Source organism: Sinorhizobium sp. 8-89, from assembly GCF_030124325.1.
GTDB lineage: Bacteria > Pseudomonadota > Alphaproteobacteria > Rhizobiales > Rhizobiaceae > Sinorhizobium.
This window is the reverse complement of sequence record NZ_JASKLR010000013.1, coordinates 1-111,181: the sequence shown is the minus strand read 5'-3', so window position 1 is coordinate 111,181 and position 111,181 is coordinate 1. Positions and strand designations below refer to the sequence as shown.

Genomic DNA, 111,181 nt, shown 5'->3' with positions numbered 1-111,181 from the left:
ACTCAGGGCGCCTCAATCGTTATCTCGCCGAGATATCGGGAGCGGAGATTTCCGCGAAAACATTCCGGACCTGGGCGGGAAGCGTCGCGGCATTTACCGTCGCGCGTGCCGCTGTGGAAAGGGGGGAACGGCCAACCGTCAAGCAGATGAGCGAGGCAGCCGCGTCGGTCCTGCACAACACGCCGGCCATCGCGCGCGCGAGCTACATCCATCCGGAAATTATTGCGCTTGCCGGTGACCGTTCCGTTTCAGCCAGAAACCTCGACGCGCGCGGCCGCGCGAACAAAGAATTGCGCGCCGAAGAGGCGCGCATGTTGAATTTTCTGACCCGCGCCGGGCGATCGAAGCGCCGGAAACCGAACTGAACGACCTCAGTCGATCTTCGCAGTCAGAGATCGCGATCGGTGTCGCCGATTGGCCGAGGTGCCGCGCCTGTCGGGGGCTGGACCCGAATATTGTTCTGCACATGCGTAACGCCTGAAACGTCGTCGGCACAATCTTCGGCCCGGCGCTTGGCCCACTTGGAATCGACGAAACCGCTGAGTTGCACCTCGCCATTCAACACGGAGACCTCGATGTTGGAGGCGTCGAGCGCGCCGTCGTCGCTGAGCCGGTCGCTCACGTCTTCTTGGATACGATTGTCGGAACGGGTGTAACCCTTGGGCCCTTTGCCGCGATACTGATCCATCTCGCGGCGCCACTCGGCCTCCTCGTCGCCGAACCAGGAGGCGACTTCGTCTCTCGCTCGATCAACGAACCCGCGTTGCCGCCTCTCTTGCGAAGGCGCTCCGTGGTCGCGGTAAGGGCGTTGCCCGCTATACCCGTAGCCGGAGCCATAATAGTCGCTAAACGCCCCTTCGCGGTTCCACCGGTCATAGCCCTCGTCCATGCCGCGATAACGCTCCGAGCGGCGGGGTTCGGGATCCGGAAAATACATGGAGTTTTCGTACTCCGCTCCGCGTGGAGCTTCGCCGAAGCGCTCGCGCGCGCGTCGCCGCTCGCGCTCATAATCGTCGGGTGCGCCATACCGATCCCGCTCCCTTTCGTGGGACCGGCCAAAGTCCTTCTTTCTCGCCATCGGTTCCTCCTTGCGCTCGTTCCTCGTGCCAATGCGATCCCAACGGCTGAGGGGCGGATCGGTTCCAGGTTTCCACGGTGGGTCGATCCGCAGTCGTTCTCAAGAGGCCCGACCTCATCCAGGCCTTGGACCGCGATCGGCAGGCGAGGGAGACGCGCTGCGGCCCGGCGGTGCGGATGACGTGTGGAACATTCACGGTCGACCGGGATTTTTCATCGAACCCGAGGCCGGGGCTCAGACCTCATTCAGGAAGGGGCCCGCATTCAGGAATGGAGCGAAAAAATGCCGAATCCGCGCCAACCGGACCCAAAACCACCGTCACCGCAGCCACCACCGCCCTGGAACCCCGAACCGCCGATCGAGGAACCGGATCCCGAGCGCCTTCCCGACGAAGTGCCGATCCCCAATCCGGACGAAAATCCGGAGCCTCCCAAACATTTCCAAGCGCGCGGAAACGGGTGGAACAATTGAGCGGTCGCACCGTTTGAGTTCTGCCATCGACAGAGTTCAGCGGCGAGGAAGAAGGGACATGGACAACAACGATAGGGAAGAACTTATCCGGCGGAGAGCCTATGCGATCTGGGAAAAGGAAGGTCGCCCCGAGGGTCAGGATCAGAGGCACTGGGAACAGGCGTCGCGGGAGATGCAGCGCGATGAAAACCGGTCGAGTACCGGCGAAAAGCAGGATCTCGAAACGGAGGGAACAACGCACGCGACCTCAACGCCGGCGTCGCCCCCATCCGAGGGCAAGACCCGAAAAGCCGAATCGACGGGGCAATAGCCGCGCACGAAAACCGCGGGCGGAACGCCTGGTCGGTAGCAATTAAGAATTCACAAGGAGCAAGACCATGCACGTATCGGAAATCATGACCAGAGACGTTCATCTTGTCAGCCCGAACGAGACCATCGCCGAGGTCGCAAGGCAAATGGCCGAGAACGATATCGGCTTTCTGCCCGTGGGCGACCACGATCGCCTGGTCGGCATGATAACGGACAGGGACATCGTTGTTAGGGGCGTCGCAGACGGCCTCGATCTCCAGTCGAAAATAGGAGACATCATGACCACCGATGTCAAATACTGCTTCGAAGATGAGGAAGTGGACGACGTTGCGCGCAACATGGGCGATGTCCAGGTTCGACGTCTGCCTGTAGTCAACCGCGACAAGCGATTGGTCGGCGTTGTATCGCTCGCCGATGCTGCCCGCGAGCAGCCCGCGGTTGCCGGCACCGGCCTTAAAGGCGTGACGGTTCCCGGCGGCGCTCACAACCAGTCCGAACCAAGCGGCTAAAACACACGCGATCGCGTCCGGCCCATCCTTCGGTAGGATCAGTCCGCTTCGGCCGCAGTCAAAGCGCAAGGCGGAACAAAAGGCATGCCTTGCGCTTTCTTGCAACGAAGGAGTCCGGAGATGCCAGCGAAGCACTACAGCAACGGCGACGGCGCAGACCCGCGTCGAGCGCAACCAGGCTCGCATGCGGGCAGATCGCCGAGAACAGGAAAGCCCAAAGAGTCCCGGAAGGAAGAGGCCTGGAAGGCGGCGGAACTTGGTCTGCCTGAGGCGGAAGACCAAGCCCCGCCCAGCGGACACGTCGCCGATGCCGGCGACGCCGTTGGCTGGACGCCAAGCACGTCTGATCAGGAGGCCGCCCGGGCAGATCCGCCGCAGCCGCGACCGCGCGACTATGGCGAAACCATACGCACGGCGGTGAGATACGTGCCGGGACACCAACCTCGCGGCGGCCACGTGACGGCCGAGAGTGATGCGCAACAGGATGACGATGGCACCGGCGGAGAAGCGTGGAACCGCGCTCTTGGCGGCAACACCAATGCCGGCATGATCCGCTTTCTCGGAGCGATTGCGCTCTTTATCCTGATATTCGCGTCCCTGTTCTGGCTCTTCGCCGCTTGATCGGCACCCCAGGATTTCTCAAGCCGACCCGGTTCGGGTTCGGCATGCTTCAGTGTTCACCCCTCGAAACGGATGAAGTGCGGAGACCACGTCAACACAGCCGGTGCCAAGGCCGTGGCGGCTTCTATATGGCAACCAGGAAGTAGGAGCCGGCACATCTCCAATGACGCCTCGTGCCACTCGTTCTCATCGAACGGAACATAATTGACGCTTGCCGGTTCCGGGGGTGTTGAAATCCGTGCGGCGCTGTAAGGCCGCCCGAAGGAGAAGAAAGATGCCTGCAAAATCAAAAGCACAGCAAATGGCTGCAGGTGCCGCGCTTGCCGCCAAGCGGGGCGAAAAGAAGAAGAGCGAGCTCAAGGAGGCTTCGAAGAGCATGGAAAAATCCATGACCGAGAAGGAACTCGAGGAAATGGCATCGACCAAGCGAAAGGGCAAGAAGGAACACGTTTCGAAGTCTTGAGATGCGACAGGATACCGGTCGGCGCGAGCCGAGAGTTGCAGCACTGACGCGTTGAGCGCTTTGGCGATCCGCCAAACTCCACTGCACCGAGGCCCCCCAAGGGAATGCGCCTCGAGGGGTATATATTTGCGCCAAACGGTGATCGATTCTAATGGGTTACGGCGTCTGCGGACAAAAACCGCATCAAACTTTCCCATCCGGCTCTGGCGGTTTACATGGCGAACCGGGCACAATACGTTATCCTCGCCACGACGAAGGACAGGCGGATGAGCGAAACCAGAGCACCTGAGGGTGCGGACGTAGACAAGGCCATTGACGAGCGGATCGCGTCGCTCATGGCGAAGATACAGAAGGAGGCTGTGCCGGAGCGGCTGCTGGAGCTTGCTCGCCAACTGCAGGAAGCGTTGAATGCGCGCATGCGCTGAGCGGGTTCATTCCAGCTGCGGTTAGTTCAACGGATTTCCATGCATTTGAACCATCAATTCTTCGCGGGCGCGGCTGAGCCTGCTTTTGATGGTGCCGATCGCGCAATCACATATGTCGGCCGCTTCCTTGTAGCTCATGCCGAAACCGGCGACGAGGACAAGGACCTCGCGGTGCTCGGGGGTCAGGGACGCCAAAGCGTTGCGGAGCTCGCCATTCAGGACCGACCATTCCTGCGGCGGCGCCATCGGGATCGGCAACTCCGCGCAATTGGTGTTCCCAGGGCTCTCGCGCGTTCGGATCTTGTACTGCGTCCGGAAAGCGTTGCGCATGATCGTGAACAGCCAGGACTTCAGGCTGGTGCCCGGTTCAAATTGGTCGATACTTCTCAGTGCCCGAAACAGGGTTTCCTGGATGAGATCATCCGCCTCGAAGGGTACCGATGTGAACGTCCGGGCGAACGCCCGCAGAGCAGGAATCAGATCGACGACCTGCTCCTCTACGTGATGCGATTGGTGAAGCACATGAATGCCGGTGGCAGGCATATCGAATACCGCCCTTTTGCACGAACAGAACATAGGTAACGTCGAACAATGCCTGGCTGGCCTTTTGGTTCCCTCGCGCCGTGGATGATATTTAGGGGCCGGTTTGGACGCCCCGTTGCCGGGCTGCGTGATTCTTAAAAGTACAGCCGGCCGTCTCTCCGTGGCTCTCGTGCCGCCGCAGATCCGGCAGTGGTATTGCAGATCTCTAAAATGCCTCTGTTTGGTGCGATCCTTCGACTGGCTGGGGCAGATGCCTGCTTTCCTTCGTGAAGGTTGGCCCCAGGCGGGCGTGTGCCCGCCAAAGGAGGATACGCAATGGACAAGCTTCCAAGAGTCATCGCCGCGTCGCTGCTTGGGCTCGCATCCGCGACTGTCTCGCCGCTCATCTCGGCGAGTGTGGATAGCGATTCAAGCAATGCCTACGCTGACAACGGCGTCATTCTCATACCGGGAGGAACGCGAGACAGCAGCAACGACGGCAGTGGTCGTGAGGACAGTACCGGTGGAGGCGGCGGCGGCCCTGAGGACGGTACGGGCGGCGGTGGTGGCCCAGAGGATACTGGCAGTGGAGTTGGAGGGGACGACAGCGGCGGCACATCGGGCAGCGGGGGAGGTTGAGGACAGCCAGTTCTAACCTGATGTGACTGCCCTAAGGGGGTCTAAAGAGGTCCTTCTCGTCGATGGACCTCTTTTTGCGCCGTTCGTCGATCGAACGCGGGGTGACGAGGTATCGTTTACAACCGGCTCCAGAGACGCTCTGGCTTTGCACAGGCGCAGGGCTGTCTCGGCGGCCGCGCGCCGCGAAGCAAGACACAACCGGAGAGGTCACGACCTGGACCGAGCACGATCGGACCGGGAACCATTTGCGTTGCCGCTGGTTTGGGAGGTCCTTACGGAAGGAGTATATCATGAATAAATTTGCCATGATGATTACGGCTCTCCTGCTCTCGGTCGGTTCGTCGGCGATTGCCCAGACAACGGTCGTGTTGCCCGGCGAGGTCAGGACCTATGTGATGGAACAGAATACGCCGTCTATTCAATATGAGGGCGAGATCGTCGTTGGACAGCCGGTGCCCGAAGTGGTGGAGGTATACCCGATTCCTGACCAGCCTGATTACGGCTACGCAGTCGTCAACGAAAAGCGGGTCATTGTGAACCCGAAGACGAAGACCGTCGTGCAGGTTCTTGAATAACGGGATCGCCGAACGGGCGGCCGCCAGCGCGAAAGATCGGAAAGCGGAGCATGGAAAACATCGAGTTTCGGCTGGCCGCCTACCGCGAAATCCTGGTGGCTGTCCTTTCGGCATTGGCGAAAAATGACGATGCCTGGCTGGTGATCAATCGCATCCTGGAAGAAGAACTGATCGTGCAGGATCATGAGGAAGATCCGGGAATTGTGCCGTCCGAAGCCTTTGCGCGACAGAACGCGGTGACGGCAGAAATTTCATCCATTCTCCAGGACGCCAGCGCACGCGCGGCGGCGGAGCCTGCCGCCGCCGTGCCAAAAAACGATCGTTGAGAAGACGAAATAGCCTGCCACGCGCGGGAACCGCTCTCTTCGTGGTGCGTTAAGGATGCAACGCGGCTTAGCCCGCGCGCGTTCCATACCAGCAGAAGGAGAGCATCGTGCGGCAACGATCGAAGAAGAAGCGTCAGAGATTCCAGCGGCCGCCTGAGAACCCGAACCCGAAGAAGACGCGAAGAAATACGTGGCAACCTCAGGTCATCGTTCCCTATCGCGTAGATCTCACACTCAAGAAGTCGGCAGATGAGGAAGTCAGGGTGCCCGCATCCATCAATGGCAGGAGTCTCATCAATGGCCGCCCATGAGGACAAAGCGATACGCGTGCGGGACGTGATGTCCAGACTGGTCTTCACAGTTTCACCGAGCGACACGGCGCAGTCGGTTGCGCGGTTGATGGAAGAGGCAGGCGTTGGTGCCCTGCCAGTCGAGGCCCCAGGCGTCGGAACGATCCTGGGGATCGTGACGGACCGAGACATCCTTACCTCGGTCGTTGCCCAGGGACTGTCGACATCGACGGCCGTGTTCGAGTTCATGACGGTTTCGGCCGAATCCTGCGAGGAGGATGACAGCATCCTGCTGGCCGCGCAAAAGATGCATGATTACAAAATACGTCGCCTTGTCGTCGTTGATGAAAAAAAGCGCGCAGCCGGCATCGTTTCGCTGGCAGATATCACGCGGGCGAGCCCGGAACTCGGCGGCCTCGTACTGGGTGGAATAAGCCGCCAGGCATCCCAATCCCCTCCGCTTGAAGGAGTTTCCTAATGCCAACTCTGACGCAGGATCGCCTGTGGCGCGAAGCAGTCATCCTGGAGGCGCCGAGCCGCGTCCTGCGGGTGCAAAGCACGCGCGACGCCTTCCTATGCCTCAAGAACCACTGGCCGCTCGCGGAGGGTGAGGCAAAAAGCGAGGCATTGGCTGTATGCGACCGCGTGATCGAGGGAGCTGACGAACCCGATGCGGCGCGGGCCGCATTCATCAAGGCGGCTGAGGAAGCACAATTCCGCGTCAATAGCTGGAGCGGTTCCTGATATTTTGGCTTGTGCCGGCGCAGTGCCGGCAAATTAGCATATGCGACCGGATCGCGTTGGGTCGATCCAGAATCATGCGACCCGCATTCGGAAGTGTGGCGATTTCGAATGCGCGCAACTGTTTCGAACGTTTCCCTACGCCGTTATCAGAGGAATGGCTTGCCTCCGGTCACCGCGATCGTCGCGCCGGATACGTAGCTCGACATCGGATCCGCCAGCATCACGAAGGTCGATGCCAGTTCCACCGGCTGGCCGGGGCGCTTCATCGGTACCTGCTTGCCGAAATTCACGACCGAATCCTCCGGAAGGGTGGAAGGGATCAGCGGCGTCCAGATTGGCCCCGGAGCCACGACATTCGCGCGTATGCCCCGCTCTGCCAGCAGCTGTGCAAGCCCGGCCGTGAAGTTGTGGAGCGCACCCTTGGTGGTGGCATAGGCAAGCAGGGTCGGATTGGGGCTGTCGGCATTGATTGAGGCAGTATTTATGATCGCACTGCCTTCACGCATATGCGGTACCGCCGCCTTGGTCAGGTAGAAAATCGCATGGATGTTGACCTTGAAGGTCAGTTCCCATTCCTCGTCGGTTATGTCCTCGATCGCCTTGAATGCCGCCTGGTGAGCAGCGTTGTTGACGAGAATATCTATACCGCCGAGCTGCTCGACTGCCGTATCGACGATGCGCCGGCAGTGATCGGAGGACTGGATGTCGCCCGCTACCAGCACGGCCTTGCGCCCGGCTTCTTCGACAAGCGCCTTCGTCGCTTGCGCGTCCTCATGCTCGCTCAGATAGGAGATCAGAACGTCCGCGCCCTCTCTCGCATAGGCGATCGCCACGGCCCTGCCGATGCCGCTATCGCCGCCAGTTATGATCGCCTTTTTTCCCTTCAGCCGGCCGGAACCCTTGTAGGAATTCTCCCCATGATCAGGCAATGGCTCCATTCGATCCGTCGTTCCGGGCATGGCCTGAGGTTGCCGCGCAAAGGGAGGGTGAGGAAAGGTGTCCATTTCCGAAGACTCCGTATTGAATAAGGGGGCATTCGCAGTTCCGCCTGCGTGTTGTGTGGGCGTCTAACCGAGGGCCGGACGCTTTTGTTCCGGACGTATTCCGCTCGCGGGTGTCCCGTGTATCGTCGGAACCGATTACAGCCGGAGGCGTTTCCTCACTCTCGGGACGATTGGCAATGAAACCGCGCACGATTCTCACAGGGATTGTCTTTCTGACGGCAGCGGCTCTCGCTTTGCTGATCTATGATGCCGCCGATCGCAACCCTGCCGAGCAAGACGGCACGCGCCTTCCCGCCACGACCGATTGATCGCTTGAGGATCGCCGAGAGGTTTCGGTCGGGGAACTTCCCGTCGGGCCTGGCGTTGACCCATCAGGAACGCTCAGGAGGAAATGATGAAAGACACCGAAAAGCGGAGCAAGAGCGTCGCCGGCGATACCGCCGGACAGAGACCCATCGAGAAGGACAGTGATTTGCATCCGCGCGCGAAGAAGCAGCCCGTCGAGCCGGACGATCTCGCAAACCATCGCGCCATGCGGGAAGCCGCGCGCTTGAAGAGAGACGATTATCTCGTGGAGTCCGATCTCGAGGAAGCGGACCAACGCTATCCGACCCCGGGCATGAAAGACCAGGAATAAGGAGTAGAACGATGGCAGCGCCGAAATCGCTGAAAGCCGGCTTCACCGGCAGGCCGGCGGAACCCGATCTGAAAACGAGGGCTCAGGATGCCGCGCGCTACGTCCGCGACGAAGCGGCGGTCGTTGCCGGGACCGCGCGCGAGCACCCGGCGGCGCTCAGCAGCACCTTGCTCGTGGTCGCGACCCTTGCATTTGTCGCGGGCTTTGTCATGGGCGGTACGTCTGCCGCTCCTGCGCGAAGCCAGCGGTTCTGGTCGTGGTGATATAGGCTCCCCAAGCTTTTGTTGACCGACCGGGAACAAATTGCCGCGCTTCCGGTTTATTTGTCGGACCGCGTGGAAAAAGTCCCCTCTCCGCAAGCCCCTACGGATCCGCGCGATCCCAAACGACAGTGCAGATCGGGCTCCATCGATTCGATGGGGCCCTTTTTCTTGGACAAGCTACTGCGGGCAACGCGGGAGCGATGATGTTGAAAACCGGGAACGATTTGCAGCCGCTGTGGTTTCGTCACCGAACATAAACGTGGAGAGCAATGATGAAAACGCCGAAACCGGGTGCGCCCGGCACAACGGAACAATCGCCGCGCTGGGAAGGGCCGAAGGAGACGAAGCCGAGGGGCTATCTTCCCGCCAAGGATAATCCCGAGCGGGACAGGGATGCGGTCGGGGAAAACCTGAAGGATCCTCATCGCGGCAAGCTGTCGGACGCCGGCAAGACCAAGGGCGATTAGAGCAGTTTCAGGAAAAGCATTGGCGGATATCTCGCGTCGAGCACGGCAGCGTGCCACGCGCTAGTGGCCTCATTCCTTTGCTCGCTCAGCGGCGTGAAAACACCACGTCATTATACCAAGCAATTAGTATTGACTAATCAATTAGCGTACGCTATTGCTTTCCCCATGACCGAAGCCACTCCCATCAACGCCGTCATGCGCGCCCTTGCCGATCCCACCCGGCGGGCCGTGTTTGAGCAGGTCGTCAACTCCGGCGAGATCACCGTCGTGGACCTGACGCGAGGGAGCGGCGTGACGCAGGGGGCTGTTTCTCAACACCTCAAAGCCCTGAAGCAGGCCGGCCTGGTCGCCGAGCGCCCCGAAGGCCGAAAAGTCTATTACCGCGCCCAGCCGGACGGCCTCGCGCCGCTGGTCGACTGGATGAGCCATTACGGCGTCTTCTGGCGCGAACGTTTTGCAGATCTCAGAACATTGCTGAAGGAAATTGATCCATGAACGACGCCGTATTGAAACTCGACGTGCAAGACATAGTGGTCGACGAGGTTTTCCCGCATGCGCCGGAGACGATCTGGAAGACGCTGACCACGGCCAATTTGATGGGCCGATGGCTGATGATGCCGGCCGGCTTCGAGCCCGTGGAAGGCAAGCGCTTCACCTATCAGACCACGCCCGCCGGCGCGTGGGACGGCACCATTCACTGCCAGGTGCTGGAGGTGAAGCCGAACGAACGTTTGGCCTATGCCTGGAGAGGCGGGGATGAGGGAAACGTCGGATACGGCTCACCGCTCGACACCGTGGTCACGTTCATCCTTTCCAAGGGCGAAAACGGCACGCGCCTCCGCCTCGTCCATTCCGGCTTCGTCCTGCCGAAGAACGACACCGCGTTCAGGAAGATGGGCGAAGGCTGGAAGAAGGTAGTCCAGAACATTGGCGCTATCGCCGGCGGGAAGGACTGACGCGACGGAAATCGCCGTGGCCAATGCAACGCTTTATTGGGAGAGACACGTGAGCAAGCCTTATACCGGCGGCTGCGCCTGCGGCGCGATCCGCTATGAAATCTCGGCCGAGCCGATCGCGATGAACGACTGCCAGTGCCGCCATTGCCAGACCACGAGCGGCACCGGGCACGGATCCTATCTGACCTTCCCGAGCAGGGAGGCGGTGAAGCTCGAGGGCGAAGCGACGCATTGGGACATGGTCAGCGATAGCGGGAACGTGAAGACGCGCGGCTTCTGCCCCGCCTGCGGGTCGCCTGTCTATCTGACCTTCTCGGACACGCCGGACTTCTTCACCATTCACGCCGCAAGCCTCGACGATCCAGGCCGATACGAGCCGCAGATGGTGACGTACACGGTGCGCGGTCATGCCTGGGACCGGCTCGATCCGGCCGTGCAGAAATTCGAGAAGATGCCGCCGGCGTAATCCTCTGCCTCCGAACAGCGAGTCCTGCGCCTAGATCATTCTAACTGTTTCGTTGAACGATGAGAATGATCTGGCGCTACCACCTATCTCAGCAGGCCTTGGCCCCCATCGATCCAGATTGGGCTGCCTGTCACGTGCCGAGCGTTATCCGAAACCAGAAACCGGATGACTTCCGCAACGTCCTCACTGCGGCCGGGCTTGCCGCCGGTAATCGGAACTTGGCCGTCCGGCCACTCGACCGCTATCGCCGTCTCCTCTTCATGGCGCAGACTGGTGTTTTCTTCGATTTCGGTTTCGATCTCTCCCGGGCAGACGGCATTGACGCGAATGTGGTGCTTGGCCAATTCGAGGGCGAGTTGCTGGACAATCGCCACCTGCGCCGCCTTGGTGGCGGTATATGCGGTTGCACCAGGTGTGGTGAACGTCCGCGTACCGTTGATCGATGACACGACGACGATCGAGCCGCCGCCGTTTTCCTTGAGATAGGGAACCGTCATATGCAGGGTCAGATAGGTGCCGCGCAGATTGACGGCAATGGTCTTGTCCCATTCGAACGGCTTCAAGTCGTCGATCGGCGCCCAAACGCCGTTGATACCGGCATTGGCGACGACGACATCGAGATGCTCGAATTCGCGGACAAGCGTCTTGACGGCGTTGCGCATCTCGAGTTCATCCGCGATATCTGCTTCAAGCACCAGCGCTCTGCCACCAGCGGCAGCGATCTCCGAAGCGCACTGCTCCAGCTTTGAACGGGTACGGCCGAGCACGCCGACCTTCATCCCGGCCGAGGCAAGCGCAAGCGCGGTGGCGCGGCCGATGCCGGATCCCGCGCCCGTGACCAAGGCGACAGACGATCGACCCGACATGGCCTAGTGCTTCTTCCGGTGGTCGCTGGCGATTGTGGAGCTTGTGATGGAAACCGGATCGCTGGCAGGAAAAGTGTCTTCCAGCCCTTCATCGAGCTGACGCTCCATCTCGCCCGTGTCTTTGGCCGCCCGTGCGCTCCGTGCGGTCTTGATTTTATGCTCCGCGTCGGGGTCGCTCTCCAACGCATCCGTATCTGCGCGTGCGAGTTCCATCATGACGGTCTTGGCGCGTTCGACCGCATTCAACCGGTTAAGGCTCCGCGCCGCGTCGTTGCGCATCGAAACCGAAACGATCTCTCCGCCTTCGCCGACGAATTCGACTGTGAAGCCCGAGCGGCCGCCCTGTTCCGGGATGACCTGTGTTCCAACGAGATGCATACGTGACCCTCCTGCCAACTGCATTCGCTACGCAAACGGCCTTGCCGACGTTTGGTTCCAGCGACGCCTTCTGCGTGCTCGCGGCCAGTGCCGTTTTCGTTATTCGCTTTCCTCTGGCTGCCGCTCGACTGCTCGCGACATCTTCTCATGTAGGACGCGATCATCCTCACTTTTGGCATGTTCCTTCAGGATCTCGGTGATCCGCTTGAGCTCACGCTCATCAAGCTCCTCGATGCCGATAAACTTGTTCTCCGCCGAGCTCGTCAGGATGAGCTCGTCGAGCTTCGCCTGAATCGCTATGCCATCGCGGATCTGAGAGTTTTGGAGAACGAAAACCATGAGGAACGTCACGATCGTGGTCCCGGTGTTCACGACCAGCTGCCATGCTTCGGAAAAGCCGAACAGTGGCCCGGTCACGCCCCAGACGACAATCGCGGCCACCGCAAGTGTGAAGGTGACAGGCCGCCCGGAATATTCCGCCACTGCAGTCGAGAATTTGCTGAAGGCATTGATCTTTTGAGACATTTGCGACACCCGACCGTCATTCGATTCCGATAACCCTCCAGTGTGGCAAAGAGTTCCGAGCTGCTACTATGGAACGGAACGTGCCAGGACCTGGACATGCAGGATGGCTGCCTGCTGGATGCCCGCATCGCGGCCACCGCGGCGTCGCTCGCCGGAGGCCATTCCAATCGAAGCAGCTTCGGCGCCCCTGATCCCGCCCGCCTTCACCTTTCGAGAATTTGCCTGAGCGTCGCGGCATCTTCGAAGAATGCCGCGGCGTCGTCATTTGCCACGAACTCCAGCATGGCAAATCGCCGTCCGGTCCAGCGCGACGTGGGCATTTCGGCGAGAACCGTTCGCCAATAATCGGACGCCGACCTCAAGGGGAAGCGATTGCGGTCAGCGTCCCAGGCAAAGACATGGACATGTGAAACATGCTCGCCGATCTGGGCGACCTCAGCCAGAGCTTCGCCAAGCGTCAGGCCGGGTCGCGGCTGCCAATAAAGATAGACATTGTCGTGGGCGATCGCGTCGATCAGGCGCCGCGCCGAGTCGCTTTTATCCGTCAGGGACTGCGGGTGATATTCCAGTGAAACGGTGACGCCATGGCGCGCGGCCTCCGCACCCATGTCACGGATCGCGGCCGCCGCCGTGCGTCTTTCACCCTCGCTGTAGTCCTTGGAATCGCGTTGGCGCGTGCCGGGCCAGATGCGGATATTCGAGGCGCCAAGCGCGATCGCACTGTCGAGCGCGCGTCGGAACACGGGAAGGTCATCCGTTGGCGGCGCAACGTAGGAACCATAGGACGTCGCCAACCCCGCCCTTTCGCAAAGGCGCGCGATGTTCCGGGCGACCGGCTCGTCTCCGGGAGTGACATGGGCATCGCCTGCCCATTCGATCGCCGCAAGCCCAGCTTGGACGGCCAGCTTCAGGATCCTTTCCGCGGGCATCTTGCGGAACGTGACGGTGCAGAGCGCAGGTTCGAAACCGCTCATGCCATGCGCTCCAGGTCGCCCTTGCGAACCTCGAAAAGCAGCGGCCGACCCTCGATGAACCGGGTGATCTCATCGAGCGCCATTTCGCCGAGGCGCGTACGTTCGAAGCCGACAGCGCCGGCAATGTGCGGGGTCAGGAACACGTTCGGAAGATCATAGAGCGGCGAGTCTTTTTCCGGCACCTCGGGATGCGTGACATCGATGACCGCATCGATCGTACCCGTCTTCAGCTTGTCGATCAGCGCGGCCTCGTCCACGAGCGCGCCGCGTGCCGTGTTGATCAGGGTTGCGCCATCCTTCATGAGAGACAGCCGCCGCGCGTCGATCATGTGCAGGGTCTCGGGCAGCGACGGCGCGTGCAGCGACACGATGTCCGAACGCGCCATCAAGGTATCGAGGTCGACCTTCTCGACATTGAGGGCGGAAGCGGCATCCCGACCGACCAACGGATCATAGAGCAGCACCTGATAATCGAACGGACGAAGAAGCTCGATCACCCGTCTGCCGATCTTCGATGCGCCGACAATCCCGATAGTGCGGCGACAGTTTCCAATCGGCTGCCCCTGCAGGAGATAGGTGCGGGTGCGGTCACGGTCGGCGGCATAGAGATCACGGAACCGAAACACCTGCTTGCCCGCAAAGATGATTGCCGCGAGCGTAAACTCGGCGACCGGCACTGCATTGGCTTCGGCGGCATGGCTGACCGCCACGCCGGCGTCGAAGACGCAATCGTCGATCACACCCTTGATCGTTCCGGCCGCATGCACGACGAAGCGAAGGCGCGGTGCCGCCGCAAGCGCCGCTCTATCGAACAGCGGGGCGCCCCAGCCAGTCACGAGGATTTCCGCTTCAGCCAACAGCCGCTTTGCCCGGTCGTCGCCGAACTCCGTCATCGGTTGTTGATCCAGAACACGAGCAAGGTCATCGAACCGCAGCAGAAGCTCTGGTGTCAGGACGTATCGCGTTCTTTCGGGCTGCATCGCAAAGGCAATTGCGGGGCGCGTCATGGCATTCGTCCCGGTGCGTCCATTGCGCTCACGCTGTCGCCCTGCCTTGCGAGGATGTGCAGTTCGTCGATGCCAGGGGCCCCAGGCGGCCTCAACCACTCGCCCGATACGGCGGAGGTGTCGCGAACTGCGATTACCGCGCAGCGCAGGATGGTTTCCCCGGCCGGTATGGTGGCACGCAGTTGCGGCACCAGCGTCTTTGCGGCGATCAGGTTGGTATTTGGCGGAGCCTTCTGAGCCAGGCCTTCGCGCGTAACAGTCGAGCCGAGATCGCGGATTCCGCTGAAATCCTCTTCGCCGACGGCATAAGCCGAGCCCATTGCCGAGAAAAGCGCGTCCGCCTCAAAATCTCGTCGGGCGATGGCAAAGCCGCCTTCGGCTGTCTCGAGCACCCTCGGCGTCGTGATCCGATGCACGCGCACATGCCAGGGCGGCGACGGCAGCAGCCAGGTTTCGACGACGACATCAGGCCAAGGCGACCATCTGGAAAAAAGGACGTCACCGGCAAGACGAACCTCGTCATTGCTCTCGCGCATCCGGTAGTGAATGCCGTCGTCGCTGAAGGCCAGCATGGAATCGAAAGCGCCGCCGGCAAAACCCCGTTCGTCGCTCTCAACGCTGAAGCCGTAGCGCGTCGAATAGGCGAACTTCGCGTATTTCTCCGAACCGAACCGCATCTGCCGGTTTTCCTGGCCCGAGGAGAGCGCCACCACGTCGCCCTTGCAAGGCATCATCACCATTCCCGGGTGACGAAGGGCGACCGCCTCGTCGAGCGGCGCCAGGGGCGTTTCCGGGGTCGCCCAGAATGGATGGTCTTCGCCGACCGCAAGCGGCAGGAAGGCCTTGAACGCCCAATAGGGCGAGCCGGCGGAATTGTAGTTTTCCGACATCAGGAGGTTGGGGTAGCCGTAGCCGATCGACAGCACGCCGTCACGATGCGTCATCGGCTTATCCGCCCACCATCTGAGGTGGCGGAGGCAAAGCCCCTTGATCTCGCCCCAGGGTAGCGCCTCGAGATCGGCAAACGCGAGCGCCGACCAGAAGCCGGCGCAGGCGAAACGATAAGTCAGGCTGCGGCCAAAGGGGAGGGTCGCTCCGTCCTCGGCGAACCAGTGACGAAAATCCTGTGCGAAGGCGAGAGCGCGCTCGCGGTAGCGCTTCGCGTAGTCGTCATCGACGAAGCGCGAGTAGATCAGCCCGTAGAAGTGCATGGCAAACGGAATGTAGTGGTCGACGCGCCGCACGTTGCCGTCGCGATACCAGCCGTCGGCGATGTAGAACCCCTCGAGTTCGGTGAGATACTGGTTCGTCAGGCGGCGGTCGTATTCGATGCCCAGCCGATCCAGGGCGATGTCGACGAATAGGCGGAAGAACTTCCAGTTGTTGTCGGCATAATCGAATTGCCGGGCATGGACGAGATAGGCGGCAAGATTGTCTCGTGCTCTGCCGCCTAAGCGGTCCCACAGTTTTTCCGGCACAAGCGCGAGCGCGAAGCCGAGCGCGGCAAGCTCGACCATGCGCTGGTCGCGGCCGTTCACTTTGCCCCAGAATTCCGGATGGTTTGGATCGGTGCCGTTGGCCATACCCTCCGCATAGCGGTCCCAATGGGCGAAGTTGCCGCCGCCGGCGCCGAAAGGTGCAAGTCCCCAGAGAGGCCGTGCGAAACCTTCGAGGTCAGCAGCGGCGCGATCGAAGTGCGCGGCGGCGGCGTCGAGGCGGACGCGGGCATTTCCCTCGGAAAAATACGGCAGCAGCGGATCGAAGAGATCGAGCAGGGCGCGCTGCATGTCGCGACGCGTCGCCAGCGGATTGCGGCCAAGCGGATTGGCACTGGCGGGATCATAGGTCATGAGCGCTGTCCTTCGCCTAATGTGCCGCCGCTCACCGGGACGACGGCGTGAGAGACGTGCCGGGCGGGCGCTTCCGAGTGACAGAAGCGGAAGCGCATCATGCCGATCGCCTCGCTGCCGAGGGCCACGCGGTCGACACGCATCGTCGCAATACGGGGGCTGGCCATCTCGGCGCAGGGCAGGTCGTCGAAGCCGACGATCGCGAAATCCTCGGGCACACGGAGGCCGATCTCGGTGACTGCTTCCAGAACACCGACGGCGACAAAGTCGTTCATGCAGAAGGCGGCCGAGAAACCGGGGTCCTGCTTGAGCGCCGCGAGTGTCGCCGCATGCGCCTCGACGCTCGAATTGTTTTCGAACGGCAAGCGGATGACACGCACCTCGCCTCCGTCCACTGAGGCGACTGCTGCTTCGAAACCGCGTATGCGTTCACGGATCGTCTGCCGATGCGACCCGGTCAGATGGAGGATGCGGCGATGGCCGGCATCGAGCAGCCGCCGTGTCGCGGCATGGGCGCCAAAGAAGTTCGATGGCGAGACGCCGTCGAAGCGTAATCGAGGATCGGTGCCGTTGACCAGTATCACGGGCGTGCGGCTTTTCTCCAGCCACTCGCACAAGGCATCTCCGGGGTCGATACCCACCAGGAACAGCCCTTGTGCGCCGACGGATGCCATCAGTTCCCGGACGGTCTCAGGTGTCGCCTTCGCCTCGTTGACAAGGCGAATTTCAAAGGACATGCCCTGCCGGGCTGCCTCGGAACGCAGGCCCTCTACGATGCCCTCGTAGAAAATGCTCAAGCCCCCGGTGACGCCGTTGCTCGCAATCAGCGCCAATGTCCCGGGGCTCGCCTTCGGGCCCGCCTTCAACGGATAACCGAGGTCGCCGGCCACCTTGAGGATCTGTCGGCGCACGTCTTCGCTTATGCCCGGTTCGTTCGCGAGAACACGCGAGACGGTGGAAACCGAAACCCCGGCGCGGCTTGCGATGTCGGATTGGCGGAATCGTTTCGTCGGTGCGTCGCTCATACCGCAAAGACTACGCAACTCATGCAAATTTGCAAGAGAGAAACAATTTCTTGCACGATTAAGATTTTTGCATAATCTTGTCGCTGAACTTTGGTCTGCCGGACGCTGGAGGAGAGCGCGAGGCAGGTAACGAGAGGGAGAACTCGCATGCTAATCAATCGACGCACATTCATGCTCGGCGCAGCCGGCGCGACTGCTGGCGTTGCGCTCGGCCAGGGTAGCCTCCGGCCGACATTTGCGGCGGAAAACGTTAACCTGCGCGCCATGTGGTGGGGCTCCAACGATCGCTCCAAGCGAACATTGAGCGTTGCCAAGCTCTTCCAGGAGAAGAACCCGGGCATCGCCGTTGTCGGTGAGAGCCTGAGCGGCGACGGCTACTGGACAAAGCTCGCCACGCAGATGGCCGGTCGCTCCATCGCCGACATCTTCCAGCTCGAGCCCAATACGATTTCGGACTACTCTAAGCGCGGCGCCTGCCTCGCCCTCGATCCATTCATCGCTTCGGTGCTGAATGTGAAAGACTTCGGCGATGATGTGCTGAAGCTGACGACCGTGGACGGCAAGCTCTGGGGTATCGGCCTCGGTCTCAATTCCTTTGCACTGTTCTACGACGCGGATGCCATCGCAAAAGCAGGCATCACCCCTCCCGGGCTTGACACCACCTGGTCGGAATATGCTGACATCGCGGTCGAAATGGCGAAGGCCACCGGCAAGGGTGGCGGCCCCTATGCAGCGCGCTACACCTACGTCTTCGATGCCTGGCTCAGGCAACGCGGCAGCAGTCTTTTCAACGAAAGCGGATTGGGCTTTGGCGTCGAAGAGGCCAAGGACTGGTACGCCTACTGGGAGGATCTGCGCAAGCGGGGCGGCACCGTGGGGGCCGACATCCAGACGCTCGACCAGAATACGATCGACACCAACTGCCTGGCGCTCGGCTATTCGGCGATCGGTATGGCCTATTCGAACCAGATGATCGGCTACCAGCTCATCATGAAGAGCAAGCTCGGCATCGGCATGCTGCCACGAGCCGAGAGAGGCGGCCCATCCGGCCACTATTATCGCCCTGCGCTGATCTGGAGTGTCGGCGCCACCACGGAGCATGGCGAGGAAGCCGCCAAGTTCATCAGTTTCTTCGTCAACGACGTCGATGCCGGCAAGATCCTTGGGGTCGAACGCGGCGTGCCGATGTCGCCGAAAGTTCGCGAGGCAATACTGCCACAGCTCAACCCGACGGAAGCGGAGACGGTGAAATACATCAACGCCCTGAAGGATCAGGTCGGCAGCTATCCGCCCCCGGCACCGCTCGGTGCGACGGAGTTCGACCATCGCGTATTTCGCCCGATTGCCGACGAACTCGCCTTCGAGCGCATATCGATCGCGGATGCTGCCGAGCGTTTGGTCAGCGAGGGAAAGGCGACCGTCCGCGCCGGCTGAACGCCTGATTGCAGGCTCGAGGCTCGGACAGCTCATTCCCGTCCGGCCTACACGCAGCAGGTCGGGCCTCGAAACCACGACCGGCTCTCGGCAGGATCTAATCCCTGCTGCATGATTCCCTGATCGGAATGGATTTAGGGACAAAATCACGCAGAGCTTCAACGTTCTACCGCGACCTTTGCGCGTCTAACTAGACGCGCGGCGCTGTAGGGCGGGCCTTGACTGTCGCGAGGCGGCCGCCCTGGTACGTGCTGTCTTCCGCAGATCCGTACTCGCGCTGCTCGATTGTTTGCCGGTAAGGCTCGCTGCTGTCCATCGGTTGCCAGCCGAGGAAATCGGCGTGCGCATTCGACCACCATGCATGCCGGTTCGCCGAGGCGCCGTACAGCATCAGGTAGCCGATGGCCGGAGCTTCGAGAAGCTTGCGCACCAGCGACAGGAAATCGCGCGGGCTCAGCCAAGTCGAAAGCATGCGTCGGTTCGTTGGCTCGGCGAAGCAACTGCCGATGCGGAGGCAAGCCGACTCCAGCCCGTACTTGTCGAAATAGAGCCGGCCGAGATCCTCGCCGAAGCACTTGCTGACGCCATAAAGACTGTCCGGCCGACGCGGCGACATGTGGTCGAGCGTCTGCCCGATGCGATGAAAGCCGGTGACATGGTTGGTGCTCGCGAAGATGATGCGCCTGACGGCCGCCTTTCGCGCCGCCTCGTAAAGTGTAAGTGCCGAGAATATTGGCTTGGAGCAGCGCGTCGAAGTGGGTTTCGACGGAGATCGCGCCAAGATGCAGGATCGTGTCGCAGTCGCGCGTGAGATCATCGACGGCCTGCCGGTCGGCGAGGTCGCACCGGACCACCTCCTCACCGTCCTCGGCAGGGGGAAGATCGACGATATCCGATAGGCGGCGGACCTGCGCGCAGCCTTTCAAACCCTGCCGGACATGGCAGCCCAGGGCACCTCCTGCTCCCGTCACCAGCAGTCGCGTCGTCATCCGTCCCACCCGTGTCAATGAATTTCCGGTTCGGGCAGCTTATGGGGCGATTGCAGGAAGGTGAAGTCGCAGCCTTCGGGCGCCTGTTGAATATGCTCCGCATGCATTTTCAGAAAGCCTCTCGAATAGTCGCGCTCCGGCGGACGCCATTCGGAAAGCCTGCGCGCGATCTCCGCCGCATCGACCTCCAGCGTGAGCGTCCGATTGGCGACGTCGAGAGCGATGATGTCGCCATTGCGGACCGCCGCCAGCGGCCCGCCGACGTAAGACTCCGGCGCCACATGCAGGATGCAGGCGCCGTAGCTGGTGCCGCTCATGCGGGCGTCGGAAATGCGCACCATGTCGCGCACGCCCTGTTTCAGGAGCTTTTTCGGAATCGGAAGCATTCCCCACTCCGGCATGCCCGGTCCGCCGACGGGGCCGGCATTGCGCAGGATAAGAACCGTGTCGGCGGTGACGTCGAGATCCTCGTCGTTCACCGCCTCCATCATCGTGTCGTAGTCATCGAAGACGAGTGCCGGCCCGCGGTGCTTGAGAAGCGCGGGATCGGCCGCGGCGGGCTTCATGACGCATCCCTGCGGCGCGAGATTTCCCTTGAGAATCGCCGTGCCGCCGCATGCGGCGACGGGATTCTCGAGCGGCCGGATTACGTTCGGCAGATGAACTTCGATCTCGCGGATCGCCTCGCCGATGCTGCCGATCACGTTGCGTTCTTCGAGATGCAGCAGCGGCTCCAGCTGCTTCCACAACGCCGGCAGTCCGCCGGCGTAGTAAAAGTCCTCCATCAGGAATTCGCCGGTCGGGCGAATGTTGCAGAGAACCGGGACCTTCTCCGACATGCGATCGAAATCGTCCAAGGTCAGATGAACGCCGCATCGCCGCGCCATCGCAATCAGATGAATCATTGCATTGGTCGAGCCCGCCATCGCCATATGCACGGTCAATGCGTTTTCAAACGCCTTGGCCGTCAGCAGATCCGACGGTTTCAGGTCCTCGAAGACCATTTCGACGATGCGCGCCCCCGACAGCGCGGCCATGCGCGAATGGCCGGCATCGGCAGCCGGAATGGCCGACGCGCCCGGCAGTGAAAGGCCCAGCGTGTCGGCGAGCGCCGTCATCGTCGAGGCGGTACCCATGGTCATGCAGGTTCCGAAAGAACGGGCGATGCCGCGCTCCATGACGCTCCATTCGTGCTCGGTGATGCGCCCGGCCTCTTTCTCCGCCCAGTATTTCCAGACATCGGAGCCAGAACCCAGGGGCTGACCGCGATAGGTACCGCGCAGCATCGGTCCTGCCGGCACGAAGATCGTCGGAAGGTCGACCTGGATCGCCCCCATGATCGTCGCTGGCGTGGTCTTGTCGCAGCCCGCAAGCAGTACGACGCCATCGACGGGATGCGAGCGAATGAGCTCCTCAACTTCCATCGCCAGGAAGTTGCGGTAAAGCATCGTCGTCGGCTTTACGTAGGTTTCGGCCAGCGACATTGCCGGCAGCTCGATCGGAAACCCGCCCGCTTGCCAGACGCCGCGCTTCACCTCCTCGGCCCGCGCGCGCAAATGCGTGTGGCACGGATTGATGTCGCTCCAGGTATTGATGATCGCGATGACCGGCTTGTTCGCGAGCTCCGCATGATCATAGCCCATCTGATAAAGCCGGGACCTGTGGCCGAAGGAGCGCAGGTCCTTGACGCCGAACCAGCGAAAACTTCGAAAATCCTCCGGCTTCTTGCGCTTGGTCATCGGTCACCTCCTTTGCATTCCCGGGCGGGTCGGCTAGATTGCACCTGTTCGGAAAAATGACAGGCGAAAGCAAACCCTTGAACGACGTGATGTTGAAACTCAAACCGGCGCGGCGGGAGCGGCTTGCGGATGTCCTTTACGGCCAAATCCTCGAGCAGATCGCAAGCGGCCAGATGGCCGAGGGAGCGAAGCTGCCGTCCGAAGCGCGGATCTGCCACGACTTCCAGGTTTCCCGGCCGGTCGTGCGTGAGGCGCTGATGCGGCTGCAGGCGGACGGCCTCGTCGTTTCGCGCCAGGGCATCGGCACCTTCGTCAAGTCGCGCCCGTCCAACAAGCTGACCGATTTCGCAGCCTCGGCGGAAATCGCGAGCTATCTCAGGGCCTTCGAGCCGCGGTTGGCACTCGAAACGGAGTGCGCGGGACTGGCCGCGATGCGCCGCACCAAGGGCCAGCTCAACCAGATCGGCGAAGCGCTTGCCGCGCTGGAGGGCGCCTTTGCCCGCGGCGAGACGGGTTGGGAGGAGGACTTCGCTTTCCATCTTGCGGTCGCCGCGGCGGCGGGCAACGAGCTTTTCCCGCGCCTCCTGGAAGAGCTCGGCGATATTCTGCGGGGCTCGATGCGCATGGCGCTCAGCCTGACGCGGCAAGGCTCGGAGGACCGGCGGCGACGCGTTCTCGAAGAGCACCGCAAGATATTCACGGCGATTTCCGGCCAGAACAGCGAGCTCGCACGTCTCTACATGCGCTATCACCTGACGGAATCGCGGGCCCGCATCACGGGATCCCACGGGGACCTCTAGAGCGATACCCCGTGTAATCGGATCGTTACAGCAACTGTCGGCGTTCGCGTGTCGCAGCCTCTCAGAGCCGCGGCGAACTGCACCCCCCTCTGCCCTGCCGGGCATCTCCCCCACAAGGGGGGAGAAGGTGCGGGCTTCCCATTCCCTCTCGTCGGCAGAGCCAACTTCGCGGCGTGAAATGGCCGTGGAATACGGTGCCTCCTCAATCTCCCCCATTAACACCCGCGTCCCCGATCGTCGCCACTGCAATCTGATCGGATCCCGCTCCAAGGCCAGTCGCCGAAGAGCGCGGCGCCTTACCCGCACCATCTCCGCTACCATGTCATGCGCTCGTCGATAGCGGCCGGGCGTCGCGCGCGGCGGCTTCGCTCTTCGCCTTCAACGCGCGTGCGGCCGAGGCAATGGCATCGAGCTTTTCGGCGCTGTCGAGATTCGACAGAAATTCGCCGATCGGGCCGGTGTCGCAGATGTCAGCGAGTCTCACCGCTTCGTGCAGGACGCGGATCGGCGAGTGCGCGTCGCGCAGGTCCTCAAGCGGCAGGAAGCTTTCGCGAATGGCCCGCGCCGCGGCGAATTGGCCGGATTGGCAGGCCTTCAGGATCGCCGTCGACAAATGCGGTGCGATGCACACCGAGCCGGAGGTGAAGGCGGAGAGGCCCATCTCGACGTGGTCGATCGCCGGGCGCTCGCCGATGCCGCTGACGATACGCTCGCCCGAGCCGACGGCGTCGAGGAGGCCGGAAAGATAGGCATCGCTTTTCGGGTCGGGCCGCACGACGGCATATTTCAAGGCGGAGATTGCTCCGTCGCGGAAGAGACGCGCGACATCGCCGGTATCGAGGAAGCCGTCATTCTTGATATAGGCGATCAGCGGTCTGCCGGCGGCATCCGCCAGCTTGGCGAATCCCGACGCCAAGCCCGCCGAGGTCGCGGGGAAGGCGAGCGGGAGGACCATGGCTGTCGGAAAGTTCCGTCCGCGCAGGATCGTCGCCTGATCCATCGCCTTGCCGAAGTCGGCGCCGATCGAGGGGATCACCCAGCCGTCACGCGGTGCGATGTCCTCGAGCATGTCCAGGAGACTGCCGAACTCCATGACGCCGAAGTTGTAGAGGTTGGCGTTGCCGCCGTAGAGATAGGTGGTCACCCCGCCCGAGAGCAGCCAATCAACTTGTCTCTGATTTTCCGCCTTGCTCGGCTCGCCATTCGCCTGACGCGCCAGCGGCGGCACGGAAAGGACAGAGGATCTCAGGTCGGCCACATCTACGGGAGTCGTTTTCATGGAAATCTCCTTGCCAAGTCTCTTGTATTTTTAATTTACAAGTTGAGCAAGGGCAATAGCAGTGTTAGAGAAAACGTCAGCCGATAACGCTTGAGAAACCCGTGATTTGCGAGAGATGCTCGTTCTCTCTCCAACCGACAGCTGTCAGACGATGGTCCCAAAGATGTCTTTCGACTTAACATTTGAGTGCGTGCTGGATTTGCGTTGCACCGTGGCTGAAAGCCCGGTTTACGACGACCGCCGAAACTGCCTGTTTTTCGTCGATATCGGCAAGGGCGTCCTCCATCGTGCAGATCTTATCGGGGCGGGCCACATCGCCTGGACCTTCGACCACGGGGCCTGCTGTGTCGGGCTTGCGCATTCCGGACGGCTCGTGCTCGCGCAACGGGACCGCGTGGTGTTGTTCGATCCGGAGCGCGGCACGATCGCGAAGGAGATCGCCTCGATCGAGACCGCAAGGCCGGACACGCGCCTGAACGACGGCAAGGTCGGACCGGACGGTGCTTTCTGGGTTGGAACGATGCACGAGGCCGCCGACCGGCAGCTGGTTGCTTCCCTCTATCGCGTTTCGTCGAAGGGTGCGGTGGAGCGAAAGGTCGGTGACGTCATCTGTTCCAATGGTCTCGCCTGGAACGCGGATGGTTCCATCCTTTTTCATTCGGACTCGCGCGGGCTCTGGATCGACCGTTGGCAGTTCGATTCCAAAACCGGGACGATCTCCGGGCGTCGGCGGCTGGCCGTTCTCGACGAAGCGAGCGGCCGTCCAGACGGGGCTGCAACCGATGTGGCGGGAAATTACTGGAGCGCCGGCGTCTCGGCTGGCGTCCTCAATCGCTTCTCGCCCGAAGGCCGGCTGATCCAGGCCCATCCTTACCCGGTGTCGGCGCCAACGATGCCCTGCTTTGCTGGGCCGGACTTGAAGACACTCTTCGTCGCGTCGCTGCGTCCGGTGGGGACCAACGTGCAAAGTCGGGACGGCGGGATTTTCGCTGCCCGGAGTCCGGTAGCCGGCGCGGCGGTGCACCGTTTCGACGATCGCGCTTTCTGAGGTCCATCTCCGTTGGCACCTTGTCTGGCCTGATGTGACCTAGGTATCCGTCTGATCGCGGCATCCTTGGCCAGGTTGATTCATGTCCGCTTCGAGCGTGTCAAAGGTCTGGTTGAAGATTTGCGGCCAGTTTCCGGAACCATCGTGCTCGCAACTCCTTCCTTCATCGTAGTCTTGAACGCACGAGCGCAGTCCGCGAGGCCCTGGAGAATGGAGCGTTACCATATAGCTCTTGGACTATTCGGGCTGGTAGTGTTGCTGACGGCCTGGATCCCCATGGCCTTTCGTCGGCTGCCGCTCTCGCTGCCCATCTTTTGCATCGCAATCGGCATGCTGGTCGGACAGACGATCTTCAACCCGATCACCCACTTGGCCTCTTTCGACAGCCGGCTTGTCATAGAGCGGGTGACCGAGTTCACCCTCATCGTCGCGCTGATGGGGGCGGGCCTGAAGATTGACCGCCGGGTCGGCCTGCGCAGCTGGGCGCTCACATGGCGACTTCTCGGGATCGCAATGCCGTTGGGGATTGCCATGATGGCTGTCGGTGCCTCTTGGATACTCGGGCTCGGGGCTGCTTCGGCCATTCTGCTTGCGGCTACCCTTGCCCCGACTGATCCGGTGCTCGCCAGCGACGTCCAAGTCGGGCCGCCTCAGACCGGCAAGGAGGACGAGGTCCGCTTCGCACTCACATCCGAAGCTGGTTTGAACGATGGGCTCAGCTTCCCTTTCGTCTATCTGGCGATCGCAATTGCACTCTCGGCCGAGGAACCGGACTGGTTCTCCCGCTGGCTCCTCTTCGATGTGCTGTGGCGACCCTTCGCCGGTATCGCCGTGGGCTGGCTCGTCGGCAAGGTGCTCGGCTATGCCACGTTCCGCTTCCCGAAACAGGCCGCGCTCGTGCGCACCGGCGACGGCTTTGTCGCCTTGGGAATCACTTGTCTCGCCTACAGCCTTACGGAGCTCATGCATGGCTATGGATTCGTGGCCGTCTTCGTCGCGGCGCTTTCCTTCCGCACCGTCGAGCGGCACCACGAATTTCATAAGGAGCTTCACGATTTCTCGGAGCAGATCGAAAGGCTGCTGATGATGGTGCTTCTCGTGTGCTTCGGAGCGGCTGTCAGTGTCGGGCAGCTCATTGGCAACGTTGATTGGCGCCTGGTCGCATTCGCGCTGTTCGTGATATTGATTGTTCGGCCGGCTTCCGGGTGGCTAAGCCTTCCCTCGGTTCTGCCGAAGGGAGAGAGAGCCGCGATCGCCGTGTTTGGAATCCGTGGTGTCGGTTCAATCTATTATCTTGCATTTGCAACGGGGATGGCGAACTTCGAAGAAGTGGGCCTGCTCTGGTCTGCCGTCGCCCTGATCGTACTTGCTTCCATTGTTATGCATGGGCTGACCGTCACGCCAGCGATGCGCTGGCTCGACAGGCGGCGCAAAATTATTGGAGACGCCCAGGCGGATTAAACCGACCCCGTGTCCCGCATGGGGCAACGGCGCTGCAATGACGGTCGCGATCGCCAATGATGGTTCTTTACATTGCCTTGCCGTCGGCGCCGAAGACGTGGCAGCGCGAAGGATCGAAGTGGACGGCCAGATTGGTGCCGCGCTCCACTTTCTGCTGGCCATCCAGGGCGACGGTGAGCTGCTGCTGGTCCGGGGTGATACCGTAAAGCATGGTTTCGCCGCCGAGGTTTTCCACGAGTTCGACATTGATTGGGGCGAGCGCGATGCCGTCCTCGCGCGCGGAAAGATGTTCCGGCCGAATCCCGAACGTGACGTCCTGTCCCGCTGTTGCGCCGTCCAGACGTCGGGGCAGCCGGATCGTGCCGCCGCATACCTGGATTGCCGTTTCCGCTTCGCCGACCGCAGCGATGCGCGCCTTGAGGAAGTTCATTTTCGGGCTGCCGATGAAGCCGGCGACGAAGCGGTTGACGGGATTGTTGTAGAGGTCGAGCGGCGCCCCCACCTGCTCGATGCGGCCCGCGTTCAGGACAACGATCTTGTCGGCCATGGTCATGGCTTCCACCTGGTCGTGGGTCACATAGATCATCGTGTTGCCGAGGTCACGGTGAAGTCGGGAGATTTCGACGCGCATCTGTACGCGGAGTTCCGCATCGAGGTTCGAAAGCGGTTCGTCGAACAGGAAGATGCGAGGCTCCCGCACGATCGCCCGGCCGATCGCCACGCGCTGGCGCTGACCGCCGGAAAGCGCCTTCGGCTTGCGATCGAGCAGCTTTTCGATCTGCAGGATTTCGGCAGCGCGGCGCACCTTCGGCTCGATTTCCGCCTTCTTGTAGCCTGCCGTTTCAAGGCCGAAGGCGAGATTCTTGTAGACCGACATGTGCGGGTAGAGCGCGTACGACTGGAACACCATGGCGATGCCGCGCCTGGCTGGTGCTACTTCGTTCATCCGGTCGCTATCGAGCATCAGAGTGCCGCCGGTGATCTCCTCCAGACCGGCGATCATGCGCAGCAGGGTCGACTTGCCGCAGCCGGACGGGCCGACGAAGACGGCGAATTCACCGGGGTCGATGGTGAGGTCGATGCCGTGGATCACATCGAGCGCGCCGTAGCGCTTCTCGACCTTCTGAAGAACGACGCTGGTTGCCATTTCGAATTCCTCCCTGCGGCCTTTGCCGTTACCTCGTGTTCGCGCGCCAGTTGGCATATTTCGGACTCTCCGGTCCGACCGGAAGTGCTATCTCGCGGCCCGTATCGGCGGACTGATAGATCGCCGTCACCAGTTCCAACGCCTGCCGTGCATCCTTGGTGGTGACGGGAAGCGGCCCGTTGCCGCTGAGAAAGGCGTGGAAATGGGCCATCTGCGTGGTGAAGCGGGGCGAAACCGGCTGCCAGTCGCCGATCACCTCGTCGATCTCAGCCTGAACAGTCTCGTTGGCGGCGATGATTTTCCAGGGATCCTTGCCCGGCGCATAGGGTTCATGGCTGCTTTCGAAGGTGACGTTCTCGAAGTGCAGGCGGAGCCGGCTGATCTGCTCCTGCGAACCGAGCGTACAGGAGAGCGACACGAAGGCGCCGTTCCGCATGAGCAGGCTCGCCGAGGCGCAGTCCTCGACCTCGATATCGTTGACCCGTGTCGCGACGCGGCCGAAGACGCTTGCGACGGGGCCGAGGAGATGCAGCATCATGTCGTGTAGATGGAGCGCGTGGGTCACGAGCACGCCGCCAAGCTCGGTTTCCCATTTGCCGCGCCAGGGGACGGAATAATATTCCGGCGTACGCAGCCAGAAGGTCTCCACCGAACCCACATAGGGCTTGCCGGCGATGCCGGTGTCGATGATGCGCTTCGCCTTCTCGATGCCATCGCCATAGCGATACTGGAAGATCGGCATCAGCACGCCCTTGGCCTGCTTCTCCGCTTCCATGATCCGGTCGACTCCCTTGAGCGAACCCGTCAGAGGCTTCTCGCAGACGACATGCTTGCCCGAGGCGAGTGCGTCGAGCACCTGTTCGAGGTGGATGCCCGGTGGGGTGCAGATATCGATGATGTCGATGCTATCGTCGGCAAGTAGTTCCTTGAACGAGGTCGTTCGTTTTTCGATGCCGAACTCGTTGCCGACCTCGTTCAACCGTTCCACGTTGAGGTCGCAGAGCGCCGTAACCCGAAACTTGTCCGGATGCGGCAGGTAACCTTCGACGATGTGCGATCGCCCGATCCCGCAGCCAATGATGGCGACTGTCTTGATGCTCATCTCAATTCTTTTCCCAATTACGTTCGGCGATCGCTTGCGCCGAAAGGGCAAGCTCCATGGCCTTGAAACAGCGTTCCTGCGGCATCGCGGTTTCGGTTCTGTCGCGAATATCGGCGAGAAATTGGCGACCGAACGGCAGTTCGACAGCCGAGCAATCGATGTGTTCGACGCCGTTGCGGTCAGCCAGGAACAGGTGATGGCCCCCCTCGCGACCGGCGAGATCGACCGTCTTGCGCACCTCGATCGTGCCGGTCGTGCCGACGATGAAGAGCCGGCCGTCGCCCCAGGTCGGCATGCCGTCTGGTGTCAGCCAGTTTACATGGATCATGCCGGTGGCTCGCTCCGTCGAAAGATGGATGTTGCCCGTATCCTGCAACTCCGGCTCGTCGGGGACGCTCCTGTTGTCGACGCTTGCCGACAAAATGGTCGCATCGCTGGCGCCGGTGAAGAACAGGAACTGCTCGCACTGGTGCGAGGCGATGTCGGTCAAGATGCCGCCGTAGTCCGCGCGGCGGAAAAACCAGTCAGGGCGGCTTTCCCTGCGCAGCCGATGCGGGCCGAGGCCCACCACGTGCACGACCTCGCCGATGGCGCCGGCGGCGACCAGTTCTCCTGCCTTCACCGTTGCCGGGCTCTCGAAATGCTCGGAATAGAGGATCGAGAAGATCCGCCCCGTTTCGGCCTGGACCCGGCGCACCTTGGCGAGTTGGTCCCGGCTCGTCATGCCCGGCTTGTCGACGAGCACGTCCTTGCCGTGGCGCATGGCTCGGATCGCCAGCTCCGCCCGCTCGGCCGAGATCGCGGCGGACGTGATGAGGCCTATGCTCTCGTCTTCGAGGATCTGCTCGAGCGTCGCGATGCGCGGCACGTCCTTGTAGATGCCTGAGAATTCCGCGGTCAGCGCATCGTCCTTTTCATGGAAACCGACGAGGCGGGCGCCGGCTCTGACGAGGCAATTGACCTGGCCGTAGATGTGGTTGTGGTTGAGCCCGACGGCGGCGAAACGCAATTCGTCCATGGTAAACTCCAACTCCGTCGATCAGCGTTTCATGCCGGTGGTTGCGATGCCTTCGATCAGGAGGCGCTGGAAGAACAGGAAGAAGAAGAACACGGGCACGAGCGATAGCGTCGACATGGCGAAGAGCCCGCCCCAGTCCGAAGTGCTGCTCGAGTCGACGAAGGTTCGGAGGCCCAGCTGGATCGTGTAGGTGTTCATGTCGTTCAGATAGATGAGCGGTCCGAAGAAATCGTCCCAGGTCCAGATGAAGGAGAAGATCGCAGCCGTCGCCAGCACGGGAAGCGAGAGCGGCAGCATGATCTTCCAGTAGATGCGCCAGGGGCCGCAGCCGTCCATCATAGCCGCCTCGTCGAGTTCGCGCGGGATTCCGCGGAAGAACTGGACCATCAGGAAGATGAAGAAGGCGTCGCTCGCCAGGAATTTCGGCACCACGAGCGGCAGGAACGTGTTCACCCAGCCGAGATTGAGGAAGAGCACGTATTGAGGAATGAGCGTCACGTGATAGGGGATCATCAGCGTCCCCAGCATGATCGCGAACCAGAAATTGCGGCCGGCGAAGCGAAGCCGGGCGAAAGCGTAGGCAGCGAGCGAGCAGGCGACGACGTTGCCGATCACCGTCAGCACGGACACGACGAGTGAATTCCAGAAGAAGCGCCCGAAGCTGATGTCGAGTCCGAACCAGCCGCGCAAATAGGATGCGAAATCGATCGATGACGGCCAGAGCGAGGTCGAGGCGAAGATCTCGTCCTCCGGCCTCACCGACGCGGAAATCATCCACAGGAGCGGGTAGAGCATCGCGATCGACGCGGCGATCAGGCCGGCGTGGACTAGGATCGACCCCAATGGGCCGCGGCGGCCGAGCGGTGCCGATGGCGGGGCGGTTACGGAGCTCATGATCGCGTCAGTCATCGTAGTGCACCCAGTAGCGAGAGGTCAGGAAGGAAAAGGCGGTGAACAGCGCGATGATCAGCACCAGGATCCAGGCCAGGGCCGAGGCATAGCCCATGCGGAAATTGCCGAATGCTTCCTGGTAGAGATAGAGCGTATAGAAGAGCGTCGAGTTGATCGGTCCGCCGGTGCCGCCGGAAATGATGAAGGCCGGGGTGAAGGCCTTGAACGCATCGATCGTTTGAACCACCGCATTGAAGAAGATGACCGGGGTGAGCAGCGGCAGTGTGATCTTGTAGAACTGCCGGAACTTCGACGCGCCGTCGAGGCTTGCGGCCTCATACATATCGGTCGGGATCTGGCGAAGACCGGCAAGGAAGATGATCATCGGCGAGCCGAATTGCCAAACGCTCAAGACGACCAGCGTCCAGATCGAATAATTCGGATGCGAGATCCAACTCGGGCCTTCGATCCCCAACTGGGCAAGCAGGCTGTTGATGAGGCCGTCGCCCGCAAAGAGTTGCCGCCAGAGCACGGCGATCGCGACGCTGCCGCCGAGCAGCGAAGGCAAGTAAAAGATGGCGCGATAGACGGTGAGCCCCCGGACGCCGCGATCGAGAAGGATGGCGACGAGCAGCGCGAAGGTAAGCTTGAACGGCACCGAAAGCACGACATAGAGGAAGGTCACCTGCATCGCGGCAGCGAATTTCGGATCGGCTGTCGCGATACGGACGTAATTGGCGGCTCCGACCCATTCCGGCGCGCGGATCAGATCGAAGCTCGTGAAGGAGAGATAGAGCGACGCAACGGCAGGCCCGAGCGTCAGGCCGAAGAAGCCGATGAGCCACGGCATCAGGAACATGTAGCCGGCCCCGTGCTTCGCCCAGAGACTGGCCCAACGGCCCTGTGCGGCGGGGCGCGCCTGGGCGCCCCCGCCGATCGCGACAACGGAATCCTGCACGGCCGCCATCTCCTTAACCTCGCGACAGGATCTGTGTGACCTCGTTCACCAGCGTCTCGCCGCCCTGCTTTGCGTCGAGCTGGCCGAAGGCCACCTGCTCGGCGACGCTGCGCAGAGCTAGCTCCGCCTCGCCGGCACCCGACGGCGGCGGCGGCGGCAGATCGCCGGCGAGCGCTCCGAGCCCCGAGACATAGTCGAGTGCTGCCCGCCCGAGGTCATCGAGCGACGGCGCGAGCGCCTCGCGTACGGAGGCCGATTCCGGCACGCCGCGTTCGACGCCGAGGATTTTGGCGGCTTCCGGATCCTTGACGAAGAAGTTGACATATTTGGCGCCGAGTTCCGGATCGCTGCTCTTGGCCGACACCGAGAAGAACATCGATGGCTTGCGGTAATGGCCGCCCTTGGCATCCTTGCTGATCAGCGCATGGCTTCTGAGCACAATTTTGTCTTTGTTGATTGCCTGATAACCGACGAGTTGGTTGGAATGGGCGTAGGACGTCGCCGCCTTTCCGAGCGACAAGGGACTCGTCTCGATATTGAACTGGTCGAGTGCCTGAATATCTGCCGGCACGCACGCCTTGTCCTCGCGCATCTTCTGCCACATGGCGAACCATTCGGCCCCGTCGTTCGCGTCATAGGCGATCTTGCCATCCGCGGTGAACAGCGCCTTGCCGCGCTGGCGAAGCCAGTTTTCGAGGAGCGGTTCAACCCCGCTGCCGTCCGAGAGGCCGTAATAGCCCTTGCGCTTTCCGGCCTTGGTGATCTCAACGCCCATGCGGGCGAGGTCATCCCAGGTGGTCGACGGCGTCGGCAAGTCGACGCCGGCTTCCTCGAAGGCGACCGTGTTGACCATCATCGCCGTCGAGTTGGCGCCGAGGCTGATGCCGTAGAGCTTGCCGTCGACACTGCCGCCCTTGATCTGCACCTGGTCGAAGTCCTCGACCTTCAGCACCGAGCCGAGATAGCTGTCGAGCGGCGCAAGCGCGCCGCGCTGGGCATATTCCACGATGTAGCGGTAATCCATCTGGATGACGTCGGGCGCGTTGCCCCCCGCCACTTGCGTCGCCAGGCGTGGCCAGTAGTCGCTCCAGCCGAGGAATTCGCCGTTGATCGCAACCCCCGGATTGGCTGCCTTGAAAAGCTCGCTGACCTTGTTGGTGCGGTCGGCGCGGGTCTGCGATCCCCACCAGAGCAGGCGCAGCCGCGCCTCCTGCGAGAACGCGCGGGGTGCCAGCGCGGAATATGAAAGAAGTGCCGCTCCTCCTGCAAGCACACTGCGTCTGCTGATGCGATGCGTCATTTGTTCCTCCTCCCTCGGGAGCGCCTCCACAACGCTCCGTCTCATAGTCGACTTGTTGAGACCTCTTGCAATAAATAACTAATTGGTTACAAACTAGGGGCAAGCAAAGATCGTGTCAAGCAGTTGTGTGAAATGCTGTCATTATCTTGTAAATTATCTTTACGATGTCGCATCGACTGCCGCCGAAGGCAAGCGGTGCTGGAGGTGATGGAATGGAGAAGGCGCAAGCGGGCGCGAGAGGAACGAATGGAAACGGCGCGCGCGCTGAGCGTTCCGCGCAGCGCGATCCCGAGCGGACGCGCGCATCTATCCTTGCGGCCGCCACCAAGGAATTCGCGGAAAACGGCATGGGCGGGGCGCGAGTCGATGCCATAGCCGAGCGAGCCGGCATCAACAAGCGCATGCTCTATCATTACTTCGGCGACAAGGAGCAGCTCTACCTCGCGGTCCTGGAAGAGGCCTATATCGGCATAAGGACGGCTGAGAAATCCATCAATCTCAGTGACTTGGAGCCAGAGGAGGGCATCGCCGAGCTGGCGATGTTCACATGGAGGTACTTCCTTGAGCATCCGGAGTTCCTGAGTCTGCTCGGTACGGAGAACCTTCATCGCGCCCGCTGGCTGCGTCAATCGACGCGGCTCAAGGAGCTGCATTCGCAACTCATGGGAAAGCTCTCCGAGTTGCTCGACCGGGGCAGGGCAAAGGGCATTTTCCGGGAGGATGTGGACCCGTTGCACCTCTACCTGACGATGGCCGCGCTCGGTTATTTCTACCTCTCGAACCAGTACACGCTGTCGACGATTTTCGGTCGTGATCTCGCGGAACGGCCCAGTCTCGAGGGCTGGGAGCGTCACATCGTTCATGTGACTTTGGCTTCAATCCGACGCTGAATCTCTGACATGTCGTTTTTTTTGTTGACAGGTGTGCTTTATCTCTGCCACAAAGTAACTGATTAGTTACTGGCTTGGGAGGGCTGGTCCGCTCCCACGAGGCCTGGCAGGGAGGAGACCGCATGCCACGTTTGGGGATTATATTGCACGGCGTCACCGGCCGGATGGGCTACAATCAGCATCTGGTGCGCTCGATACTGGCCATCCGCGATCAGGGCGGGATCACGCTCAAATCCGGCGAACGACTGGAGATCGATCCGATCATCGTCGGCCGCAACCGAGACAAGATCGAGCAATTGGCCAAGCGCCATAATATCGCTCGCTGGTCGACCGATCTCGATGGGGCGCTTGCCGATCCCAACGACCAGATCTTTTTCGACGCCGGCACGACGCTGATGCGCGCCGACCTCATCGGCAGGGCGCTCGATGCCGGCAAGCATGTCTATTGTGAGAAGCCGATTTCCGATGATCTCGGCATAGCCGTCAAGCTTGCCCGCAAGGCGCGCGCCTCCGGCCTCAAGCACGGTGTCGTGCAGGACAAGCTGTTCCTGCCCGGGCTGCGCAAGCTGGCGCTGCTCAGGGACTCGGGCTTCTTCGGAAAGATCCTCTCGGTGCGCGGCGAATTCGGTTACTGGGTCTTTGAAGGCGATTGGGGCGTGCCTGCCCAGCGCCCCTCGTGGAATTACCGAAAGGGCGACGGCGGCGGCATCATTCTCGATATGCTTTGCCACTGGCGCTACGTGCTGGACAACCTCTTCGGCGAGGTCCGCGCCGTCTCCTGCCTCGGCGCCACCCATATTCCAAGCCGTGTCGACGAGCAGGGCCGGACCTATGACTGCGATACAGACGATGCGGCCTATGCGACCTTCGAGCTCGAAGGCGGTGTGATCGCGCAGATCAACTCCTCCTGGACTGTGCGGGTACGCCGCGACGATCTCGTCACCTTCCAGGTCGACGGAACGCACGGCTCGGCCGTCGCGGGGCTGACGAAATGCTGGACGCAACACAGAGTCAACACGCCGAAGCCGGTCTGGAACCCGGATCAGCCGCAGACCATCGATTTCTACAACACCTGGGACGAGGTGCCGGACACGCAGGTGTTCGACAACGGGTTCAAGGCGCAATGGGAGATGTTCCTTCGCCACGTCGCCGAGGATGCTCCCTGGTCCTATGGACTGGAGGCCGGCGCCAAGGGCGTGCAGCTTGCAGAGCTGGGGCTGAAATCTTGGGCCGAGCGTCGTTGGCTCGATGTACCGGCACTGGAGTTCTGAGCGATGACCGCCATCGATCTTCCCCTTGAAGGCAGGCTTGCGCGTTATGAGTTGGCCGGTCGGCCGGTTCCCTTGCAAAAACGTGCGCCGGCCGATTTCCCGAGGGTTGCCTTCGCCGCCGCGCACGTCGTCGCCGATCCGATTGCCGATAACGACCCATGGCTGACGCCGGCGATCGATTGGGAGCGGACGCTCGCCTTTCGCCATCGCCTCTGGGATCTTGGGCTCGGTGTCGCCGAGGCGATGGATACGGCCCAGCGCGGCATGGGCCTCGGTTGGCCGGAAGCGCGCGAACTCATCCGCTGCGCGCTAGCCGAAGCGCGCGGGCGCTCCGGCGCGCTGATCGCCTGCGGCGCCGGCACCGACCATCTGGCGCCCGGCCCGGATGTCTCGATCGACGATATTCTCAGAGCCTATGAGAGCCAGATCGAGACGATCGAAGCAGAAAACGGTCGGATCATCCTGATGGCCAGCCGGGCGCTGGCGGCAGCGGCGAAAGAGCCGGACGATTATATCCGCGTGTACGACCGCATCCTTTCGCAGGTGAAAGAGCCGGTGATCATCCATTGGCTGGGCGAGATGTTCGACCCGGCACTCGAAGGCTACTGGGGCAATGCCGACCACATGGAGGCGATGAAGACCTGCCTTGCCGTCATCGAGTCGCATGCCGAAAAGGTCGATGGCATCAAGATATCGCTTCTGTCCAAGGAGAAGGAAATCGCCATGCGGCGCCGGCTGCCGAAGGGCGTGCGCATGTATACCGGCGACGACTTCAATTACGCCGAGTTGATCGCCGGCGACGAGGAGGGACACTCGGACGCGCTGCTCGGTATCTTCGATGCGATCGCGCCGGTGGCGTCAGCGGCACTTGAGTCGCTCGGCAAAGGGCGCAACGGCGAATTCTTCGAATTGCTGGAGCCGACCGTGCCGCTGTCGCGTCACATCTTCAAGGCGCCGACGCGCTTCTACAAGACCGGCGTCGTCTTCCTCGCCTATCTGAATGGCCTGCAGGATCACTTCGTGATGATCGGCGGGCAACAGAGCGCCCGCTCGCTTGCTCATCTTGCCGAACTCTTCCGTCTGGCGGACAGGGCGGGCGCTCTTGCCGATCCGGAACTGGCGGTCTCGCGCATGCGGCGCGTTCTCGCCGTCCATGGCATCGACTGAGGCCGCTATGACCGAGGCTCCCGTCGTAAGGCTCGTTGAGGCGGACATCTTCGAGCGGCAGGTTGGTTTCCGCTTCCCCTTCCGATTCGGGGCGGCGCGCGTCGAGAGCGCGCCGCAGGCCTTCGTTCGGGTGAGGATCGCAGACGACAGCGGCCATGAGTCCACCGGCTGGTCGGCCGAGATGATGATGCCGAAATGGTTCGACAAGAATCCGGCCCTTTCGCCGGATGACAACATTGCGCAGCTTCGCGCGTCGCTGCATCTGGCGATGGAAAGCTTGCGGGCGGTTGGTGCAATGACGCCCTTCGGGCTGCATGCCGCCGCCGAGGCCGATCATCATGGGGCGGCTGCGGGCCGCGGCCTCCCGCCGCTCGTGGCGTCCTACGGTCTGGCACTCATCGATCGTGCCATCATCGACGCCGTGTGCCGGATGAAAGGCGCAAGTGCGGTCGACGCCGTCCGGCACGATCTGCTCGGCATCACCAACGCCACCGCGCCGGATCTTGCGGGCTTCGATCTCACAGGCTTTTTCTCACGGCTCGAGCCTTCGCCGCAGCTCGCGGTGCGACATACGATCGGGCTCGCCGATGCGTTAACCGCCGCCGATCTCGCGCCGGAGCAGCGGCTCAAGGACGGTCTGCCGCAGACGCTGGAAGAGGTGATTGCGGCCTATGGCCACCGCTGTTTCAAGATCAAGGTTTCCGGGCGCCCCGCGGAAGACGCCGAGCGGCTGATTGCGATCGCCTCGGTGCTCGATCGGACTGTCGATGGCTATCGACTGACGCTCGATGGGAACGAGCAGTTCGAAAGCGCCGACGCGGCGGCCGGCCTTCTCGATTGCGTGCAGAGGGAGCCGCGTCTCGGAAAGCTGCGACGATCCATTCTCTTCTTCGAGCAGCCGATCGCGCGGGCCGAGGCGTTGTCGAGGTTGGTCGAGGCCGTCGCTGCGCGGATCCCGCTGGAAATCGACGAATCCGACGGCGAAGCCGATGCCTTTCTGCGCGCTCGCGATCTCGGGTACACGGGCATCTCGTCGAAATCCTGCAAGGGTTTCTATCGGGCGCTGATCAACCGTGCGCGTGTCGAGAAATGGAACCGCGAGGCGGGTTCGTCACGGTATTTCATGTCCGCCGAGGACCTGACGACGCAATCGGGCCTGGCGCTTCAGCAGGACCTCGTTCTGGCGGCGCTTATCGGTGCCGGCCATGTCGAACGCAACGGTCACCATTACGTCGACGGTATGGCGCAAGCCCCAGCGAGCGAGCAAGCGTCCTATTTGGCCGACCATGGCGACCTTTACAACGGGGTGTCCGGCCGGGCGCGGCTCGCCATCAAGGGGGGCGGGCTCACTTTTGGGACTGCCTTGAGAGCAATCGGCCTGGGCTCGTCTGTCGAGCCGGACTGGGCGTCGATGACGGCGAGCTAGTGCATGTCGCCCAATATGCGAAACGAGATTTGGGAGGAGAACAGCATGCAGGTCGAGGGTCTTTCCATCAATCTGGCGACGATCCGCGAGCAGTGCGGTTTTGCCGAAGCCGTCGACATTTGTTTGAAACATGGGATCACGGCGATCGCTCCCTGGCGGGATCAGGTGGCGGCGGTTGGGCTCGATGAGGCGGTTCGCATCGTCAAATCCAACGGGCTGAAGCTCACCGGCCTCTGCCGTGGCGGCTTCTTCCCGGCAGCAGACGCGCTGGGCCGCGAGAAGGCCATCGACGACAACAGACGCGCGATCGACGAGGCGGCGGCGCTCGGCGCCGATTGCCTGGTTCTGGTCGTCGGCAGTCTGCCCGGTGGATCGAAGAACATCGACGCGGCCCGCCGAATGGTCGAGGACGGCATCGCCACGGTGTTGCGGCATGCGCGCGCGGCCGGCGTGCCGCTTGCGATCGAGCCCCTGCATCCGATGTATGCCGCCGACCGGGCCTGCGTGAACACGCTCGGCCAGGCGCTCGATATGTGCGAAGCGCTCGGCCCCGGTGTCGGTGTTGCGATCGACGTCTACCACGTCTGGTGGGACCCCGATCTCGCCAATCAGATCGCGCGGGCAGGCGAAATGAAGGCGATCCTTGCGCATCACATCTGCGACTGGCTGGTCCCGACCAGGGACATGCTGACGGATCGCGGCATGATGGGCGACGGCGTCATCGATTTGAAGGGGATCCGTCGCCGGATCGAGGCAGCCGGCTTTCATGGGGCGCAGGAGGTCGAGATCTTCTCAGCCGAGAACTGGTGGAAGCGGCCGGCCGAGGAGGTGATCGCCACCTGCGTGGAACGTTATCGTAGCTGCTGCTGAGGATGGGCTGCTCGATCATGCGTCTTACAAGTTGGTGACAAACGCGGCGGAAAATACCTTGACGCTCGCGGATTTCAACCACTAGCATGTATGTTGAATTTACATGTTGTACTAATACAGCCGCCGGTCGCGCGGCGTCACTCCAGACAGGGTTGCGTGAGGAAGATGGATAACAAACGTCGTTTTGCGCTGGTCGGCACCGGCAACCGCGGCACCACGATGTGGGGCAAGGACCTGCTCGCCGGTTGGCGCGGCCAGGTGGATCTCGTCGCCATTGCCGAAACGAATGCGCTCAGAGCCGAACGCGCCCGCACGATGATTGCCACCAATGCGCCCATCTACGGCAATGTCGATGCGATGCTTGCCGAAGCGCGCCCCGATCTGGTGATTGTCTGTACCCCCGACGACACGCATGACGACATCGTCGTTCGCGCTCTTGAAGCTGGCGCCGATGTCATCACCGAAAAGCCGATGTCGACGACCGTCGAGAAGATCCGCCGCATTCTGGACGCTGAGAAGCGTACGGGCAGGCGGGTGGACGTCTCTTTCAACTACCGCTTCGCGCCGACCGCGGCCCGCATCAAGGAACTGCTGAATTCCGGCGAGATCGGCCGTGTCACCTCCGTCGACTTTCATTGGTATCTCGATACCGAACACGGCGCCGACTATTTCCGTCGCTGGCATGCCTACACGGAACGGTCGGGCAGCCTCTTCGTGCACAAGGCGACCCACCATTTCGATCTGTTGAACTGGTATCTCGAAAGCGATCCGGATGCCGTCACGGCATTCGCCGACCTGCAGACGTACGGGCGCAAAGGACCCTTCCGGGGACCACGCTGCAAGCTCTGTCCCCATAAGAATGACTGCGATTTCTACCTGGATCTCGAAGCCGACCCGTTCCTCGACGCGCTCTACGAGGACCCCTCCGAGATCGACGGCTACTTCCGCGACGGCTGCGTCTTCCGCGAGGACATCGACATTCCCGATACGATGGTCGCGAACCTACGCTACCGCAACAATGTCCACGTCTCCTATTCGTTGAACACCTTCCAGCCGATCGAGGGCCACCACATCGCCTTCAACGGAACGAAAGGCCGGATCGAGCTTCGCCAGTACGAGGACCAGCCGTGGGAGATGCCAGAGGAAGACGTCATCCTGTTGGTCCGCAATTTTCCGAAAGGCCGCCCGGGCGTGGAGCGCATCGCCGTGCCGCATTCCCCCGGCGGACATTACGGAGGCGATGATCGGCTGCGGAACATGCTTTTCAAGGCAGATGCGACGGACCCGTTGAGGCAGCGGGCAGGCGCACGCGCCGGGGCGATGTCGGTCCTCTGCGGGATCGCGGCGCTCCAGAGCTCGCGCACAGGCAAGCTGGTCCGGCTTGCCGATCTGATGCCGGAGCTCTTCGCGGACGAAGTCGGCTCTGTCCCCCTGTCCGCGACGCAAATCTCCGCCTCCGCCGGTCGGCAATGAGTTTCGGTCGGCCGCTCGCGCTGCAGCCCAGCTGAACGCTTCCTCGCGCCGTCACAATTGGTCACGCCCGCATCCATGCATTTGACGCATGGGTGCGCTGACATATGAGCGCTGCAATCCCCCGAGGTCAGGCACTATATGTGGCCCATCGAAGCAAACGAGGCGCCACGGACTGGCAGACAGGCTTCGAAAGCCCATGAAAGGGGGATCAAAAAATGAACGTAGCACGCTCTTTTAACAACTGGCGCAAGTACCGTCAGACGGTCGCCGAACTGGGCCGCATGTCGACCCGCGAACTCAGCGACCTCGGCATTGATCGCGCCGATATCCATCGCGTCGCCCGCGCCGCTGTCGGCCGCTAAGGCCCTTAGACGGGTACGCCCACTTCAGAACTGATGTAGATCTGTTCAAGCGCCTGCACCTCCCAGCGGGCGCTTTTGTTTTGCTCCGCTCTCAGCCTATGGGCGCCAGATGAAACGTGACGGTGCCGGCGAGGCTTTGTCCCCGCTTCAACGCGACGAGGCCGCCGGCTTCTTTCGGCATGTTGTGAGCGTTCGGCAGATGCGTCATCGGCTCGAAACAGAAGAAGTCCGCATCCGCACCCGGCGAATAGATCATGAAACATCCGAACGGTCCCTGCGTTTTAAGCCGCAATGCTAACTGAAGTTCGGGCCATTCGATCACGGCTTCTCCGTCCCAGCCGTCATAGGCATTGTTCATCCAGTGAGCGGGGAACGTATTGCCCTCGGTGAAATCGAGCGTGCGGGAAATTGGGCCGGGAGCGTCGGGCAGATGTCCGGTCCTTTCGCCCCAGATGCGTTTTGCCCTCGCCCGGAGCCGGGTCCCGGCCGTGCGTGGAAAGAAGGGGTGATGCCCCAATCCAAAGGGTAGCCGGCGCGCCGACATGTTCGTGACCCTCAGGGAGACAACCACCGTGCTGCCGTCCAGCCGCACATCCTGTACGGCCTCATAGGCATAGGGGTTCCCGGCCCGCTCGGCGTGGACGTAGGAAAGTGTCGCCTGTTCTCCACTGCGCGATGTCAGCTCCCATTCGCCGAGCCATCCATCCCCATGCAGGCAGAATGGATCGCGGGAGGTATTCGGCTCGAGGAAGAAGCGCTCTCCATCGAACGTGAAGCTGTTGCCTTCGATCCTATTGCCGAAGGGCACGAGCGGGAAGCTCCCATCGGCGCCGAAGCGCTGAGTCGCGACCCCGGCGGTTGCAGTCGGTTTGAGGAACGGGATGCCGCGCCAGGTGGCGGCGATGAGCGAGCCGCCGAAACGGCTCAGCTCGACCGAGATTTCGTCGTTCCTGAGATGCAAGACGTCGTCTGGCATCGGCGGTCAGACGCGCTGTCGGCCCGCGACCGAGCGCAAATTGTCAAGGAGCACCGCCAGCAGCAGGATCAGGCCGCGCACCACGTACTGATAAAAGGCCTGGATGTTGAGCAGGTTCATGACGTTTTCGGCGATGCCCATGATCAAAACGCCGACGATGACGCCGGTCATCGCCGCGCGGCCGCCCGCCAGCGAAACGCCGCCGAGCACGCAGGCCGAGATGACTGAAAGCTCGAGGCCCGTCGCGGCATTGGGCTGGCCGGAGGTGATGCGAGAGGCGAGCAGCACGCCTGCAACGGCGCAGACGATGCCTTGCAGCGCGAAGATCCAGATGCGTATGCGGGCGACATCTACGCCGGCGAGGCGCGAGGCCTCCGGGTTGCCGCCGATCGCCAGCGTGTTCTTGCCGAAGACGGTCCTGTTCAGCACGAAACCGAAGACGACGAAGAACAGGCCCATCACCCAGATCGGTGTCGGGATGCCGAGGAAGCGCGACAGTGCCAGCTGGTAAAAGGACGGATCGTTGATGCCGACGGCGCGGCCGTCCGAAGCGATCAGCGCGAAGCCGCGGACGATCTGCATGGTGGCAAGCGTGGTGATCAGCGCATTGATGCGGAAGCGGGCGATGACGACGCCGTTGATGGCACCGACGACGGCGCCACACAGGACGGCGGCCAGCAGCCCGAGCAGGATTGAGCCCATGGCGTTCGATGCCATCACCGCCACCATGCCGGAAAACGCTACCGTCGAGCCGACGGAAAGGTCGAAATCGCGTGAGGCGAGGCAGAACATCATGGTGCAGGCAATGATGCCGATCGTGACGACCGACTGCAGCAGGCCGAGCATGTTGCGTTCGCTCAGAAAATTCGGAACCGCCAACGATACGATGACGAAGGCGACCGCGAAGATGACGACGAGGCCCTGTTCGCCGAGAAGGATTTTTTTCAAATGGGTCATCGTCACTGCACCTGTGTAAGGGGAAGGTCTTTGCTGTTCTTGATGTCGGGAAGGGCTGCCGCGAGGATCCGCCGCTCATCGAATTCTGCGCGCGGCATGTCTGCCGCGAGACGTCCCTCGCACATCACGATAATGCGATCCGCGATGCCCATCACTTCCGGCAATTCGCTGGAGATGACGACGATCGCCATGCCCTGTTCGGCAAGCCCGTAGAGGATTTCGTAGATCTCGGATTTCGCACCGACGTCGATGCCGCGCGTCGGCTCGTCGACGATGAGAACCTTGATGCCCTCCTCGGACAGCCAGCGACCGAGAATGACTTTCTGCTGGTTGCCGCCCGAGAGGTTGACGATGTCCTGACGGCGGGACGGTGTTCGCACGCGAAGCTTGGCGATGAACTTGTCGGCGAGCTCGCTTTCCTTCTTCGGGTTGATGATGCCGAAGCGCGAAAAGTGGCGGCGCGAGGAGATCGTCATGTTTTCCTCGATCGACCGGCCCTGAACGATGCCATCGAATTTGCGGTCCTCCGGGCAGAGGACGATGCCGGCCCGGATCGACTTTGGCGGGCTGTCTGCCGGCACGACTGCGCCGTCGACCGACACGCTGCCCTGGCTGCGCGCATCGGCTCCATAGACGAGCCGCGCCATCTCGCTGCGGCCTGCGCCAATCAGGCCGAAAAAGCCGACGATCTCGCTGCGCCGGACCGCGAAGCTCAACGGGACCTTCAGTTTCGGTCCCGCGACGTTTTCGACCCGCAGCCGCTCGGCGCCGAAGCTGCGCCCTCGCCAGCCCCAGATGTTCGCGATTTCGCGCCCGACCATTTCGGAAATGATCTGGTCGCGCGTCACCTTGGAAATGTCAGGATGATGTGCGGCGAGCTTGCCGTCGCGCAGCACCGTGAGGCTATCGCAAAGCCGGAAGATCTCGTCGAGGCGATGCGATACATAGAGGATGACGGTGCCGTTCGCGCGCAGGCGATCGATGAGGGCGAAGAGGATTTCGCTTTCGCGGGACGAGAGCGACGACGTCGGCTCGTCGAGAGCGATGACGCGCGCATCGAGCATCACTGCCTTGGCGATCTCGACCATCTGGCGCTCGCCGATTGAAAGCGACGCGACCTTGGCGGTTGGGTCGACTTCGATGCCGATCTCGGCAAGTTTTTGGGAGACGACGCCGATGAGTTTCCGCCGGTCGATCACGCCGCCTTTGCCCGGGAAATGGCCGAGCCAAAGGTTTTCGGCGACCGTCAGCTCCGGCACGAGCTGCAGTTCCTGGTGGATGACGATGACGCCCGCATGGAAGGCGTCGCGCACGGAGCGGTAGTGCTGCACTTCGCCGTCGATGCGGATCTCGCCCTCATCGGCCGATTGATCGCCGGACAGAACCCGGATCAGCGTCGACTTGCCGGCGCCGTTCTCGCCCATGAGCCCGTGGACGGCGCCCTTGCGAACGGCAAAGGAGACATCCGACAGCGCCTGGACGCCGGGGTAACCTTTGGAAATGGATCGGAATTCGAGGAAGTCCTGCATGCGCTGCTCCGAAGCGAGGTGCCCGGCGGTACGAGTCGTACCGCCGGGCTCATTGATTCGTCAGGGACGGTTACTCGATGCCGAGTTCCTTGCGGACGGCTTCGTAGTTGTCGCGCAGCGCCAGTTGGCCGGCGGTCAGGATCAGCTTTTCCGGCTCCTTCTCGTTGGCAATCCAGTCGTACATGTTGAGCGCGGTTTCGTAGCCGTGACGCTTCGGCGAGATGATCACGGTGCCGAAGAAGCCGGTGGCGGCGGGCTTTTTGAACTCGTTGATCGCCGACTCCGCGCCGCCGATGCCGACGCCGATCATGCTGTCTGCGGGAATACCGACGGATTCGGTCGCGCGGACGGCGCCGAGCACTGCTTCGTCATTGAGGCCGACAGCGACCCATTTCTTGATGCCGGCGTTCTTGTTGAGCACGATCGTCGAGGCGTTGAGGGCGGCCTCCGTATCGGTCTTGGCCTGCGGCGCGTCGAAGATGTTGGCTTCCGGGAAACCGTTGGCCTTGAGAACGGAAAGGGCGCCTTCGACACGGTCGACAGCAGTCGGCAACTGGTCGTAAGAGACACGGATCGCGCCGACCTCCTTCATGTCCCAGCCGCGCTTCTTGATTTCGTCGACGATCGCCTGGCCGACGGCCTCGCCGATCTTTGTGGCCGAGATTCCCATGTGCGGAACGTCCTCGATCGGGCTGCCGTCGGCGTTGACCAGGCGGTCGTCGACGGTCATCAGCTTGAGGTCGTTGGCGGCAGCCTTTGCGACGATGCCCGGGCCGAGCTTGACGTCGGGCGTGCAGACAATGAAACCCTGTGCGCCCTGCGCCCCGAGATTGTCGATGGCCGACTGGACCTTCTCGCCGTCTTCGGCACCGATCTTGACCAGCGTGAAGCCTTTTTCCTTGGCGGCGACGTCCGCGAACTTCCATTCGTCCTGGAACCACGGCTCCTCGGGCTGTTTGACGATGAAGCCGATCTTGACGTCGGCGGCGAATGCCGAAGTGGCGGCGAGTACGGCGACGGTACCAGCCAGAATGGCTGCCTTGATGAAGCGCATGGTGTCTCTCCCTGATGAACTGCCTCCTGCAGTTGGCATTGGTGTATGATGAATCATCATATTCGTCAATTGCCTTTGTATGATGAATAAGATAGTGATGTATGATAATGAACGCGTGCGCTTCGGCGCGCTGTCGCCAGCCTCGGCGATCTGCGCTAAGGAGCATCGACTTGATCAGCGTGGGGAAGGCGATGACAGCGGAAGGGCAGGAGCACCAGGGTATTGCGGCGGAACGGCTGCAGCGCCGCCCGCGCGTCCAGAAGAACATTACGCGGGCCATTGCCTCCGACATCTGCGCCGAGGTCTTTCCGGTCGGCACGTTCCTGCCTCGCGAAAACGATCTCTGCGATCGGTATGGCGTCAGCCGCACCGTGATCCGCGAATCGCTGAAGATTCTCGAATCCAAGGGCATGGTGCGCGGCCGTTCCCGCGTCGGCACGGTCGTCTGCAACAAGGAAGAGTGGAACATTCTCGATTCGCAGGTACTCGAATGGATCGGCGAGCGCATCTTCGAATTCGACCTGCTGAACTGCATTCTGGAAGCGCGGCGGGCGATCGAGCCGGCGGCGGCGGAATTCGCCGCGGAGCGCGCGACTGTGCAGGAAATCGCCGATCTCGAACGCGCCTGGCAGGGCATGCGCGACGGCGAGCGCGACGTCGCGGGCTTCACCGAGGCTGACGTCGCCTTCCACACCTGCCTTCTGAAGGCGAGCCATAATCAGGTCTTCCTGCAACTCGTCGGCATCATCCAGGCTGCGCTCAAATTCTCTCTGCACGCTTCGAACGAGGCCGCCGAACGCCGGGATGAGGCCATCGACATCCATGGCGAGCTGGTGGAGGCATTGCGCATGCGCGACAAGGCGGGGGCGCGCGAATGCTCGATGCGCATGTTGGATCTTGCGGCCCGCGACCTCGCGGCGGCCGTCAAACGGCACCGGCCCGCAGGCGCCACTCTTCTGAACAACCCGTGAAACGGGCAGCCCGCCCGTTTGCTCTTCCCTCAATGGACATCACGTCATGAAGATTACCAAGCTGACCACCTATATCGTTCCGCCGCGCTGGCTGTTTCTCAAGATCGAAACCGACGAGGGCGTTGTCGGCTGGGGCGAGCCAGTGGTCGAAGGCCGGGCACTGACAGTCGGGGCGGCCGTGCACGAGCTCGCTGATTACCTCGTCGGCAAGGATCCGTTTCTAATCGAGGACCATTGGAACGTGATGTATCGCGGCGGCTTCTATCGCGGCGGCGCCTTGCACATGAGTGCTCTTGCCGGCATCGACCAGGCGCTCTGGGATATCAAGGGCAAGGCTCTCGGCCAGCCGGTCCACCAGTTGCTCGGCGGCCAGTGCCGCGACAGGATCAAGGTCTATTCCTGGATCGGCGGCGACCGTCCGAGCGATGTCGCCCGCAATGCCAAGGATGTCGTCGCCCGCGGCTTCAAGGCGATCAAGCTCAACGGCTGCGAAGAGCTGCAGATCGTCGACAGCAACGAGAAGATCGACAAGGCCGTCTCGACCATCGGCACCATCCGGGACGCGATCGGCCCGCACGTCGGCATCGGCGTCGACTTCCATGGCCGTGTGCATCGGCCGATGGCCAAGGTGCTTGCCAAGGAACTCGAGCAGTTCAAGTTGATGTTCATCGAGGAGCCGGTGCTGTCGGAAAACCGGGAGGCGCTGAAGGAGATCGCCAACCATTGCTCGACGCCGATTGCGCTAGGCGAGCGCCTCTATTCCCGCTGGGATTTCAAGTCGGTCCTTGCCGACGGCTACGTCGACATCATCCAGCCCGATCTCTCCCATGCGGGCGGCATTACCGAGTGCCGCAAGATCGCGGCGATGGCGGAGGCCTATGACGTGGCGCTCGCGCCGCATTGCCCGCTCGGTCCGATCGCGCTCGCGGCCTGCCTTCAGGTCGATGCCGTCAGCTACAACGCCTTCATCCAGGAGCAGAGCCTCGGCATCCACTACAATGCGGCCAACGACATTCTCGATTACATCTCCAACAAGGAGGTGTTCCGCTACGAGGATGGCTTCGTGTCGATCCCGCAAGGGCCTGGGTTGGGCGTCGAGGTCGACGAGGCCTACGTCATCGAGCGTGCTCGGGAGGGCCATCGCTGGCGCAACCCGATCTGGCGCCACGAAGATGGCAGCGTCGCCGAATGGTGACGCGATAACGCGGATCGAGAAAGAGGAGGAAAGCTCATGGGCAACCGGCTCGATGGCAAACGCATCGTCATAACGGGCGCCGCCCAGGGCATTGGCCTTGCCATGGCCGAAGTCTTCCAGGGCGAGGGCGCCAGTCTCTTCCTGATCGATCGCGATGGGCCGCTGCTTGAGAATGAGGCGACGCGGCTCCGGGCCGAGGGTGGCAAAGTCTCCTCGGCGGTCGCCGATATCACCGATGTCGGGGCAGTCGCTGCGGCCTTTGCCAGGGCGGCGGAGACCATCGGGCGCCCCAACGCGCTGGTCAACAATGCCGGCATCAATGTTTTCGCGGAGCCGCTGGCGACGGGCGATGCGGAATGGCAGCGCTGCTTCGACGTGAACCTCAAGGGCGCCTGGAACTGCTGCAAGGCCGCACTTCCGGGCATGATAGAGGCGGGCGGCGGGGTGATCCTCAACATCGCCTCGACGCATGCCTTCACCATCATTCCTCATACCTTCCCCTATCCCGTTGCCAAGCATGCGCTCATCGGCATGACGAAGTCGCTCGGGATCGAATATGCATCGAAGGGAATCCGCGTGAACGCGCTCGCTCCGGGCTACGTGCTGACCCAGAAGGTGATCGACTACTGGAACAGCTTCCCCGAACCGAAAGCAGCCGAAGCGGAAACGATGAAGCTGCATCCGGGCGGGCGCATCGCGACGGCTGATGAGATCGCCCGCGCGGCGCTGTTCATGATTTCCGACGAATGCACTTTCATGAATGCTGCCTGCCTGACCGTCGATGGTGGCCTCAGCGTGCTGCATCACCCCGCCTGATTGGGCTTTCTCTGCGTCGCGGCACGCAAAGCCGTTCGGACCGATTTCAATCCAGCAGATTTACGCCCGCCTCCTTTGCCGCCGCGACAAAGGCAGCGCGGGCGACGTAGGACGGCCAATCGCGTTCGAGCACTCCCTGGCAGATGTCGAGTGCGTGCCTATAGGCCTGGCCGCGGTTGACCGGCCAGTGCTTCGACAGCAGTTCCGCGGCTTGGCGCGTGTTGGAGACCATGTGAACGGTCGTCTCGTTTGGCATGCGGATAGGTACGCATTCACTCCAGGGGCCGCCGGTATCCATCATTGCCTTCCTCCCGCCCTTGACCGGCCAGGATTGTCAGAAAAGCCTCTCGCGACGCACAGATGAAGGCCGCGCGTGCTTCGCTCGGGCTTTTCCGGCGCTTGAGCGCCGCTTCGCAGGTGCGCATCGCATAGCTGTAGTAGGCGCCGCCTCGCACGGGCCATTCGCTCTGCAGACATTTCATCGCATCGAGCGGACCGATGACCTTGCGGCACCTGCCGTCCAGCATGGTGAGGCTGACCGGCGCACTCCACGGAATTTCGTACATCGCTTTCCTTTCCTGTCCCCGAGCGGGGTCATCGGCGCGGGATAAGGGAACGAGCGAAAGGGATATCCGCACATCCTGCGTCCTGTATCAAGTTGAATGCCTTCGGACCGGCTGGGTGCCGAGGCATGCCTAACGACTTTGCCTTTGCGGCATCATGCTTTCCAGAGATCGAACCCGATTTTCGCGGGCCGATGCTCTTGTGCCTCGGAGCGACAGGCTTCCGGACATGCGAATGCTGTTACTGGCTCCGGATGGAAATGTGCGCCTCTTCGGCAGCCTTGATAAACGCCCTGCGAGCCTTCTCGGTCTTGACCTTGCCCTCAAGCGCCTGCAGGCAGACGCGTTTTGCAGCGGCAAGGGCGCGCCCGTCCTGATGGGGCCAACGCAGCATCAGGCATTCAACCGCCTCGCGCGTGCTCTTCACGTCGCGATATTTGCCTGCGTCGTCGAGTTCCACCTGGACACTCTTGTCCCACCAGAAACTGTGCATGGCGCGTTGCCTCACAGGTCGTTTTTGCTGGAAATCAAACCCGTCAGAGCCAACTTTGGTTCCATCCGCAACGCCGGAGCCGCGCGAATTTTATCGCGTCTGTCTATGTCCGTTTCAGGCGGCAAGGCGGCGCGCCGGCTGCCGCTCCACCCCTTGACGAGACGCCTTGTCCTGCTAAGTAAAAAGGCGATCCCGCCTTTTAGACATCGAACCGCGGGATGAACATTGGTGCCGGGCCCCTCTGGCGAGAGTTTTTACGGCGCTCTCGTGATGTCGGTACCGCCAGCAAATCACGCCGGCGGATTAGCTACCATGAAAACTGATCTCATGCCCAACGCATGTGCCTATTCGGCTGTGCGCTTTTTCGTTACAGGAAATCGCTCGTCCACAATCGCCGAGGCACGTTGTGCCGGGGAGGGTCGTCCATGATCCAGCCCCGTTCGCAAACGAGTGCCCTCGGTTATTTCAAGTGGTCCTTCATCGTTACGGCCCTCGGTCTGCTGCTTGGCGTCTGGCTCGGCTGGCAGTCGACCGGTACGTTCAGCGGCACGATGACCGTCTTTTTCATTTGTGCGGTGCTCGCTGTCCTCGAAATCTCGCTCTCCTTCGACAACGCCATCGTCAACGCCAACAAGCTCAAGGAAATGACACCGGCCTGGCAGCACCGGTTTCTGACCTGGGGCATCATCATCGCCGTTTTCGGCATGCGCATCGTCTTTCCGCTGCTGATCGTCGTCATCGCGGCCAATATCGGACCGATCGACGCGGTGATCCTCGCGGCGGTTCGCCCTGAAGAATACGCCCGCATCATGAATGACGCGCATCTGCCGATCGCCGCCTTCGGCGGAACGTTCCTGATGATGGTTGGTCTCAATTACTTCTTCGATCAGGAGAAGGATGTGCACTGGATCGCCTGGCTGGAGCGCAAGATGGCGCGCTTCGCGACGATCAAGGGCATCGAGATCGCCCTGGTGCTGAGCGTGATCCTCGCTTTCTCGACCATGCTCGAAGCCCAGTACGTGCACACTTTCGTCTATGCCAGCATCTATGGGTTGCTCACCTTCCTCGTCGTCGAGGTCGTGGGCGGCTTGCTCGATGCTTCGCAACAGACGATGAGCGCGGCGGCGAAGGGCGGTTTCGGTGCGTTCCTATACCTGGAAGTGCTCGATGCCAGCTTTTCGTTCGACGGCGTCATCGGAGCATTCGCGTTGACGCAGAACCTGTTCATCATCGCGATCGGCCTGGGCATTGGCGCCATGTATGTCCGCTCGATGACGGTCATGCTGGTCGAGAGGGGCACGCTCAACGAATATCGCTACCTCGAGCATGGCGCCTTCTACGCCATCTTGATCCTTTCGGTGGTGATGTACTTCCAGACGCTGATCCACATTCCCGAAGTCGTCACCGGCCTTGGGGGTGCGGGCCTCATCGGTGTCTCGTTCTGGTCGTCGATCCGTCACAATCGGCGGGAGGCGCATGAAGAAGAGCCGAACGCACGGTTTCGGGTCGAAGCCTAGGAGAGAGGCCTGAGAGACGATATCGTTGTCGAGAGACGGCCCGGCGGGATCCCGCCGGGCCATTTTTGCCTTGGCGTGATATAATGGAAATAAGCGATATCGAAACGTTGATCTGGGTCAATGTGACTTGCAGCGATGCGGCTAGGTTGAACTCCGAAGTCAAAGGGAGATTCTCATGTTCCGCAACATTCTCATCCCCACCGACGGTTCGCCGCTCGCCACACTGGCTTTGGACGCCGGCATTGCCTTTGCAAAGGAAGCTGGAGCAAGGATCACGGTGTTGACCGTGATGGAGCCATTCCACCTCTTTTCGACCGACGCCGAACAACTCGCCAGCACGAAAGAGGAATATGAGGCATTCTCCCGTCAGCATGCCGGGGAAATACTTGCCGACGCCGCAGCCAGATCCGAGCGTGCCGGCGTGCCGTGCGAGACTGATCAGGCCCGTAGCCACGAGGTCTATCGCGCGATCATCAAGAAGTCGGAGGATATCGGCGCCGACCTCATCGTCATGGCGTCGCACGGGCGTGGTGGTGTCGGCGCCCTGATCATCGGTAGCGTCGCCGCAAAGGTGCTGACGCATTCGACGATCCCCGTGCTGATCTACAGGAAGAAATAGCGAGCGGAGCATCCAGGCGATACGATTTCTCCACAGCTCCGGCGGTTTTTCGGCCCGGCGTCTCCCGACGCCGGGCTTTTCTTTGGCCGTTGCCGGAAAAGCGTCAAAGTTTCGCGTGATGGCGTGGGTGCCAGGTGGGGCGGCTGCGCAGCATGCATCCGTTCGACCTACTGCATGTTTCCTTATCGTAGCGGATTCAAGGGTGAAAACATGCAGCAATTCAAAGTGCTACAGCGTCCTTTGCCTGACAGGACACGCGGCGCTGTAGGCCGGCAGTCATGAAACGACGGGGGATGTCCTTGAACGTCAGTCCGAACGATCTTGCGCTTGTTGCAGTGATGCGGCGCTATTTCCTGGTGAAAGATGAAGTCAACGACCTGAAGGGCCGCCTGGAGGCCGCGCGGAAGGAGGTCGCCGAGGAAATCAGCCGGTTTTACGACCCCCGCGTGAATGTCGCCCATGCCGAAGACATTCTGGCGTGGCATCATCTCAGAAGGGAGATGGATGAATTGATGAGCGTTGCCGCGACCTGGGGCAGGGGTGGCAATATCGAGGCCCATCAGCTTGCGTTGGAAGCGGCCGCGGTCGAGACTGCCCGTTTTCCGGACACCCAGCCGTCATTGGACTGAGGTCGGGGCAATTATTCTATCGGTTCAAGGCAGACTGGACGTCCTCGATCACGGGGAGCGCCGCAATCAGCATCAAGGGCGCGGCGAGGAAGAGCGCCGCAGAAACGCCCAGATTGTTGAAGAGAAGCGCGCCGCAGACCCCGCCAACCAGGAAAAGCCCGATCAAGGATGTGAGAAGGCGCAACTTCTGGCGATCGGCGCGGACATGCAGCCGGGAGTTCCTGGCGCTGTCGCGGTTCCAGTAGACCAGCTTTCCAAGCTCGATGCCCGCGTCGGTCACCAGGCCGGTCACATGCGTGGTGCGGATTCTGGCGCCGGAGAGCTTCGTGATGATGGCGTTCTGCAGCCCCATGATAAAGCAGAGAAGCATGACCGTGGTCGATACGGCGAGACTTTCGCGCAGGTGGAAAAATGCCCCGCTCGCAGCGAAGCAGATGAGCAGAAGCGCCTCGAACAGCAGCGGAAGCGCATATTCCGCCTGCAGTTCCAGGCGTCGGCCCCAGTTGATGAGGATGGCGGACGTGGCGGCGCCGGCAACGAACGAGAAGAGCGCGGCAAGGCCGGCCAGAACCAGTGCGATATTCCAGAGGACGATGTTGTCGGCGATCGCGGAAACGATGCCCGACATATGCGACGTATATTGATTGACGGCCATGAAGCCACCCGCATTGGCGGCGCCGGCGACGAATGTCAGATAGAAGGCCAGATGGCGATCGGTCGCCTCATTGCGTTCTTTCGCAGTCAGATTCCGGAGATAGTGCTTCATGACGGGCCGAAAAGTATCGGATTGGCGGACGAAAAGTGCGATTCATCCGATAGCACAGGATCGCAGCCGCTGTCCGTTCGATCTTGGATTTGCTATGTTGTAGTCGCAGGCGCTCGTGCGCGGCAAGGATGTGCCGCGGTGGCTCGGTGGTTAGCCGTCGACATATTGAAGAGGCCGGAAGAGTCTCTATGGAAGGCGTGGGGTGAAATGCACGGGGCGCGCCGCTGGCGACGCCAGCTTGTACCCGCCAAAAAGAAAGAACGGCCGCCAGGCGGCTGGAATGACATGCTTATGGTTGCGACGCAGTGGCGCGGTCAAGCGCTCCGGTCCGACAAAAGTCAATATTTAAGCTTTCGAAGGGATCATTGTTTCCCGGGGAACAACTCTACATTGCTGCCTCTGAAAACATCGGTTAGCAGAGTTCAAGCGGCCCGACGAGCCGATGCGGAGATTTCAGTCAGTGCCTAAATCAAAAGCAATATCAAATCGCAAGAACGGCGATCCTGCACAGGCGTTGCGTGACTGTCGCGCAGCCTTCATCGGCGTCGGCGTCGCCAGCGCGCTCGTCAATATTCTCTATCTCACCGGCTCGTTCTTCATGCTCGAAGTGTATGACCGGGTGCTGCCGAGCCGAAGCATTCCTTCGCTGATCGCACTCTCTTTCCTGGCGCTGCTGCTCTACAGCTTCCAGGGTGCATTCGAGCTGATCCGCGGGCGCATGCTCGTGCGCATCGCCGGCGCCCTCGACGAGACGATGAGCGGGCGCATCTATCGGGCGCTCGTCAAGGCGCCCTTGAAGCTGAGGATTCACGGAGATGGCCTGCAGGCGCTGCGTGATTTCGACCAGGTGCGGTCGTTCCTATCGGGTGCCGGTCCGGCCGCTCTTTTCGATCTGCCCTGGCTGCCTTTCTACATTGCCATCTGCTTTCTCTTCCATCCCGTCATCGGGCTGATCGCGATCGGCGGCGGGCTGATCCTGACGCTACTGACCTATCTCACCAATCGTGGGACGCAGGCGCCGGCGAAGAAGGCGTCGGAGGCGGGCGGCATGCGCAATGCCTTTGCCCAGGCGTCGCAGCGCAATGCCGAGGTCGTTCAGGCGATGGGCATGTCGGGGCGGTTGACCGACCTCTGGGAACGGCGCAACGAGGAATTCCGGCTGGAGAACCGCCGCACGTCCGATATCGGCAACGGATATGGCGCGCTCTCGAAGGTTTTCCGCATGGCGCTCCAGTCGGGTGTGCTGGCAGCGGGTGCGGTCCTGGTGATCAAGGGTCAGGCCTCGCCGGGCATTATCATCGCGGGCTCCATCCTCACCGCCCGCGCGCTTGCGCCCGTGGAACTCGCTATCGGCAACTGGCGCGGCCTTGTCGGCGCGCGGCAGAGCTGGCAGCGACTGAAGGAACTGCTCGGGGCGCTGCCGGAGGCCGAGGCGCCGCTGGCATTGCCGACCCCGCGCGACCGGCTCAGCGTCGAGGGACTGGCGAGCGGGCCGCCGGCGGCGCAGCGCCTGGTCGTCACCGACATCAGCTTCACCGTCCGCGCCGGCAGCGCACTCGGCATCATCGGCCCGAGCGCGTCGGGCAAGTCGTCGCTCGCCCGTGCCATCCTTGGCGTCTGGCCCGCCTATCGCGGTTCCGTGCGTCTTGACGGAGCAGCTCTCGACCAATGGGACAGCGATGCGCTCGGCAGACACATCGGCTACCTGCCGCAGGACGTGGAGCTTTTCGAGGGAACGGTTGCGCAGAATATCTGCCGTTTCGCCGAAGACGCCACGCCCGAGGCGATCGTCGCGGCCGCCACGGCGGCGCGCGTCAACGACCTGATCCTTCGCCTTCCGAACGGCTACGAAACCGAGATCGGGGAGGGCGGCACGGCGCTTTCGGCCGGACAGCGCCAACGCATAGCGCTCGCCAGGGCGCTTTACGGCGATCCCTTCCTCGTTGTGCTCGACGAGCCCAATTCCAACCTCGACGCCGAAGGCGAGCAGGCGCTGAGCGAAGCGATCATGAATGTTCGCGCCCGCGGCGGCATCGTCGTCGTCGTCGCGCATCGGCCGAGCGCGCTTGCCAGCGCCGACCTCGTCCTGATGATGCAGGAGGGACGCATGCAGGCCTTCGGCCCGAGGGACGAGGTGCTGGGCAAGGTGCTGCGCAAGCAGCAGGCAGAGCGGCCGGCGCCGCTGAAGATTGTCGGTGACGGCCAGGAGGCGGCGCAATGAGCGATAGCAACAAACAGATGCCGAGTGCCCGCCGCTCGCTCGGACGCCATATGGTCGCCGTCTCCACGCTGGCTGTCGCCCTTGTCGTCGGTGTTGGCGGTTGGGCGGCGACCACGGAATTGTCGAGTGCAGTCGTTGCCGGCGGCGTCGTCGTGGTCGACGACAACGTCAAGAAGGTCCAGCACCTCAGCGGCGGTATCGTCGGCGAACTGCTGGTCCGCGAGGGTGACCGGGTCGAGGCGGGGCAGGTGCTGATCCGTCTCGACGGCACCACGGTTCGCGCCAATCTGGCGATTGTCGAAAGCACGCTGGCGCAACTCTATGCCCGTAGCGCCCGACTTCAGGCGGAGCGCATCGGGTCGACTTCCTTCGAGATCGATGAGGATCTCGTCGAATTGGTCTCCAGTGCGGCGGCAACGAAGCTCGTGGATAGTGAGCAAAAGCTCTTTGCCAGCCGCCGGTCGGCCCTCACCGGTATGAAAGGTCAGCTCGCCTCCCGAAAGGCGCAGTTGGCGGACGAGATCGAAGGGCTGACGGTGCAGTTGAAGGCGATCGAGGACGCGCTCAAGCTGATCGCCGAGGAACTGACCGGTGTCGATTCGCTCTACGGCCAGGGGCTCGTGCCGATGCAGCGTGTGACGACGCTGAAGCGCCAGCGGGCCGAGCTCGAGGGCGACCGCGGACAGCGCATCGCCGCCCGTGCCCAGGCGCGCGGCAAGTCGAGCGAGATCGACCTGCAGATCCTCCAGCTCGATGAGGACCGGCGGACGGAAATTTCCAAGGAACTGACGGATGTGGAGGCGAAAATCGCCGAGTACGAAGAGCGCCGCACCGCCGCCTCCGACCAGTTGCGGCGGCTCGATATCACCGCGCCGCTTTCCGGGCGCGTCTACCAGCTCGCCATCCACACGGTAAACGGTGTGATCAATGCCGGGGAGACACTGATGCTCGTCGTACCCGAAGCCGACGACCTGACGGTGGAGGCCCGGGTTGCCACCCACGATATCGACCAGATCCATGTCGGCCAGCCGGTTGAAATCCGCTTCAGCGCCTTCAATCAGCGCACGACCCCCGAGGTCGAAGCGGAGGTGGCAACCATCGCGCCGGACCTCGTCACCGACGAACGCACCGGCGCCACCTACTACCCGTTGCGCATCCGGCCGAAGCAGGAAAGCCTCGCAAAGCTCAAGGGGCTGTCGCTCTATCCCGGTATGCCGGCAGAGGTGTTCATCAAGATCGCTGACCGCACGGTGATCTCCTACCTGACGAAGCCGCTCACCGACCAGATGCGGCACGCCTTCCGCGAGGACTAGTCTCGTCGGCCGTGTCTGTGCCGTCCAGGTGAAGAGCAAAGCCGTTTGCACCTGGATCGGCCAGACCAGGGCGGAGCTGGAGGGTCGGGATCGCATAGTCTCCGCCGTTCTGCCGCCGATAGGGAATGGGCGGAGTCGAGCCAAGCGTCCGCATCCTCTCGCGCAGGCGCTCGGCCACGAGATGGAAGCCGGTCTCGTCGAGGCGATCGACCCTGTAAGCGACGAACGGCGGGAGCACATCGTAGCCCGGATAAAAGAGAACCCCGTGATTGATCGGGAATAAGAGGTCGTCGATCGGCCCGTTAATTCCGTGCGCGGAGTAATGCTCCTCCCAGCCACCGGTTGTCACGAGCAACATCGCGCGTTTACCCGCAAGGGTTCCCTCTCCGAAGCGCTTACCCCAATACTTGTCGCTGTGCTCGCCGACGCCATACGCGAAGCCATATGCGTATACCCGATCCACCCAGCCTTTGAGGATCGCCGGCATGGCGTACCACCACAGTGGAAACTGCAGGATCAGGACGTCTGCCCATAGGAGCTTCTCGTGCTCGGCCTTGACGTCTTCGGTCAGAGTGTTGGTGGCGAAAGCTTCGCCCGAAGCCTTTGCCACTTTCAACCGGGCGTCCGGAGCCAGCAATCGAAAGTCGGCATAATCGATCTCGGATTTCCAGCGAGCGGCATAAAGATCCGACATTCGCACCTCGTGGCCTTGGACTTCCAACTCCTTGATGGCGACGTCGCGGAGCGCACCGTTGAGCGAACGCGGTTCGGGATGGGCGAAGACAAGTAGAACTTTCATGAGGGCGGCCTCCGATAGGGGAAATCGATCCTTAGGTAGCCAACGCGACGATGATCCGGTAGATGTGCATAATGGATAGGATCTTGCTGAATAATGGATAAATCGGGCGTCACATTGGAACGTATGCGCACCTTCGTTCGGGTGGCCGAGCGCGGGAGCCTGTCGGCCGTTGCGCGAGAACTCGGACTGGGGCAGTCAACGATTACACGGCATATCAAAGAACTCGAAGATGCCGTCGGCGTGCCTCTGCTCAGCAGGACCACCCGGCGCGTCACCATGACCGACGAGGGCAGCCGTTATTACGCCAACAGCGTTCAAGTCCTTCGCCTCGTCGAGCAGGCCGTAGACGAGGCGCGCGGCACGCGTGGCGCGCCAGCCGGCACGATCCGTATATCCTGCACGGCGGCCCTTGGGGTCATGCACGTCAGCCGACTGATTTTCGCCTTCCAGGACCTCTATCCCGATATCGGGGTCGATCTCAGTCTCACTGACGATCGGATCGACCTTGTGCACGAAGGGGTCGATATCGCGCTTCGGCTGGGTCCGCTTGCTGACAGCTCCATGAAGCTCAGAGCGATTGCGGAGTGCCGGCGTCTGCTGGTGGCGGCGCCGGGTTATCTGGCGGCGCGGGGTGCGCCGGTTGTTCCGCGGGACCTGACCGGGCATGAGGGCATCCGGATGTCGAATGTGGCGGGAAGCGAAGTCCTCATCTTGCAGGGGCCCGGCGGCGAACACCATGCAGTTCCTTTTGGGGGACGTTTTCGGGTCGATCACGGACTTGCCGCACGCGAGGCCCTTGCCGCTGGGCGAGGCATTGCGCCCGCGCATCGATGGCTGGTCGACGATCTCCTTGCGACCGGACGGCTCACGGCGATCTTGCCCGATTATTCGCTTCCGTCCGTTCCACTGAGCATGCTGATCGTTCCGGAACGCGCGAGCGTTGCGCGGGTGCGCTTGCTGATCGACTTTCTCGCAGAGCAAATACGCCTTATCCCGGGCGTTGAAAAACCCGGCCAAAGGGCCGCCCCCGGAGAACCAGCCGAGGCAGGTAGCGCTCGGCGGAATTAGAGCATTTCACCGTTTCGACAAGACGATGAAATGCTCTAACCCCGGCGGCAGAGAGACGCCCGCCCCGCATTCGCGGGACGGGCGCATCGTTGTGCCTTCTTGCTGGCCGAAGGGACGCCTTAGAGGAACGAGAAGTCGCTCGTCGAGAGTGACTTGACGTTCTGCAGGATCGCGACCAGCTCCAGGTCCGCGGTTGCGGCGTTGCCGTCGGCATCATACCAGAGGCGGCCGTTGTCGGTCTCGAACAGGAACGTGCCCTTGCCGCTGGTGGCGACCGGGTCCGTGCCGGTGGCGAGCGTCACGGTCGTGTCGCCGGCGGCGATGCCGAAGGCGGCGCGATCGATGACAAGCTTGTCCTGGCCGCGGACGAAGTCGGTGATGACATCGCCTTCACCGTCGCGTCCTTCGCGGTCGAAGACGAACCTGTCGTTGCCGGTGCCGCCGGTCAACCAGTCGTCGCCTGCGCCGCCGATGAGCGTATCGTTGCCGTCACGGCCATCGAGGATGTCGTCGGCACCCTTGCCATAGAGCGTGTTGCTCGTCGCATCGCCGCGAATTTCGTCATCCGCCGCGCTGCCGATGATCGTCTCGAAATTCTTGACGGTGAGGCCGAGGGCCAGTCCCTTGTTCTTGGCCTGGGTCTGCAGGTCGAGAACGACGGATGTCGCGCCTTCCGCGAAGCTCAGCGTATCGATACCGGTACCGCCGTCGAAGAGATCCTTACCGGAATGAACGGTGCGGGTCAGGACGTCATTTCCGGCGTCGCCGAAGAGCTGGTCGTCACCGGCGCCGTCGCGCAGACGATCATTGCCATTGCCGCCCTTGAGAACATCGTTGCCGGCCATGCCGTCGAGGACGTCATTGAGCAAGCCGCCCGCAACCGTGTCCTTACCCTTGCTGCCGACATATTCGAGTGCTTCGAAGGCGTTGAAGGATGTCGCGGTATCGACGCTAACCGTGCCCGTCGAGAAATGGAAGGTGATGTCCTTCGTCTGCTCGGAGAGGTTCAGGTTGAGCACGTCCGTTCCCGTACCGCCATCGGAGCGGTCTCCGATACCGGCATAGACCTTGTCGTTGCCATCCTCGGCATAGATCAGATCCCTGCCGCCGCTGGTGGTGGAAGTGTCACCGTAGATGGTGTCGTTGCCCGTTCCACCGCGCAGCGTATCGTTGCCGGCATCGCCGGAAAGGAAATCGTTACCTGCCCCGGCGTTGAGACTGTCGTGGCCGGCGCCGCCGCGCAGATCGTCGTTGAGACTGCCGCCGACGAAGATGTCGTTACCCGTTCCGCCGACGAGCGCGACCCGTTCGACGTTCTTCACCGTGACCGGGGCATTTGTCGCCGTTACCGATGGCGCAAGCTTGAAGGTGATACCCTGCGTGTACTTGCTGAAATTGATGGAGACGGAATCGGTGCCCGTCCCGCCATCGACCACCAGGGTGCCGGTCGAGGCCGTCCGCGTGAAGCTGTCGTCGCCGGTTCCGAGGTTGACCGTGTTGTAGCTGGCAGCACCCGTCGCGCTGTCGCCGACACTGACCACGTCATTGCCGTCGCCGGCATTGATCGAGTTTTTGCCGCCAAAATCGCGGATGACGTCGTTGCCGGCGCCCGAGTTGAGCGTGTCGCTTCCCTCTCCGCCATCGAGCGTGTCGCCGCCATTGGTGCCGATCAATGTGTCGTTGCCGCCGTAACCGTAGAAGGCAACGCTCAGTGCGGAACCGACGGACTTCACCACGTCATTGCCGGAGCCGAATTCGACGCGATAACGCTCGAAGTTGTTGAGGCTTGTTCCGTCGGAAAGCGTTGCGCTGGCACCGGTCGCGGAAAAGGTCTGTGCGGTTGTCAGCGAGCGGCGGTCGACCGCGACGGTGTCGGTGCCGGTGCCGCCGTCGCCCTTGTCTGCGCCGCCGTCGCCCAGGGTGACGGCGTCGTTGCCGATGCCGCCATTGACGGTGTCCCGGCCAATTCCAGCGAGGAGCGTGTCGTTACCGGCACCACCATCGACGATGTCGTCGCCGCCGGCGACGTCGACATAATCATTGCCGCTGCCGGTCACGACCTTGTTGACTGTCGAACCGGTCGCGTAGATCGAGTAGTGCTCGATGCCCTTGAACGTCGTGCCGCCGGCAAGCGTATTGACTTCGGTCGATGCCTTGGCGGTGAAGTTTCCGGTGAAGTTGCGAACGACCAGCCGGTCGCTGCCGCTGACGTCGGTGATTGTGTCCTTGCCCTGGCCGTAAGTGTAGCTGAGCGTGTCGTCGCCGGTGCCGCCTTCGAGCTTGTCGTCGCCGATGCCGCCATCGAGCGAGTCATTGCCGGCGTCGCCTGCCAGGCTATCGGCACCCGCACCGCCGGTCATGGCGTCACCGTCGTTGCCCCCGGAAAGCAGGTCGTTACCGGCATCTCCCGAGAGCGAGTCCGCGCCGTCGCCGCCGTAGACCTTGTCGTCGCCGTCGCCGCCACTCAGGTAGTCGGTGCCGGCGTCGCCGTATAGGTTATCATTGCCGACTTCGCCGCTCAGGAAGTCGAAGCCGTAGCCGCCGATGAGCGTATCGTTGCCGTCTCCTCCCTGGAGCATGTCGTGACCGCGCCCGCCCGAGAGCCGGTCGTGTCCGAGTCCCCCCATCAGCATGTCGGAATAGTTGCCGCCGGTAATGACGTCATCGAAATTCGTTCCGGTGATGCTGAACGACTCGACATTTGTCGTCTGGATGCCTCCGGTTAGCGTTTGCGGTGCGATCCAGTCCTTGATCGCGATATTGAGCTTTGCTCCATGCTCCGAATAATCGATCATCACCATGTCGGTGCCGGAGCCGCCATCGACCACATCGCCGGAAATTTCGCTGAGTTCGAAAGCGGTTATTATGTCCCGACCGCTGCCGCCGTTGAGCTTGTCCTGTCCGGCGCCGCCGCTCAGCATGTCGCTTCCGCTATTGCCGTTCAGCGTGTCGTTGCCGTCGCCGCCCATCAGGCTGTCGTTCTGGAACGAGCCGCTGACAGTGTCGTTGCCCTCGTCGGCGTTCACCGTATCGCTGCCCATGCCGCCGTTGACGATGTCGTCGCCGGCAAGTGCCATGATGAAATCACTCTCGAGATCGCTGCCGGTCAAAATGTCATTGCCGGCAGTTCCGAAGATATTCGCCATTTCTGTTTCCTTGTTCCTATGCATCGGGACATGCGTCTCTGTTGGCCGAGGCGGCTGCCTCGGCATGATGTTTGCTGGTTTTTTGGAAGAGGCGCCCATGGTGGGCGGTTGCTCATTGTCGCGAGCGACAAGGCATCGATAGGCTAGATGCGGTGCCGTTTCACGGAGTGTCTCCCCAGTCGAACCCCTCGCAAATCACGCGGTATTGCGTGACTTGAAGAACGTTCCCTGCCGTTCTCGCCGCCATATATCGACGAGTCCGAAAGCATTTCGTGTTTCCGCGGGAACAGACGATTGGGTAGATCGCCGGATCGGCACACAAATCTATGGTTGCGTGAAAATTGGCGGGCGAAAATCACCCGTGCCGCGGCAGAGGCGGGGTCACAGCCTTCGATGCGACTGGGTCAACGACAGCGGATAGCGGGTCGGATGGTAGGCGGCGGCGCTCACATTGACCGTGCGGTTACGGTTGTCGTAGGCGATCTGATCGAGTGTCAGAACCGCGGCCGGAATCTCGAGCTGCAGAAATGACGCCTCGATGTCGGAGGCGAGCCGGGCGCTCACGGTCGACTGCCCGCGCGACGGAATGATTCCGTAGCGATTCTCGAACTCCGCGTAGAGCGACCTGTTTTCGACCGTCCAGTCGATGTCGAGAATGCCTGGCGCGAGCGAGGCAGAAAACCAGTCCCGCTGGATTACCACCGGCACGTCGTCGAGGAGGCGCAATCTCTCGAGGAAAACGACATCGGCTCCTGTCGGCAGCGATAGCGGCCGCGCGACTTCCGCGTCGGCCTGGATGATCTTGCCCGAGAGCAGGCGCATGCCGGGCTTGCGGTTGTTCGCGTAGGCCGTCTGGGTGAAGCTGCGCACGACCTCGAGCTCATAGATCGGGGTCGGTGCGGTCACATAGATGCCCTTGCCGGGCCGCGTCTGCAGATAGCCGAGATTCTCGAGCTCCTTCACCGCCTGGCGCACGGTAATGCGGCTGACGCCATAGACGGCGACCAGTTCCCGCTCGGATGGAAGCTTGTCGTTGACTGCAAGTTCCCGCCTTTCGATCATGCCCTTGAGCAGATTTCGCAATTGCACGTAGAGCGCATCCGGATGGTTGCGATCGATGGAACTCTCGTCCGGAAGATTTGCGTGTCGCGCCATGCGTCTTTTCGTTTCAGCCGCCAGTTGCCGGATGCTCTTCTGCATTGCACCTGGCAAGGTTCAAGACAAGAGCCCGGCGGCGTTTTCCGTTTCGCCTTGCTTCGACCGTCGTGCATCTTTCAGCCATCCTGTGGATCGTGCGAAAGGCTTCCGGGGCCGCGTTGACATGACTGGTTATATCCAGTAGCGATATCACGATCGGAACGGCGGAGTAAAGAATGAAACTGACCTTGATTGGCGGCGGCGGAGTCCGGGCACCCCTGTTTGTCGGATCTGCGCTGCGGCGCGCGGAGAGAAGCGGTCTGACCGAGATCTGCTTGCAGGACATCAACGAGCGGAAGCTCGATCTTTTCGGCCGGATCAGCCAGGAACTGGCGCGGCGGATGCAGTCCCCGGTCAAGGTCACCATGTCGGTCGATGCCGAGCGGGCGCTGGAAGGAGCAAGCTACGTCGTGACCACCGTTCGGCCCGGCAACGAAGAGGGACGGATCAAGGACGAGCGCATCGCGCTTGCCCATGGCGTGCTGGGCCAGGAGACCACCGGTCCGGGCGGCTTTGCGATGGCGGTCCGCAGCATCCCCGTCATCCTCAAATATGCGGAAATCCTGAAAAAGGTCAGTCCGGACGCCTGGCTGTTCAACTTCACCAACCCTGCCGGCCTGGTGGCCCAGGCCCTTCAGAACGAAGGCTATCATCGCACCGTCGGCATTTGCGACGGTGCCAACGGTGCGCAGGAAGCCTTGGCGCGCTGGTACAAGGTGCCGCAGAACGACGTGCGAGCCGAGGTCTACGGCCTCAACCATCTCTCCTTTACGAGGGGTGCCAGGATCGATGGCAAGGAAGTGCTGCAACCGCTGCTCGACGACGACGCCTTCATCCGCGCGACATCGCAGCGCATGTTCGATAGCAAGCTGATCCGCCACCAGCGCAACTGGATCAACGAATATCTCTATTACTACTACTATGCGGAAAGGGCGGTCGAAGCGCTCAAGTCCGACGAGCGGACGCGTGGCGAAGAGGTCAAAGACCTGAACGCGGCGCTGATTGCCAAGCTCGGCACAATCAATCTGGATACCGATGCCGAGGAAGCATTGGCCGCCTACTACGCTTATGAGCGGCGCCGCAACGCGACCTATATGCACTATGCGCTGGCGGATGCGCCAAGCATGGAAGAGGCCGACAAGTTCGTCGACAGCATCGCCGCCGGCGAGACGGGTGAAGAGGGCGAGGGCTATGCCGGCGTCGCGCTCAACCTCGTCGATGCGCTGCAGACCGGAAAGCCCTGCTACACGGGTCTCAACGTTCGCAACGAGGGCGCGATCGACGGACTGCATGCCGATGACGTCGTCGAAGTGAGCTGCGTGGTCGACAAGAGCGGCATCCGGCCGCTGAAGATGGGCGCCATGCCCGAAACGCAGGCGCAGCTCGTCCAGAACGTCAAACGCTACGAGCGACTGGCGGTCCGGGCAATCAAGGAACGCAGCCGCGAGCTCGCGGTCGAGGCGCTGATGGCGCATCCGCTGGTGCTTTCCTATTCGCGCGCTGTGCCGCTGGTCGACGAATATCTCGCGGCGCATGCGCAATATGCAGGTGACTGGTCGTGAGTGACGCGCTTGGTTCCCGCTACAATGTGATGGTGGTCGGAGAATACTATTTCGACCTCATCTTCCGCGGACTTCCGGAGGTGCCGAAGATCAGTGCCGATCTTTGGGCCGAGGAGTTCGAGTGGGTGCCGGGTGCGGCTTACTCGACCGCCCTTGCGCTCGCCCGGCTCGGAACCAGGGCGGGCTGGTGGTGCACCTTCGGAAACGACATCTTCAGCCGCATGATTATCGATGAAGCGCGGCGTGAAAATATCGATGACGGGCTCTTCATCCATCTGGAGAAGCCGTTGCGCCGGGTGAGCGCCGCATTTTCATTCGCGCATGACCGGGGCTTCATCAGCTATGCCGAGCAGCCGGACCCGCTGCCGAAGCCGGAGGATCTCGAGCGCATCAGGCCGCGCATCCTGCTCTTGCAGGGGTTCTCGCTCGACGAGGAGCGCCGCGCCTTGATTCAGGCGGCACGTGACCTCGGCATCGTCGTCTGCTCCGACCTGCAGCACGTCGACTACAAACTCTCGACGCCCGGCATCGAAGAGATGCTGAGGCTGATCGACGTCTTCCTGCCGAATTCCTCCGAGGCGAAGGCGTTGACCGGCGAGGATGACGTTGAGCGCGCGCTCGCCTCTATCGCCCGTTTCTGCCCGACAGTCGTCGTCAAGTGCGGCGCCGAGGGCGCAATGGCCTCTTCGAAGGGAGAGATCTGCCGCATGCCGGCGCTTGCCGTCGATGTATTCGACACGACCGGTGCCGGCGATTGCTTCAACGCCGGCTTCGTCCACGGACTGCTCAACGAACCGGACCTTCGCGGCGCGATCGAAATTGCCGTCATCTGTGGATCACTCGCGGTCACGGGCTATGGCGGCCGCAATCTGCCATTCCAAAAAGATCTTACGAAATATCGGCGGCGGGAGGCCGCGATATAGCGACGTTCACAAGAGAACGAATGAGGGAACGACATGAAACACAAACTGAAAATGCTCGCAGGCATGGCCGTGGTGGTCATCGCATCAGCGCTCCCGGCGAAAGCCGAAACGGTCTCGATGTTCTGTTCCGCGACCGATTACGAATTGTGTGAAAAGGCCGTGGCGAAGTGGTCGGAAAAGACCGGTAACGAGGTGAAGCTCAACCGGATGCCGCAGAACCTCGACGATGCGATCCCGATCTACCAGCAGCTGTTCGCGGCCCAATCGTCGGACATCGACGTGCTCTATATCGACGTCATCTGGCTCGGCATGTTCAAGGATCATCTCCTCGATATCACGTCGATGATCCCCGAAGACGAGGTGAAGGCGCATTTCGCATCCGCAACGGATGCCGCGCGCCTCGACGGCAAGCTTCTGGCGATGCCCTTCTACATCGACACCGGGCTGATGTTCTATCGCAAGGACCTGCTGGAGAAATACGGCAAAGAGCCGCCGAAGACCTGGGACGAAATGACGGCGACCGCCAAGGAGATCCAGGATGCGGAGCGCAAGGCTGGAAATCCCGACATCTGGGGCTACGCCTGGCAGGGCCGCAGCTATGAGGGCCTGACCTGCGATGCGCTCGAATGGATCGCTTCCGCCGGCGGTGGAACCATCGTTTCCGACGACGGCGAGGTCACCATCAACAGCCCCGTGACAGAAGCGGCGCTGACCCGCGCGCGCGGCTGGATCGGCACGATTTCGCCCGAGGGCGTCCTCAACTACGACGAGGAGAATTCACGTGCGCTCTTCGAAAGCGGCAATGCCGTGTTCCATCGCAACTGGCCCTATGTCTGGGGCACGTCGCAGGCGGAAGGCGGCAAGCTCGTAGGCAAGGTCGGCGTCTCCGCGCTGCCGCTCGGCGCCGAGGGACAGAAGTCCAGCGGAACGCTGGGCACCGCCTATCTCGGCGTCTCTAAATATTCTGAGAAGCAGGAGCTCGCGGCCGACCTGCTGCGCTACATGGTCGGCTTCGAGGACCAGAAGATGCGGGCGATCGAGGGCGGCTACAACCCGACCGTCGAAGCGCTCTACGAAGATGCCGACGTGCTGGCGAAAATTCCCTTCCTCGGCATGGCAAAGACCGCCTTCGAGGAATCGGTTGCCCGTCCGTCCGCCGCCACGGGTAAGAACTACAACCGGATTTCCCGCACGTTCTACCGGGCCGTTCACGACATCATCTCCGGCAAGGATGATGTGGCCAAGGAACTCGCCGATCTGGAACGGCGCCTGCAACGCGATGTGAAAGCCGGCGAATGAATGATGGGGCACCTCCGGCAACCCCGGAGGTGCCCTTTTGCAAACATGCATTTCGACACGACGAGTCCCTGATGGTGAAGCCGATTGTCTTCGACGGCCCTGATGAGTTGGGCTTTCATGTTGCCAAGCAGATCCTGGCTGGAATTTTCGGTGCTTCCCGCCATGGACGGCGCTATCTTCTCGGCTGCCCGACCGGCCGCACGCCGCGACCCGTCTATCGAGCGATGGCGCAGCAGTTGCGGGAAAACCCAATCGACCTGTCGCAGCTTGTGCTCGTGATGATGGACGAATATCTGACCGCTACCGACGATGGGATGTGGAGACTTGCGCCACCGGAACGGCATTTTTCCTGCAAGCGCTTTGCCGAGCACGAGATTGTGGCGCCGATCAACGAAGCGGTGCCATCGGACTTCAGGATAAAGGCCGATCACATCTGGTTTCCGGCGATCGGCGAGCCGGAGGAATACGACAGACGGATCGCGCAGGCGGGCGGCATCGACTTTTTCGTTCTCGCCACCGGCGCCGGCGACGGGCATGTGGCGTTCAATCCACCGGGCAGTTCGGTGCAAAGCCGGACCCGCGTCATCGAACTGGCGGAGCAGACCCGGCGCGACAACCTTCAGACCTTCCCTGCATGCGGTTCCATCGACGAGGTGCCGACCCATGGGATAAGTGTCGGGCTCAGGACCATCAGTGAGGCGCGCAAATGCAGTCTGCTTTTGAGCGGCAGCGGCAAGAAGGAAGCGCTGAAGCGGATAGCGGCGGCCGGCCGCTTTACCGCCGACTGGCCGGCGACCATCGTCTTCGAATGCAGCGACAGAGAAATCCTGGCCGACCGCGCCGCGGCGGGCCTTTGAAGGACAGTGGAATGGCTTCAGTCACCTTGAAAAACGTCAGCAAGGCCTTTGGCGCCTATGATGTCATACGGTCGATCAATCTCGAAATCGAGGACGGCGAGTTCATGGTGTTCGTCGGCCCGTCGGGTTGCGGGAAGTCGACGCTTTTGCGTCTGATCGCCGGGCTTGTTCCCGTTTCCGAAGGCGACGTGTTCATCGGTGGCGAGCAGGTGACCGACGTGCCGGCATCGAAGCGCGGGCTTGCCTTCGTCTTCCAGTCCTATGCGCTCTATCCGCACATGAACGTTTCGCGCAACATCAGCTTCGCGCTCGAAACCGCGCGCCTCGGCAAGGACGAAATCCGCCGCCGGGTGACCAAGGTCGCAGAGATGCTGAAGATCAGCCATCTGCTCGACCGGCGCCCGCGCCAGCTCTCCGGCGGACAGCGGCAACGCGTGGCGATCGGCCGCGCGCTGGTCGGTGAGCCCGAGGTTTTCCTTTTCGACGAACCGCTCTCCAATCTCGACGCCGATCTGCGAATGGAAATGCGCTTCGAGATCGTCAAACTGCATGGCGACGTGAAGACGACGATGATCTATGTGACGCATGACCAGACGGAGGCGATGACGCTCGCCGATCGGATCGTCATCCTCAACCAGGGGCGCATAGAACAGGTCGGCCGGCCGAGGGAGCTTTATGACCGTCCGGCGAACCGGTTCGTCGCCGGCTTTCTCGGCAGCCCGCGAATGAACTTCGCGCCGCTCGACCGGGCTGCTTCGTCTGCGGGTGTGCTCCGGGGCGTCGGCGGCTTTTATCATGCCGCCGAGCTTGCCGGCGCCGAAAACCCGACCGAGATCGGCCTCAGGCCGGAGGCCCTCAAGCTGGTGAGCGCCGAGACCAAGGGTGCTATCTGCGGAACCTTCGAGCGCATGGAAGACCTCGGCTACGAATATGTCTGCTATGTGCGGCTAAGCGAAACACTGGTCTGGACGGTGCGCTCGACCGGTAGACCGCCGGCATTCACAGAGGGCCAGCCGGTCGGTCTCGGCTGGCAGCCTGAAAGCCTCTATCTCTTCGGCGAAGACGGACGACGGATCGATCATGACAGCGCCGTGCAACTGGCATCGGGGGCTTCGCTGTGAGCGCGGCCGAAAGGATGCAGCGGCAACAGAACCGCACGGCCTGGCTGTTTCTGCTGCCGCTGATCATCGCGCTTGTCGGCGTCGCGATCTGGCCCCTCACGCGCAGCATTTTCTTTTCCTTCACCGACGCTTTTCTCGATGCGCCGGCGAACTACGGCTTTGTCGGGATCGATAATTTCATAACCGTCGCCGAAGATCCGGTGTTCTGGCGCGCGGTCAAGAACACGCTGTTTTTTACCGTCATATCTGTCGGCCTGGAGACATTGCTGGGGCTCGCGATCGCGCTGTTGCTCCACCGGGCTTTCGTCGGCCGCGGCATCGTCAGGGCGGCCATTCTCGTTCCCTGGGCCATGCCCATGGTCGTCTCGACCCGGATATGGGAATGGATGCTCAACGACCAGTTCGGTCTTATCAACAAGCTTTTCGTGACGCTGGGCCTGGTTGAGAAGGGCATCGCGTGGACCGCGGAACCAACGCTCATCCTCTATACCGTGATCTTCATCGACGTTTGGGTCACGACCCCGTTCATGGTGCTCCTCATTCTGGCCGGGCTGCAGTTGATCCCGGAAGAGATCTACGAGGCCGCCGAGGTTTCCGGCGTGCCGCACTGGAAGCGCTTCTGGTCTATCACGCTGCCGCTCGCCACACCCGCGATCGGCGTTGCGATGCTGTTTCGCACGCTCGATGCGCTGAGAATGTTCGATTTGAGCTATGTGCTCGCGGCGAACAACGAAAACACCATGACGATGTCGATCTATGCCCGCGACCAGCTCATCAGCTTCCAGGATCTTGGCCTCGGCTCCGCGGCTTCCACCTGGGTGTTCATGATCATCGGGCTGATCGCGATCGCTATCGTTGGCGTCCTGCGCCTCGATCGTGCAACGGGGTGATGAAAATGGCGATGACGACGACTGTTCCCGCAAAACGCTATTCCAACAGCACCTATCGTACGATCAAGCGCATGAAGGCCCTGGGTCTTTATGCTGGCGTGGCGGCCGTGCTCGTCTACATGCTTTTCCCGTATTATTGGGCGATCGTTTCGTCGACAAAATCGGGCCAGGCGCTCTACCAGTTCAGTCTCGTGCCGTCGCTGGACTTCAGCAATTACTGGCAGCTGTTTCACAATCCGGTCTTTATGGGGGCGCTCGTGAATTCCGGTCTGGTCGCTTTCGCCAGCACGATGATTTCCCTTGTGATCGGCATTCTCGCGGCTTACGCGCTCGGGCGGCTGCAATTGTCGCCAGGCCGGATCATCTTGATCGCCGTCTTGATGATCTCGATTTTCCCGCAGGTGGTCGTGCTGTCGGGAATGTTCGAAGTGATCGGTTGGCTTGGGCTCTATAACCGCCCGTCGGCGCTCATCGTCTCCTATCTCATCCTCACGCTGCCGTTTACCACCTGGATCCTGACCAGCTTCATTCGCGATCTGCCGACCGAGCTGGAGGAGGCGGCGCTCATCGACGGCTGTTCGCGGCTGAGAGTCCTGACCCATGTGCTGCTGCCGCTGATGGGGCCGGCGATCGCCAGCGCCGGGCTGCTGTCGTTCATTCTGGCGTGGAACGAATTCCTCTTCGCACTCACCTTCATTCTGACCGACGAGAACCGGACCGTGCCGGTTGCGATCGGCCTGCTCACCGGCAGCAGCCGTTACGAATATCCCTTCGGCCAGATCATGGCCGCGTCGGTGACGGTCACATTGCCGCTGTTGGTGCTGGTGCTGATTTTCCAGCGCAAGATCGTCGCCGGCCTGACATCCGGTGCGGTGAAGGGGTAGCGCGAACGGAACGCCACGCGGGCGGGATGGGCAGGTGGCGACGCCTCTGCGCTCTCGCCGTCGGGTGCTCGTATTTTCCGCAAGGGGCGTCGCCTGCGATTCAGGCAGATGATCAAAAAATAGGCCGGCGGCCGAATTAGTTCAGCTTGCCCGGAATGCCGGGACTGCCTTTTGTCTCCGCGCGAATGGCCTCTTCGTGGTACCAGCAGCCGTCTATGGCCGCAGCGCAAACATCTTGCGTGTCCAGATCGGCCTTCCCCTCCTGGCGATTTTCCACCCTTCTGAGCGGTTTCGCGGGGAACGGATAAATCGTCGCCGACCTGCGGGGTAAACTCTCGGCCATCGGCTGGTCTCCCTTGAGTTCTGCGAGGGAGAATAGCGCATCATATCCGAATTGCACATGGTTTATGCCAAATGCTGAAAATTCGATCAATTGCGCGCTGTATTTGTGGGCACGTGGTTTTGCGCGCTGAAAATTTAATCGCGAACGCCAGAGTTTGGCCTTCGCATCGCGTTCGTGGAACGGCTTGCCTTCGCACGCATACGGTTCTATGGCGCCTTTTGATATCAGGTGGAGAGTGGCTTTGCGCGGGAGCAGCGCTCGGACCGCCTTCAACTAACCGATTGAGTCCATTACAGCGTTCCAACGGCACTTGCGGCGAGTGAATGGATGCGCGGACGGCCACGAATGTGACGGCCAACCATTTCTTTCGCCACCGGCAAGCCTCAGCGGGTCAAACTGGCACGCAAAATGCTTGAGGTGTTCCGGATCCCTTGGCGGTCGGCGCTCGGTATGCGTGCCACTCCGTTCAGGATTTGCTCAAACCTCGCAACACCACGTTATGAGAGATTCGCAATGACAAAGTTTAAGCTCGAGTATATCTGGCTCGACGGCTACACCCCGGTACCGAACCTGCGCGGAAAAACGCAGATCAAGGAATTCGATGCGTTCCCGACGCTTGAGCAACTCCCGCTCTGGGGTTTCGATGGTAGCTCGACGATGCAGGCCGAAGGCCGCAGCTCCGATTGCGTGCTGAAACCGGTCGCGGTCTATCCCGACCCGGTTCGCACAAACGGCGTACTGGTCATGTGCGAAGTCATGATGCCGGACGGCAAGACCCCGCATCCGTCGAACAGCCGCGCCACGATTCTCGACGACGAGGGCGCCTGGTTCGGTTTCGAGCAGGAATATTTCTTCTACAAAAACGGCCGCCCGCTCGGCTTCCCGGAGCAGGGCTATCCGGCGCCGCAGGGCCCGTACTACACCGGCGTCGGCTACAAGAACGTCGGCGACATCGCACGCCAGATCGTTGAAGAGCATCTCGACATCTGCCTCGCTGCCGGCATCAACCATGAAGGCATCAATGCCGAAGTCGCCAAGGGCCAATGGGAATTCCAGGTCTTTGGCAAGGGTTCCAAGAAGGCTGCCGACGAAGTCTGGCTGGCTCGTTACCTGCTGCAGCGCCTGACGGAAAAATACGGCATCGATATCGAGTGGCACTGCAAGCCGCTCGGCGACACCGACTGGAACGGCTCGGGCATGCACTGCAACTTCTCGACCGCCTATATGCGCGAAGTCGGCGGCAAGGACTATTTCGAAGCGCTGATGGCTGCCTTCGAGAAGAACCTGCACGAGCACATCGCCGTCTACGGCCCCGACAACCACATGCGCCTGACCGGCAAGCACGAGACGGCACCGTGGAACAAGTTCAGCTATGGCATTGCCGACCGCGGTGCATCGATCCGCGTGCCGCACAGCTTCGTCAACAACGGCTACCGTGGCTATCTCGAAGACCGCCGCCCGAACTCCCAGGGCTGCCCCTACCAGATCGCTTCGCAGGTGCTGAAGACGATCTCGACCGTTCCGACCGAAGGCAGCGTCGCGAAAGTAGCGTAAGTAATACTCCCCGCGGCGCCGACGCGAATGTCGGCGCCGTGACCTTCATCCGCGGTCGATCGACTTCCCTGCACCGAATGGGTTCAGGAGTCTTGTGCGCGTTTCTCCTCAGGGTTGATCGCAGAACTCGGCCGCGCGAGACGGCGGCGCGGCGCGTTTATCCGGCTCTTGCGGAAATGATCCAGTCGACTGCGGCTGAAATATCGTGGACCGTCGCGGTGGGCGCCGGCTCGAAGCGATTCTCGTCGCCTTCGCGGTACTTGCCGGTGCGCACCAGCAGGGCGTGCGCCAAGCCCGCCTGCAGCGCCCCAGCGACATCTGTTTCGGCGTCATCGCCCACCATGACGGCTCGTGCATCCGGACAACCGATCGTCGCGAGCGCAGCGCGGAAGAACGACAGCGAAGGCTTCCCGAGGACAATCGCGCTTTTCTGGCTGGCGAATTCCAGCGCGTTTACGAACGCGCCCGCGTCGAGGCTGAGTTTTCCATCCGAATCCTTGAACGTCCGGTTCGGCGCTAGCGCCAGCAGTTCCGCGCCGGCGATCAACTGTCGAAACGCCGCGTTCAATGTTCGATAATCGAAAGCTTCGCCCGCGTCGCCGACGACGACGGCTTTGGGCAGATTGTCTGCCGGATCGTCGAATTCCGGCACGAGATTGGGATGGACCAGTAGATGCGGCGATCGGCCGTGGCGGGCCAGCCATCGACGAGCTGCCTCAGCCGGCGTGAAGACTTCGTCCTCCGTCACAACAAGTCCTAACCTCGCAAGGCGTTTAATGACGGCTGGTTTGGTCGAGCGGGTGGTGTTGCTGACGAAGCGGATGGGAAGGCCGACCTCACGCAGACGGAGAACGGCCTCCGTGGCGCCAGGCACAACCTCTTCGCCGTCATAGATAACGCCGGCAAGATCCAAGAGCACACCGCTGATCATCGCAGCAGGATGACACGGAGGCGTCGTTGGTCAAGTTCTGCAAGTCGTGCTGTCGCCAGGCAGGCACGTCGAGGCCGCGCTGTCGTGCAGCGGCGGAAATTCAAAGATCACTTCCGCTATCGCCCCCTTTTTCTCCATCGATATTTTCCTGTGGCATTGCAGCGACCAGAAATTGACTTCGGTTCCTGTTTGCACGCATATTGCGCGCGGGGATCAGCACACAAAGTCATCATGCGCAAGCTAAAGTTCGCCGTTGCCGCATTCGCGGTGCTGGGAAGCGTGCTGCCGTCGGCAGCCGAGGTCTTTCCGCGCGCATCGTCACCGCAAGGCTCGGTCATTGCGCGCAAATCCGGCGAGGAAATCCGCTTCATCGAAATAGATGCCTGGCGCACGATCGAGGTCAACCAGGACCTGCTGGCCGGCGATGTGCTGCGCACCAATGCAACCGGCAGTCTGGCGCTTCTGTTTGCCGACGACACGCAGATGCGCATGGGCCGCAACACGGCGCTGCTCGTCAAGAAGATAGGCCAGGACTCCGGCAGCCAGCTCAGCCTTCAATCCGGCGTCATCTGGGCCCGGGCCAAGCGTGGCGGCAGCGGTCTGACCATCGAGACGCCTGCAGCGGCGGCAGCCATTCGCGGCACGGACTGGACGCTTCAGGTAACCGGCAACGGCGACACGACGCTCTCCGTGCTCGAAGGTAGCGTAGAGCTCAAGAACGCCCAAGGGGTGGTGACTGTCAATCAGGGTGAGGGCGCGTTTGCGGCAATTGGGCAGGCGCCGCGCAAATACATTCTCGTCAATCTGGAGGAGCGCGAGCAGATCCTCCTCTATACCGAGTTGCGCGGAGCCTTTGCCGGTCTGCCCGTAACCGGAATGGGTGGTCGCGAGACGCGTGCCAGGCGTGATGCCATTCTGGCTATCGTGCCCGACGCGCGAAGCAACGAAGATTGGCTTGCGCTCGCTGAAGCATTGCTTTCGAGCGACGGGCGCGCGGCCGCAAGAGATGCGCTTGCGCATCTCCGCCGTCCCCTGCCGACCGGTCTGGTGGCGCGGGCGAAGCTCGTCGAAGCGATGATCGCGGGACAGGAGTTGCGTTACGCCGAGGCAAGCCGCTTGTTTGCTGCCGCTCTGCCGCATCTGCCACGCGATCGCCGAGCGGCCGCCGTCTTCGGCCGATGGTTCGCAAACGCCTTGGCCCATCCGGATCGCGAGACGCTGCCGCCACCGGCAGAAAATGCCTACGCCGACGATCCGGTGGCGGCGATGGCACGGGCCACCGCCACCGCCCACGTGCTTGGGCAGGCGGAAGCGATCAAGATCCTGAAGGCGGCCGAAAAGCGCTTCCCGAACGATGCTCGATTGCCGGCGATGCGGGCCGATCTTGCTTTTCAGCTCGACCGTCGAGACGAGGCGAGGGAGGCTCTTGCCCGCGCCAAGGCGATCGATCCGGAAGAGCCAGCCTATCTCCTTGTGAACGCGCGCTTCCGTGCGACCGTTTCCAGCGATCTCGATGGCGCTCTCGCGGACCTCAAGCGCGCGACAAAGCTTGCACCCGGCGACGATGCCGCCTGGAACGAGCTTGGCATCGTGCAAAGCGACCGCAACGCGATCATAGAGGCGGATGCCGCCCATCGCCGCGCGATCGAGCTGAACCCGGAAAACGCGGCGCTCCACGCAAACTACGCGCGCTTCCTTATGGATAACGACCAGGTCGCGGCGGCAAAGGTCGAGATCGACAAGGCGGAAGCGCTGGATCCTCGTTCTTACGCGGTTCTGGCCGCCAAGGGTCGTTATTTCTTGCGGATCGGCAAGACCGAGGAGGGCGAGAAGGCGCTTCTGGAAGCCTCCGCTGTCAACCCGACCTACGGCGACAGCCTCATAGGGTTGGCGATCGGGAGCTATCAGCTAGGGGCGGAAGAGGAGGCGGCTCAGGCGCTCGACAATGCGGACAGGTTCGATCCGGACAATCCGTCGATCTCTCTGATCCGTTCTGGCATAGCCCTTGATCAATACCGCGCCGATCAAGCGATCGTGGAGGCCCGCGAGGCGCTTCGCCGCCGTCAGGCGCGCGGCGGCTACTATGGCGGCTACGATGCCAACCGCCAGGTTTCTTCGTTCCTGGGGATCGCGCTCGACAATGTCGGCCTGAACGAATGGAGCCAGTACTATGCAGACCGTTCCTACGATCCGTTCAGATCAACCACCTATCTCGATGAGGCCGCGGCCGGCCGGATCAGTCCCTTCGAGGGATTCGCACCGTTGCTTTCGCCGAGCGAGCGCACGCAGACGGGAAGTTCCACCGTTTCCTCCAATCTGCAGGCCCTTCTGCTTGATCCGCTCGCGGTAGCGTCGCCGACGATTCGCAATTCACTCGAACGAACCAGCTTTTTCGAAGCGGCGATTGGCGGCGGCCTGATCTGGCAAGAGGGCGAGCTTGGTTGGAAGAGCGATGTCCTCGTGCAGGGCACGAGCTACACACCGCTCCCGATCAGCTACTATCTGCAGGCGGAGACACTGCGGCCCGGCAGCCCGCGCACGAACGATCGCGATGACATCACCGGCGCGACTTTCGCTGTCGGCATACATCCGACCTTGGAGGACAATGTCTACCTGTTCGGCGATATGGTCGATCTCGACACTGGTTTTCCGGGGCAGACGTGGTCCCCGAAGCCATTCGACACGAGAGAAACTCGATTCTCTGACCTTGGGATCGGCTGGAGCCACACGTTTGGCGAACGCAATCTTCTGCAGGCGTTCGGCGTCATCGGCAACAGGGACGTAGACCAGAGTATCGATCTGGTCGACGATATCGGCCCGTATCGCGTCGAGCAAGAAACGGAAGAGCAAACCGCAACCACCGGTGTCAGCCATCTATACGGAATCGGACCCGTCACACTTCGCTATGGTGCCGAGACCGGCCGGTTCCGCACGCGCGATTCCGCCGTCTATACGGATCTGCTCACAGGAGGCGTGTTCTTCGTCGATCAATTTTCCGACAAAGGCAATGCAACGCGCGCCTACACCGACGCCACATGGGACGTGTCCGAGGATCTCGAGTTCCAGGGCGGCGTTTATGTGAATTGGGTGGATAATGTCAGCGACGACTGTCCCTGCGTGGATCCGCGCATCGGCGTCGCTTGGTCGCTGGTGGAAAATCATTGGCTCCGCGCGTTCTATCGCGAAGACACGCAGTTTTCATCCAGCTACACGCTTGCACCGGTCTCGACAGTCGGGCTGACGCCCCTTGACCTGCCTTTGTTCATCGGCGGCAGCGCAAAAACGGCGGCGTTGCGTTGGGAAGCAGAATGGTCCGAGCGCTTCTTCACCTCGGTCGAGTCCCAGCATCAGCGCTTCGACGGCCTTTCTCTGGACGTCCCAGAGTTACTCGGCAGCTTCGACACCACGACCGGCGAAATCGATCGTGTGCATGTCAGCGGCAATTACTGGATTGGTGAGGGAATTGGTGCCTTTGGGTCGTTCACCTGGAACCATAGTGTCGACCTGACACCTGGAGGTGCCGGAGAATTCGAAGTTCCGCTTGTGCCGGATTATCGTGCTCAAATCGGGTTGACGGTCGTGCATCCCTCACGGATCGAGGCCACGATGGCGCAGACGTTTGTCGGAGAACGGGTCGGCGCACCCTTCGGCATCAATTTGGAGTCATACACGACCACCGATGCCGCGATCAGCTGGGAATCTCCGAGCGGACATCTGGAGCTTGGTTTGCAGTTGCTGAACGCGTTCGACAATGATTTCGAACTGGCCCTCGGCATTCCCGGCCCAGGCCGTACTGTCCTGGGCACTGTGAGGGCGAAGTTTTGAGCGCGTAGTCGGTGTCTGTCCGAAATCTGCTTCGAGGCGACGTCTCGGTCGCTTTCTCCGGCGACGCTCGCTGCGCGTTAGCCGCGGCGGATGTCCGGGAAGTTTGCCGGGTCGATGCCGAGGGTGCGCAGGTCGCGCGCATTCGGACGGCGGTTGCCTTCGACGGCGGCGGCAGCAGCATTCGCAGCGCTCAGGACGGCGAAGGCGCGGCCAATGAAACCCATGCGGTTTTTGCTGGTGGCAATCATCTCTTTGCTCGCTTTTTCGTTTCCATTTCGATGAGCAAAAGATGTGCTTGGACGGGTGTTTTTGCAATGCACAAAACCTCACCCCAGCCATGCAGCGCAAGCAAGTCCGGGGATGATCGGCCAGTCGAACTTGGAGCCTTCCGGGGAAAACTGTACGATTTTCCGGCCGGAAATTGAGTAGTTTCGGAGAGTATGTTGCGGCGGGAAGAAAGTTGGAGCGGGAAGGGCTGCCGCTCCTCTTCCCGCTCCATGGATCGCCTTGGGAGGCGAAAGGATCAGTCCTCGCTCGCGGCAAGTTGCGCAAGCACCTGGCCGCGCCCGCGAGCTCTCAGGATGAGCGGCACGATAAGGGCGAGGGCGGCGATGACCAGAAGCACTGCCGCGATCGGCGAGGTGAAGAGCACGGTCACGTCGCCCTGGCTGATCGAAAGCGCCCGGCGCAATTGCTGCTCGGCGAGCGGGCCGAGGATCAGGCCGACGACGACCGGGGCGATCGGATAGCCGAAGACGCGCATAACGTAGCCGAGCAGGCCGAAGGCGAGCAACATACCGAGTTCGAATACCGACGGGTTGGCGCCGATCGTGCCAAGCGTCGCAAACAGCAGGATGCCGGCATAAAGCCACGGCTTCGGGATGGTCAGGAGTCTCACCCAGAGGCCGATCAGCGGCAGGTTCAGGACGAGCAGCATGAAGTTGGCAATGAGAAGGCTCGCGATCAGACCCCAGACGAGCTGCGGGTTTGTGGCAAACAGCAGCGGTCCGGGCTGAAGGCCATATTGCTGGAAGCCGGCCAGCATGATCGCCGCGGTCGCAGTCGTCGGCAGACCAAGGGTGAGCAACGGCACGAGCGTACCCGCGGCCGAGGCGTTGTTGGCCGCTTCCGGCCCGGCAACGCCCTCGATCGCGCCATTGCCGAATTCTTCCGGATGCTTGGTCAGGCGTTTCTCGGTGGCATAGGAGAGGAAGGTGCCGATTTCGGCGCCGCCGGCCGGCATTGCGCCGATCGGAAAGCCGATTGCGGTGCCGCGAAGCCAGGGCTTCCATGAGCGGGTCCAGTCCATTGCGCTCATCCAGACCGAGCCCTTTACGGCTTCGACCTTGTCCGGGCCACGGTCGCCCTGCGCCGCGATATAAAGCGTCTCGCCGATTGCGAACATGGCGACCGCAAGCGTCGTTACCTCGATGCCGTCGAGGAGGTCGGGTACCCCGAAGGACAGACGCGTCTGGCCGGTCAACTGGTCGATGCCGATGCAGGCGAGTGTAAGGCCGACGAAGAGGGAGGTGAGGCCGCGAAGCGTCGAGTCTCCGAACGCCGACGAAACCGTGACGAAGGCAAGCACCATCAGCGCGAAATATTCGCGCGGGCCGAAGACGAGTGCGAGCTTGACGATATAGGGCGCGATGAAAGCCAGTGCCAGCGTCGCGATGAGACCGGCGACGAACGAGCCGATCGCAGCGGTCGCCAATGCAGGGCCGCCTCGTCCGGCGCGCGCCATCTTGTTGCCCTCGAGTGCGGTGACGATGGACGAGCTTTCGCCGGGCGTGTTGAGCAGGATCGAAGTGGTCGATCCGCCATACATGCCGCCGTAGTAGATGCCGGCAAACATGATGAGCGAGCCGGCCGGATCGAGCTTGTAGGTGACGGGCAGCAACAGAGCCACGGTCAAGGCCGGACCGATGCCGGGGAGGACGCCGACGGCGGTACCGAGCGTCACACCGATCAGCGCATAGACGAGGTTCATCGGCTGGACCGCAACCAGCAGGCCCTGCAGCAGGAAGTCAAAAGTACCCATGGTCGGCGGCCCCCTCAGAAGAACAGGCGTTCAAGCGGCCCTGCGGGCAGCGACAATTGCAGGAGCTTGGCGAAGATCACCCAGACGATGAAGCTGAAGACGATGCCGATCGGCACAGTGAGCCAGAGCATGCGCTTGCCGAAACCGCGCGCCGTCATCGCAAAAAGAATGCCGGTTGCGATCGAAAAGCCGAGTGTGTTGAGCAGCAACATCTGGGAGGCAAGGCCGCCGACGATCCAGAGAACCGGACCGAACTCCTGTTTCTCCCGCTCGTGACCGAAGTCGCCTCTCACCGCTTCTACGGCGGTCCAGACTGAAAGCCCGACCAGACAGCAGGCGATCGCATAGGGAACCGTGGTGGGGCCGACCTGCGAATAGCCGGCGAGCCCGCTCAGACGCGAAACATCCCAGAAGATCAGGCCGGCGATGGCAGCCAGAACCGCGGCGATAATAAGCGCCGCCCTGTCAGGGCGGCGCGTTTCTACGGAAGGGTGATTCCCCTTGTTCATTTGACCAGCCCGATGTCCTTGAGGACGGTTTCGGTTGCGGAAATGTCCTTCGCGAGCTGCTCGTTGAAGGCGTCGCCGGCGAGGTAGGTGTCCTGCCAGCCCTTCGTCTTCAAGACTTCCTGCCAGCCCGGGGATTTGGCGAGCTTTTCGATGTCGGCGGAAACGGCCGCCTTCTGTTCATCGGTGAGGCCAGGGGCAGCCGCGACCATGCGCCAGTTTTCAACCACGACGTCGACGCCCGATTCCTTCAGCGTCGGCGCGTCGATCCCCGGAATACGCTCGGCGCTCGAAACGGCGATCAGGCGGAGTGTGCCGGCTTTCACTTGCGATTCGAATTCGCCGTAGCCGGAAATGCCAGCCGTCACCTGGCTGCCGAGAATGGCGGCGAGCGCTTCACCACCGCCGGAATAGGCGATGTAGTTGATCTTCGTCGGATCGACGCCGGCAGCCTTGGCAATCAGCCCAACGGCGATGTGGTCGGTGCCGCCGGCAGAGCCGCCAGCCCAGGAAACCGCGCCCGGATCCTTCTTCAGCGCCGCGACGAGGTCGGCCATCGTCTTGATTTCGGAAGCGGCCGGAACGACGATCGCTTCGTATTCGCCCGTTAACCGTGCGATCGGCGTCACGTCCTTGAGGGTAACCGGCGATTTGTTGGTAAGAATGGCCCCGACCATGACATAGCCGCCGACGAGGAGCGCATTCGGGTTGCCCTTCTGCTGGCTGGCGAACTGCGCAAGCCCGATGGTGCCGCCGGCGCCGGGAACGTTCTGCACCTGGACATTGCCGGAGATGCCTTCCTGCTGCATGACCGTCTGCAGCGAACGGGCCGTCTGGTCCCAGCCGCCGCCGGGGTTAGCCGGTGCAATGATCGTATAGTCGGCCGCGTATGCCGGAAGCGCCAGGGCGCCGGCGAGAATGGATGCCAGGAAGAAGTGTTTCAAGGTCGGTCCTCCGTAAGGCGCGTTTCATCGCGCGTGCGTTGATTATCGTCGCGTACGGGAGAAGCACGTGGCTGGTTTTCTTGCGCGCCAGCCGCTGACCGTGGTGGTGATTTCCTCCCGATGCGCTGCTGACGGCCCGCCTCCACGGATCATCAGCGATCCCTAAGCCACCATAGAAAGCTGACATTAACCTGACATCAAGTCGGCTTTGCGTAAATGGGTTGTTTTGCTGCTGCATGTTTCCTTAGACCGGAGCCGATTTCATGCAGTAATTCAAAGAGCTGCAGCGACCTTGTGCTGCTGAGAGACCACAACGCTGCAGGCGAAAGTCAGTGTAGCCGCAGCACCTCGTTCCAGCGCGCGATCAGACGGGCGCGCTTGACCTGGTCGAGATAGACCATCAATCCCGGGCTGACCGGAACGGGGCGCAATTGGCCGCCCAGCATCTCCTGCATGGTGTTGGCGGTGTTCTCGCCCGCGACATCCGGGCTGACTGCCGGGATCTGCAACTCGCGCGCCATGATCGTCTGGCCTTCCTTCGACATGAAGAATTCCAGGTAGCGGCGGCCGAGATCGGGGGAGGCGGCCGCCTGGGGCACCAGGCCGATGCGCGACATCACCACCGTGTAGTCCTTTGGAAGGACGATGCCGACATCGGGATGGCGCGAGGCCCAGTCGGCTGCATAGGATCCGAGGATGTTGTAGCCGAGCACGAAGCGGCCGTCGGCAACCCGTTCGACGATCGCCTGGCTGGTCGAATAGAGTTTGACGCCCGCGGCCCCCATCGCCTGGATCACGCTCCAGATGTCGCCGAACTGCTCCTGGTCGCGCGACATGAAGAGGAAGCCGACGCCGGAGCGTTCGATATCATAGGTGCCGATGCGGCCGAAGACCGCGCCGCCCTTACGCTTCAGATAGTCGACGAACTCCGCACGGGTTGCCGGCGGCGGCTCGGTTGCGAAGCTCGGCTTGTGATAGACGAAGACGGCCGGCTCGAAGGTCAGCGCATAGGCCGTGTTGCGCCAGTTCGCCCAGGCCGGCCAGCGACCGCTCATCGGCAGGTCGCTGCGTTGCGCATAGCCGTCGTTGCTGAGTTTGACCTGCAGATCCATGGCCGAGGAGAAGGCAAAGTCGGCCGTCTTCTGGCCGGCATCCGTCTCCTTGACGATCCGGTCGTAGATTTCGCCCGTCAGCATGTCCTCGTAGCGCACCGCCACGTCCGGATTGGCCCTCTGGAAGCCGACGATCATCGGCCGCGCCAGCGGCTCGTCGAGCGAGGAATAGACGACGAGGACGGGGGCTGCGGCGTCCCCGGAAACGGCGGGAAAAAACACCGGCGCCGAGAGCGCCAGCCCAGGAAGAAAGAGGCAAAAAAGCAGGGAAATGAGGTGTCGCATAATTCCACAATGCCTTACGGCGCCGCGCGCCCGTTCAGGCGCGCCAAGGTCGCTGTAACGGCTTGAAGCGCTGCATGATTTTCTCCTTAGATCAATTCGATTTAAGGAAGTATGCAGTAGCCGTCTGCCGTTCACAAGCAAGCCTGCGGCCGATAAAGTGATCGGGGGAGAGCGACAATTGCGAATCTTGCTTGTTGAAGACAACCAGGCCCTGGCAGAGGGTCTATCGGCGATCCTGCGCGGAAGCGGCTATGCGGTCGACGTCGTCAGCGACGGCGCCTCGGCGCATGCCGTTGCCGCTGCGGAAAGCTTCGATCTGGTGATCCTCGACTTGAATTTGCCGGAGATGGACGGGCTCGACGTGCTGCGGGCCATGCGGGCGCGGCAGAACCGGGCGGCGGTGCTGATCCTGACGGCGCGCGGTACGCCGGAGGAGCGGGTGAAAGGCCTCGATCTCGGCGCCGACGATTACATGATCAAGCCTTTCGACATCGGCGAGTTCGAGGCACGGGTGCGGGTTCTCCTCCGCCGCCAGGCGGGACTGCGCGCCTCGGTCGTCAGCTACGGCAATGTGTCCCTGGACCTGACCTCACGCAGTTTCTCCTCCGCCGGCGCGCCGATCGAGATTCCCGCCCGCGAGCTCGGGTTGCTCGAACTTCTGTTCATGCGCGCCGGCAAGGTCGTCGCCAAGGAGGCGATCGTCCAGTCGCTCACCGGCCTCGATGACGATCTCAGCCCGAATGCGATCGAGCAATATGTGAGCCGGCTCCGCAAGCGCTTGGCACCCTACGGCCTGACGGTGCGCACCGCGCGCGGCATCGGCTATTATCTCGACAAGACGGCCAGCCCCGAATGAGGACGGTCGTCTATTCACTGCGGCGCAGGCTGCTCGGCTGGCTCTTGATTTCCACCGCCGTGATCGGGGTGGTGGCGCTGACCGACACTTACCGGGAAGCGGTCAAGACGGCGAATGTCGTCTCGGATCGCGTGCTTGCCGGTTCGGCGCTGGCGATCGCCGAACGCGTCGTCGTCGCCGAGGACGGCTCACTTCAGGTCGATATTCCCTATGTCGCGCTGGAGATGCTGACATCCGCGGCACAGGACCGGGTCTTCTACCGGGTGGACGGGCCGCCAGGCCAATTCATTACCGGTTATCAGACCCTGCCGTCGCTCACGGCAGCTCAGGACCAGTCGACGGTGTTCGGAGAGGCCGTCTTCCGCGGCGAGCCCATCCGCATTGCAGCACTCCGGCGTTCCGCTTCTACGGGCGTCAATTCCGTTCCCTTTGTAGTGACGGTTGCTGAAACGACGATCGCGAGACGACAGTTGACGCAGACGATCCTTTTGCGCTCCGCCCTGCGTCTGGGCCTGATGATCGCTGGCGCGGCGGTGATTGTCTGGGTCGCCGTCACCTTCTCGCTAAGGCCGCTCTATCGGCTCGGCGACGCCATCGCCGAGCGCAGTCCCGACGATCTGCATCCGATCGGCGAGCGGGTGCCGAGCGAGGTTCAGGGGCTTGTCGACACCGTAAACTCCTTCATGGTGCGCCTGCAGTCGGCGCTCGATGCGTTGCGCCATTTTACCGGCAATGCCAGCCATCAGCTGAGAACGCCGCTTGCGATCATCCGCACGCAGCTGGCACTTGCTCAGAGAGCGGGTACGATCGAGGCAACGCGGGTGGCTGCGCGCAAGGCGGATGAAGCAGTCGCCGATGCCGAACGCATTCTCGCGCAATTGCTGCTGATGGCGAAGATCGATGCGGCGGCGAGGGAGGAGGCGCGCGGTTCGGAGCGCATAGAGCTCGTGGGGCTCGCCCGCGCAATCACCGCCGAGCATGTGCCGGTGGCCGGCGAGGCCGGAATCGACCTCGGTTTTGCCGGCGACGGTGAGCACTGGATCCGCGCCGAGCCGCTGCTCGTCGGCGAGCTTCTGAAGAACCTGATCGGCAACGCGATCCTCCATGCCGGACGGGGCGCCGAGGTCACGGTACGTGTCGAAAGACGCGACGATGCTGTCGTGCTTGAAGTCGAGGATAACGGTCCGGGAATCCGGCCGGAATTGTGCGAAGCGGTGCTCAAGCGTTTCCGGCGCGGCGGCAACGAGGCGCCTGGCACCGGGCTTGGCCTGCCGATCGTCGAGGAGATCGCCACGCTTTACGGCGGGGCGATGCGCCTGGAGGAGGGTGAAGGCGGGCTCGGATTGAAGGCGGTGGTGGCGTTTCCGGCGGGGTGAGACGAGCATGCCATATCGTTTCGACTGCAATGGTCGGAAAGCGCTCGTTGGCACCCCCCTCGGCCCTGCCGGGCATCTCCCCCACAAGGGGGAGATCGGCCAGCAACAAAGGCCTGCCCACAGCACGCTGGCAAACGCCGATGTCGCCGAATTCAACAGTGGGCACGCAACGCAATTGGTTGAGCGGGGCGTCGCCGCTTGCCGATCTCCCCCTTGTGGGGGAGATGCCCGGCAGGGCAGAGGGGGGTGTCTCTCAAACAAACGACCTGCCCGGCAACGCGCGGGCAGGTCGAGGCAAGACTATCGCCGATGCGTCCGATCAGAACGGTGAATCGGGGAAGTAGAAGTCCTTCGCATTGTCCTTGGTGACCAGCGTCGCGTCGATCGTGTAGGTGCCGCGAACCGGAACCTGTCCGTAGAAGTTGGCGACCGTCATTTCGAGTGCGGTGCCTACCATTGCCGGCGGGTAGAGCACGTCGACCGGAATCATCTTGTCGCCGTCCATCACCTTCTTGATCATATCCTTCGAACCGGCGCCGGCGACGACATACTGGATGTCGGTGCGCTTGGCCTGCTCGATCGCCTGCAGGACGCCGACGGCCATATCGTCATCCTGGCACCAGACGACGTCGATCTGCGGATACTTGGTCAGGTAGTCCTGCATCACCTTGAAGGCGTCGTCGCGGTTCCAGTTGCCGTACTGGCGGTCGAGAATTTCGACCTTGGAGCCGGCGATGCCCTGATCGAAGCCGTCCTGGCGCTGCTGGTCGATCGGGATCGGCAGGCCGCGGATAACGACGACCTTGGCTTCGGGCGTCGTAGCCTTGATGTATTCGCCGGCGACCTGGCCGAGCGCCGGGTTGTTGCCGGCGACATAGAGGTCACGCACGCTGTTGTCGTTGATCGAGGGCGCGCGGTCGACGAGCGCCACAAACGTGCCCTTGCCCTTGACTTCCTTGATGGCGTTGACCAGCGGATCGGGATCTGTCGGCAGGATCACCAGCGCGTCGATGCCTTGGGTTTCGAGATCCTGCACGGCGTTGGCCTGGCTCGCCGGATCCGGCGAGGTCTTGACGATGACGTTGAGGCCCGGATGCTGTTCCATAAGTTGCTTCGCGACGCGTTCCGCATGGAACACGACGCCGGCGGTCCAGCCGTGGTCGGCCGCAGGGATCGAGACGCCGATCGTGACCTTCTTCTCCTCCGCGTGGGCCACGCCCGTCAGTGCCATCATCGCGACGGCAGCAATGCCCATTAATCCCTTTCGCATGTTTTCTTTCCTCCCAATGTGTCAGGGTCTTCGCTGATGTGGCCGGATCGCGAGATCCGGCATTGTCACGATTTGCGTACCAGCGAGCGCTGGACGAGCATCGCGATGATGATGATCGCACCCTGCATCGCGCCGATCAGGTATTCGCTGATGAAGTTCGACAGGAGCATGATGTTGCCGACCAATTCGAGGATGAAGGCGCCGCAGATCGTGCCCCAGACACGGCCGGCGCCGCCCTTAAGCGCGGTGCCGCCGACAACGACGGCGGTGATGGCCTGCAGTTCCCAGAGAATGCCGGTCGTCGCCGAGGTGGAGCCGAGGCGCGGCACGTAGAGCAGCACGGCAATCGCCACGCAGAGGCCCTGGATCACGAAAGCGATGGTGCGTACCCGGTTGACGGAGATGCCGGAATAGCGGGCAACGTCGCTGTTGGAGCCGACGGCGACCACGTGCCTGCCGTAGCGGGTGCGGTAGAGAATGAAAGCGGCGACGGCGGTAACCGCGAGAATGATCGCGATCGGCACCGGTACACCGAGAATGCTGCCGAAATAAGCGGGGCGATAGAGCTCCTGGATTTGCGGCTCGCGAAGCGTGATCGCGCCTCCCTGCGAAAGCCAGGTGGTGAGACCGCGATAGATACCCATCGTGCCCAGCGTAGCGATGAAAGGCTCGATCCGGCCGACGGTGGTGATCAGCCCGTTGGCGAGGCCGCAGGCCGCGCCCGCCGCGACGGCGAAGACGACGGCGGCCGTCAGCATCAGCGCCGGATCGGCTATGACGCCGGAATTCATGAACAGGATCATAAGGCTCGCCACGAAGGCTACCATCGAGCCGACGGAAAGATCGAGGTCGCCTGCCGAGATGACGAAGGTCGCGCCTACGGCAATGATGGCAATGAAGGCGCTGCGGGTGGCGACATTGGCGAGATTGTTGAGGCCGATGAAGTTGGGGTTGACGATCGCGCCGACGACCAACAGCAGCGCGAGCGCGGCAAACGGCGCCACGGCCCTCAGATCGACGTCCCGCCAGGTGCGGCGGTGAATTGTGCTTTGGATGGTTTCCTCGTTCGCGCTCATGTCCAGATCAACCTCCCGCCCCGAAAGCTCGGGGGAATTCCTTTTCCTGTCACTGCCTTGTTGTCGCCGGCGTCGGCCGTCAGGCCGCAGCCATCCTCTTCAGTCCCGCGGCATAGCGCATGATCTCCTGCTCGGAGATCTCGTCGCCTTCGAGCATGCCGACGATGCGTCCCTCGCGCATCACGGCAACTCGCGTGCAAAGCCCGATAACCTCGGGCATTTCCGAGGAAACGACGATGATCGAGCGACCATCGCGCGCCAGCGCCGAGATGAAGTGATAGATCTGCTGCTTGGTGCCGACGTCGATGCCGCGCGTCGGCTCGTCGATGATGATGATTCCCGGCTCCGTCTCCATCACCTTGGCGAGCAGGAGCTTTTGCTGGTTGCCGCCCGACATGCGTCTGGCGACCACATTGCCGTCGCGCACGCGGATGTCGAAGCGGCGGCGAGCCTTTTCGAGGGATGCGGCCTCGCTCGTCGGATTGAGATAGCCGAGGCTGGTGTGCTGATCGAGCGATTGCAATGTCAGGTTTGCCGTCATGCCGGAATTCAGGAGCAGGCCCTTCCCTTTGCGGTCCTTGGTCATGTAGGCGAGGCCGCATCGGTTGGCCGCGTGCACGTCGCCCGACGGGACGGCTTCACCACGGATCGTCACCTCTCCCGATAGCCGCGGTCTGAGGCCCGCAACCGCCTCCATCAGTTCGGTTCGACCGGAACCGATCATGCCCGAAAAACCGAGGATCTCGCCCTTGCGAACCTCGAAACTGGCATCTTTGACGTAGTCGGTCGAGATCGAGTCCGCGCGCAGCACGACCTCTTCGTCAACGTCCGGCTCGGTCTTGGCGGGATAGAGACTGGACATCTCGCGGCCGACCATGAGCTGGGCGATCGATTCCCCATCGAGCATCGAGGTCGGGGCGGTTTTCACCCACTGCCCATCGCGCAATACCGTCACTCGATCGGTCAACTCGATGACCTCGTCGAGCTTGTGCGACACGAAGACGAAGCTCGTGCCCTGGTCGCGCAGCTTGCGCACCTGGCGGAAGAGGAAATTGGTCTCCTCGCGGGAGAGAACGGCCGTCGGCTCGTCCATGAAGACGACACGCGCGTCGCGGCTGATGGCCTTGGCAATCTCCACCATCTGCTTTTCAGCGATCGAAAGACTGCCGATCAGCGCATTCGCGTCGACTCGACAGCCGAGGAGATCGAGAACGCGGCGCGTTTCCGCGCGCATATATTTGCGGTCGAGCACACCGAAACGTGTGACCTCCCGGCCGAGAAACAGGCTCTCGGCAACAGTCAGATGTTCGGCGAGATTGAATTCCTGGTGGATGATGACGATGCCGAGCGCCTCGGCGGCGCCATTTGCGGGGAGCTTCACCGGATGGCCATCGAGCAATATTTCACCCGAGGACGGCTGCTCGAAGCCCGAGAGTATTTTGACGAGCGTCGACTTGCCGGCGCCGTTCTCGCCCATCAAAGCATGGATCTCGCCGGCGCGAAGCTCGAAATTGACGCTGAAGAGCACCTGCACGCCGCTGAACGACTTGCTGATGCGACGGGCCTCCAGCACCACGGGCGCGGCGTCGACGGTCTCCGGATTCATTGATTCCCCCTTGCGGCTCCCATCCGCTTATTAGGCTATGTAAACCTTTACACCCGCGATGTAAAGGTTTACATAAGGGCATGCACAGAATTTTGCCCGGCAGCCTTTGACGTTGCCCGCGGTGTGTGTAGTGTCCCGCCCAGACGAGACGCAAGGCAGAGCGCAGTGTCGGATTCCACGCCCGCAACCATCGAAGACGTCGCCCGGATCGCCGAGGTTTCGATCGCGACGGTATCGCGGGCAATCCACACGCCGGAGAAGGTCGCCACGTCGACGCGTCTGAAGGTCAATCAGGCGATTGCAATCACCGGCTATACCACCAACGCCATGGCGCGCAGCCTGAGGCTCGGCCGGTCGAACATGATTCTGGTCGTCGCCCCGGACATCGGCGATCCCAATTTTTCGAGCATTCTCGTCGGCCTGGAAAACGAGGCGCGGTCGCATGGCTATGGCGTGCTGATCGGCCATACGCAGAACGACGCGCAGCGGGCGCTCGAATATCTGAAGTTCCTCAACTCCAACCAGGCGGCCGGCCTGATTCTTTTTACCGGCATACTGCCATTCGGCCATGAGACCATGACGGCGCGATTGCCGCCGAGCGTCGGCATCTTCGAGCCCGTCTTCAACGGCGGCATACCGTATGTGGGTGTCGACGACGTGGAGGGTGCCCGCAAGGTGGTCGATCTGCTGATCGCCGAGGGGCACCGCAAGATCGCCTTTATCGGTGATTCCCGCACCCGGCTCGCCTACAAGAGGCGACGTGCCGGCTACGATACGGGGCTCGACGCAGCGGGCGTGCCGGCGGAGCTTCGCCTTATCCAGGAGGGCGATGGCACGCTCGAGAGCGGCAGGGCTGCTGTCGAGCGGCTCTTCGTGCGCGACACGCTCCCGACCGCTTTCATGTGTGTCAACGATCAGACGGCGCTTGGCGTGATGATCGGGCTAAAGGCGCGCGGTTATGACATACCCCGTGATTTTTCCGTCACTGGTTTCGACGACGTGCCGCAGGCGACGTTCATGACGCCGGCGCTGACGACGATCCGCCAGCCGCGCACGCTGATCGGCAAACACGCCATGGCGCTTCTGCTGGAGCTTCTTTCCGACGGGCAGCCCGCCGAGATGGAAATCCTCTTGAGACCGGATCTGATCGTCCGCAATTCGGTCGCCGCACCTTCGCGGCGATGGACGGAAAGATAGGGCAAGCTGGGGCAACCTCGCGAGCCGCCCCTCCCTCAACAAGGGCATCACGAGTCGCTCCTCCATTTGGGCAGGGGCCCCTCTCTCACGCCTCGTCTCATCCCCGGCCTAAGCGGCGTGCTCGCTCGCGTGTGGACGAATTTCTGCACCTTAGAGCGGCTCGCGGTCGAGGTCCCGCACGTCGTTGCCAAGCTCACGGCAGGCCGCATTGGTCTCCCCATTGCGCGTCTGATAAGGCGCGCAATGGGGAGAAGGGAGAATAGGGGCGTTATGCGTTAGCGGCCGCGGGGGCCGAAGAGGGAAGCTGTTTCGCGGGTCTGGACCCGAAGCATCGCGTCCCAAAGCTGAAGAACGAAACGCGGCTGGAACTGGCTCGCAAGCTTGCGCTGCGACAACATGATAAATCTCCGACAGTTTTGGATCGTTGAGGGTGTAGTGTATCGGCGATGCTTTCGCCAGAGCGGAGTCCAGGGGGCTGCATTGCAGGGCAAGCATAAGTCGAGCCACGGACAAGTCTTTCATCGCTTGGCAACACAGAAAAGAAAAGACCGGGACGGCTTTCGCCGACCCGGCCAGTCACTTCACTGGGAGGACAAGTCTTCTTCTTCGATATTAAGTCTTTTTTCTGGCCTTCTGGCGATATACGTCGACGACGACGGCTGCGACGATGATTATGCCCTTGACGATCTCCTGATAGTAAGCGTCGACCCTCAGGAAGGTAAATCCAGAGGTCATGACCCCGAGGATCACCGTGCCGATCACGGTACCCGTGACGCGGCCGACACCGCCCGTCAACGACGTGCCGCCGATGACGGTCGCCGCGATGGCGTCGAGTTCATACATGACGCCCATGCCGGCCTGCGCTGTCTGGGCGCGTGCTGCGGTGACGACACCTGCAAGGCCCGCCAGCATGCCGGCGATGGCATAGACCTTGATCAGATGCGCTTCGACATTGATGCCGGATACGCGCGCGGCCTGCACATTCGCGCCGATCGCATAGGTGAACTTGCCGTAGCGGGTGTAGCGCAGCGCGATGTGGAAGATCAGCGCGACGACCAGGAAGACGATGACGGGCCAGATGCCCGTACCGATGAAATTGAACTGTTCAGTGAGACCGGAGACCGGCTGGCCCTTGGTGTACCACTTGGAGATGCCGCGGGCAGAGACCATCATGCCGAGCGTGGCGATGAAGGGCGGGATTTTGGTCTTGGCGATCAGCTGCCCGTTGATATAGCCGGCTATCAGGCCGATGCCGACGCCAAGACCGATCGGCACGATAGCCGGAAGGTCGGTGAGCGAGGGGTAGAGCGCGCGTGGCCAGGTGGATGCCTGCGCGACGCTTGCCGAGATCATCGCCGTCATGCCGACGACCGATCCGGATGAAAGGTCGATACCGCCGGTGATGATCACCTGCGTCACGCCGACAGCAATGATGCCGATCACCGAGACCTGCAGGATCATGATCGTCAGCCGCTGGGAATTCATCAGGAAGCTCTGGCCGACGAAGATCCAGCCGAGAACTTCGTAGACAAGGGCAATTCCGAGGAGCACCAGGAAGATGTTGAATTCAGGCGGCACGCGCCGCCTCGACCTCACAAGGGTCGAACTCGTGCCATGTGCGGCGACATTGGTATCCATTTTCTTTCCTCCCTGCGGTCGGCATCGCGCGCCTAGCGCGCGGCAAGTTCCATGACCCTGATCTGGGTCGCTTCGGCTCGGTCGAGGAAGCCGGTGACGCGGCCTTCATGCATCACCATGATCCGGTCGCTCATGCCGAGCACTTCGGGCATTTCCGACGAAATCATGATGACTGCGACGCCGTTGCGGGCGAGTTCGGTGACAAGACGGTGGATTTCCGCCTTGGCGCCGACGTCGATGCCGCGGGTCGGCTCATCAAGGATGAGGATGCGCGGATTGGTGAGAAGCCAACGGCCGATCAGCACCTTCTGCTGGTTGCCACCCGACAGGTTTTCGATGCGCTCCTGCAGGTTCGGCGTCTTGACGCGCAACTTGCGGCTCATCTCCTCGCAAGCCGCGGTGATACCCTTTTCGGTGACGAAGCCGCCCTTGACGTACTTGTCCTGCAGCACGGCAATCTGCATGTTTTCGAGCACGTCGAGGATCAGCAGACAGCCGGTGTCCTTGCGGTCTTCGGTCAGGAACGCCATCCGGTTGCGGATCGCCGTGTTGGGGTTGTCGATCACGACCACCCTGCCGTCGATCGCAATCGTGCCCGAACTTGCCGGCGTGACGCCGAACAGCGTCTCGGCAACATTCGAGCGACCGGAGCCGACGAGCCCGGCGACGCCGAGGATTTCGCCGGCGCGTACATCGAAGGACACGTCATGGAAGACGCCGTTGAGCGTCAGGTTCTTCACCGACAGCACGACATCGCCGATCGGCACTTCTTCCTTCGGGAACATCTGGGTGATCTCGCGTCCGACCATCATGCGGATGATGTCGTCGCGGGTGACGTTGCTCGAAGCGTGCGTGCCGATATATTTGCCGTCGCGAAACACCGAGAACTCATCGGCGATCTCGAAGAGTTCGTTCATCTTGTGGGTGATGTAGACGATGCCGATGCCCTGGGAGCGCAGATCGCGGATAATCTCGAAGAGATGCGCGACCTCGCGCTCGGTCAGCGCCGATGTCGGCTCGTCCATGATCAGGACGTCGGATTCATAGGATACCGCCTTGGCGATCTCGACCATCTGCCGGTTGGCGACCGAGAGATGGCGCACCTCGATCTCCGGATCGAGGTCGATCTTCAGCCGCTCCAACAGCTTCGCCGTCATGCGGCGCATTTCGCCGTGATCGACGAAACCGAAGCGGTTCTTGGGTTCGCGGCGGATCCAGATGTTTTCCGCGACCGTCATGAAGGGCATCAGGTTCAGTTCCTGATGGATCATGGCGATGCCGTTTTCGAGCGCGTCGAGCGGCGACTTCAGCCGGATGTCGACACCCTTGAGCTTCACGTCGCCCTGGTCCGGCTGGTAGATGCCGGCGAGGATCTTCATCAACGTCGATTTGCCGGCGCCGTTCTCGCCCATCAGCGCATGCACGGTGCCGCGCTTCAGCTTGAACTCCACGTCATCGAGCGCCACGACGCCCGGGAATTCCTTGCGCACGCCTTCCGCGGAAAGAAGATATTCGGCCTTGGGTACGGCGCCGCTGGCGCGCACGGCTGCCATCGTTGTGGGACTGAGTGTCATTCTCATTGCCTCCCATTTTCCGGCATCGACCGGAACGTCCACGCGGTGGGCGGAATATGCCTTCTTGTCGACCCATTGCCGGGTCTTGGGCGGGACTTGACTTCAATGGAGCGCAGCGCTGACCGCGCTCCATTGAACGAACGATCAGTTCTTCGCCTGGTACTTGTCCAGGTTTTCCTTCGTCACGAGTTCGAAGGGGATGTAGACCTTCTTTTCGACCGGCTCGCCCTTGGCGAGCTTGAGCGCTGCGTCGACAGAGCCCTGGCCCTGGCCGGCGGCATTCTGGAATACGGTCACGTCGAGGTCGCCGGCTGCCATGGCGGCGAGCGCATCCTGGGTTGCATCGACGCCGCCGATAACGACCGAGTCCATCGAACGGCCGGCCGCCTTCAGCGCCTGGATGGCACCGATCGCCATTTCATCGTTGTTCGAAATGACGGCATCGAACTCGAGGCCGGCGGAGAGCCAGTTGGTCACGAGGTCGGCACCCTGGGTGCGCGACCAGTTGGCTGTCTGCTCTTCGACGATCTCGATGCCCTTGCACTGTTCGGTGGCAAGAACGTCATGCACATCCTTCGTGCGCATGCGGGCGGCCTGGTTGGAAAGCTCGCCCATCATCACGACAGCCTTGCCCTTGCCGCCGAGCATCTTGCAGATCTCCTGGGTTTCCAGCGTACCGGATTCCAGCTCGTTCGAGGCCACGAACGCCTGCTTGTCAGGAAGACTATCCACGTTGACGGGTTCGCGGTTGACGTAAACCAGCGGAATGCCGGCGTCGGCGGCGATCTTCGACATGGCGGCGGTCGCATCGGTGTCGACCGGGTTGACAATGATGGCGTCGACACCGGCAGCGATGAAGTTCTGGATCTGGCTCTGCTGCTTCGCGACGTCGTTTTGGGCGTCTTCGATCTGCAGTTCGACCCCGTTGAGCGTCTTGGCATAGTCGGACATGCCGTTGCGCAGAACCGTCAGGAAGTTGTCGTCGAACAGCGCCATCGAGACGCCAATGGTCTCGGCATGCGCAGCCGTCGACATCATCACGGCCATCGCGGCGCCCAGCATAAATTTCTTCATTTCTTTCTCCTCCACATTCGGTGCCCGGCGACACCTTCTCCAGCCGGAAGCACGACCTTCTTGCGGGGTCGAGCCCATTCCGAACCGAAAGCCGCACTCCCGCTGCTCTTCCGGTCAAAACGGAATAAACGAACCAGTAAATTGCAATTACGGAATAGGTATTCCATTTTATCCGGACGCCGTCAAGTCTGTCTTGCGGCGCCAGGCTATTTTCGGCCGATTTCCTGCGAGGGGATGATCAGGCCCTGGCTTGCAGGTAAGCCATGCTTTCGCGGAGCGCCTTTGCCGGATCGGCGAGGCCGTGCACCGACGGCGCGAAAGGCTCGAAGGAAAACGGACCCTCGTATCCTTGATCCGTGAGCCGCCGGATCTGTCCCGCATTGTCCAGTCTGTCTTCCGCGTCGACAAGAACGCGATGCGGATCGCGCATATCGGCGACCGTCACCGCCTTGTCACTGACGCCGGAAATATGGACGAGCCCGGTCATATCAGGGAAAAAAGCATCCTCGCCGGCAAGATGATGATGGAAGGTATCGTGGACCAGGCGGAAAGTCGTTTCGCCGCCGATCTCCCGGATTGCTTCGTCGGCTTCCATCTTGGAGCGCAGCGAGCAGATCTCGAAGCCGAGCGGCTCGACAAGGCCGATGATGCCGGCCGCATCGAGGATCGGCTTCAGTGCCTTGAGCGCCTTCCGCAGGTTCGCCTGGCGTTCACCGCTCTCCCGGCCGGTGCCATCGTTGACCGGCACCAGCACCAGTGCCTTGGCACCGCAATCGCGCGCATAAGAGACAAGCGCGCGTGCTTCCGCTTCCCGCTCGCCGTTCCATTCGTTGAAACGCTGCAGCGCGTTGATCGAGATAATCGTCACCGCGTGCTTTTCAGCAAGCGCCTTCACCGCATCCGGGCTGGTGCCGTCGAGGATCGCGTTGCCGGAGAGATCGTTGCGAATTTCGACCGCCGAAATTCCGAGCGACTTGGCGAGTGCGAAAAATGCGTCAAGCGGCAGGCCAGGCGCGGCCATGTGATTGAGGGCGAAGGGAAGGGCGGTCATGGCGAGTGTATCCTCCAGGAATGTTTGGAATGGACTTCACCTGATCGGAACATTTATTCCATTTCAGGCTTGGCGTCACATTCATCACTTGGGAGGGTTCAGTCAAAGCGATACGCCGGTGGCCACCTTGCATTTCTGCAAGAATGCATTTTGCCGATGATGCAATTCTATCATGACGAACCCGGTTGGCGTCATGAGGCGGCGCGATACGGTTTGCCATTCCGCGATCATCGGCGCATGGTGCCTGCTTCGGCAGCCAACGACGCGGGCGCTGCCGCTTCGGGGGCACCGTACCCTGGCCCCAGCAGGAGGCGACCACGATGTCTTCCAGCTCTAACCGGCAGCATTTGAATTCTCAGCACTTGCGGATGCTTGATGGCGTGCTTCGGCGTGCTGGTTTCCGCAAGACCGTCATGAGCCGTCAGCAGGAAAGCCTTAAAACGGCAGCCGTTTTCCTCGTCGGCAGGTTTCAGGAAGGAATAAGTGATCCTGATACGTTGCTTGCCGAGCTGGAAAGGCAGCCGGGGTGGCCGGCGCTCCGTGAAGGCAAGGGCGGCCAGCCTTGATCTCCGGCGGGATCGCCGACCCGTCCCGGTTCGGGATAATGCCGATGATCAACGGCCAAGCGGTCCCGGCCGCAGGACAACGTGCGGCGGCCACTCGTTCCGACCTTGCCGGCTGCCGGCGGTAGCCATTCGTCCTGCGGCACTTGAGCAGACGGCCGTAAACGCATCGATCCCGGACCCGGTCCGGCGCTCCAGTCGCAAAGCGAAAAATAAAAGGGAGAGAAATGATGAAATCGCATGTCGGGCGTTTCGGATATCAGTTCAGACTTGTCGACTTCATGGTGCGGTCGTCACTGGCAGTTTCGCTCTTGGTGATAGGATATGTCACCTTCTACGGAGTCTTCTGGTAGTCGTCTGCGCAACGAGCCAGCGGGCATGGCGGGTGATCGCTACCGCATGCTTCCTAAAATCGCAATCGATTCAAGGATAAGGATCATGCCGCAATTCAAAGTGTTACGGCGACCTTGTGCGTCTTGAAAGACGCACGGCGCTGTCTGTATCTTCAACCAATCTTTTCCCCTTCGGTTCGCTTGATCCCGTTCGCCTCGGCGATGAAGTCGGACAGCATCGGCACGTAGTCTTCGCCGTGGCCGGTACCGACGGCGTGTGCGAAGGAATTGCGGACAGCCGCGCCGATCGGGTTGGCGGCGCCGGAGGCGTTGGCGAAGGCGGCGAGATAGCTCATGTCCTTGAAGGCGTTGCGGATCGCGAATTTGTGCGCATTCGGGTCCCGCTCCAGCACCCAGCGGAAGAAGGTCTGATAGAAGGGGCAATCCATCCGCCCGCCACGAATGACGCTGTCGAAGACCTGCGGCGTGAGGCCGGCCTTCCTGCCGAGCATCAAAGCTTCGGAATAGAGAGCGGCGTAGCCCATCGCCAGGAAGTTGTTGAGCAGCTTCATTGTGTGTCCGGTTCCGGTCGGCCCGGTATGGATGATGCGGCCGGCGAAACATTCGAGCACGGGCCAGACGCGGCGCACATCGTCCTCAGCGCCGCCGACCATGACGTCGAGCGTGCCGGCGGCAGCATCGGCCGGCGTGCGGCTGAGCGGCGCGTCGATAAGGGTGATGCCTCTCCCGGCCAGATCCTCGGCGAGTTTCGTGGTGACGGAAGGATCGGCGGTCGAACAATCGACGATGGTGACCTTTTTCCCGGCGGCGGCGATGCCTTCCCCACCCTCGATCACCGACAGCACTTCAGGCGACCCGGTGACGCAGAGGACGATGACGTCGCTTCGTTCGGCCATCTCGCGCGGCGTCTTGACCTCCGTCGCGCCCTCGGCGACGAGCGCCTCGACCGGCACGCGGTTGCGATGCGCCATCACCGCAAGCGGCCAACCCTTCTTCACGATGTTCGTCGCCATGCCCTGACCCATTAGTCCGAGCCCGATGAAACCCACATTCGCCTTCGTCATTGGTCGTCTCCCGGCCGTTGGTCATGTCCAGTCGTCGTCATCCTGCACGATTGAGCGCGTATCGCCAAATAAGACACGCAGTCCTAGTCGCGTAGCGTAATCCACGCCGGTGCGTGGTCGCTCGCGCCATCGAGACCGCGAACGTCCCGGTCGATACCTGCGCCGTTCAGCCGGCGTGTGAGTTTCCGGCTCAAGAGAATGTGGTCCAGGCGCAGGCCCGCGTCGCGCTGCCACCGGTTGCGCCGATAATCCCAGAACGTGAAGAGCTGCTCCTCTGGATAGAACTTGCGGAGCGCATCGAGCCAGCCTTGGTCCAGAAGCCGGCGGAATGCGGCGCGGCTTTCGGGCTGGACGAGGGCGTTGTCGTCATAGGAACGGGTCGGGTAGATGTCGCGCGGCTCCGGGACCACGTTGTAGTCTCCAGCAAGGACGACCGGCACGCCGGTCGTCAGCAGTTCGGCGGCATGCAGCCTCAGGCGCTCATGCCAGGCCAGCTTGTAGTCGAATTTCGGTCCAGGCTGCGGATTGCCGTTAGGGGCGTAGAGCGAAGTGATGAGGATGCCGTTCACGGCCGCTTCGATATAGCGGCTTTGCGTGTCGGATGGATCTCCGGGCAGCTCGGCGCGGGTCAGGATGGGCTGGCCGCCGCGCGCCAGGATCGCGACGCCGTTCCAGGCGGCCTGCCCGCTCCAGACGGCGCCGTAGCCAGCGGCTTCGATCGCCGATTTCGGAAATTGACCATCTGTTGCCTTCAGCTCCTGCAGGCAGGCCACGTCCGGTTCAGCAGTAGCGAGCCAGGCGAGCAGATTTTCGAGCCGCCGGTTGACGCCGTTGATGTTGAAGGTCGCGATCTTCATGCGCTCACCGCACCAGCCGGCCGGTCCAGGCGGCAACTCCTTCCGCCATCGTCTTCAGGTGATCGGCGGCGGAAAAGCCCGATACGCTCTTGCGGGGCTTGAGGTCGTGATCGCCGTCCTCGAGCCACAAGATTTCGATCGCGTCGGAGAGCGTGTAGCCGGCGACGTCCTCACGCGTGCCGAACTCGTCGCGTGTCCCCTGGCAGATCAATGTCGGCGTCTTCAGGTCCACGAGATGTTTGGTGCGAAGCTGTTCCGGCTTGGCTGGCGGATGAAACGGATAACCGAGGCAGAGAAGCCCGGCGATTTTTCCGCTCGGATGGAGGTCGTCGGCGATCATGCTGGCGACCCGCCCTCCCATCGATTTGCCGCCGATGACGAGCGGGCCGGTCGCGCCGAGCGCGGCGATGGCCGCCTCGTATTCGGGCTTCAGCGTCTCCGCCCGGGGCGGCGGCTTGCGACCTTCCGAGGTGCGGCGGGCGGCCATGTAAGCGAACTCGAAGCGGGCGACGCGTAAGCCGGCGTCGGCAAGCGCCTTCGCGGTCGCGGTCATTGAAGCCGAGTCCATCGGCGCACCCGCGCCATGCGCGAGGAGAATGGTGACGGGGGCATCATCCGGTCCGTCGAACAGGAATTTTTCGCCCATCTCAGCCAGCCGTCCTTGGGAGGAGGTGGAGGTCCACGAACTGCACGCCGCGCTCGGCGGCCCGTGCCCACTCGGAATCCTTGTCGAGTTCGAGATAGCGCCTCCACCAGCGTCGCGCTTCGCCGAGATTATCGGCGTCGAATTCCAGTTTCGCCAGGTTGAAGATGGCGTCCGCATAGTCGCCGTCGAATTCGATGGCTTTCTGCAGATGCCGGCGAGCGGTATCGACCCGGCCGCGTTCGCTCATCAGCCCTGCAAGGTTGAACCACGCCTCGACGAAACTCGGGTCGAGCTTGAGAGCGCGGATGTAGTCATGCGCGGCTTCCACCTGCCGGCCCGCTGCTTTCAGGCAGTTCGCACGGTTGAAGGCGGCGACGGAGTCCGTGGGATCGATGGCGAGGCAGCGCTGATAGAGTGCGGCTGCTTCGTCACAGAGCCCTTCCTCCTCGGCGGCTTCCGCCCGGGCGAAGAGATCCTCGAGCTCCGCGTCGTCGGGCGCTCCAAGATCGAACAGCAATTGCCCGTCGAGTTCGCTGAGGCCCTCGGCGCGGCGGACATAGATCGTGTCGGACCTTTCGTGATGAAGAGAGAGCGCGGTGAGTGCCGCCACGGATCCGGACCGATGGACAGATCGCGCAATCGCGCTCCACGTGGCGCCGCTGTCGATCAGGCCGGCATATTTCCGGGCGAGGATCAGGTCGCGGAAGGAATAGGGCTCGCTGTCATGCTCGAAAGCGTCGAACAGCGAAAGCAGATCGAATGTGCGTGCGGCAAGCCGCGATTGATCGAGCAGCGACTGTCGCGACAGGGCGGAAGCCTCCGGCGCTGTCATCAATCCCAGCAGCCGAAGGAAGCCGTTCTCGCTGAGAGGGCGTCTGTTCTGGCCGATCTCGGCGTCGAATCTGGCCTCGATTTCCGCTTCGCTTGCCTTCGAAAGCAGGCTACGGCCGAAGACAAGGTGCGACGTCTGGCGCGTGATGCCGCGCCTCAGATGGCCGAGCTGCCGCTCGACTTCGCGCGCCGCCAGTCGGCGGGGAAACGCCGCAAGCGCCCCGACGATGCCGAATGTCTGGCCTGCAACTGCCATCAGACTTTCTTCTTGGCCGCCGGCTTGTCGCTGGTCGTTGCCGCCTTCGCGGTCCGCTTGGCCGCCGGCTCCGCCTTGGTCTTGCTCTTGGCGGGCGGTTTCGACTGCGAGAGGCTCGCCTTCAGAGCGTCCATGAGGTTGATGACGTTGCCGCGCTCGGGTGCCGCCGCGATGATCGGCTTGTGGCCCTTGAGCTTCTCGCGGATCATCTGCATTAGCGCGATCTCGTAGCGATCCTCGTAATTCCTGGGATCGAAGGTCGTCAGCTTCTGTTCGATGAGCGCTTCGGCGAGCTGCAGCATTTCGGGATCAGGGTTTCCGACCGGAATATTGCCGAAATACTCGGCGGTGCCGCGCACCTCGTTCGGGTTTCTGAGCGTGCAGACGAACATGCCGGTCTCGCGCGGACCGATGGTAATCACCCGTTCGCGGCTGGAGAGCACCAGGCGCGCGATCGCCAGCTTGCCGGACTTTCGCAACGCTTCGCGCAGCACGATGAAGGTTTCCTCCGCCATCGCCCCGTCCGGCGCCAGATAATAGGGCGCATCCTGGTAGATGACGTCGACCGAGCCTTCGTCGACGAAGGCTTCGATGTTCATCGTGTGGTTGGATTCGATCTTGACGCTTTCGAGGTCGGTGTCCTCGATGATGATGTATTTCTTGTCCTCGTACTCGTAGCCCTTCACCAGATCGGATCGTTCGACCAGCCCGAGCTCCGGGTCCACCGGCTTCATGTTGATCCGGTTGTGGGTGTCCTTGTGGAGCTGATTGAAGCTGATGCGCTCGCTCGAACTGGTGGCTGGGTAGAGCCTGACCGGACAGCTTACGAGACTGAGTCTGAGATAACCTTTCCAACTTGCCCTGGGCGCCATGATTGTCTCCTGCGCGGCAACACGAACTACTTCCCCGCCTCGGACAACACGGGCAGATCCCTGGCGAAAGCATCTATTTCCGCCCATGGATCGCCGGACGTGACCAGGAGGCCAGGCAGCGAAGAATAGTTCAAATCCTCCGGAGCGTCGATAGATTCAAGGTCGGCCCAGCTTACCGGGGTTGAAGCCGGCAGATTCGTCCTCGCGCGAAGCGAGTATGGGGCGGCCGCCGTGTGACTGCGTGCATTGCGATGGAAGTCGATGAAGATCCGCTTGATGCGCTTGTCCTTGCCCATCGTCGTCGTAAAAACCTCCGGCGCGCTCGCGGCCAGGCGGGTGGCAATCGCGCTCGTCGCTTGATGCACCTTTTTCCAGTTGTGCTTCGGCACGATCGGCACGACCACGTGCACGCCCCTGCCGCCCGATGTCTTGACGAAGGGAACGAGGTCGAGCGCCTCGAGCTCGCCGCGGACATGGACGGCGGCCTCGACCACCTCGCGCCACGTGATGCCTTCGCCAGGGTCGAGGTCGAAGACGACGCGGTCGGCCTTTTCAAGCCGCTTGCTAACGGTCCCCCAGGTGTGAAACTCGACGACGCCGAACTGCGCGAGTGCGAGATATCCCTTGGCGTCTCCCACCGAAAGGTAGGATTTCGTCTCGCCTTCCGAGTTGGTTGATTGAAAGGTTTCCACCGAGGCCGGCATGCCGGTGAAGGGATGGCGCTGGAAGAAGCAATCCTGTGCTCTCCCCGTCGGGCAGCGTACCAGCGAGACCGGGCGGCCCAGAATGTGCGGCAGCATGAAATCGCCGACGAGCGCATAGTAAACGGCGATGTCGAGCTTGGTCGGGCCGGACCTGCCGAACAGGCGGCGCGTCGGATTGGTGATCGAGATGCTTGCAAGGTCCGCGTCCGAGATGAAGCGCTTTCGCTGTGTCGGAGCTGGTGTCGAAAGCTCGACGTCGCGAAGGCCCTTGAATACGGCGTGGCGCAATGCGTTGTCGGTCGTACGGTTGGAGTAGTGAATGTGTGCCGTCAGCACGGGCCTGACCCAGATGATTTCCCTCGGGGCGCCCTCAAGTTTAGCCGCCCCGGCGCGCAACGGCTCCAACCGGGCGAGCAACTGCTTGAGCATTTCGGCATCGAAGCCCGTTCCGACCTTGCCGCGATATTGCAACTCGCCGTCAACCCACTCGCCAAGCGCAAGCGCGGCTAGCCCTTCGGCGGCCTCGGACCTGGTGTATCCCGCGATCACGAAATCGCCGGTCTGCAGCGCCTTGGTCTTGGCCCAGGTTTTCGACCGGCCGCTTTGGTAGGGGGCCGAGGCGCGCTTCGAGACGATCCCCTCGAGTCCCATTTCCGAAGCCTGGTCGTAGAGCCCACGCCCGTCGCCGACGACGTGATCGCTCAGCTGGATGGCCGAGCGCGCGGAGACCTGCCCCGTCAGCAACTCAGCGAGCAACGCCTTGCGGTTTTCGAGCGGAGCGTCCATGAGGTTCCAACCATCGAGGTGGAGGAGATCGAAGGCATAAAACACCAGCCTGTTGCCCGCGCCCTCGGAAAGCGCCTCCTGCAGCAGGGCGAACCGGCTGATTCCCCTGTCGTCGGGAACGACGATTTCACCGTCGATGACGGCATCGCGGCAGGGCAGCCGCCGAAAGGCTTCCGGCAGGTCGCCGTAGCGCTTCGTCCAGTCGAGGCCACCGCGGGTGATCAGACGCACTTGGCCGGCGGACAGGTGCGCCATCGTCCGGTAGCCGTCGAATTTGATCTCGTGCAGCCATACTTCGCGCTGACCGGCGCTCCCCGGGGGAACAGCCGTCTGCGTCGCAAGCTGCGGTTCGATGCGGGCGGGCGCAGCGCCCTTCAGGGCGCCGGGTAGTGCGCCCGGATTGAGCTTGACCGGCTTGACTGGCTTGGCCGGCGGTTTCGGCTTCTCCACCAGTTCCTCGATCCGTCGCCCGGATTTGACGCTCTCGGGGCGCGCGGAGAGGATATCGGTTGTGACGTCGGCGGCGAGGTCGCGTTCCTTGAACAGGAGCCAGTTGCGCTGGTCTTCCTCGCCGGGCTTGGGTTTCAGCCGCGCCAGCATCCAGCCGCCATTGAGTTTCTCGCCCGCAAGGCGGAACTTGAAGGCGCCCGTGCGCAAGCTCTTCTCGACATCGTCCATCGGTGCCCACACGCCCGTGTCCCAGACGATCATCGGACCGCCGCCATACTCGCCCTCGGGGATGACGCCCTCGAAGTCGATATATTCCAGCGGGTGATCCTCCGTCTCGACCGCGAGTCGCTTGTCAGCCGGATTGAGCGACGGTCCCTTCGGGACCGCCCAGCTTTTGAGTACGTCCCCCACCTGCAGCCTCAGGTCGTAGTGGTCGGCCGTCGCATGATGCTTGTGCACAACAAAGCGGTTGCCGCTCTCGCCGGCAACCCTGCCGGGCGGTTCCGACGTTTTCGAAAAGTCCCTTTTCTTGCGATAGACCTGTAGCTTCGACGTCGCCATGTCCCTAGGCTATGGCTTATGGGACGAACCCGCAATATGACGTTCACGTCGACATCGAAAGGATGCGCTGAACATCAAGGGAGGGGACGGAAGAGATGACAGAAAACCATCGCTGGTTGAACCAGCCGGCAAGCTGGCAAGGTGACGAAAAGGCACTGTCGCTCAAGACGGATGGCAATACGGACTTCTGGCGCGAGACCTTCTACGGGTTCGTTCGCGACAGCGGCCATGCCTATCTCGGATCGATCTCCGGCGATTTCACAGCATCCGCCACGATCATGGGCGCCTATGAGCAACTCTACGACCAGGCCGGGCTGATGTTGCGGCTTGACGAGGAGAACTGGATCAAGTGCGGCATCGAATATACCGACGGGCTGATGCATTTCAGTGTCGTCGTTACGCGCGGCGTCTCGGACTGGTCGGTCATCCCTCTTCAGGACGCCACGCCATCCGACGCGGTCGAGGTGCGGCTGACGCGCCATGGCGACGCGGTACGAGTGCAGTTCCGCTTAGGCGGCGCGCCCTGGCAGATGGCGCGGCTTTGCCCGTTTTCGGCGGCGGATGCGGAGATCGGTGTCATGGCCTGCTCTCCGGAACGCGCAGGCTTCGAGGCAAACTTCCGCGACTTCAGCGTCGGCCCGCCGATCGCCCGTGCGCTGCACGAGGACTGATGGCTCCACCTAAGGCATCGCGTCAATGCGAATGCACTTACGCGATCGCGCGCGGCGTCAGGCTGACTGGCCGGCAGGACTCGCGGATCATCAGGCGCCCCTGCAGCACGAGCCTGCGCGGTGCCGCCGGGCTCTTGCCTGAAAGACGGTCGAGGATGAGTTGCGCCGCCTGCTCGCCGATCGCCTGAACGGGCTGGGCGATCGTCGTCAGATGCGGCTGGAAAACGTCCGCCCAGGGGAAATCGTCGAAGCTTGCGACGGATACCTCTTCCGGGCACTTGAGACAGATATCGCGGATCGCCTTCATCACGCCGATGACCATCAAGTTGTTGGCGGAAAAGATTGCCGTCGGTCTCTCGGCGCTCGTGAGCAGTTGCATCGTCGCCTTGTAGGCATCCTTTTCGCGGAAGTTGCCGATCCGCACGAGATCGTCCTCGTAGGGTAGCTTGGCCGCTTCCAATGCGGCCTTGTAGCCGGCCAGGCGCTCGCGTCCCGTCGACGTTTCGAGCGAGCCCGAAATATAGCCGATGCGGCGATGCCCGAGACCGATCATATAGAGGGTCGCATCCTGAACCGCACGGCGGTTGTCGAGCACGACGGCATCGGTGTCGATTCCGTCCAAGAGCCTGTCGATCAGGACAGTCGGCAGATTTGCGCCGGCAATAATGCGCTTCAGCGTCTCGTCGTCTCCCGCAGGCGCGATGATCAGGCCATCCACGCTGCGATCGATCAGGAGCTCGATCTGTTCATCCTGCATCTCGACGTCCTCGTCGTTGCAGCAGAGCATCACCGCGTAGCCGGCTCGATGGAGGACGTCCTGGATCACCGCCACGACGTCGGTGAAGAAGGGGTTGGTGATGTCGGCCACCATCAGGCCGACCGTGCGCGTGGTGCCGAGCTTGAGGCTGCGGGCGATCGCGTTGCGCTTGTAGCCGATGACCTGGATCGCCTGTTCGATGCGGCTACGCAGTTCAGGGCTGACGGGAGCGGACCCGTTGATCACCGCGGAAACCGTCGCCACGGAGACGTTCGCGGCCTTCGCAACGTCGAGCATCGTGGGTGCGGTGGACTTTCGTGAATTCCGGCGACGCTGCGGCATCTTCCATCAAAACGTTTCGAAATGCAGTTGGGAGAACCTTATGTGAGCCGGGAAAACTGTGCAATAGCTGCATCATAACTGGATCGTTTAGCCGCTTGACACGTTCGAAACGTTTAGAATAGGCTGCCGGAAATAAGCGAAATAATCGTCAGATATCGGTGGTAGGGAGGCCGCCAATGTCATGCGCGATGATCTTCCGACGTTGCCGGGTTCCAACTCGCACGCAAGCGACGCGCAGCGCGTCGTCCTGACAGCCGAGGCGATTTCCAAATCCTTCGGCGGCATTGCCGCGCTCAAGGAGGTGCGGTTCGATCTGCGCGCCGGCGAGATCCACGCCCTGATGGGCGAAAACGGCGCCGGCAAGTCGACGCTGATGAAGATCCTTTCTGGTGTCTATCCCGATTATGACGGTGTCGTACGCGTTGATGGTACGCCGGTGCGCTTCTCGACAGTCAGGGACGCCGAAGCGGCCGGGATCGCCATTATCCATCAGGAGCTGAACCTTGTTCCGGAGCTCCGCGTCGCCGACAACATCTTTCTCGGTCGCGAGCGCGTGATCGCCGGCCTTTTCGTCGATCGCAAGGCAAGCCTCGATGCGTCGCGGGTGCTGCTGCGTCGTCTCGGCATCGACCTCGACCCAGAAGCCCGTGTCGGTCAACTCAGGGTCGGCGAGCAGCAGCTCGTCGAGATCGCCAAGGCGCTCTCGCTCGAGGCGCGTATTCTCATAATGGACGAACCGACCTCGGCGCTTTCGCCCGGCGAATGCCAGCGGCTCTTCAAGATCATGCGGCAGCTTGCTGCCGACGGCGTCGGTATTGTCTATATTTCCCACCGTATCGACGAGGTGATGCATTTGAGCGATCGCATCACCGTCTTTCGCGATGGCCGGCATGTCTGGACCCGGCCGAGGGCCGATCTCGATGAGGACTCGGTCATCGCCGCCATGGTCGGCCGCAGCCTGCTCGACGCACAACGTGTCGAACGGCCAACGGGCGGCGATCCCGTGTTGTCCGTGCGTGGTCTCTCGCTTTCGACGTCCAGCAGGCATGGTTGGCGCGACGTGCTGAAGGGTGTGAACTTCGACGTCAGCGGCGGCGAGATCCTCGGCATCGGGGGGCTGCTCGGTGCCGGGCGCACCGAAATCCTGGAAACGATCTTCGGTTCGAGCGAAGGCCGGCGCGGCGGCGAGATTCATCTCGATGGCACGCCGGTCGACATCCGCTCCCCGCTCGATGCGCGCCGCCTCGGCATCGCGCTGGTGACGGAGGATCGGAAAACGCAAGGGCTGCATCTCCACGATTCGATCATGGATAACGTGGCCCTGCCGTTGGTCGGCCGGTTGGCGCGTTTCGGCTTGCGGTCGTTCGATGCGGAGAATTCGCTCAGCAAGAAGGCCGTGCAGACGCTTGGCGTACGCTGCGGCAGCATCGACCAGATCGCAGGGACGCTTTCGGGCGGCAATCAGCAGAAGGTGGTGATCGGCAAATGGCTGGCCACCGGCCCGCGCGTGCTTCTCCTCGACGAGCCGACACGCGGTATCGATGTCGGCGCGAAACGGGAGATCTACGATCTCATCTTCTCGCTTGCCGGGGAGGGGCTGGCGATCGTGGTCGTGAGCTCCGAATTGCCGGAGCTCTTGCACCTTGCCGACCGTATCCTGGTGATGGCTGAGGGCCGTCAGACAGGGCTTATCTTCCGCGAAGAGGCGAGCGAAGAACGCCTCATGCAGCTCGCCGCTCCGCGAGGTGGTGTGCTTGGAAGGGCCGTTGCATGACATTTCTGAGACTTCTCTCCCAGACGAAACTCTATTGGGGTCTGATCGCCATCTTCCTGATAGGCGTTCTCTCCTCGCCGGTGACCTCGTCGGGCAGAAACATCTTTCTTTCCTCCGGCAATCTTCTCGACGTGCTGCGGCAAGTTTCGACCACCGGGCTCGTCGCCACCGGCATGACGGCCGTTATCCTCACCGGCGGGATCGATCTCTCCGTCGGTTCGATGATGGCGATCTGCAGCGTCGTTTGCGCCATGCTCTTGACGGTGCCTGGCGAAACCCCGGCGGTTTTCCTGGGAATTCCGGCTGTCGGCCTAGCCTCGCTTCTTGTCGGCGCGGTCGTCGTTCGCTTCGTTTTCCTCAACATCGAGAAAGCGCGGGGTGGGGAAGCCAATGTCAGGGACGTGCACCTCGATCGGATGCGTGGCACGCTCCTGCCCGCGGTTGGTGGCATCCTCTTGTGCGCGCTGGTGCTGAGTTTTCTGCTGCCGCAGGTGCAGACGAAATTCGGCGTGCTCGGCGTTCTCCTGGTCGCGCCTGCGGTGGGATTGCTTTTCGGCACGATCAACGGTGCCATCATCGTCGTCGGCAGGTTGCAGCCGTTCATCGTGACCCTGGCGATGATGGTGACGGCGCTTGGCATCGCCCGTCTGACAGCCGGTCAGAACAATGCGGTGCTGCCGGTTTACACCGGGACCAACGCCACTGCCGATTTCGACGTGCTTCGCCAGCTCGTCTTCGGCATTGTGCCGATGCCGGGCATCTTCTTCATTGTGGCAATCATTCTTTACAGCGTTGTTCTGCGCTTCACGCCCTTCGGTCGTTACGTTTATGCAATCGGTGGAAACGAGGAGGCGGCGCGGCTCTCCGGCATCAATGCCGGGCGGGTGAAGATAATCACCTATGCTATCTCCGGGCTGCTCGCCGGCATCGCGGCGGTACTCTATGTGGCCCAGTATCGGCAAGGCAAGCCGGACGCCGGCGCAGGACTGGAACTCGACGCAATCGCGGCCGTGGTGATCGGCGGCACGAGCCTTATGGGCGGGCGCGGCAGCCTCGCCGGGACGTTCTGCGGCGTCCTGATCTTCGGGCTGCTCTCCAATATCCTGCAGCTTCACAACATCAACTCCAATCTTCAGCTGGTGCTGAAGGGCGTGATCATCATCGGCACGGTGCTCGTTCAGGAGCGCAACGCCCACGATGTGCTTGCCCATTTGCGGCTGACGAGCCGACGCCCGGCGCAAAGCGAAACGGCCGCGGAGGAGCGGCCGTCAAGAGAGACCCTGTCTCTAACCATGGGAGGAAAAGAAGAATGAAACGTCGTGACATCATGAGACTGGCGGCCATTGCGACCGTTCTCGCGGCCTCCACCGCCCTCTTGCCGGGCAAGGATGCAGTCGCCCAGGACAAGAAGTGGCGGATCGGCTTCAGCCAGGCAACGACCATCGAGCCGTGGCGCGCGCAGTTCAACAAGGACATCATCGCAGAAGCGGCGAAGCATCCGGAAGTCGAGCTCATCATCACGGATGGCGAGGACAAGACGGAGAAACAGGTGGCCGACGTCGAGAATCTGATCCGTCAGGAAGTCGACGCGCTGCTCATCTCACCTAAGGAATCGGCCGGTCTGACGGGCGTTGTCCAGCAGGCGATCGACGCGAAGATCCCGGTTTTCGTTCTCGACCGCAACGTCGAGACCGACCAGTACACCCAATTCGTCGGCGGCGACAACAAGCTGATCGGCCGGGCGGCCGGCGAACACGCCGTCGAGCTCCTCGGCGGCAAGGGCAAGGCGCAGGGCAACATCGTAGAGATCTGGGGCGGCATGGGCACGCAGCCGGCGCACGACAGGCACGATGGCTTCCACGAATTCACCGACAAGGAGCCGGGCATCAAGCATCTGCTCGACCAACAGTCCGGCGATTGGAAGCAGGACCAGGCGTATAACATCATGGCAACCGCGCTCCGCAACAACGAGAAGATCGATCTCGTCTACGGCCATAATGATCCGATGGCCTACGGAGCCTATTTAGCGGCGAAAGACGCTGGCCGTGAGAAGGAAATCAAATTCCTCGGCATCGACGCGCTGCCTGGTGAAGGCGTGACCTGGGTCAACAACGGCGAACTCACCGCGACCTTCCTCTATGCGACGCCTGGTGCCGAGGGGCTTCGCCAGGCAATCAAGTTCCTGAACGGCGAGAAGGTCGAAAAGACCGTGACGCTCGACACGATGACCATCACCAAGGAAAACGCCGCGGAGATCATGAAGGCAAACGGCCTCTAAACGCAGCATACCGGGCGGCGTAATGCCGCCCGGTATGCTGTCGAAAACGTCGCCTACGAGTTGGCGCCTCCTCCGGGGACCAAGGCTTTGCAAGTGCATCTAGGCAAGCTGGTCGGGCAGTGGCAAAATCGCAACTAGAACATGCTAGGCGCTGCAGCGATAAGGTCGCAGAGCATGCAGCTCTTGCATTCCGTCCCGTGACACTGTTCTGTTACAAAATCGTCACAATCCGGGAGAGGGAGCATGTTCGACGGTAAGATCGAACTGTCGGATTGGTACCAATGCGGCGCGGGACATCAACGCAGCGTCTTCGCGCATCAGCTCTATCCAAATGTTTTGGTAAAGGTTCTGAAACCGGAATCGAGGGGAGAGGGCGGCACGCGCCGATCTAAGAGAAGGCTTCGGTTCCTCAACACGTTCAAGCGCTTCGGGGCATATCGGACGTTTCAGCGTGAGGTCGATGAATTCCTTGAGCAGGCGAGAAGGTTCTCTCTTGCCGATCGTGTCGAACTTCCCATCCCGAGGATATTCGGTTTCGCCAATACCGATTATGGCCTCGGTTTGATCGTGGAAAAGATAACGATGAGCAATGGGGAGCTAGCGCCCACCCTGCGTGAATTGGCGCTTTCGGGCCGGTTGACCGCAACACATCTCAAGATGATCGATGAGCTCTTCGAACGCTTTTGCCGGCTGCACATCGTCATGATGGACGTCAATCCCGGCAATTTCGTCGTTACGGATCGCCGGGGTTTCGAGGAACTCATCTGCGTCGATGGTACCGGAGAGAAGAGTCCTCTGCACATCTTCGCCTTCAGCCGCCGCATGAACGAGGCAAGGCTCCGGCGGATGCGCGCGAAGTTGCTTGCGAAGCTTGCCGGAACCCTGGCCTGCTCCGCCGCGGTGAGTGGAGATGAAAGTGTCCGCGCCGCCCTCGGACGGTACCGGCGGACAGACCAGCGAAATCGCTCGATAGGTCTTTCGCCGGATCCCGCCCTCTGACGGCGCCTTTCCAACACCGGCGCTGCACGGGGGAGGCGGCCGCCTTCATGCGAGCGGTTGAGAGCACGTTCGACGCCTTGCCATCGAGGTGCGCCTCACGCGCGGGATACTGCGCCGAAGCCAGCCAGCGAGGCGGCAGCGATTTCAGACGACAAAGATGCTTTGCCTCACCTTAGCTAAAAGCTGAACCCGCCAGGCGCGCCTTGGGCGACATTTGGAAACCACATGCCTTCGGCGCTACGCCAGCCGACAACAGGAATATCGCATTTGCGATCGAACTTGCCGATAGGCGCCTGGCGTATACAATTCTCTTCGGTCCGGAATTTGTGGCCGGGAATCTGGATCGTACTGTCTTGCGCATAGGAGATAGCGCATGATGACAGGGCCAGCGCCGTCAAGGCGGACAGGGTGCTCTTCGGCATAGTAAGTTCTCCCCCATTTCAGCAAATGCTGATTTTACATCAGACGGGGAAGGTTGGCCTTTAGCCTTTCCGAACTAGCTCGGACGGAGCACCTCTCCGCTCTTGGCCGCAGACGGAGTCCAATTGCTCTTGATATCGTTTGCGCTGCTATTATCATGGCCGTATGCGACGTTCGAAGCGGTTCCCTTGGATGGAACGGGCGAGAGCCCAGGCAGGATGACGAGTACGTCGCGATCGGAGCTGCAGCGGACCCGGCCAATCCATCTGCAGCTCTGTTTATTTTTGAGGGTCTGCATGGTTCCTTAAGCTTTGGGCCCGTCTATTTCATCCCTTAGCGCATCATCGAGAGCGCGGCGGCGAAGAAATCCTCGCCACCGAAATTACCCGACTTCAGGGCCAGAAGCATGTCGCCCTGAGGGTTGCCGATCGTCCGGAGCACCGGCACGCCGGGCGCGATTTCCGGGCCGATCAGGAAGGCCGGGATGGCAAGCTGATCCACTGCCGCACCGGAGGTTTCTCCGCCGGCGACGACGAGACGCCGCACACCTCTTGCCACCAGTTCGGCAGCGATTGCCGACGTGGCGGCCTCGATCGCGCGCCCCGATATCTCACGCCCATAGCGCGATTGCAGCCGGGAAACGGCCTCCGGCGTTGCGCTTGCGGCAATGATGACGGGGCCCGCGTCCCTTCGTTCTCCCGCCCAGGCGAGCGCGGCGGAGATCTCGTCCGAAGCTGCGGTGAGCAGTTTTTCGGGGTCGAGCCTCAAGACAGGCATTGACTGCTCGGCAACGGCAAGCTGGCGAAGGGTCGCCTTGGAGCAACTGCCGGCGATGATGGCGGCATGCCCCCCGACGGGGCGGATGGCATCAGCCGCGGCGGTGGCCTTCGGCGGCACGCGACCGGAACGCACCACTGCGCGCGCGAGCCCGAGGCCGAGACCGGATGCGCCGGTCGAGACCGGTGTCTTGAGTGCCGCTTCGCCGAGGATTTCGAGGTCACGCTCGAAGATCGCGTCCGCGATTGCCGCAGTGACGCCTTCTGCCCTGAGCGTATCGAGCCTCGCTCGCACGGCTGGCGCCCCGGTCGATACCGTCGCCAGGTCGACAAGCCCGATACGGCCGCGTGATTGCCGAGCCATGACGCGAACCAGATTGGCGTCGTGCATGGGATTGAGCGGATGGTCTTTCAGCGGGCTCTCGTTCAGCGGCTCCGTACCGACGAAAAGGTGCCCGAGATAGACGGTGCGTCCCGTCTCCGGGAAGGCAGGCGTGACCAGCACGACGCCGCCGCCTGCCGCAGTGCTGAGGGCCTCCGTGACCGGGCCGATATTGCCGGCGTCGGTGGAATCGAAGGTCGAGCAGATCTTGTAAAGCACATGGCCAGCGCCGTGGTCGCGCAACCACTGCTCGGCTTGGCCCGCAGCCACGACGGCTTCATCGGCCGGGACCGAGCGGATCTTCAGCGACACGACGACGGCGTCCACGTCGGGCAATGCCAGCGACGGATCGGGAATGCCGACCGTCTGCACGGTGGTCAACCCATTCTTCGTCAGCGTGTTTGCGAGGTCCGAGGCGCCGGTGTAATCGTCAGCGATCGTTCCGAGCAGGATGGTCATCAGCTAGCTCCGGGAAAACGGCTTGAACCAGTCAAGGCCATCAAGTGTCCGGCCGCGCGGGACATATTCGCAGCCGACGAAACCATCATATCCGAGCCTGTCGATTTCCTCGAACAGATAGGCACAGTTCAGCTCTTCGCCGTCGGGTTCATGGCGGGAGGGGATGCTCGCGACCTGAATGTGGCCGGTCATCGGCAACAGGCGACGCAGCGCCATTGTGACGTCGCCGTGCAGGACCTGGCGGTGATAGATGTCGAACTGGAGCTTGAGGTTCGGCAGGTCGAGTTCTGCGATAAGCCGCTCGGCGGTGCCAAAGTCGTTCAGGAAATAGCCCGGCATGTTTCGTCCGTTGATCGGTTCGATGAGCAGATCGATGCCGTTCCCCGCCAGCCGTTCGGCTGTGTAGACAACGGAGCGCCGGTAGCAGGACGCGGCTTCTTCGTCCTCACTGCCGGCGAGGCCCGCCATCAGGTGCAGCCGTTTGACGCCCGTCGCAGCGGCATAGTCGAGCGCCCGTTCCACGCCGGACGTCAGTTCATCGAAGCGGCCGGGCAGCGCTGCGATGCCGCGCTCGCCGGCCGCCCAATTGCCGGGAGGCAGGTTGAAAAGCGCCTGTTGCAGGCCGTTGCGGGCTAGCCGCCCGGCGATGGCGTCCGGCGCAGCCTCGTAGGGAAACAGATATTCGACGGCGGTAAATCCTGCGTCCGCTGCCGCGTCGAAGCGATCGAGGAACGACCACTC

Annotated in this window: 111 protein-coding genes and 1 pseudogene (1 of these 112 cut by a window edge); 57 read left to right on the top strand and 55 right to left on the bottom strand. The window is 62.0% G+C overall.

Annotated elements, in window-relative coordinates; all coding sequences use genetic code 11:
• A protein-coding gene (locus QN219_RS22385; protein ID WP_284002200.1) for a DNA topoisomerase IB crosses the window boundary here: on the top strand, positions 1–365 show its 3' portion. The gene continues 679 nt to the left of window position 1, outside the view; 365 of the gene's 1,044 nt are visible here — the last part of the coding sequence; its start codon lies off the left edge, out of view; it ends in the stop codon at positions 363–365.
• 23 nt (positions 366–388) lie between these two features.
• Here the strand turns inward: QN219_RS22385 and QN219_RS22380 are convergent, their stop codons facing one another.
• Positions 389–1,078 (bottom strand): BON domain-containing protein, encoded by a 690-nt coding sequence (locus tag QN219_RS22380; RefSeq protein ID WP_284002198.1) that lies wholly within the window; start codon positions 1,076–1,078, stop codon positions 389–391.
• A gap of 529 nt (positions 1,079–1,607) precedes the next feature.
• Between QN219_RS22380 and QN219_RS22370 the strand changes: the two genes are divergently transcribed.
• The 5 genes from QN219_RS22370 (at position 1,608) to QN219_RS22350 (ending at position 3,876) form a co-directional block, all read left to right on the top strand.
• Complete coding sequence (locus QN219_RS22370) at positions 1,608–1,859, top strand: DUF2934 domain-containing protein (RefSeq protein WP_284002194.1); 252 nt, start codon at positions 1,608–1,610, stop codon at positions 1,857–1,859.
• 67 nt (positions 1,860–1,926) lie between these two features.
• On the top strand, positions 1,927–2,367 hold the full coding sequence (locus QN219_RS22365; protein ID WP_284002193.1) for a CBS domain-containing protein: 441 nt from the start codon (positions 1,927–1,929) through the stop codon (positions 2,365–2,367).
• Between the two features lie 120 nt (positions 2,368–2,487).
• Positions 2,488–2,988, top strand: a complete 501-nt coding sequence (locus QN219_RS22360) for a hypothetical protein (RefSeq protein ID WP_284002191.1) — start codon at positions 2,488–2,490, stop codon at positions 2,986–2,988.
• A 274-nt stretch (positions 2,989–3,262) separates the two neighbouring features.
• Entirely contained in the window at positions 3,263–3,451 is a 189-nt protein-coding gene (locus QN219_RS22355; RefSeq protein ID WP_284002189.1) for a DUF3008 family protein, read from the top strand.
• Between the two features lie 266 nt (positions 3,452–3,717).
• A complete protein-coding gene (locus tag QN219_RS22350; RefSeq protein WP_284002188.1) occupies positions 3,718–3,876 on the top strand; it encodes a hypothetical protein in 159 nt (52 codons plus the stop codon).
• A 21-nt stretch (positions 3,877–3,897) separates the two neighbouring features.
• Here the strand turns inward: QN219_RS22350 and QN219_RS22345 are convergent, their stop codons facing one another.
• Positions 3,898–4,419 carry a sigma-70 family RNA polymerase sigma factor gene (locus QN219_RS22345; RefSeq protein WP_284002186.1) on the bottom strand — a complete coding sequence of 174 codons (522 nt, stop codon included), beginning with the start codon at positions 4,417–4,419 and terminating at the stop codon, positions 3,898–3,900.
• A gap of 415 nt (positions 4,420–4,834) precedes the next feature.
• Here QN219_RS22345 and QN219_RS22340 point away from each other — a divergent pair, with 415 nt between their 5' ends.
• The 5 genes from QN219_RS22340 to QN219_RS22320 all read left to right on the top strand — a co-directional run bounded on the left by QN219_RS22340 (position 4,835) and on the right by QN219_RS22320 (position 6,972).
• Positions 4,835–5,053 carry a hypothetical protein gene (locus tag QN219_RS22340; protein ID WP_284002185.1) on the top strand — a complete coding sequence of 73 codons (219 nt, stop codon included), beginning with the start codon at positions 4,835–4,837 and terminating at the stop codon, positions 5,051–5,053.
• Positions 5,054–5,327: 274 nt separating this feature from the next.
• Entirely contained in the window at positions 5,328–5,612 is a 285-nt protein-coding gene (locus QN219_RS22335) for a DUF1236 domain-containing protein (protein ID WP_284002183.1), read from the top strand.
• Positions 5,613–5,662: 50 nt separating this feature from the next.
• The gene (locus QN219_RS22330) at positions 5,663–5,938 is read left to right on the top strand and encodes a hypothetical protein (RefSeq protein ID WP_284002182.1); all 276 of its coding nucleotides are present in this window, start codon (positions 5,663–5,665) and stop codon (positions 5,936–5,938) included.
• 297 nt (positions 5,939–6,235) lie between these two features.
• On the top strand, positions 6,236–6,706 hold the full coding sequence (locus QN219_RS22325) for a CBS domain-containing protein (RefSeq protein WP_269286723.1): 471 nt from the start codon (positions 6,236–6,238) through the stop codon (positions 6,704–6,706).
• Positions 6,706–6,972, top strand: coding sequence for a DUF982 domain-containing protein (locus QN219_RS22320; RefSeq protein ID WP_284002179.1), 267 nt, complete (start codon positions 6,706–6,708; stop codon positions 6,970–6,972). The genes QN219_RS22325 and QN219_RS22320 overlap by 1 nt, the downstream gene beginning before the upstream one ends.
• Before the next feature lie 146 nt (positions 6,973–7,118).
• Here the strand turns inward: QN219_RS22320 and QN219_RS22315 are convergent, their stop codons facing one another.
• Complete coding sequence (locus tag QN219_RS22315; protein WP_284002176.1) at positions 7,119–7,976, bottom strand: SDR family oxidoreductase; 858 nt, start codon at positions 7,974–7,976, stop codon at positions 7,119–7,121.
• Between the two features lie 176 nt (positions 7,977–8,152).
• Between QN219_RS22315 and QN219_RS22310 the strand changes: the two genes are divergently transcribed.
• From QN219_RS22310 to QN219_RS22280, 7 genes are all read left to right on the top strand, one after another.
• Positions 8,153–8,284 carry a hypothetical protein gene (locus tag QN219_RS22310; protein WP_269286728.1) on the top strand — a complete coding sequence of 44 codons (132 nt, stop codon included), beginning with the start codon at positions 8,153–8,155 and terminating at the stop codon, positions 8,282–8,284.
• An 86-nt stretch (positions 8,285–8,370) separates the two neighbouring features.
• A complete protein-coding gene (locus QN219_RS22305) occupies positions 8,371–8,613 on the top strand; it encodes a hypothetical protein (protein WP_284002175.1) in 243 nt (80 codons plus the stop codon).
• A gap of 11 nt (positions 8,614–8,624) precedes the next feature.
• On the top strand, positions 8,625–8,876 hold the full coding sequence (locus QN219_RS22300) for a hypothetical protein (protein ID WP_173511649.1): 252 nt from the start codon (positions 8,625–8,627) through the stop codon (positions 8,874–8,876).
• Positions 8,877–9,148: 272 nt separating this feature from the next.
• Entirely contained in the window at positions 9,149–9,343 is a 195-nt protein-coding gene (locus QN219_RS22295; protein ID WP_173511648.1) for a hypothetical protein, read from the top strand.
• Positions 9,344–9,508: 165 nt separating this feature from the next.
• On the top strand, positions 9,509–9,838 hold the full coding sequence (locus QN219_RS22290) for a metalloregulator ArsR/SmtB family transcription factor (protein WP_284002174.1): 330 nt from the start codon (positions 9,509–9,511) through the stop codon (positions 9,836–9,838).
• On the top strand, positions 9,835–10,299 hold the full coding sequence (locus QN219_RS22285) for an SRPBCC domain-containing protein (RefSeq protein WP_284002172.1): 465 nt from the start codon (positions 9,835–9,837) through the stop codon (positions 10,297–10,299). The genes QN219_RS22290 and QN219_RS22285 overlap by 4 nt, the downstream gene beginning before the upstream one ends.
• A gap of 49 nt (positions 10,300–10,348) precedes the next feature.
• On the top strand, positions 10,349–10,765 hold the full coding sequence (locus tag QN219_RS22280; protein WP_284002170.1) for a GFA family protein: 417 nt from the start codon (positions 10,349–10,351) through the stop codon (positions 10,763–10,765).
• A gap of 83 nt (positions 10,766–10,848) precedes the next feature.
• Here QN219_RS22280 and QN219_RS22275 read toward each other — a convergent pair whose 3' ends face one another.
• The 7 genes from QN219_RS22275 to QN219_RS22245 form a co-directional block, all read right to left on the bottom strand.
• Positions 10,849–11,631 (bottom strand): SDR family NAD(P)-dependent oxidoreductase, encoded by a 783-nt coding sequence (locus tag QN219_RS22275; RefSeq protein WP_284002168.1) that lies wholly within the window; start codon positions 11,629–11,631, stop codon positions 10,849–10,851.
• Between the two features lie 3 nt (positions 11,632–11,634).
• The gene (locus QN219_RS22270) at positions 11,635–12,009 is read right to left on the bottom strand and encodes a hypothetical protein (RefSeq protein WP_284002167.1); all 375 of its coding nucleotides are present in this window, start codon (positions 12,007–12,009) and stop codon (positions 11,635–11,637) included.
• 99 nt (positions 12,010–12,108) lie between these two features.
• The gene (locus tag QN219_RS22265) at positions 12,109–12,534 is read right to left on the bottom strand and encodes a low affinity iron permease family protein (protein ID WP_284002166.1); all 426 of its coding nucleotides are present in this window, start codon (positions 12,532–12,534) and stop codon (positions 12,109–12,111) included.
• Positions 12,535–12,737: 203 nt separating this feature from the next.
• A complete protein-coding gene (locus QN219_RS22260) occupies positions 12,738–13,508 on the bottom strand; it encodes a sugar phosphate isomerase/epimerase (RefSeq protein ID WP_284002164.1) in 771 nt (256 codons plus the stop codon).
• Entirely contained in the window at positions 13,505–14,515 is a 1,011-nt protein-coding gene (locus tag QN219_RS22255) for a hydroxyacid dehydrogenase (protein WP_284002163.1), read from the bottom strand. Before QN219_RS22255 ends, QN219_RS22260 begins: the two co-directional genes overlap by 4 nt.
• Entirely contained in the window at positions 14,512–16,365 is a 1,854-nt protein-coding gene (locus QN219_RS22250; protein WP_284002162.1) for a DUF2264 domain-containing protein, read from the bottom strand. Before QN219_RS22250 ends, QN219_RS22255 begins: the two co-directional genes overlap by 4 nt.
• Positions 16,362–17,390 carry a LacI family DNA-binding transcriptional regulator gene (locus QN219_RS22245; protein WP_284002160.1) on the bottom strand — a complete coding sequence of 343 codons (1,029 nt, stop codon included), beginning with the start codon at positions 17,388–17,390 and terminating at the stop codon, positions 16,362–16,364. The genes QN219_RS22250 and QN219_RS22245 overlap by 4 nt, the downstream gene beginning before the upstream one ends.
• Positions 17,391–17,537: 147 nt before the next feature.
• On the opposite strand from QN219_RS22245, the gene QN219_RS22240 reads away from it, so the two are divergent.
• Complete coding sequence (locus QN219_RS22240) at positions 17,538–18,824, top strand: ABC transporter substrate-binding protein (RefSeq protein ID WP_284002159.1); 1,287 nt, start codon at positions 17,538–17,540, stop codon at positions 18,822–18,824.
• Positions 18,825–19,014: 190 nt separating this feature from the next.
• On the opposite strand, the pseudogene QN219_RS22235 reads toward QN219_RS22240, so the two are convergent.
• Together QN219_RS22235 and araD are read right to left on the bottom strand one after the other, a co-directional pair.
• Positions 19,015–19,813: pseudogene (locus QN219_RS22235) on the bottom strand (NAD-dependent epimerase/dehydratase family protein).
• A gap of 14 nt (positions 19,814–19,827) precedes the next feature.
• Positions 19,828–21,552, bottom strand: a complete 1,725-nt coding sequence (gene araD, locus QN219_RS22230) for an L-arabinonate dehydratase (RefSeq protein WP_284002157.1) — start codon at positions 21,550–21,552, stop codon at positions 19,828–19,830.
• A gap of 77 nt (positions 21,553–21,629) precedes the next feature.
• On the opposite strand from araD, the gene QN219_RS22225 reads away from it, so the two are divergent.
• Positions 21,630–22,352 (top strand): FadR/GntR family transcriptional regulator, encoded by a 723-nt coding sequence (locus QN219_RS22225; protein WP_284002272.1) that lies wholly within the window; start codon positions 21,630–21,632, stop codon positions 22,350–22,352.
• 322 nt (positions 22,353–22,674) lie between these two features.
• Here the strand turns inward: QN219_RS22225 and QN219_RS22220 are convergent, their stop codons facing one another.
• A complete protein-coding gene (locus tag QN219_RS22220; protein ID WP_284002156.1) occupies positions 22,675–23,631 on the bottom strand; it encodes a dihydrodipicolinate synthase family protein in 957 nt (318 codons plus the stop codon).
• Between the two features lie 163 nt (positions 23,632–23,794).
• Between QN219_RS22220 and QN219_RS22215 the strand changes: the two genes are divergently transcribed.
• The gene (locus QN219_RS22215; RefSeq protein WP_284002155.1) at positions 23,795–24,679 is read left to right on the top strand and encodes an SMP-30/gluconolactonase/LRE family protein; all 885 of its coding nucleotides are present in this window, start codon (positions 23,795–23,797) and stop codon (positions 24,677–24,679) included.
• A gap of 210 nt (positions 24,680–24,889) precedes the next feature.
• Complete coding sequence (locus tag QN219_RS22210; RefSeq protein ID WP_284002153.1) at positions 24,890–26,140, top strand: sodium:proton antiporter; 1,251 nt, start codon at positions 24,890–24,892, stop codon at positions 26,138–26,140.
• Positions 26,141–26,207: 67 nt separating this feature from the next.
• Here the strand turns inward: QN219_RS22210 and QN219_RS22205 are convergent, their stop codons facing one another.
• The 6 genes from QN219_RS22205 to QN219_RS22180 are packed head-to-tail and all read right to left on the bottom strand — an operon-like array spanning position 26,208 to position 32,556.
• Positions 26,208–27,287 carry a sn-glycerol-3-phosphate ABC transporter ATP-binding protein UgpC gene (locus QN219_RS22205; RefSeq protein ID WP_284002152.1) on the bottom strand — a complete coding sequence of 360 codons (1,080 nt, stop codon included), beginning with the start codon at positions 27,285–27,287 and terminating at the stop codon, positions 26,208–26,210.
• Between the two features lie 28 nt (positions 27,288–27,315).
• Positions 27,316–28,389, bottom strand: coding sequence for a Gfo/Idh/MocA family oxidoreductase (locus QN219_RS22200; protein ID WP_284002150.1), 1,074 nt, complete (start codon positions 28,387–28,389; stop codon positions 27,316–27,318).
• Position 28,390: 1 nt separating this feature from the next.
• Positions 28,391–29,407, bottom strand: coding sequence for a Gfo/Idh/MocA family oxidoreductase (locus tag QN219_RS22195; protein WP_284002149.1), 1,017 nt, complete (start codon positions 29,405–29,407; stop codon positions 28,391–28,393).
• 21 nt (positions 29,408–29,428) lie between these two features.
• A complete protein-coding gene (locus tag QN219_RS22190) occupies positions 29,429–30,316 on the bottom strand; it encodes a carbohydrate ABC transporter permease (protein ID WP_284002148.1) in 888 nt (295 codons plus the stop codon).
• The gene (locus QN219_RS22185; RefSeq protein WP_284002147.1) at positions 30,309–31,265 is read right to left on the bottom strand and encodes a sugar ABC transporter permease; all 957 of its coding nucleotides are present in this window, start codon (positions 31,263–31,265) and stop codon (positions 30,309–30,311) included. The genes QN219_RS22190 and QN219_RS22185 overlap by 8 nt, the downstream gene beginning before the upstream one ends.
• Positions 31,266–31,269: 4 nt before the next feature.
• A complete protein-coding gene (locus tag QN219_RS22180; RefSeq protein ID WP_284002146.1) occupies positions 31,270–32,556 on the bottom strand; it encodes an ABC transporter substrate-binding protein in 1,287 nt (428 codons plus the stop codon).
• Positions 32,557–32,768: 212 nt separating this feature from the next.
• On the opposite strand from QN219_RS22180, the gene QN219_RS22175 reads away from it, so the two are divergent.
• The 7 genes from QN219_RS22175 to QN219_RS22145 all read left to right on the top strand — a co-directional run bounded on the left by QN219_RS22175 (position 32,769) and on the right by QN219_RS22145 (position 40,015).
• Positions 32,769–33,446: a TetR/AcrR family transcriptional regulator gene (locus tag QN219_RS22175; protein WP_284002145.1), complete on the top strand. Its 678-nt coding sequence runs from the start codon at positions 32,769–32,771 to the stop codon at positions 33,444–33,446.
• Positions 33,447–33,568: 122 nt separating this feature from the next.
• On the top strand, positions 33,569–34,717 hold the full coding sequence (locus QN219_RS22170; RefSeq protein WP_284002144.1) for a Gfo/Idh/MocA family oxidoreductase: 1,149 nt from the start codon (positions 33,569–33,571) through the stop codon (positions 34,715–34,717).
• A gap of 3 nt (positions 34,718–34,720) precedes the next feature.
• Positions 34,721–35,884: a dihydrodipicolinate synthase family protein gene (locus tag QN219_RS22165; RefSeq protein ID WP_284002143.1), complete on the top strand. Its 1,164-nt coding sequence runs from the start codon at positions 34,721–34,723 to the stop codon at positions 35,882–35,884.
• Between the two features lie 7 nt (positions 35,885–35,891).
• Positions 35,892–37,310 carry an enolase C-terminal domain-like protein gene (locus tag QN219_RS22160; protein ID WP_284002142.1) on the top strand — a complete coding sequence of 473 codons (1,419 nt, stop codon included), beginning with the start codon at positions 35,892–35,894 and terminating at the stop codon, positions 37,308–37,310.
• 45 nt (positions 37,311–37,355) lie between these two features.
• Complete coding sequence (locus QN219_RS22155; RefSeq protein ID WP_284002140.1) at positions 37,356–38,180, top strand: sugar phosphate isomerase/epimerase family protein; 825 nt, start codon at positions 37,356–37,358, stop codon at positions 38,178–38,180.
• A gap of 165 nt (positions 38,181–38,345) precedes the next feature.
• Positions 38,346–39,653, top strand: a complete 1,308-nt coding sequence (locus QN219_RS22150; protein WP_284002138.1) for a Gfo/Idh/MocA family oxidoreductase — start codon at positions 38,346–38,348, stop codon at positions 39,651–39,653.
• 215 nt (positions 39,654–39,868) lie between these two features.
• On the top strand, positions 39,869–40,015 hold the full coding sequence (locus QN219_RS22145; protein WP_173511620.1) for a DUF1127 domain-containing protein: 147 nt from the start codon (positions 39,869–39,871) through the stop codon (positions 40,013–40,015).
• Positions 40,016–40,106: 91 nt separating this feature from the next.
• Here QN219_RS22145 and QN219_RS22140 read toward each other — a convergent pair whose 3' ends face one another.
• The 4 genes from QN219_RS22140 to QN219_RS22125 form a co-directional block, all read right to left on the bottom strand.
• Positions 40,107–40,991: an aldose 1-epimerase gene (locus tag QN219_RS22140; RefSeq protein ID WP_284002137.1), complete on the bottom strand. Its 885-nt coding sequence runs from the start codon at positions 40,989–40,991 to the stop codon at positions 40,107–40,109.
• 6 nt (positions 40,992–40,997) lie between these two features.
• The gene (gene araH / locus QN219_RS22135) at positions 40,998–41,948 is read right to left on the bottom strand and encodes an L-arabinose ABC transporter permease AraH (RefSeq protein WP_284002136.1); all 951 of its coding nucleotides are present in this window, start codon (positions 41,946–41,948) and stop codon (positions 40,998–41,000) included.
• Positions 41,949–41,950: 2 nt separating this feature from the next.
• Positions 41,951–43,477, bottom strand: a complete 1,527-nt coding sequence (araG, locus tag QN219_RS22130) for an L-arabinose ABC transporter ATP-binding protein AraG (protein WP_284002135.1) — start codon at positions 43,475–43,477, stop codon at positions 41,951–41,953.
• 70 nt (positions 43,478–43,547) lie between these two features.
• Positions 43,548–44,531, bottom strand: coding sequence for an arabinose ABC transporter substrate-binding protein (locus QN219_RS22125; protein WP_284002134.1), 984 nt, complete (start codon positions 44,529–44,531; stop codon positions 43,548–43,550).
• 191 nt (positions 44,532–44,722) lie between these two features.
• On the opposite strand from QN219_RS22125, the gene QN219_RS22120 reads away from it, so the two are divergent.
• Genes QN219_RS22120 through QN219_RS22110 form a run of 3 tightly spaced genes read left to right on the top strand, consistent with a single transcriptional unit; the run spans position 44,723 to position 47,513 of the window.
• On the top strand, positions 44,723–45,502 hold the full coding sequence (locus tag QN219_RS22120) for a FadR/GntR family transcriptional regulator (protein ID WP_284002271.1): 780 nt from the start codon (positions 44,723–44,725) through the stop codon (positions 45,500–45,502).
• A 46-nt stretch (positions 45,503–45,548) separates the two neighbouring features.
• Positions 45,549–46,697, top strand: coding sequence for a galactonate dehydratase (gene dgoD, locus QN219_RS22115; protein WP_284002133.1), 1,149 nt, complete (start codon positions 45,549–45,551; stop codon positions 46,695–46,697).
• Positions 46,698–46,733: 36 nt separating this feature from the next.
• Positions 46,734–47,513, top strand: a complete 780-nt coding sequence (locus QN219_RS22110; RefSeq protein ID WP_284002132.1) for an SDR family oxidoreductase — start codon at positions 46,734–46,736, stop codon at positions 47,511–47,513.
• Positions 47,514–47,559: 46 nt separating this feature from the next.
• Here the strand turns inward: QN219_RS22110 and QN219_RS22105 are convergent, their stop codons facing one another.
• From QN219_RS22105 to QN219_RS22095, 3 genes are all read right to left on the bottom strand, one after another.
• Entirely contained in the window at positions 47,560–47,814 is a 255-nt protein-coding gene (locus QN219_RS22105; RefSeq protein ID WP_284002131.1) for a DUF982 domain-containing protein, read from the bottom strand.
• Positions 47,786–48,079 (bottom strand): DUF982 domain-containing protein, encoded by a 294-nt coding sequence (locus QN219_RS22100; protein ID WP_284002130.1) that lies wholly within the window; start codon positions 48,077–48,079, stop codon positions 47,786–47,788. Before QN219_RS22100 ends, QN219_RS22105 begins: the two co-directional genes overlap by 29 nt.
• 238 nt (positions 48,080–48,317) lie before the next feature.
• A complete protein-coding gene (locus QN219_RS22095; protein WP_284002129.1) occupies positions 48,318–48,569 on the bottom strand; it encodes a DUF982 domain-containing protein in 252 nt (83 codons plus the stop codon).
• Between the two features lie 425 nt (positions 48,570–48,994).
• On the opposite strand from QN219_RS22095, the gene QN219_RS22090 reads away from it, so the two are divergent.
• From QN219_RS22090 to QN219_RS22080, 3 genes are all read left to right on the top strand, one after another.
• The gene (locus tag QN219_RS22090; protein ID WP_284002128.1) at positions 48,995–50,086 is read left to right on the top strand and encodes a DUF475 domain-containing protein; all 1,092 of its coding nucleotides are present in this window, start codon (positions 48,995–48,997) and stop codon (positions 50,084–50,086) included.
• Positions 50,087–50,261: 175 nt separating this feature from the next.
• Positions 50,262–50,705 carry a universal stress protein gene (locus QN219_RS22085; protein ID WP_284002127.1) on the top strand — a complete coding sequence of 148 codons (444 nt, stop codon included), beginning with the start codon at positions 50,262–50,264 and terminating at the stop codon, positions 50,703–50,705.
• A gap of 293 nt (positions 50,706–50,998) precedes the next feature.
• Positions 50,999–51,334: a hypothetical protein gene (locus QN219_RS22080; RefSeq protein WP_284002126.1), complete on the top strand. Its 336-nt coding sequence runs from the start codon at positions 50,999–51,001 to the stop codon at positions 51,332–51,334.
• A gap of 16 nt (positions 51,335–51,350) precedes the next feature.
• On the opposite strand, the gene QN219_RS22075 is transcribed toward QN219_RS22080, so the two are convergent.
• Positions 51,351–52,100, bottom strand: a complete 750-nt coding sequence (locus tag QN219_RS22075; protein WP_284002125.1) for a YoaK family protein — start codon at positions 52,098–52,100, stop codon at positions 51,351–51,353.
• A gap of 442 nt (positions 52,101–52,542) precedes the next feature.
• On the opposite strand from QN219_RS22075, the gene QN219_RS22070 reads away from it, so the two are divergent.
• Together QN219_RS22070 and QN219_RS22065 are read left to right on the top strand one after the other, a co-directional pair.
• On the top strand, positions 52,543–54,321 hold the full coding sequence (locus QN219_RS22070) for a type I secretion system permease/ATPase (RefSeq protein WP_405052187.1): 1,779 nt from the start codon (positions 52,543–52,545) through the stop codon (positions 54,319–54,321).
• Entirely contained in the window at positions 54,318–55,634 is a 1,317-nt protein-coding gene (locus QN219_RS22065; RefSeq protein ID WP_284002123.1) for an HlyD family type I secretion periplasmic adaptor subunit, read from the top strand. Before QN219_RS22070 ends, QN219_RS22065 begins: the two co-directional genes overlap by 4 nt.
• Here the strand turns inward: QN219_RS22065 and QN219_RS22060 are convergent.
• Positions 55,597–56,433: an NAD(P)H-dependent oxidoreductase gene (locus QN219_RS22060; RefSeq protein ID WP_284002122.1), complete on the bottom strand. Its 837-nt coding sequence runs from the start codon at positions 56,431–56,433 to the stop codon at positions 55,597–55,599. The two genes, QN219_RS22065 and QN219_RS22060, sit on opposite strands and share 38 nt — an antisense overlap.
• Positions 56,434–56,526: 93 nt before the next feature.
• Here QN219_RS22060 and QN219_RS22055 point away from each other — a divergent pair, with 93 nt between their 5' ends.
• Positions 56,527–57,501, top strand: coding sequence for a LysR family transcriptional regulator (locus QN219_RS22055; protein ID WP_284002121.1), 975 nt, complete (start codon positions 56,527–56,529; stop codon positions 57,499–57,501).
• 119 nt (positions 57,502–57,620) lie between these two features.
• On the opposite strand, the gene QN219_RS22050 is transcribed toward QN219_RS22055, so the two are convergent.
• A complete protein-coding gene (locus tag QN219_RS22050; RefSeq protein WP_284002120.1) occupies positions 57,621–60,647 on the bottom strand; it encodes a calcium-binding protein in 3,027 nt (1,008 codons plus the stop codon).
• 381 nt (positions 60,648–61,028) lie between these two features.
• Entirely contained in the window at positions 61,029–61,802 is a 774-nt protein-coding gene (locus QN219_RS22045; RefSeq protein ID WP_284002119.1) for a GntR family transcriptional regulator, read from the bottom strand.
• A gap of 218 nt (positions 61,803–62,020) precedes the next feature.
• Between QN219_RS22045 and QN219_RS22040 the strand changes: the two genes are divergently transcribed.
• The 7 genes from QN219_RS22040 to QN219_RS22010 all read left to right on the top strand — a co-directional run bounded on the left by QN219_RS22040 (position 62,021) and on the right by QN219_RS22010 (position 69,380).
• The gene (locus QN219_RS22040) at positions 62,021–63,406 is read left to right on the top strand and encodes a 6-phospho-beta-glucosidase (RefSeq protein ID WP_284002118.1); all 1,386 of its coding nucleotides are present in this window, start codon (positions 62,021–62,023) and stop codon (positions 63,404–63,406) included.
• Positions 63,407–63,435: 29 nt separating this feature from the next.
• Positions 63,436–64,329 carry a carbohydrate kinase family protein gene (locus tag QN219_RS22035; RefSeq protein WP_289624228.1) on the top strand — a complete coding sequence of 298 codons (894 nt, stop codon included), beginning with the start codon at positions 63,436–63,438 and terminating at the stop codon, positions 64,327–64,329.
• 33 nt (positions 64,330–64,362) lie between these two features.
• Complete coding sequence (locus tag QN219_RS22030) at positions 64,363–65,628, top strand: ABC transporter substrate-binding protein (protein WP_284002116.1); 1,266 nt, start codon at positions 64,363–64,365, stop codon at positions 65,626–65,628.
• A 71-nt stretch (positions 65,629–65,699) separates the two neighbouring features.
• Positions 65,700–66,485 carry a 6-phosphogluconolactonase gene (locus tag QN219_RS22025; protein ID WP_284002115.1) on the top strand — a complete coding sequence of 262 codons (786 nt, stop codon included), beginning with the start codon at positions 65,700–65,702 and terminating at the stop codon, positions 66,483–66,485.
• Positions 66,486–66,496: 11 nt separating this feature from the next.
• Complete coding sequence (locus QN219_RS22020) at positions 66,497–67,606, top strand: ABC transporter ATP-binding protein (protein WP_284002114.1); 1,110 nt, start codon at positions 66,497–66,499, stop codon at positions 67,604–67,606.
• The gene (locus QN219_RS22015; protein WP_284002113.1) at positions 67,603–68,496 is read left to right on the top strand and encodes a carbohydrate ABC transporter permease; all 894 of its coding nucleotides are present in this window, start codon (positions 67,603–67,605) and stop codon (positions 68,494–68,496) included. The genes QN219_RS22020 and QN219_RS22015 overlap by 4 nt, the downstream gene beginning before the upstream one ends.
• Before the next feature lie 11 nt (positions 68,497–68,507).
• Positions 68,508–69,380: a carbohydrate ABC transporter permease gene (locus QN219_RS22010; RefSeq protein ID WP_284002112.1), complete on the top strand. Its 873-nt coding sequence runs from the start codon at positions 68,508–68,510 to the stop codon at positions 69,378–69,380.
• Between the two features lie 136 nt (positions 69,381–69,516).
• Here QN219_RS22010 and QN219_RS22005 read toward each other — a convergent pair whose 3' ends face one another.
• Positions 69,517–69,996 carry a DUF2735 domain-containing protein gene (locus QN219_RS22005; RefSeq protein ID WP_284002111.1) on the bottom strand — a complete coding sequence of 160 codons (480 nt, stop codon included), beginning with the start codon at positions 69,994–69,996 and terminating at the stop codon, positions 69,517–69,519.
• A gap of 240 nt (positions 69,997–70,236) precedes the next feature.
• Between QN219_RS22005 and QN219_RS22000 the strand changes: the two genes are divergently transcribed.
• Entirely contained in the window at positions 70,237–71,277 is a 1,041-nt protein-coding gene (locus QN219_RS22000) for a glutamine synthetase beta-grasp domain-containing protein (RefSeq protein ID WP_284002109.1), read from the top strand.
• Between the two features lie 157 nt (positions 71,278–71,434).
• Here QN219_RS22000 and QN219_RS21995 read toward each other — a convergent pair whose 3' ends face one another.
• Positions 71,435–72,208, bottom strand: coding sequence for a TIGR01458 family HAD-type hydrolase (locus QN219_RS21995; protein ID WP_284002107.1), 774 nt, complete (start codon positions 72,206–72,208; stop codon positions 71,435–71,437).
• A gap of 231 nt (positions 72,209–72,439) precedes the next feature.
• Between QN219_RS21995 and QN219_RS21990 the strand changes: the two genes are divergently transcribed.
• Complete coding sequence (locus QN219_RS21990) at positions 72,440–76,033, top strand: FecR domain-containing protein (RefSeq protein WP_284002106.1); 3,594 nt, start codon at positions 72,440–72,442, stop codon at positions 76,031–76,033.
• Between the two features lie 77 nt (positions 76,034–76,110).
• Here the strand turns inward: QN219_RS21990 and QN219_RS21985 are convergent, their stop codons facing one another.
• The 5 genes from QN219_RS21985 to QN219_RS21965 form a co-directional block, all read right to left on the bottom strand.
• Positions 76,111–76,353, bottom strand: a complete 243-nt coding sequence (locus QN219_RS21985; RefSeq protein WP_284002275.1) for a hypothetical protein — start codon at positions 76,351–76,353, stop codon at positions 76,111–76,113.
• Between the two features lie 203 nt (positions 76,354–76,556).
• Positions 76,557–78,074, bottom strand: a complete 1,518-nt coding sequence (locus QN219_RS21980) for a tripartite tricarboxylate transporter permease (RefSeq protein WP_284002105.1) — start codon at positions 78,072–78,074, stop codon at positions 76,557–76,559.
• Between the two features lie 14 nt (positions 78,075–78,088).
• The gene (locus tag QN219_RS21975; RefSeq protein WP_284002104.1) at positions 78,089–78,583 is read right to left on the bottom strand and encodes a tripartite tricarboxylate transporter TctB family protein; all 495 of its coding nucleotides are present in this window, start codon (positions 78,581–78,583) and stop codon (positions 78,089–78,091) included.
• Entirely contained in the window at positions 78,580–79,524 is a 945-nt protein-coding gene (locus QN219_RS21970; protein ID WP_284002103.1) for a tripartite tricarboxylate transporter substrate binding protein, read from the bottom strand. Before QN219_RS21970 ends, QN219_RS21975 begins: the two co-directional genes overlap by 4 nt.
• Before the next feature lie 329 nt (positions 79,525–79,853).
• Entirely contained in the window at positions 79,854–80,921 is a 1,068-nt protein-coding gene (locus QN219_RS21965) for an ABC transporter substrate-binding protein (protein ID WP_284002102.1), read from the bottom strand.
• 178 nt (positions 80,922–81,099) lie between these two features.
• On the opposite strand from QN219_RS21965, the gene QN219_RS21960 reads away from it, so the two are divergent.
• Together QN219_RS21960 and QN219_RS21955 are read left to right on the top strand one after the other, a co-directional pair.
• A complete protein-coding gene (locus QN219_RS21960) occupies positions 81,100–81,777 on the top strand; it encodes a response regulator transcription factor (RefSeq protein WP_284002101.1) in 678 nt (225 codons plus the stop codon).
• The gene (locus tag QN219_RS21955) at positions 81,774–83,153 is read left to right on the top strand and encodes a sensor histidine kinase (protein WP_284002100.1); all 1,380 of its coding nucleotides are present in this window, start codon (positions 81,774–81,776) and stop codon (positions 83,151–83,153) included. The genes QN219_RS21960 and QN219_RS21955 overlap by 4 nt, the downstream gene beginning before the upstream one ends.
• Positions 83,154–83,472: 319 nt before the next feature.
• Here QN219_RS21955 and QN219_RS21950 read toward each other — a convergent pair whose 3' ends face one another.
• The 3 genes from QN219_RS21950 to QN219_RS21940 form a co-directional block, all read right to left on the bottom strand.
• Complete coding sequence (locus QN219_RS21950) at positions 83,473–84,423, bottom strand: substrate-binding domain-containing protein (protein WP_284002099.1); 951 nt, start codon at positions 84,421–84,423, stop codon at positions 83,473–83,475.
• 65 nt (positions 84,424–84,488) lie between these two features.
• On the bottom strand, positions 84,489–85,499 hold the full coding sequence (locus QN219_RS21945) for an ABC transporter permease (RefSeq protein ID WP_173511584.1): 1,011 nt from the start codon (positions 85,497–85,499) through the stop codon (positions 84,489–84,491).
• Between the two features lie 79 nt (positions 85,500–85,578).
• Positions 85,579–87,105 carry a sugar ABC transporter ATP-binding protein gene (locus QN219_RS21940; protein ID WP_284002098.1) on the bottom strand — a complete coding sequence of 509 codons (1,527 nt, stop codon included), beginning with the start codon at positions 87,103–87,105 and terminating at the stop codon, positions 85,579–85,581.
• A 165-nt stretch (positions 87,106–87,270) separates the two neighbouring features.
• Between QN219_RS21940 and QN219_RS21935 the strand changes: the two genes are divergently transcribed.
• A complete protein-coding gene (locus tag QN219_RS21935) occupies positions 87,271–88,302 on the top strand; it encodes a LacI family DNA-binding transcriptional regulator (protein ID WP_284002097.1) in 1,032 nt (343 codons plus the stop codon).
• Between the two features lie 275 nt (positions 88,303–88,577).
• On the opposite strand, the gene QN219_RS21930 is transcribed toward QN219_RS21935, so the two are convergent.
• The 5 genes from QN219_RS21930 to QN219_RS21910 all read right to left on the bottom strand — a co-directional run bounded on the left by QN219_RS21930 (position 88,578) and on the right by QN219_RS21910 (position 93,639).
• On the bottom strand, positions 88,578–88,700 hold the full coding sequence (locus tag QN219_RS21930) for a hypothetical protein (protein ID WP_284002096.1): 123 nt from the start codon (positions 88,698–88,700) through the stop codon (positions 88,578–88,580).
• A 214-nt stretch (positions 88,701–88,914) separates the two neighbouring features.
• Positions 88,915–89,940 carry an ABC transporter permease gene (locus QN219_RS21925; RefSeq protein ID WP_173511581.1) on the bottom strand — a complete coding sequence of 342 codons (1,026 nt, stop codon included), beginning with the start codon at positions 89,938–89,940 and terminating at the stop codon, positions 88,915–88,917.
• Positions 89,941–89,972: 32 nt separating this feature from the next.
• The gene (locus QN219_RS21920; RefSeq protein WP_284002095.1) at positions 89,973–91,514 is read right to left on the bottom strand and encodes a sugar ABC transporter ATP-binding protein; all 1,542 of its coding nucleotides are present in this window, start codon (positions 91,512–91,514) and stop codon (positions 89,973–89,975) included.
• A 144-nt stretch (positions 91,515–91,658) separates the two neighbouring features.
• Positions 91,659–92,588: a sugar ABC transporter substrate-binding protein gene (locus QN219_RS21915; protein WP_284002094.1), complete on the bottom strand. Its 930-nt coding sequence runs from the start codon at positions 92,586–92,588 to the stop codon at positions 91,659–91,661.
• Between the two features lie 238 nt (positions 92,589–92,826).
• A complete protein-coding gene (locus tag QN219_RS21910) occupies positions 92,827–93,639 on the bottom strand; it encodes a TIM barrel protein (RefSeq protein ID WP_284002093.1) in 813 nt (270 codons plus the stop codon).
• Between the two features lie 320 nt (positions 93,640–93,959).
• Between QN219_RS21910 and QN219_RS21905 the strand changes: the two genes are divergently transcribed.
• Entirely contained in the window at positions 93,960–94,205 is a 246-nt protein-coding gene (locus QN219_RS21905) for a hypothetical protein (RefSeq protein WP_284002092.1), read from the top strand.
• A 227-nt stretch (positions 94,206–94,432) separates the two neighbouring features.
• Positions 94,433–94,555: a hypothetical protein gene (locus QN219_RS21900; protein WP_284002091.1), complete on the top strand. Its 123-nt coding sequence runs from the start codon at positions 94,433–94,435 to the stop codon at positions 94,553–94,555.
• A 152-nt stretch (positions 94,556–94,707) separates the two neighbouring features.
• Here QN219_RS21900 and QN219_RS21895 read toward each other — a convergent pair whose 3' ends face one another.
• From QN219_RS21895 to ligD, 6 genes are all read right to left on the bottom strand, one after another.
• Complete coding sequence (locus QN219_RS21895; RefSeq protein ID WP_284002090.1) at positions 94,708–95,619, bottom strand: NAD(P)-dependent oxidoreductase; 912 nt, start codon at positions 95,617–95,619, stop codon at positions 94,708–94,710.
• 83 nt (positions 95,620–95,702) lie between these two features.
• On the bottom strand, positions 95,703–96,476 hold the full coding sequence (locus QN219_RS21890; protein ID WP_284002089.1) for an exodeoxyribonuclease III: 774 nt from the start codon (positions 96,474–96,476) through the stop codon (positions 95,703–95,705).
• Between the two features lie 4 nt (positions 96,477–96,480).
• Positions 96,481–97,122, bottom strand: coding sequence for an alpha/beta family hydrolase (locus QN219_RS21885; RefSeq protein ID WP_284002088.1), 642 nt, complete (start codon positions 97,120–97,122; stop codon positions 96,481–96,483).
• A 1-nt stretch (position 97,123) separates the two neighbouring features.
• Positions 97,124–98,209 carry a tetratricopeptide repeat protein gene (locus QN219_RS21880; protein WP_284002087.1) on the bottom strand — a complete coding sequence of 362 codons (1,086 nt, stop codon included), beginning with the start codon at positions 98,207–98,209 and terminating at the stop codon, positions 97,124–97,126.
• Positions 98,209–99,081, bottom strand: coding sequence for a Ku protein (locus tag QN219_RS21875; protein ID WP_284002085.1), 873 nt, complete (start codon positions 99,079–99,081; stop codon positions 98,209–98,211). The genes QN219_RS21880 and QN219_RS21875 overlap by 1 nt, the downstream gene beginning before the upstream one ends.
• A gap of 26 nt (positions 99,082–99,107) precedes the next feature.
• Complete coding sequence (gene ligD / locus QN219_RS21870) at positions 99,108–101,582, bottom strand: DNA ligase D (protein WP_284002084.1); 2,475 nt, start codon at positions 101,580–101,582, stop codon at positions 99,108–99,110.
• 95 nt (positions 101,583–101,677) lie between these two features.
• On the opposite strand from ligD, the gene QN219_RS21865 reads away from it, so the two are divergent.
• A complete protein-coding gene (locus QN219_RS21865; RefSeq protein ID WP_284002083.1) occupies positions 101,678–102,253 on the top strand; it encodes a DUF1349 domain-containing protein in 576 nt (191 codons plus the stop codon).
• A 37-nt stretch (positions 102,254–102,290) separates the two neighbouring features.
• On the opposite strand, the gene QN219_RS21860 is transcribed toward QN219_RS21865, so the two are convergent.
• Positions 102,291–103,307, bottom strand: coding sequence for a LacI family DNA-binding transcriptional regulator (locus QN219_RS21860; RefSeq protein ID WP_284002082.1), 1,017 nt, complete (start codon positions 103,305–103,307; stop codon positions 102,291–102,293).
• 226 nt (positions 103,308–103,533) lie between these two features.
• On the opposite strand from QN219_RS21860, the gene QN219_RS21855 reads away from it, so the two are divergent.
• The 4 genes from QN219_RS21855 to QN219_RS21840 all read left to right on the top strand — a co-directional run bounded on the left by QN219_RS21855 (position 103,534) and on the right by QN219_RS21840 (position 108,403).
• Complete coding sequence (locus QN219_RS21855; protein ID WP_284002081.1) at positions 103,534–105,126, top strand: sugar ABC transporter ATP-binding protein; 1,593 nt, start codon at positions 103,534–103,536, stop codon at positions 105,124–105,126.
• On the top strand, positions 105,123–106,439 hold the full coding sequence (locus QN219_RS21850) for an ABC transporter permease (RefSeq protein ID WP_284002080.1): 1,317 nt from the start codon (positions 105,123–105,125) through the stop codon (positions 106,437–106,439). The genes QN219_RS21855 and QN219_RS21850 overlap by 4 nt, the downstream gene beginning before the upstream one ends.
• Entirely contained in the window at positions 106,436–107,404 is a 969-nt protein-coding gene (locus QN219_RS21845; protein WP_284002079.1) for a substrate-binding domain-containing protein, read from the top strand. The genes QN219_RS21850 and QN219_RS21845 overlap by 4 nt, the downstream gene beginning before the upstream one ends.
• Positions 107,405–107,647: 243 nt before the next feature.
• On the top strand, positions 107,648–108,403 hold the full coding sequence (locus QN219_RS21840) for a YrbL family protein (RefSeq protein WP_284002078.1): 756 nt from the start codon (positions 107,648–107,650) through the stop codon (positions 108,401–108,403).
• Between the two features lie 176 nt (positions 108,404–108,579).
• On the opposite strand, the gene QN219_RS21835 is transcribed toward QN219_RS21840, so the two are convergent.
• The 3 genes from QN219_RS21835 to otnI form a co-directional block, all read right to left on the bottom strand.
• Positions 108,580–108,825, bottom strand: coding sequence for a hypothetical protein (locus tag QN219_RS21835; RefSeq protein ID WP_284002077.1), 246 nt, complete (start codon positions 108,823–108,825; stop codon positions 108,580–108,582).
• A 331-nt stretch (positions 108,826–109,156) separates the two neighbouring features.
• Positions 109,157–110,440, bottom strand: coding sequence for a 3-oxo-tetronate kinase (otnK, locus tag QN219_RS21830; RefSeq protein WP_284002076.1), 1,284 nt, complete (start codon positions 110,438–110,440; stop codon positions 109,157–109,159).
• 3 nt (positions 110,441–110,443) lie between these two features.
• Positions 110,444–111,181 (bottom strand): 2-oxo-tetronate isomerase (otnI, locus tag QN219_RS21825; protein WP_284002075.1); only part of this gene is annotated, 738 nt, incomplete at its 5' end.

What these genes read in the sequence shown, in the direction of transcription:
- QN219_RS22380 (WP_284002198.1), bottom strand. Translation starts at nt 1,078, where the DNA reads ATGGCGAGAAAGAAGGACTTTGGCCGGTCCCACGAAAGGGAGCGGGAT.
- QN219_RS22370 (WP_284002194.1), top strand. Translation starts at nt 1,608, where the DNA reads ATGGACAACAACGATAGGGAAGAACTTATCCGGCGGAGAGCCTATGCG.
- QN219_RS22365 (WP_284002193.1), top strand. Translation starts at nt 1,927, where the DNA reads ATGCACGTATCGGAAATCATGACCAGAGACGTTCATCTTGTCAGCCCG.
- QN219_RS22360 (WP_284002191.1), top strand. Translation starts at nt 2,488, where the DNA reads ATGCCAGCGAAGCACTACAGCAACGGCGACGGCGCAGACCCGCGTCGA.
- QN219_RS22355 (WP_284002189.1), top strand. Translation starts at nt 3,263, where the DNA reads ATGCCTGCAAAATCAAAAGCACAGCAAATGGCTGCAGGTGCCGCGCTT.
- QN219_RS22350 (WP_284002188.1), top strand. Translation starts at nt 3,718, where the DNA reads ATGAGCGAAACCAGAGCACCTGAGGGTGCGGACGTAGACAAGGCCATT.
- QN219_RS22345 (WP_284002186.1), bottom strand. Translation starts at nt 4,419, where the DNA reads ATGCCTGCCACCGGCATTCATGTGCTTCACCAATCGCATCACGTAGAG.
- QN219_RS22340 (WP_284002185.1), top strand. Translation starts at nt 4,835, where the DNA reads ATGCCTACGCTGACAACGGCGTCATTCTCATACCGGGAGGAACGCGAG.
- QN219_RS22335 (WP_284002183.1), top strand. Translation starts at nt 5,328, where the DNA reads ATGAATAAATTTGCCATGATGATTACGGCTCTCCTGCTCTCGGTCGGT.
- QN219_RS22330 (WP_284002182.1), top strand. Translation starts at nt 5,663, where the DNA reads ATGGAAAACATCGAGTTTCGGCTGGCCGCCTACCGCGAAATCCTGGTG.
- QN219_RS22325 (WP_269286723.1), top strand. Translation starts at nt 6,236, where the DNA reads ATGGCCGCCCATGAGGACAAAGCGATACGCGTGCGGGACGTGATGTCC.
- QN219_RS22320 (WP_284002179.1), top strand. Translation starts at nt 6,706, where the DNA reads ATGCCAACTCTGACGCAGGATCGCCTGTGGCGCGAAGCAGTCATCCTG.
- QN219_RS22315 (WP_284002176.1), bottom strand. Translation starts at nt 7,976, where the DNA reads ATGGACACCTTTCCTCACCCTCCCTTTGCGCGGCAACCTCAGGCCATG.
- QN219_RS22310 (WP_269286728.1), top strand. Translation starts at nt 8,153, where the DNA reads ATGAAACCGCGCACGATTCTCACAGGGATTGTCTTTCTGACGGCAGCG.
- QN219_RS22305 (WP_284002175.1), top strand. Translation starts at nt 8,371, where the DNA reads ATGAAAGACACCGAAAAGCGGAGCAAGAGCGTCGCCGGCGATACCGCC.
- QN219_RS22300 (WP_173511649.1), top strand. Translation starts at nt 8,625, where the DNA reads ATGGCAGCGCCGAAATCGCTGAAAGCCGGCTTCACCGGCAGGCCGGCG.
- QN219_RS22295 (WP_173511648.1), top strand. Translation starts at nt 9,149, where the DNA reads ATGAAAACGCCGAAACCGGGTGCGCCCGGCACAACGGAACAATCGCCG.
- QN219_RS22290 (WP_284002174.1), top strand. Translation starts at nt 9,509, where the DNA reads ATGACCGAAGCCACTCCCATCAACGCCGTCATGCGCGCCCTTGCCGAT.
- QN219_RS22285 (WP_284002172.1), top strand. Translation starts at nt 9,835, where the DNA reads ATGAACGACGCCGTATTGAAACTCGACGTGCAAGACATAGTGGTCGAC.
- QN219_RS22275 (WP_284002168.1), bottom strand. Translation starts at nt 11,631, where the DNA reads ATGTCGGGTCGATCGTCTGTCGCCTTGGTCACGGGCGCGGGATCCGGC.
- QN219_RS22270 (WP_284002167.1), bottom strand. Translation starts at nt 12,009, where the DNA reads ATGCATCTCGTTGGAACACAGGTCATCCCGGAACAGGGCGGCCGCTCG.
- QN219_RS22265 (WP_284002166.1), bottom strand. Translation starts at nt 12,534, where the DNA reads ATGTCTCAAAAGATCAATGCCTTCAGCAAATTCTCGACTGCAGTGGCG.
- QN219_RS22260 (WP_284002164.1), bottom strand. Translation starts at nt 13,508, where the DNA reads ATGAGCGGTTTCGAACCTGCGCTCTGCACCGTCACGTTCCGCAAGATG.
- QN219_RS22255 (WP_284002163.1), bottom strand. Translation starts at nt 14,515, where the DNA reads ATGACGCGCCCCGCAATTGCCTTTGCGATGCAGCCCGAAAGAACGCGA.
- QN219_RS22250 (WP_284002162.1), bottom strand. Translation starts at nt 16,365, where the DNA reads ATGACCTATGATCCCGCCAGTGCCAATCCGCTTGGCCGCAATCCGCTG.
- QN219_RS22245 (WP_284002160.1), bottom strand. Translation starts at nt 17,390, where the DNA reads ATGAGCGACGCACCGACGAAACGATTCCGCCAATCCGACATCGCAAGC.
- QN219_RS22240 (WP_284002159.1), top strand. Translation starts at nt 17,538, where the DNA reads ATGCTAATCAATCGACGCACATTCATGCTCGGCGCAGCCGGCGCGACT.
- araD (WP_284002157.1), bottom strand. Translation starts at nt 21,552, where the DNA reads ATGACCAAGCGCAAGAAGCCGGAGGATTTTCGAAGTTTTCGCTGGTTC.
- QN219_RS22220 (WP_284002156.1), bottom strand. Translation starts at nt 23,631, where the DNA reads ATGAAAACGACTCCCGTAGATGTGGCCGACCTGAGATCCTCTGTCCTT.
- QN219_RS22215 (WP_284002155.1), top strand. Translation starts at nt 23,795, where the DNA reads ATGTCTTTCGACTTAACATTTGAGTGCGTGCTGGATTTGCGTTGCACC.
- QN219_RS22210 (WP_284002153.1), top strand. Translation starts at nt 24,890, where the DNA reads ATGGAGCGTTACCATATAGCTCTTGGACTATTCGGGCTGGTAGTGTTG.
- QN219_RS22205 (WP_284002152.1), bottom strand. Translation starts at nt 27,287, where the DNA reads ATGGCAACCAGCGTCGTTCTTCAGAAGGTCGAGAAGCGCTACGGCGCG.
- QN219_RS22200 (WP_284002150.1), bottom strand. Translation starts at nt 28,389, where the DNA reads ATGAGCATCAAGACAGTCGCCATCATTGGCTGCGGGATCGGGCGATCG.
- QN219_RS22195 (WP_284002149.1), bottom strand. Translation starts at nt 29,407, where the DNA reads ATGGACGAATTGCGTTTCGCCGCCGTCGGGCTCAACCACAACCACATC.
- QN219_RS22190 (WP_284002148.1), bottom strand. Translation starts at nt 30,316, where the DNA reads ATGACTGACGCGATCATGAGCTCCGTAACCGCCCCGCCATCGGCACCG.
- QN219_RS22185 (WP_284002147.1), bottom strand. Translation starts at nt 31,265, where the DNA reads ATGGCGGCCGTGCAGGATTCCGTTGTCGCGATCGGCGGGGGCGCCCAG.
- QN219_RS22180 (WP_284002146.1), bottom strand. Translation starts at nt 32,556, where the DNA reads ATGACGCATCGCATCAGCAGACGCAGTGTGCTTGCAGGAGGAGCGGCA.
- QN219_RS22175 (WP_284002145.1), top strand. Translation starts at nt 32,769, where the DNA reads ATGGAGAAGGCGCAAGCGGGCGCGAGAGGAACGAATGGAAACGGCGCG.
- QN219_RS22170 (WP_284002144.1), top strand. Translation starts at nt 33,569, where the DNA reads ATGCCACGTTTGGGGATTATATTGCACGGCGTCACCGGCCGGATGGGC.
- QN219_RS22165 (WP_284002143.1), top strand. Translation starts at nt 34,721, where the DNA reads ATGACCGCCATCGATCTTCCCCTTGAAGGCAGGCTTGCGCGTTATGAG.
- QN219_RS22160 (WP_284002142.1), top strand. Translation starts at nt 35,892, where the DNA reads ATGACCGAGGCTCCCGTCGTAAGGCTCGTTGAGGCGGACATCTTCGAG.
- QN219_RS22155 (WP_284002140.1), top strand. Translation starts at nt 37,356, where the DNA reads ATGCAGGTCGAGGGTCTTTCCATCAATCTGGCGACGATCCGCGAGCAG.
- QN219_RS22150 (WP_284002138.1), top strand. Translation starts at nt 38,346, where the DNA reads ATGGATAACAAACGTCGTTTTGCGCTGGTCGGCACCGGCAACCGCGGC.
- QN219_RS22145 (WP_173511620.1), top strand. Translation starts at nt 39,869, where the DNA reads ATGAACGTAGCACGCTCTTTTAACAACTGGCGCAAGTACCGTCAGACG.
- QN219_RS22140 (WP_284002137.1), bottom strand. Translation starts at nt 40,991, where the DNA reads ATGCCAGACGACGTCTTGCATCTCAGGAACGACGAAATCTCGGTCGAG.
- araH (WP_284002136.1), bottom strand. Translation starts at nt 41,948, where the DNA reads ATGACCCATTTGAAAAAAATCCTTCTCGGCGAACAGGGCCTCGTCGTC.
- araG (WP_284002135.1), bottom strand. Translation starts at nt 43,477, where the DNA reads ATGCAGGACTTCCTCGAATTCCGATCCATTTCCAAAGGTTACCCCGGC.
- QN219_RS22125 (WP_284002134.1), bottom strand. Translation starts at nt 44,531, where the DNA reads ATGCGCTTCATCAAGGCAGCCATTCTGGCTGGTACCGTCGCCGTACTC.
- QN219_RS22120 (WP_284002271.1), top strand. Translation starts at nt 44,723, where the DNA reads ATGACAGCGGAAGGGCAGGAGCACCAGGGTATTGCGGCGGAACGGCTG.
- dgoD (WP_284002133.1), top strand. Translation starts at nt 45,549, where the DNA reads ATGAAGATTACCAAGCTGACCACCTATATCGTTCCGCCGCGCTGGCTG.
- QN219_RS22110 (WP_284002132.1), top strand. Translation starts at nt 46,734, where the DNA reads ATGGGCAACCGGCTCGATGGCAAACGCATCGTCATAACGGGCGCCGCC.
- QN219_RS22105 (WP_284002131.1), bottom strand. Translation starts at nt 47,814, where the DNA reads ATGATGGATACCGGCGGCCCCTGGAGTGAATGCGTACCTATCCGCATG.
- QN219_RS22100 (WP_284002130.1), bottom strand. Translation starts at nt 48,079, where the DNA reads ATGTACGAAATTCCGTGGAGTGCGCCGGTCAGCCTCACCATGCTGGAC.
- QN219_RS22095 (WP_284002129.1), bottom strand. Translation starts at nt 48,569, where the DNA reads ATGCACAGTTTCTGGTGGGACAAGAGTGTCCAGGTGGAACTCGACGAC.
- QN219_RS22090 (WP_284002128.1), top strand. Translation starts at nt 48,995, where the DNA reads ATGATCCAGCCCCGTTCGCAAACGAGTGCCCTCGGTTATTTCAAGTGG.
- QN219_RS22085 (WP_284002127.1), top strand. Translation starts at nt 50,262, where the DNA reads ATGTTCCGCAACATTCTCATCCCCACCGACGGTTCGCCGCTCGCCACA.
- QN219_RS22080 (WP_284002126.1), top strand. Translation starts at nt 50,999, where the DNA reads ATGTCCTTGAACGTCAGTCCGAACGATCTTGCGCTTGTTGCAGTGATG.
- QN219_RS22075 (WP_284002125.1), bottom strand. Translation starts at nt 52,100, where the DNA reads ATGAAGCACTATCTCCGGAATCTGACTGCGAAAGAACGCAATGAGGCG.
- QN219_RS22070 (WP_405052187.1), top strand. Translation starts at nt 52,543, where the DNA reads ATGCGGAGATTTCAGTCAGTGCCTAAATCAAAAGCAATATCAAATCGC.
- QN219_RS22065 (WP_284002123.1), top strand. Translation starts at nt 54,318, where the DNA reads ATGAGCGATAGCAACAAACAGATGCCGAGTGCCCGCCGCTCGCTCGGA.
- QN219_RS22060 (WP_284002122.1), bottom strand. Translation starts at nt 56,433, where the DNA reads ATGAAAGTTCTACTTGTCTTCGCCCATCCCGAACCGCGTTCGCTCAAC.
- QN219_RS22055 (WP_284002121.1), top strand. Translation starts at nt 56,527, where the DNA reads ATGGATAAATCGGGCGTCACATTGGAACGTATGCGCACCTTCGTTCGG.
- QN219_RS22050 (WP_284002120.1), bottom strand. Translation starts at nt 60,647, where the DNA reads ATGGCGAATATCTTCGGAACTGCCGGCAATGACATTTTGACCGGCAGC.
- QN219_RS22045 (WP_284002119.1), bottom strand. Translation starts at nt 61,802, where the DNA reads ATGGCGCGACACGCAAATCTTCCGGACGAGAGTTCCATCGATCGCAAC.
- QN219_RS22040 (WP_284002118.1), top strand. Translation starts at nt 62,021, where the DNA reads ATGAAACTGACCTTGATTGGCGGCGGCGGAGTCCGGGCACCCCTGTTT.
- QN219_RS22035 (WP_289624228.1), top strand. Translation starts at nt 63,436, where the DNA reads ATGGTGGTCGGAGAATACTATTTCGACCTCATCTTCCGCGGACTTCCG.
- QN219_RS22030 (WP_284002116.1), top strand. Translation starts at nt 64,363, where the DNA reads ATGAAACACAAACTGAAAATGCTCGCAGGCATGGCCGTGGTGGTCATC.
- QN219_RS22025 (WP_284002115.1), top strand. Translation starts at nt 65,700, where the DNA reads ATGGTGAAGCCGATTGTCTTCGACGGCCCTGATGAGTTGGGCTTTCAT.
- QN219_RS22020 (WP_284002114.1), top strand. Translation starts at nt 66,497, where the DNA reads ATGGCTTCAGTCACCTTGAAAAACGTCAGCAAGGCCTTTGGCGCCTAT.
- QN219_RS22010 (WP_284002112.1), top strand. Translation starts at nt 68,508, where the DNA reads ATGACGACGACTGTTCCCGCAAAACGCTATTCCAACAGCACCTATCGT.
- QN219_RS22000 (WP_284002109.1), top strand. Translation starts at nt 70,237, where the DNA reads ATGACAAAGTTTAAGCTCGAGTATATCTGGCTCGACGGCTACACCCCG.
- QN219_RS21995 (WP_284002107.1), bottom strand. Translation starts at nt 72,208, where the DNA reads ATGATCAGCGGTGTGCTCTTGGATCTTGCCGGCGTTATCTATGACGGC.
- QN219_RS21990 (WP_284002106.1), top strand. Translation starts at nt 72,440, where the DNA reads ATGCGCAAGCTAAAGTTCGCCGTTGCCGCATTCGCGGTGCTGGGAAGC.
- QN219_RS21980 (WP_284002105.1), bottom strand. Translation starts at nt 78,074, where the DNA reads ATGGGTACTTTTGACTTCCTGCTGCAGGGCCTGCTGGTTGCGGTCCAG.
- QN219_RS21975 (WP_284002104.1), bottom strand. Translation starts at nt 78,583, where the DNA reads ATGAACAAGGGGAATCACCCTTCCGTAGAAACGCGCCGCCCTGACAGG.
- QN219_RS21965 (WP_284002102.1), bottom strand. Translation starts at nt 80,921, where the DNA reads ATGCGACACCTCATTTCCCTGCTTTTTTGCCTCTTTCTTCCTGGGCTG.
- QN219_RS21955 (WP_284002100.1), top strand. Translation starts at nt 81,774, where the DNA reads ATGAGGACGGTCGTCTATTCACTGCGGCGCAGGCTGCTCGGCTGGCTC.
- QN219_RS21950 (WP_284002099.1), bottom strand. Translation starts at nt 84,423, where the DNA reads ATGCGAAAGGGATTAATGGGCATTGCTGCCGTCGCGATGATGGCACTG.
- QN219_RS21945 (WP_173511584.1), bottom strand. Translation starts at nt 85,499, where the DNA reads ATGAGCGCGAACGAGGAAACCATCCAAAGCACAATTCACCGCCGCACC.
- QN219_RS21940 (WP_284002098.1), bottom strand. Translation starts at nt 87,105, where the DNA reads ATGAATCCGGAGACCGTCGACGCCGCGCCCGTGGTGCTGGAGGCCCGT.
- QN219_RS21930 (WP_284002096.1), bottom strand. Translation starts at nt 88,700, where the DNA reads ATGTTGTCGCAGCGCAAGCTTGCGAGCCAGTTCCAGCCGCGTTTCGTT.
- QN219_RS21925 (WP_173511581.1), bottom strand. Translation starts at nt 89,940, where the DNA reads ATGGATACCAATGTCGCCGCACATGGCACGAGTTCGACCCTTGTGAGG.
- QN219_RS21920 (WP_284002095.1), bottom strand. Translation starts at nt 91,514, where the DNA reads ATGACACTCAGTCCCACAACGATGGCAGCCGTGCGCGCCAGCGGCGCC.
- QN219_RS21915 (WP_284002094.1), bottom strand. Translation starts at nt 92,588, where the DNA reads ATGAAGAAATTTATGCTGGGCGCCGCGATGGCCGTGATGATGTCGACG.
- QN219_RS21910 (WP_284002093.1), bottom strand. Translation starts at nt 93,639, where the DNA reads ATGACCGCCCTTCCCTTCGCCCTCAATCACATGGCCGCGCCTGGCCTG.
- QN219_RS21905 (WP_284002092.1), top strand. Translation starts at nt 93,960, where the DNA reads ATGTCTTCCAGCTCTAACCGGCAGCATTTGAATTCTCAGCACTTGCGG.
- QN219_RS21900 (WP_284002091.1), top strand. Translation starts at nt 94,433, where the DNA reads ATGAAATCGCATGTCGGGCGTTTCGGATATCAGTTCAGACTTGTCGAC.
- QN219_RS21895 (WP_284002090.1), bottom strand. Translation starts at nt 95,619, where the DNA reads ATGACGAAGGCGAATGTGGGTTTCATCGGGCTCGGACTAATGGGTCAG.
- QN219_RS21890 (WP_284002089.1), bottom strand. Translation starts at nt 96,476, where the DNA reads ATGAAGATCGCGACCTTCAACATCAACGGCGTCAACCGGCGGCTCGAA.
- QN219_RS21885 (WP_284002088.1), bottom strand. Translation starts at nt 97,122, where the DNA reads ATGGGCGAAAAATTCCTGTTCGACGGACCGGATGATGCCCCCGTCACC.
- QN219_RS21880 (WP_284002087.1), bottom strand. Translation starts at nt 98,209, where the DNA reads ATGGCAGTTGCAGGCCAGACATTCGGCATCGTCGGGGCGCTTGCGGCG.
- QN219_RS21875 (WP_284002085.1), bottom strand. Translation starts at nt 99,081, where the DNA reads ATGGCGCCCAGGGCAAGTTGGAAAGGTTATCTCAGACTCAGTCTCGTA.
- ligD (WP_284002084.1), bottom strand. Translation starts at nt 101,582, where the DNA reads ATGGCGACGTCGAAGCTACAGGTCTATCGCAAGAAAAGGGACTTTTCG.
- QN219_RS21865 (WP_284002083.1), top strand. Translation starts at nt 101,678, where the DNA reads ATGACAGAAAACCATCGCTGGTTGAACCAGCCGGCAAGCTGGCAAGGT.
- QN219_RS21860 (WP_284002082.1), bottom strand. Translation starts at nt 103,307, where the DNA reads ATGCTCGACGTTGCGAAGGCCGCGAACGTCTCCGTGGCGACGGTTTCC.
- QN219_RS21855 (WP_284002081.1), top strand. Translation starts at nt 103,534, where the DNA reads ATGCGCGATGATCTTCCGACGTTGCCGGGTTCCAACTCGCACGCAAGC.
- QN219_RS21850 (WP_284002080.1), top strand. Translation starts at nt 105,123, where the DNA reads ATGACATTTCTGAGACTTCTCTCCCAGACGAAACTCTATTGGGGTCTG.
- QN219_RS21845 (WP_284002079.1), top strand. Translation starts at nt 106,436, where the DNA reads ATGAAACGTCGTGACATCATGAGACTGGCGGCCATTGCGACCGTTCTC.
- QN219_RS21840 (WP_284002078.1), top strand. Translation starts at nt 107,648, where the DNA reads ATGTTCGACGGTAAGATCGAACTGTCGGATTGGTACCAATGCGGCGCG.
- QN219_RS21835 (WP_284002077.1), bottom strand. Translation starts at nt 108,825, where the DNA reads ATGCCGAAGAGCACCCTGTCCGCCTTGACGGCGCTGGCCCTGTCATCA.
- otnK (WP_284002076.1), bottom strand. Translation starts at nt 110,440, where the DNA reads ATGACCATCCTGCTCGGAACGATCGCTGACGATTACACCGGCGCCTCG.